Source organism: Pseudomonas sp. GW821-FHT01C01, assembly GCF_059422645.1.
Genome location: NZ_JBWKXF010000014.1, coordinates 1 through 108,570, shown reverse-complemented (window position 1 = coordinate 108,570; position 108,570 = coordinate 1). Strand labels below are relative to the sequence as shown.

The 108,570-nt window shown below is 59.3% G+C and carries 92 protein-coding genes, 3 tRNA genes, 1 other RNA gene and 2 pseudogenes; 63 read left to right on the top strand and 35 right to left on the bottom strand.

Annotated features, from left to right (window positions below; translation table 11 throughout):
* Nucleotides 1-184 precede the first annotated feature (184 nt).
* The 3 genes from recC to recD are packed head-to-tail and all read left to right on the top strand — an operon-like array spanning nucleotide 185 to nucleotide 9,413.
* Entirely contained in the window at nucleotides 185-3,634 is a 3,450-nt protein-coding gene (gene recC / locus AC07XF_RS12165) for an exodeoxyribonuclease V subunit gamma (RefSeq protein WP_495026674.1), read from the top strand.
* Complete coding sequence (recB, locus tag AC07XF_RS12160; RefSeq protein ID WP_495026673.1) at nucleotides 3,634-7,323, top strand: exodeoxyribonuclease V subunit beta; 3,690 nt, start codon at nucleotides 3,634-3,636, stop codon at nucleotides 7,321-7,323. The genes recC and recB overlap by 1 nt, the downstream gene beginning before the upstream one ends.
* On the top strand, nucleotides 7,320-9,413 hold the full coding sequence (gene recD / locus AC07XF_RS12155) for an exodeoxyribonuclease V subunit alpha (protein WP_495026672.1): 2,094 nt from the start codon (nucleotides 7,320-7,322) through the stop codon (nucleotides 9,411-9,413). Before recB ends, recD begins: the two co-directional genes overlap by 4 nt.
* Here the strand turns inward: recD and AC07XF_RS12150 are convergent.
* Nucleotides 9,410-10,357, bottom strand: coding sequence for a LysR family transcriptional regulator (locus AC07XF_RS12150; protein ID WP_007994583.1), 948 nt, complete (start codon nucleotides 10,355-10,357; stop codon nucleotides 9,410-9,412). The genes recD and AC07XF_RS12150 overlap by 4 nt on opposite strands.
* A 149-nt stretch (nucleotides 10,358-10,506) precedes the next feature.
* On the opposite strand from AC07XF_RS12150, the gene AC07XF_RS12145 reads away from it, so the two are divergent.
* Entirely contained in the window at nucleotides 10,507-12,033 is a 1,527-nt protein-coding gene (locus AC07XF_RS12145; protein ID WP_495026671.1) for a CoA-acylating methylmalonate-semialdehyde dehydrogenase, read from the top strand.
* 10 nt (nucleotides 12,034-12,043) lie between these two features.
* Nucleotides 12,044-12,931 (top strand): 3-hydroxyisobutyrate dehydrogenase, encoded by an 888-nt coding sequence (gene mmsB / locus AC07XF_RS12140; RefSeq protein WP_223528235.1) that lies wholly within the window; start codon nucleotides 12,044-12,046, stop codon nucleotides 12,929-12,931.
* Between the two features lie 152 nt (nucleotides 12,932-13,083).
* Here the strand turns inward: mmsB and AC07XF_RS12135 are convergent, their stop codons facing one another.
* A complete protein-coding gene (locus tag AC07XF_RS12135) occupies nucleotides 13,084-13,428 on the bottom strand; it encodes a cupin domain-containing protein (RefSeq protein ID WP_007900627.1) in 345 nt (114 codons plus the stop codon).
* A 265-nt stretch (nucleotides 13,429-13,693) separates the two neighbouring features.
* On the opposite strand from AC07XF_RS12135, the gene kynB reads away from it, so the two are divergent.
* Nucleotides 13,694-14,359 (top strand): arylformamidase, encoded by a 666-nt coding sequence (kynB, locus tag AC07XF_RS12130; protein WP_495026670.1) that lies wholly within the window; start codon nucleotides 13,694-13,696, stop codon nucleotides 14,357-14,359.
* Nucleotides 14,356-15,210, top strand: coding sequence for a tryptophan 2,3-dioxygenase (gene kynA, locus AC07XF_RS12125; RefSeq protein WP_495026669.1), 855 nt, complete (start codon nucleotides 14,356-14,358; stop codon nucleotides 15,208-15,210). The genes kynB and kynA overlap by 4 nt, the downstream gene beginning before the upstream one ends.
* Before the next feature lie 63 nt (nucleotides 15,211-15,273).
* On the opposite strand, the gene AC07XF_RS12120 is transcribed toward kynA, so the two are convergent.
* The 4 genes from AC07XF_RS12120 to antA are packed head-to-tail and all read right to left on the bottom strand — an operon-like array spanning nucleotide 15,274 to nucleotide 19,641.
* Nucleotides 15,274-16,677, bottom strand: coding sequence for an amino acid permease (locus AC07XF_RS12120; protein ID WP_007988997.1), 1,404 nt, complete (start codon nucleotides 16,675-16,677; stop codon nucleotides 15,274-15,276).
* A gap of 43 nt (nucleotides 16,678-16,720) precedes the next feature.
* Entirely contained in the window at nucleotides 16,721-17,740 is a 1,020-nt protein-coding gene (gene antC / locus AC07XF_RS12115; protein ID WP_495026668.1) for an anthranilate 1,2-dioxygenase electron transfer component AntC, read from the bottom strand.
* A gap of 18 nt (nucleotides 17,741-17,758) precedes the next feature.
* Entirely contained in the window at nucleotides 17,759-18,250 is a 492-nt protein-coding gene (antB, locus tag AC07XF_RS12110) for an anthranilate 1,2-dioxygenase small subunit (protein ID WP_495026667.1), read from the bottom strand.
* Nucleotides 18,250-19,641, bottom strand: a complete 1,392-nt coding sequence (gene antA / locus AC07XF_RS12105; RefSeq protein WP_085719052.1) for an anthranilate 1,2-dioxygenase large subunit — start codon at nucleotides 19,639-19,641, stop codon at nucleotides 18,250-18,252. Before antA ends, antB begins: the two co-directional genes overlap by 1 nt.
* Nucleotides 19,642-20,026: 385 nt before the next feature.
* On the opposite strand from antA, the gene AC07XF_RS12100 reads away from it, so the two are divergent.
* Entirely contained in the window at nucleotides 20,027-21,040 is a 1,014-nt protein-coding gene (locus AC07XF_RS12100; RefSeq protein WP_085719051.1) for an AraC family transcriptional regulator, read from the top strand.
* A 14-nt stretch (nucleotides 21,041-21,054) separates the two neighbouring features.
* Here the strand turns inward: AC07XF_RS12100 and AC07XF_RS12095 are convergent, their stop codons facing one another.
* On the bottom strand, nucleotides 21,055-21,528 hold the full coding sequence (locus tag AC07XF_RS12095) for an Lrp/AsnC family transcriptional regulator (RefSeq protein ID WP_007994565.1): 474 nt from the start codon (nucleotides 21,526-21,528) through the stop codon (nucleotides 21,055-21,057).
* 222 nt (nucleotides 21,529-21,750) lie between these two features.
* Here AC07XF_RS12095 and kynU point away from each other — a divergent pair, with 222 nt between their 5' ends.
* From kynU to AC07XF_RS12080, 3 genes are all read left to right on the top strand, one after another.
* Complete coding sequence (gene kynU, locus AC07XF_RS12090; protein WP_495026666.1) at nucleotides 21,751-23,001, top strand: kynureninase; 1,251 nt, start codon at nucleotides 21,751-21,753, stop codon at nucleotides 22,999-23,001.
* Between the two features lie 104 nt (nucleotides 23,002-23,105).
* On the top strand, nucleotides 23,106-24,419 hold the full coding sequence (locus AC07XF_RS12085) for an OprD family porin (RefSeq protein ID WP_495026665.1): 1,314 nt from the start codon (nucleotides 23,106-23,108) through the stop codon (nucleotides 24,417-24,419).
* 88 nt (nucleotides 24,420-24,507) lie between these two features.
* On the top strand, nucleotides 24,508-25,917 hold the full coding sequence (locus AC07XF_RS12080) for an amino acid permease (protein WP_495026664.1): 1,410 nt from the start codon (nucleotides 24,508-24,510) through the stop codon (nucleotides 25,915-25,917).
* Nucleotides 25,918-25,947: 30 nt separating this feature from the next.
* On the opposite strand, the gene AC07XF_RS12075 is transcribed toward AC07XF_RS12080, so the two are convergent.
* Nucleotides 25,948-26,838: a LysR family transcriptional regulator gene (locus AC07XF_RS12075; protein ID WP_495026663.1), complete on the bottom strand. Its 891-nt coding sequence runs from the start codon at nucleotides 26,836-26,838 to the stop codon at nucleotides 25,948-25,950.
* A gap of 223 nt (nucleotides 26,839-27,061) precedes the next feature.
* On the opposite strand from AC07XF_RS12075, the gene AC07XF_RS12070 reads away from it, so the two are divergent.
* Nucleotides 27,062-27,826, top strand: coding sequence for a sulfite exporter TauE/SafE family protein (locus AC07XF_RS12070; protein WP_495026662.1), 765 nt, complete (start codon nucleotides 27,062-27,064; stop codon nucleotides 27,824-27,826).
* Here AC07XF_RS12070 and AC07XF_RS12065 read toward each other — a convergent pair.
* Nucleotides 27,816-28,130 (bottom strand): putative quinol monooxygenase, encoded by a 315-nt coding sequence (locus AC07XF_RS12065; protein ID WP_495026661.1) that lies wholly within the window; start codon nucleotides 28,128-28,130, stop codon nucleotides 27,816-27,818. The two genes, AC07XF_RS12070 and AC07XF_RS12065, sit on opposite strands and share 11 nt — an antisense overlap.
* 162 nt (nucleotides 28,131-28,292) lie before the next feature.
* Here AC07XF_RS12065 and mdaB point away from each other — a divergent pair, with 162 nt between their 5' ends.
* The 9 genes from mdaB (at nucleotide 28,293) to AC07XF_RS12020 (ending at nucleotide 37,086) form a co-directional block, all read left to right on the top strand.
* Nucleotides 28,293-28,883 carry an NADPH:quinone oxidoreductase MdaB gene (mdaB, locus tag AC07XF_RS12060; protein WP_495026660.1) on the top strand — a complete coding sequence of 197 codons (591 nt, stop codon included), beginning with the start codon at nucleotides 28,293-28,295 and terminating at the stop codon, nucleotides 28,881-28,883.
* A 205-nt stretch (nucleotides 28,884-29,088) separates the two neighbouring features.
* Nucleotides 29,089-30,000 carry a LysR family transcriptional regulator gene (locus AC07XF_RS12055; RefSeq protein ID WP_495026659.1) on the top strand — a complete coding sequence of 304 codons (912 nt, stop codon included), beginning with the start codon at nucleotides 29,089-29,091 and terminating at the stop codon, nucleotides 29,998-30,000.
* A gap of 252 nt (nucleotides 30,001-30,252) precedes the next feature.
* A complete protein-coding gene (locus AC07XF_RS12050) occupies nucleotides 30,253-31,698 on the top strand; it encodes a SulP family inorganic anion transporter (RefSeq protein WP_495026658.1) in 1,446 nt (481 codons plus the stop codon).
* A gap of 186 nt (nucleotides 31,699-31,884) precedes the next feature.
* Nucleotides 31,885-33,234 (top strand): GntP family permease, encoded by a 1,350-nt coding sequence (locus AC07XF_RS12045; protein WP_111280693.1) that lies wholly within the window; start codon nucleotides 31,885-31,887, stop codon nucleotides 33,232-33,234.
* 14 nt (nucleotides 33,235-33,248) lie between these two features.
* Nucleotides 33,249-34,109, top strand: coding sequence for a MurR/RpiR family transcriptional regulator (locus tag AC07XF_RS12040; protein ID WP_495026657.1), 861 nt, complete (start codon nucleotides 33,249-33,251; stop codon nucleotides 34,107-34,109).
* A 1-nt stretch (nucleotide 34,110) separates the two neighbouring features.
* Entirely contained in the window at nucleotides 34,111-35,568 is a 1,458-nt protein-coding gene (locus AC07XF_RS12035) for an N-acyl-D-amino-acid deacylase family protein (RefSeq protein WP_495026656.1), read from the top strand.
* Nucleotides 35,569-35,805: 237 nt separating this feature from the next.
* Nucleotides 35,806-36,174: a glyoxalase superfamily protein gene (locus tag AC07XF_RS12030; protein ID WP_495026655.1), complete on the top strand. Its 369-nt coding sequence runs from the start codon at nucleotides 35,806-35,808 to the stop codon at nucleotides 36,172-36,174.
* Nucleotides 36,175-36,422: 248 nt separating this feature from the next.
* Nucleotides 36,423-36,788 (top strand): type II toxin-antitoxin system RelE/ParE family toxin, encoded by a 366-nt coding sequence (locus tag AC07XF_RS12025; RefSeq protein ID WP_495026654.1) that lies wholly within the window; start codon nucleotides 36,423-36,425, stop codon nucleotides 36,786-36,788.
* A complete protein-coding gene (locus AC07XF_RS12020) occupies nucleotides 36,781-37,086 on the top strand; it encodes a helix-turn-helix domain-containing protein (protein WP_057396604.1) in 306 nt (101 codons plus the stop codon). The genes AC07XF_RS12025 and AC07XF_RS12020 overlap by 8 nt, the downstream gene beginning before the upstream one ends.
* 74 nt (nucleotides 37,087-37,160) lie before the next feature.
* Here AC07XF_RS12020 and AC07XF_RS12015 read toward each other — a convergent pair whose 3' ends face one another.
* Together AC07XF_RS12015 and AC07XF_RS12010 are read right to left on the bottom strand one after the other, a co-directional pair.
* The gene (locus AC07XF_RS12015; protein ID WP_405046330.1) at nucleotides 37,161-38,024 is read right to left on the bottom strand and encodes a methyl-accepting chemotaxis protein; all 864 of its coding nucleotides are present in this window, start codon (nucleotides 38,022-38,024) and stop codon (nucleotides 37,161-37,163) included.
* A pseudogene (locus AC07XF_RS12010) lies at nucleotides 38,019-39,080 on the bottom strand (methyl-accepting chemotaxis protein); the annotation flags it as partial. The gene AC07XF_RS12015 and the pseudogene AC07XF_RS12010, both read right to left, overlap by 6 nt.
* 260 nt (nucleotides 39,081-39,340) lie before the next feature.
* Between AC07XF_RS12010 and pmrG the strand changes: the two are divergent.
* The 3 genes from pmrG (at nucleotide 39,341) to AC07XF_RS11995 (ending at nucleotide 42,144) form a co-directional block, all read left to right on the top strand.
* The gene (gene pmrG, locus AC07XF_RS12005) at nucleotides 39,341-40,012 is read left to right on the top strand and encodes a lipopolysaccharide core heptose(II)-phosphate phosphatase PmrG (RefSeq protein WP_495026653.1); all 672 of its coding nucleotides are present in this window, start codon (nucleotides 39,341-39,343) and stop codon (nucleotides 40,010-40,012) included.
* A 34-nt stretch (nucleotides 40,013-40,046) separates the two neighbouring features.
* Complete coding sequence (locus tag AC07XF_RS12000; protein ID WP_495026652.1) at nucleotides 40,047-40,880, top strand: phosphatase PAP2 family protein; 834 nt, start codon at nucleotides 40,047-40,049, stop codon at nucleotides 40,878-40,880.
* A 268-nt stretch (nucleotides 40,881-41,148) separates the two neighbouring features.
* On the top strand, nucleotides 41,149-42,144 hold the full coding sequence (locus tag AC07XF_RS11995) for a metallophosphoesterase (RefSeq protein ID WP_495026651.1): 996 nt from the start codon (nucleotides 41,149-41,151) through the stop codon (nucleotides 42,142-42,144).
* A 36-nt stretch (nucleotides 42,145-42,180) separates the two neighbouring features.
* Here the strand turns inward: AC07XF_RS11995 and AC07XF_RS11990 are convergent, their stop codons facing one another.
* Both AC07XF_RS11990 and AC07XF_RS11985 read right to left on the bottom strand, forming a co-directional pair.
* Entirely contained in the window at nucleotides 42,181-42,309 is a 129-nt protein-coding gene (locus AC07XF_RS11990; RefSeq protein WP_495026650.1) for a hypothetical protein, read from the bottom strand.
* Between the two features lie 194 nt (nucleotides 42,310-42,503).
* Nucleotides 42,504-43,910: a DUF2252 domain-containing protein gene (locus AC07XF_RS11985; protein WP_495026649.1), complete on the bottom strand. Its 1,407-nt coding sequence runs from the start codon at nucleotides 43,908-43,910 to the stop codon at nucleotides 42,504-42,506.
* A gap of 142 nt (nucleotides 43,911-44,052) precedes the next feature.
* Between AC07XF_RS11985 and AC07XF_RS11980 the strand changes: the two genes are divergently transcribed.
* Entirely contained in the window at nucleotides 44,053-44,961 is a 909-nt protein-coding gene (locus AC07XF_RS11980; protein WP_495026648.1) for a YeeE/YedE thiosulfate transporter family protein, read from the top strand.
* 60 nt (nucleotides 44,962-45,021) lie between these two features.
* Here the strand turns inward: AC07XF_RS11980 and AC07XF_RS11975 are convergent, their stop codons facing one another.
* Nucleotides 45,022-45,270: a hypothetical protein gene (locus AC07XF_RS11975; protein WP_495026647.1), complete on the bottom strand. Its 249-nt coding sequence runs from the start codon at nucleotides 45,268-45,270 to the stop codon at nucleotides 45,022-45,024.
* A gap of 1 nt (nucleotide 45,271) precedes the next feature.
* On the bottom strand, nucleotides 45,272-45,634 hold the full coding sequence (locus tag AC07XF_RS11970) for a DUF6124 family protein (protein WP_495026646.1): 363 nt from the start codon (nucleotides 45,632-45,634) through the stop codon (nucleotides 45,272-45,274).
* A gap of 686 nt (nucleotides 45,635-46,320) precedes the next feature.
* Here AC07XF_RS11970 and AC07XF_RS11965 point away from each other — a divergent pair.
* Nucleotides 46,321-46,584, top strand: coding sequence for a hypothetical protein (locus AC07XF_RS11965; protein WP_007989062.1), 264 nt, complete (start codon nucleotides 46,321-46,323; stop codon nucleotides 46,582-46,584).
* A gap of 368 nt (nucleotides 46,585-46,952) precedes the next feature.
* Here AC07XF_RS11965 and AC07XF_RS11960 read toward each other — a convergent pair whose 3' ends face one another.
* The 12 genes and pseudogenes from AC07XF_RS11960 to AC07XF_RS11905 all read right to left on the bottom strand — a co-directional run bounded on the left by AC07XF_RS11960 (nucleotide 46,953) and on the right by AC07XF_RS11905 (nucleotide 60,555).
* Nucleotides 46,953-48,431, bottom strand: a complete 1,479-nt coding sequence (locus tag AC07XF_RS11960) for a DASS family sodium-coupled anion symporter (RefSeq protein WP_495026645.1) — start codon at nucleotides 48,429-48,431, stop codon at nucleotides 46,953-46,955.
* Nucleotides 48,432-48,485: 54 nt separating this feature from the next.
* Complete coding sequence (locus AC07XF_RS11955) at nucleotides 48,486-49,433, bottom strand: lactate/malate family dehydrogenase (protein ID WP_495026644.1); 948 nt, start codon at nucleotides 49,431-49,433, stop codon at nucleotides 48,486-48,488.
* 715 nt (nucleotides 49,434-50,148) lie between these two features.
* Nucleotides 50,149-50,505 (bottom strand): annotated as a pseudogene (locus AC07XF_RS11950) (zeta toxin family protein).
* 234 nt (nucleotides 50,506-50,739) lie between these two features.
* Complete coding sequence (locus AC07XF_RS11945; RefSeq protein ID WP_495026643.1) at nucleotides 50,740-51,201, bottom strand: isochorismatase family protein; 462 nt, start codon at nucleotides 51,199-51,201, stop codon at nucleotides 50,740-50,742.
* 179 nt (nucleotides 51,202-51,380) lie between these two features.
* Nucleotides 51,381-51,774, bottom strand: a transfer-messenger RNA (tmRNA) gene (ssrA, locus tag AC07XF_RS11940).
* A 94-nt stretch (nucleotides 51,775-51,868) separates the two neighbouring features.
* Nucleotides 51,869-52,147, bottom strand: coding sequence for a PA2433 domain-containing protein (locus AC07XF_RS11935; protein ID WP_277534441.1), 279 nt, complete (start codon nucleotides 52,145-52,147; stop codon nucleotides 51,869-51,871).
* Nucleotides 52,148-52,483: 336 nt separating this feature from the next.
* Nucleotides 52,484-52,759 carry a PA2433 domain-containing protein gene (locus tag AC07XF_RS11930; RefSeq protein WP_495026642.1) on the bottom strand — a complete coding sequence of 92 codons (276 nt, stop codon included), beginning with the start codon at nucleotides 52,757-52,759 and terminating at the stop codon, nucleotides 52,484-52,486.
* A 199-nt stretch (nucleotides 52,760-52,958) separates the two neighbouring features.
* Nucleotides 52,959-55,769, bottom strand: coding sequence for an FAD-binding and (Fe-S)-binding domain-containing protein (locus AC07XF_RS11925; protein ID WP_495026641.1), 2,811 nt, complete (start codon nucleotides 55,767-55,769; stop codon nucleotides 52,959-52,961).
* On the bottom strand, nucleotides 55,766-56,437 hold the full coding sequence (locus AC07XF_RS11920) for a LutC/YkgG family protein (protein ID WP_495026640.1): 672 nt from the start codon (nucleotides 56,435-56,437) through the stop codon (nucleotides 55,766-55,768). The genes AC07XF_RS11925 and AC07XF_RS11920 overlap by 4 nt, the downstream gene beginning before the upstream one ends.
* Complete coding sequence (locus tag AC07XF_RS11915; RefSeq protein WP_495026639.1) at nucleotides 56,437-57,888, bottom strand: LutB/LldF family L-lactate oxidation iron-sulfur protein; 1,452 nt, start codon at nucleotides 57,886-57,888, stop codon at nucleotides 56,437-56,439. The genes AC07XF_RS11920 and AC07XF_RS11915 overlap by 1 nt, the downstream gene beginning before the upstream one ends.
* Entirely contained in the window at nucleotides 57,885-58,709 is an 825-nt protein-coding gene (locus tag AC07XF_RS11910; RefSeq protein WP_495026638.1) for a (Fe-S)-binding protein, read from the bottom strand. The genes AC07XF_RS11915 and AC07XF_RS11910 overlap by 4 nt, the downstream gene beginning before the upstream one ends.
* 151 nt (nucleotides 58,710-58,860) lie before the next feature.
* Nucleotides 58,861-60,555, bottom strand: coding sequence for a lactate permease LctP family transporter (locus AC07XF_RS11905; protein WP_204929140.1), 1,695 nt, complete (start codon nucleotides 60,553-60,555; stop codon nucleotides 58,861-58,863).
* A 261-nt stretch (nucleotides 60,556-60,816) separates the two neighbouring features.
* On the opposite strand from AC07XF_RS11905, the gene AC07XF_RS11900 reads away from it, so the two are divergent.
* On the top strand, nucleotides 60,817-61,584 hold the full coding sequence (locus AC07XF_RS11900; protein WP_495026637.1) for a GntR family transcriptional regulator: 768 nt from the start codon (nucleotides 60,817-60,819) through the stop codon (nucleotides 61,582-61,584).
* A gap of 148 nt (nucleotides 61,585-61,732) precedes the next feature.
* Here the strand turns inward: AC07XF_RS11900 and smpB are convergent, their stop codons facing one another.
* The gene (gene smpB, locus AC07XF_RS11895) at nucleotides 61,733-62,215 is read right to left on the bottom strand and encodes an SsrA-binding protein SmpB (protein WP_007988707.1); all 483 of its coding nucleotides are present in this window, start codon (nucleotides 62,213-62,215) and stop codon (nucleotides 61,733-61,735) included.
* A 118-nt stretch (nucleotides 62,216-62,333) separates the two neighbouring features.
* On the opposite strand from smpB, the gene AC07XF_RS11890 reads away from it, so the two are divergent.
* The 3 genes from AC07XF_RS11890 to AC07XF_RS11880 are packed head-to-tail and all read left to right on the top strand — an operon-like array spanning nucleotide 62,334 to nucleotide 64,486.
* Nucleotides 62,334-63,737 (top strand): sodium-dependent transporter, encoded by a 1,404-nt coding sequence (locus AC07XF_RS11890; RefSeq protein WP_007988705.1) that lies wholly within the window; start codon nucleotides 62,334-62,336, stop codon nucleotides 63,735-63,737.
* A gap of 7 nt (nucleotides 63,738-63,744) precedes the next feature.
* A complete protein-coding gene (locus tag AC07XF_RS11885) occupies nucleotides 63,745-64,179 on the top strand; it encodes a type II toxin-antitoxin system RatA family toxin (RefSeq protein ID WP_495026636.1) in 435 nt (144 codons plus the stop codon).
* The gene (locus AC07XF_RS11880) at nucleotides 64,172-64,486 is read left to right on the top strand and encodes an RnfH family protein (protein WP_495026635.1); all 315 of its coding nucleotides are present in this window, start codon (nucleotides 64,172-64,174) and stop codon (nucleotides 64,484-64,486) included. The genes AC07XF_RS11885 and AC07XF_RS11880 overlap by 8 nt, the downstream gene beginning before the upstream one ends.
* 61 nt (nucleotides 64,487-64,547) lie before the next feature.
* Here AC07XF_RS11880 and AC07XF_RS11875 read toward each other — a convergent pair whose 3' ends face one another.
* Nucleotides 64,548-65,075 (bottom strand): outer membrane protein assembly factor BamE, encoded by a 528-nt coding sequence (locus AC07XF_RS11875; RefSeq protein ID WP_007988698.1) that lies wholly within the window; start codon nucleotides 65,073-65,075, stop codon nucleotides 64,548-64,550.
* A 97-nt stretch (nucleotides 65,076-65,172) separates the two neighbouring features.
* Between AC07XF_RS11875 and fur the strand changes: the two genes are divergently transcribed.
* Nucleotides 65,173-65,577: a ferric iron uptake transcriptional regulator gene (fur, locus tag AC07XF_RS11870; RefSeq protein WP_003197684.1), complete on the top strand. Its 405-nt coding sequence runs from the start codon at nucleotides 65,173-65,175 to the stop codon at nucleotides 65,575-65,577.
* A 76-nt stretch (nucleotides 65,578-65,653) separates the two neighbouring features.
* Here the strand turns inward: fur and recN are convergent, their stop codons facing one another.
* The gene (recN, locus tag AC07XF_RS11865; RefSeq protein ID WP_495026634.1) at nucleotides 65,654-67,327 is read right to left on the bottom strand and encodes a DNA repair protein RecN; all 1,674 of its coding nucleotides are present in this window, start codon (nucleotides 67,325-67,327) and stop codon (nucleotides 65,654-65,656) included.
* Between the two features lie 240 nt (nucleotides 67,328-67,567).
* Here recN and grpE point away from each other — a divergent pair, with 240 nt between their 5' ends.
* The 8 genes from grpE (at nucleotide 67,568) to AC07XF_RS11825 (ending at nucleotide 78,035) form a co-directional block, all read left to right on the top strand.
* Nucleotides 67,568-68,134 carry a nucleotide exchange factor GrpE gene (gene grpE, locus AC07XF_RS11860; protein WP_495026633.1) on the top strand — a complete coding sequence of 189 codons (567 nt, stop codon included), beginning with the start codon at nucleotides 67,568-67,570 and terminating at the stop codon, nucleotides 68,132-68,134.
* 102 nt (nucleotides 68,135-68,236) lie between these two features.
* The gene (gene dnaK, locus AC07XF_RS11855) at nucleotides 68,237-70,153 is read left to right on the top strand and encodes a molecular chaperone DnaK (RefSeq protein ID WP_495026632.1); all 1,917 of its coding nucleotides are present in this window, start codon (nucleotides 68,237-68,239) and stop codon (nucleotides 70,151-70,153) included.
* 296 nt (nucleotides 70,154-70,449) lie between these two features.
* The gene (gene dnaJ / locus AC07XF_RS11850) at nucleotides 70,450-71,574 is read left to right on the top strand and encodes a molecular chaperone DnaJ (protein WP_007988691.1); all 1,125 of its coding nucleotides are present in this window, start codon (nucleotides 70,450-70,452) and stop codon (nucleotides 71,572-71,574) included.
* Between the two features lie 10 nt (nucleotides 71,575-71,584).
* On the top strand, nucleotides 71,585-72,388 hold the full coding sequence (dapB, locus tag AC07XF_RS11845; protein ID WP_495026631.1) for a 4-hydroxy-tetrahydrodipicolinate reductase: 804 nt from the start codon (nucleotides 71,585-71,587) through the stop codon (nucleotides 72,386-72,388).
* Nucleotides 72,389-72,647: 259 nt separating this feature from the next.
* Nucleotides 72,648-73,784, top strand: a complete 1,137-nt coding sequence (gene carA / locus AC07XF_RS11840) for a glutamine-hydrolyzing carbamoyl-phosphate synthase small subunit (protein ID WP_495026630.1) — start codon at nucleotides 72,648-72,650, stop codon at nucleotides 73,782-73,784.
* A gap of 117 nt (nucleotides 73,785-73,901) precedes the next feature.
* On the top strand, nucleotides 73,902-77,123 hold the full coding sequence (gene carB, locus AC07XF_RS11835) for a carbamoyl-phosphate synthase large subunit (protein ID WP_116260298.1): 3,222 nt from the start codon (nucleotides 73,902-73,904) through the stop codon (nucleotides 77,121-77,123).
* A gap of 2 nt (nucleotides 77,124-77,125) precedes the next feature.
* Nucleotides 77,126-77,602, top strand: coding sequence for a transcription elongation factor GreA (gene greA, locus AC07XF_RS11830; protein ID WP_033063469.1), 477 nt, complete (start codon nucleotides 77,126-77,128; stop codon nucleotides 77,600-77,602).
* Nucleotides 77,603-77,630: 28 nt separating this feature from the next.
* Nucleotides 77,631-78,035, top strand: a complete 405-nt coding sequence (locus AC07XF_RS11825; protein ID WP_495026629.1) for an MFS transporter — start codon at nucleotides 77,631-77,633, stop codon at nucleotides 78,033-78,035.
* A gap of 9 nt (nucleotides 78,036-78,044) precedes the next feature.
* Here the strand turns inward: AC07XF_RS11825 and AC07XF_RS11820 are convergent, their stop codons facing one another.
* Nucleotides 78,045-78,353, bottom strand: a complete 309-nt coding sequence (locus tag AC07XF_RS11820) for a YhbY family RNA-binding protein (protein ID WP_007942889.1) — start codon at nucleotides 78,351-78,353, stop codon at nucleotides 78,045-78,047.
* A gap of 105 nt (nucleotides 78,354-78,458) precedes the next feature.
* Here AC07XF_RS11820 and rlmE point away from each other — a divergent pair, with 105 nt between their 5' ends.
* The 16 genes from rlmE (at nucleotide 78,459) to AC07XF_RS11740 (ending at nucleotide 94,107) form a co-directional block, all read left to right on the top strand.
* Complete coding sequence (rlmE, locus tag AC07XF_RS11815; RefSeq protein WP_495026628.1) at nucleotides 78,459-79,091, top strand: 23S rRNA (uridine(2552)-2'-O)-methyltransferase RlmE; 633 nt, start codon at nucleotides 78,459-78,461, stop codon at nucleotides 79,089-79,091.
* A 199-nt stretch (nucleotides 79,092-79,290) separates the two neighbouring features.
* Complete coding sequence (gene ftsH / locus AC07XF_RS11810) at nucleotides 79,291-81,201, top strand: ATP-dependent zinc metalloprotease FtsH (protein ID WP_033047686.1); 1,911 nt, start codon at nucleotides 79,291-79,293, stop codon at nucleotides 81,199-81,201.
* 8 nt (nucleotides 81,202-81,209) lie between these two features.
* Nucleotides 81,210-82,061, top strand: coding sequence for a dihydropteroate synthase (gene folP / locus AC07XF_RS11805; protein WP_495026627.1), 852 nt, complete (start codon nucleotides 81,210-81,212; stop codon nucleotides 82,059-82,061).
* A gap of 16 nt (nucleotides 82,062-82,077) precedes the next feature.
* Nucleotides 82,078-83,415, top strand: coding sequence for a phosphoglucosamine mutase (gene glmM / locus AC07XF_RS11800; RefSeq protein WP_495026626.1), 1,338 nt, complete (start codon nucleotides 82,078-82,080; stop codon nucleotides 83,413-83,415).
* Nucleotides 83,416-83,481: 66 nt separating this feature from the next.
* Entirely contained in the window at nucleotides 83,482-84,237 is a 756-nt protein-coding gene (gene tpiA, locus AC07XF_RS11795) for a triose-phosphate isomerase (RefSeq protein ID WP_495026625.1), read from the top strand.
* Between the two features lie 4 nt (nucleotides 84,238-84,241).
* Entirely contained in the window at nucleotides 84,242-84,625 is a 384-nt protein-coding gene (gene secG / locus AC07XF_RS11790) for a preprotein translocase subunit SecG (RefSeq protein WP_017336473.1), read from the top strand.
* Between the two features lie 22 nt (nucleotides 84,626-84,647).
* A tRNA-Leu gene (locus AC07XF_RS11785) sits at nucleotides 84,648-84,733 on the top strand.
* A gap of 97 nt (nucleotides 84,734-84,830) precedes the next feature.
* Nucleotides 84,831-84,907: transfer RNA gene (locus AC07XF_RS11780), tRNA-Met, on the top strand.
* A gap of 138 nt (nucleotides 84,908-85,045) precedes the next feature.
* Nucleotides 85,046-85,504: a ribosome maturation factor RimP gene (gene rimP, locus AC07XF_RS11775; RefSeq protein WP_007993601.1), complete on the top strand. Its 459-nt coding sequence runs from the start codon at nucleotides 85,046-85,048 to the stop codon at nucleotides 85,502-85,504.
* A gap of 59 nt (nucleotides 85,505-85,563) precedes the next feature.
* Complete coding sequence (nusA, locus tag AC07XF_RS11770) at nucleotides 85,564-87,045, top strand: transcription termination factor NusA (protein ID WP_007988680.1); 1,482 nt, start codon at nucleotides 85,564-85,566, stop codon at nucleotides 87,043-87,045.
* 27 nt (nucleotides 87,046-87,072) lie between these two features.
* Nucleotides 87,073-89,598 (top strand): translation initiation factor IF-2, encoded by a 2,526-nt coding sequence (infB, locus tag AC07XF_RS11765; RefSeq protein WP_007993602.1) that lies wholly within the window; start codon nucleotides 87,073-87,075, stop codon nucleotides 89,596-89,598.
* Between the two features lie 159 nt (nucleotides 89,599-89,757).
* Nucleotides 89,758-90,159: a 30S ribosome-binding factor RbfA gene (gene rbfA / locus AC07XF_RS11760; protein WP_007973108.1), complete on the top strand. Its 402-nt coding sequence runs from the start codon at nucleotides 89,758-89,760 to the stop codon at nucleotides 90,157-90,159.
* Between the two features lie 3 nt (nucleotides 90,160-90,162).
* Complete coding sequence (gene truB, locus AC07XF_RS11755; RefSeq protein ID WP_008018780.1) at nucleotides 90,163-91,080, top strand: tRNA pseudouridine(55) synthase TruB; 918 nt, start codon at nucleotides 90,163-90,165, stop codon at nucleotides 91,078-91,080.
* Between the two features lie 142 nt (nucleotides 91,081-91,222).
* Nucleotides 91,223-91,492, top strand: coding sequence for a 30S ribosomal protein S15 (rpsO, locus tag AC07XF_RS11750; protein ID WP_011332409.1), 270 nt, complete (start codon nucleotides 91,223-91,225; stop codon nucleotides 91,490-91,492).
* A 208-nt stretch (nucleotides 91,493-91,700) separates the two neighbouring features.
* Entirely contained in the window at nucleotides 91,701-93,806 is a 2,106-nt protein-coding gene (pnp, locus tag AC07XF_RS11745; protein WP_103394099.1) for a polyribonucleotide nucleotidyltransferase, read from the top strand.
* 225 nt (nucleotides 93,807-94,031) lie between these two features.
* Nucleotides 94,032-94,107 (top strand) — tRNA-Thr (locus tag AC07XF_RS11740).
* A 13-nt stretch (nucleotides 94,108-94,120) separates the two neighbouring features.
* On the opposite strand, the gene AC07XF_RS11735 is transcribed toward AC07XF_RS11740, so the two are convergent.
* Nucleotides 94,121-94,567, bottom strand: coding sequence for a hypothetical protein (locus AC07XF_RS11735; RefSeq protein WP_495026624.1), 447 nt, complete (start codon nucleotides 94,565-94,567; stop codon nucleotides 94,121-94,123).
* Between the two features lie 243 nt (nucleotides 94,568-94,810).
* Between AC07XF_RS11735 and AC07XF_RS11730 the strand changes: the two genes are divergently transcribed.
* Nucleotides 94,811-95,116 carry a DUF6388 family protein gene (locus AC07XF_RS11730; protein WP_495026623.1) on the top strand — a complete coding sequence of 102 codons (306 nt, stop codon included), beginning with the start codon at nucleotides 94,811-94,813 and terminating at the stop codon, nucleotides 95,114-95,116.
* Between the two features lie 131 nt (nucleotides 95,117-95,247).
* Here AC07XF_RS11730 and nadC read toward each other — a convergent pair whose 3' ends face one another.
* The gene (gene nadC / locus AC07XF_RS11725; RefSeq protein WP_495026622.1) at nucleotides 95,248-96,096 is read right to left on the bottom strand and encodes a carboxylating nicotinate-nucleotide diphosphorylase; all 849 of its coding nucleotides are present in this window, start codon (nucleotides 96,094-96,096) and stop codon (nucleotides 95,248-95,250) included.
* A gap of 252 nt (nucleotides 96,097-96,348) precedes the next feature.
* Here nadC and ampD point away from each other — a divergent pair, with 252 nt between their 5' ends.
* The 4 genes from ampD to AC07XF_RS11705 all read left to right on the top strand — a co-directional run bounded on the left by ampD (nucleotide 96,349) and on the right by AC07XF_RS11705 (nucleotide 100,615).
* A complete protein-coding gene (gene ampD / locus AC07XF_RS11720; protein WP_495026621.1) occupies nucleotides 96,349-96,909 on the top strand; it encodes a 1,6-anhydro-N-acetylmuramyl-L-alanine amidase AmpD in 561 nt (186 codons plus the stop codon).
* Complete coding sequence (gene ampE / locus AC07XF_RS11715) at nucleotides 96,906-97,742, top strand: regulatory signaling modulator protein AmpE (RefSeq protein WP_495026620.1); 837 nt, start codon at nucleotides 96,906-96,908, stop codon at nucleotides 97,740-97,742. Before ampD ends, ampE begins: the two co-directional genes overlap by 4 nt.
* Nucleotides 97,743-97,949: 207 nt before the next feature.
* Complete coding sequence (locus AC07XF_RS11710; protein WP_495026619.1) at nucleotides 97,950-99,980, top strand: methyl-accepting chemotaxis protein; 2,031 nt, start codon at nucleotides 97,950-97,952, stop codon at nucleotides 99,978-99,980.
* A gap of 245 nt (nucleotides 99,981-100,225) precedes the next feature.
* Nucleotides 100,226-100,615, top strand: coding sequence for a hypothetical protein (locus AC07XF_RS11705; RefSeq protein ID WP_495026618.1), 390 nt, complete (start codon nucleotides 100,226-100,228; stop codon nucleotides 100,613-100,615).
* Here the strand turns inward: AC07XF_RS11705 and AC07XF_RS11700 are convergent, their stop codons facing one another.
* Together AC07XF_RS11700 and cra are read right to left on the bottom strand one after the other, a co-directional pair.
* Entirely contained in the window at nucleotides 100,616-101,392 is a 777-nt protein-coding gene (locus AC07XF_RS11700; protein ID WP_495026617.1) for a TatD family hydrolase, read from the bottom strand.
* A gap of 3 nt (nucleotides 101,393-101,395) precedes the next feature.
* A complete protein-coding gene (cra, locus tag AC07XF_RS11695; RefSeq protein ID WP_204929159.1) occupies nucleotides 101,396-102,391 on the bottom strand; it encodes a catabolite repressor/activator in 996 nt (331 codons plus the stop codon).
* 290 nt (nucleotides 102,392-102,681) lie between these two features.
* On the opposite strand from cra, the gene ptsP reads away from it, so the two are divergent.
* From ptsP to AC07XF_RS11680, 3 genes are read left to right on the top strand one after another with little or no spacing between them, the layout of a single operon-like run.
* Nucleotides 102,682-105,543: a phosphoenolpyruvate--protein phosphotransferase gene (gene ptsP, locus AC07XF_RS11690; RefSeq protein ID WP_495026616.1), complete on the top strand. Its 2,862-nt coding sequence runs from the start codon at nucleotides 102,682-102,684 to the stop codon at nucleotides 105,541-105,543.
* Entirely contained in the window at nucleotides 105,543-106,484 is a 942-nt protein-coding gene (gene pfkB, locus AC07XF_RS11685; protein ID WP_495026615.1) for a 1-phosphofructokinase, read from the top strand. Before ptsP ends, pfkB begins: the two co-directional genes overlap by 1 nt.
* An 11-nt stretch (nucleotides 106,485-106,495) precedes the next feature.
* A complete protein-coding gene (locus AC07XF_RS11680) occupies nucleotides 106,496-108,235 on the top strand; it encodes a PTS fructose-like transporter subunit IIB (RefSeq protein ID WP_495026614.1) in 1,740 nt (579 codons plus the stop codon).
* The last annotated feature ends 335 nt before the right edge of the window (nucleotides 108,236-108,570 follow it).

The following is a 108,570-nucleotide window of genomic DNA, read 5'->3' as shown; positions in this document are numbered from 1 at the left end:
TTCCCCATGTGAGAGTAGGTCATCGTCAAGATTAAATTCCGAAACCCCAATTGCGAAAGCAGTTGGGGTTTTGTTTTGCCTGCAAGAAAGTTCGTACAGCAATACCGGACAGGTCCACGCTGCCACAGTCTCCCGACAATGCTAAGGTTCGGCCCTAGCGTTTGTATTTTCCAAGGAAGCCTTTATGCCGGACGCGACGTCCCTCAGTGCTGGTTTTATGGTGGTTCACGGCAACCGCCTGGACGAGTTGCGCAGCCTGGTGGTCAGCTGGATGCGGCGCTACCCGCTGGCTCCCCTGGAGAATGAAATCGCGTTGGTGCAAAGCAATGGTATCGCCCAATGGCTGAAGCTGGCACTGGCGGAAGATTCCGAGGAAGACGACATGGGAGGCTGCGGTATTGCTGCCGCCATCGACGTCCAGTTACCCGGCAGCTTCATGTGGCAGCTCTATCGCACGGTACTTGGACGAGATGAAATCCCGGTCAAGTCCCTGCTTGATAAAGCCCCGCTGACCTGGCGCCTGATGCGACTGCTTCCGCAATTGATCAACCAACCGCACTTCGAGCCACTGCAGCGTTTCCTGACCCATGACACCGATCTGCGCAAACGCTATCAATTGGCTGAGCGTCTGGCGGATCTGTTCGACCAGTACCAGGTATATCGGGCTGACTGGCTTGAAGACTGGGCCGAAGGTCGGCATCAAACAAGAAGCGGCAGGGGCGAAGTCAACCCCCTGACTCCGGCGAACTGCTGGCAGGCAGAGTTATGGCGTGCACTCTTGCTGGATGTGGGGGAAGAAGGCATGGCGCAAAGCCGGGCCGGTGTCCATCAGCGATTTGTCGAGCGTATCAACAATCTCGAAGTAGCCCCCAAGGGATTACCCTCACGAGTGATCGTTTTCGGGATTTCTTCGCTGCCTGCTCAAGCCCTGGAAGCATTGGCGGGATTGGCTCGATTCAGCCAGGTCCTGCTCTGCGTACACAACCCATGTCGTCATCATTGGGCGGACATCGTTGCCGATAAAGACCTGCTGCGGCATCAATATAAGCGTCAAGCCCGCAAAAGCGGCATGCCGGTAGTGATCGATCCGCAAACCCTCCATCAGCATGCCCACCCATTGCTGGCCGCATGGGGTAAACAGGGGCGGGACTATATCAACCTGCTCGATAGTTATGACGATCCAAACAGCTATCGATCGGCATTCCGTGACGGACGCATCGACCTGTTCAGTGACGGTCAGCCGCTGAACGTGCTCAACCAATTGCAGGATGATATCCTCGAGTTGCGCCCCCTCAACGAGACTCGGGAGCGTTGGCCGGTTATCGATCTGCAGAAGGATGAATCGATCCGTTTTCACATCGCTCATAGCGCCCAGCGAGAAGTCGAGATCCTCCACGATCAATTGCTCGCGCGCTTCAGCGCCGACCCGCAATTGCGGCCCCGGGACATCATCGTGATGGTCCCGGACATCGACAGTTACGCACCGCATATTCGTGCAGTGTTTGGTCAGCTTGACCGCCAGGATCCACGCTTCATTCCGTTTACTCTGGCTGACCAGGGCCAGCGTGGTCGCGATCCATTGCTGATTGCTGTCGAGCACCTGCTCAAGTTGCCTGACAGCCGATTCCCCGTCAGTGAGATTCTCGATCTTCTGGACGTCCCGGCACTGCGCGCCCGCTTTGGTGTCGAGGAGCGTGACCTGCCGACGCTGCACCGCTGGATCGAAGGTGCCGGCATTCGCTGGGGCATGAATGCCGAGCAACGTGCCGGGCTCGGGCTACCGCATGAACTGGAGCAAAACAGCTGGCGTTTCGGCTTGCGACGGATGTTGCTCGGTTATGCCGTTGGCAGCGCCGATGCTTATGAGGGTATCGAGCCCTACGACGAAATCGGTGGTCTGGACGCCGCGCTCATTGGTCCGTTGGTTGCGTTGCTGGACGCGCTGGACGTGGCTCACCATGAACTCTCTCAGCCTGCATCGCCGGGGCAATGGGGCTTGCGCTTGCAGGCTTTGGTGCAGTTGTTCTTCCTTGCCAGTAACGAACATGATGACTACCTGCTGGCCCAGCTCGAAGAGCTGCGTGAAACCTGGCTCGAGACCTGCGAGTCCGTCGGCTTGCAGGACGAGTTGCCACTGACCGTCGTCCGCGAAGCCTGGCTTGCAGGTCTGGATCAGGGCCGTTTGTCCCAACGCTTTCTGGCTGGAGCGGTCAACTTCTGCACCTTGATGCCCATGCGCGCTATCCCGTTCAAACTGGTCTGCCTGCTGGGCATGAATGACGGCGATTATCCGCGTGCACAGCCGCCGCTGGACTTCGATCTCATGGGCAGTGATTACCGTCCAGGTGACCGCTCCCGGCGCGAAGATGACCGCTACCTGCTATTGGAGGCCTTGTTGTCGGCACGGGACCAGCTCTATATCAGTTGGGTGGGCCGGAGTATCCGCGATAACAGCGAGAGACCTGCGTCGGTGCTGATCGGCCAGTTGCGTGATCACTTGACCAGCGGCTGGCGATTGTCGGAGAGCGACAAGGATCTGCTTGAAGCAATGACCCAGGAACACCCGTTGCAACCGTTCAGCGCCCGCTACTTTCACGAAGGGGATGAGTCGTTCAGCTACGCCACCGAATGGCAGGTCCTTCATCATGCAGCAGAGCAACAGGCAAGAGCCGAAGTGCTTGAAGCTCACGTTCAGGTCGAACCACTCAGTCTCGGTCAACTGCAGGATTTCCTGCGCAATCCGGTACGGCACTTTTTCAGCCAGCGACTGAAGGTCTTCTTCGAGGCGGCTGAAGTGCCGTTGGCCGATGAAGAGCCTTTTGTCCTTGATGCGTTGCAGCGTTACAGCCTCAGCGAGAGTTTGCTCGAAGCGGCGCTGGCAGCCCCGGGAAATACTGGACAGGCACTGGGGGATCAGGCGAGACGTCTGCAAAACAGCGGGCTGCTGCCCATGGCTGGATTCGGAGAGTGCTTGCAACGCGAGTTGATCGAGCCATTGCCTGACTTGCTGCAACGCCACCAACAGCTCCTGGCTTTGTGGCCAACACCGCTCAGCAGCGCATTGCCCGTCAGTCTTGAACTGCAAGGCCTGCAGATTGAGGGCTGGCTCAGCGGGCTGCATCGACGCGCTGATGGTGGTTTGTTGTCCATCACTACGATCCCCAACAGTATCGGCTCGCTCAAGTCGCGCAAATGGCATCGACTGACACGCCCGTGGGTCAATCATCTGATGGCTTGTGCCAGTGGAATGGCGCTGACCACGGCATTGGTGGCCAGCGACGACAGCCTGCTGCTCGGTCCGTTGGACGAGTCCACAGCGCGGAAAATTCTCGGTGACCTGTTGATGGCCTGGCAGTCGGGTATGCGCCAGCCGCTACCGATCGCGGTCAAGACAGCCTTCGCGTGGCTGGGGCAGACCGACCCGGTCAAAGCCGAAGCCGCTGCGCGCAAGGCCTATGAAGGTGATGGGCAGACGACGGAAGGAGAGCGTCGCGAAAGCCCGGCACTCGCACGCCAATTCGCCGGTTACGATGCTTTGACCGCCGATGAGACGTTCCCCCAGTGGTGTGATGCGCTCTATAGCCCGCTTCTTGAAGCCCCCTGGCGTTCACATTCCAGCGAGGAGTCGCGTTGATGAGCACGAAGACACCTCTGGCCCTGGCTTTCCCGCTACGTGGCAGTCAACTGATCGAAGCCAGTGCCGGGACCGGCAAGACTTTCACCATTTCCGCGCTGTATCTGCGCCTGGTCCTTGGCCATGGTGACGAGAGCTCGGGGTTTGGACGAGAGTTGCTGCCGCCGCAAATCCTCGTCGTGACGTTCACTGACGCCGCCACTAAAGAGTTGCGCGAACGCATTCGCACACGACTCGCCGAGGCTGCACGATTTTTCCGTGATGAAACACCGGCCCCCGACAGCCTGATTGCCGAATTGCGTGATCAGTATTTGCCCGAGCAATGGTCCGGGTGCGCAAACCGCCTGGATATCGCCGCCCAATGGATGGACGAGGCAGCGGTTTCGACCATCCACAGTTGGTGCCAGCGCATGTTGCGCGAGCACGCATTCGACAGCGGCAGCCTGTTTACCCAGACCCTGGAAACCGACCACAGCGACTTGCTGGGGGAAGTCCTGCGCGATTACTGGCGGCTGTTCTGTTACCCGATGCAAGGTGACGCATTGAATTGGGTGCGCAGCAATTGGGGCGGACCGGCGGCGTTGCTGCCACGGATTCGTGCGCTGTTCGCCAGCGAGCGGGGTACGCTTCAAGGGAAAGAGCCCGCCGAGATAATTTCGCAATGCTTGCAAGAGCGACGGGTTGCCCTGATCGAACTCAAGCAGCCCTGGCTCCAGTGGGCGGATGAGTTGCTTGTCATCTGTCACCAGGGCGTTGCCAGCAAGACTGTCGATGGCCGCAAGATGCAGGCACGCTATTTCGAACCCTGGTTTGAAAAGATCAAAGCCTGGGCCGAAGACGAATCCCTTGAGCAACTGGATATCGGCACCGGCTTCACTCGCCTCACCCCTGATGGCATGGCCGAAGCCTGGAAAGGCGAAGCTCCCCGGCATCCGGGGCTCGATGCGATGGCCGGCCTCAAGGCTTGTCTCGATGGGTTGCCCACTCCCGATGCCGCCGTGCTGCAGCATGCTGCCCGCTGGGTCGGGGCACGATTCGAGGAAGAGAAACGCCGCCGGGCGGAAATGGGCTTCGACGACATGTTGCTGCGCCTTGATGCTGCCTTGCAGTCCGATGGCGGCGAGCGACTGGCAACCCTGATTCGTGAACAGTTTCCGGTCGCACTGATCGATGAGTTCCAGGATACCGACCCGGTGCAATACCGGATTTTCGAGAGCATCTACCGGATTGAAGAGAACAGCCCCGAGTGCGGTCTGTTCCTGATCGGCGACCCGAAACAGGCAATCTACGCTTTTCGCGGCGCCGACATCCATACCTACCTTCGCGCCCGTCAGGCCACCACTGGTCGCCTGCACACCCTGGGCACGAACTTTCGCTCAAGCCATGGCATGGTCAACGCAGTGAACCATGTGTTCGAGCGCGCCGAAGCCCGGGAATCAGGACGTGGCGCTTTCCTCTTCCGGGAGAAGAATGGCGAAAACCCGGTTCCGTTCCTGCCCGTTGCCTCCCAGGGCCGCAAAGAAGTCTTGCGCATAAATGATCAGGCAATACCTGCCTTGAACATCTGGCACTTGCCGGCCGAACAACCGTTGTCCGGTGCGGTGTACAGGCAACATCTGGCGGCAGCCTGCGCCAGTGAAATCACCGCACTACTCAATGGCGGACAACAGGGGCGAGCGGGGTTCACCCAGGACGACAAGGACTTCAGAGGCCTGCTACCGGCGGACATCGCTATCCTGGTACGCGATGGCAAGGAGGCACAGGCGGTTCGTGCGCAATTGGCCGCCCGTGGCGTGCGCAGTGTTTATCTGTCGGACAAGGACTCGGTATTCGCCGCCCAGGAAGCTCATGACGTACTGACCTGGCTCAAGGCCTGCGCCGAGCCGGATGTCGAGCGACCGCTGCGGGCCGCGTTGGCCAGCATCACGTTGAACCTTTCGTTGACTGAGCTGGAACGGCTGAATCAGGACGAGTTGGCCTGGGAGTCCAGGGTCATGCAGTTTCGTGGCTATCGTGAAGTCTGGCGCAAGCAGGGCGTACTGCCGATGCTGCGACACTTGCTGCACGACTTCCGTCTGCCCCAGGCATTGATCGCACGCAGTGACGGCGAGCGGGTGTTGACGAATCTGCTGCACTTGTCCGAGTTGCTGCAACAGGCGGCTGCTGAGCTCGATGGCGAGCAAGCCCTGATCCGGCATTTGTCCGAGCACCTGGCGTTGTCCGGACAGGCTGGCGAAGAGCAGATCCTGCGTCTGGAAAGTGATGAGCAACTGGTCAAGGTCGTGACCATTCACAAGTCCAAAGGCCTTGAATATCCGTTGGTGTTCCTGCCGTTCATTTGTTCGGCCAAGCCGGTGGATGGCAGCCGGTTGCCGTTGCACTACCACGATGAATCAGGCAATGCCCAGGTCACGTTGAAGCCGACGGCAGAATTGATTGCCCTGGCTGACGATGAGCGTCTGGCCGAGGATTTGCGCCTGCTCTATGTCGCCCTGACCCGGGCGCAACACGCCTGCTGGCTGGGGGTGGCTGACCTCAAGCGCGGCAATAACAATGGCTCGGTGCTGCATCTATCGGCATTAGGTTATCTGCTGGGCGGCGGTGCACCATTGGCCGAACCCTCGGAGTTACAGTGTTGGTTGCGGGATCTGCAGCAGGACTGCCCGGCACTGGCGCATGCCGAGATGCCTGAAACGACAACTGAGCATTACCAACCACCGCAAAACGAAGCGGCGCTGCTGGTTCCGCTGGTGCCGAAACGCAAGGCCAGTGAAAACTGGTGGATCGCTTCCTACAGCGCGTTACGCATTGGCGACACCCTGAGTGTCGGCACGGATGAGGCGCCGGAGAGCCCACAGGCGCAGAAACTGTTCGATGACGAACGCCTCGATCCGCAGGCGCCCAGAGAAGTGGTTGCTGGTGGCGGCGATATCCATCGCTTCCCACGCGGCCCGAACCCCGGCACCTTCCTCCATGGTTTGCTCGAGTGGGCGGGGGGCGAGGGGTTTGGTGTGGCACCACAGGTTGTGAAGGACGCCATTGCCCGTCGTTGCAATCGCCGAGGCTGGGAGGGCTGGATCACCACGTTGAATGACTGGCTGCAGCATCTGCTCACATTGCCGTTGCATCTGGGCGCCGGTCAGGCTCCGGTAGTGTTCGGGCAACTGACCCAGTACCAGGTCGAAATGGAGTTCTGGTTCGCCAGCCATAAGGTCGATGTGCTCAAACTCGATGCGCTGGTGTGCCAGTACACCCATAACGGCGTGGCCCGGGTGGCCGCCGAACCGGTGCTGCTCAACGGCATGTTCAAGGGCTTCATCGACCTTGTGTTCGAACACAACGGCCGCTATTACGTTGCCGACTTCAAATCCAACTGGCTCGGCGTCGATGATGCGGCCTATACCGGGCAGGCCATGGAGCAATCCATTCTCGACAACCGCTATGACCTGCAATACGTGTTGTACCTGTTGGCCCTGCATCGTCAGCTCAAGGCGCGGCTCGCCGATTACGACTATGACCGGCATGTTGGCGGGGCGTTGTACCTGTTTTTGCGTGGTACGCGTGCGGCCAGCCAGGGTGTGTTTTTTGCCCGTCCGCCAAGAGAGTTGATCGAGCGTCTGGACAGGTTGTTCCAGGGCAAGCCAGAGCCCAAGGCTGAACCTGCCTGGGAACAGGGAGTTCTGTTATGAATCGCACATTCGCCGATTTGTTGCCCACATCGCTGGCAGCCGAAAGCCTGGCCGATCTGGCGCCGTTGAGTCGTGCCGACGACTTGCTGTTATTGCTCACGCGCTGGGTCGAACGTGGCTGGTTGCGAGCGCTGGACAAAGCCTTTGTTGCGTTTCTGCATGAGCTGGCTCCGGATGATGATCCGTTGGTGTTGCTGGCAGCCGCGCTGACCAGCCACCAGTTGGGCCACGGGCATGTCTGCCTCGACCTGTTCGAGACGCTGAAAGAGCCGGACTTTGCCCTGTCATTACCACCCGAAGGTGACGTGCTTGGCGGCGCGCTGCTGTTGCCATCGCAATTGCTGGGATCTCTGGACGGTGCTCATTGGTGCAAGGCGCTGGCCGCCAGCGACCTGGTCGCACTGGCTGCTGACAGTCGTGACAACGTGCGCGACCGGCCTTTGGTTTTATCGGGCAAGCGCTTGTACTTGCGCCGCTATTGGGCCTACGAGCGACGGATTGACCTTTCGTTGCGCGAGCGTTTGACGGAACACGAATCCACGCCGAACGACTTGCTCCAGCGCCTCACCGGTTTGTTTGGTCCTGCCCGGTCCGGTGAAGTGATCGACTGGCAGAAGCTGGCCTGCGCCCTGGCGACCCGCAGCGCCTTCAGCATCGTGACGGGGGGGCCGGGAACCGGCAAGACCACGACCGTCGTGCGCTTGCTGGCGTTGCTCCAGGCGCCAGCGGTCGAGGCCGGCATGCCCCTGCGCATTCGTCTCGCCGCACCTACCGGCAAAGCCGCGGCGCGTCTGACAGAATCCATCAGCCAGCAAGTCCGGACGTTGAAGGTCACGGAAGACCTACGAGAAAAGATCCCGTCCGACGTCACCACCGTTCACCGTTTGCTCGGCAGCCGGCCCGGGACTCGTCATTTTCGGCACCACGCGGGCAATCGCCTGCCGCTGGATGTGTTGGTGGTGGACGAGGCCTCGATGATCGACCTGGAAATGATGGCCAACCTGCTCGACGCATTGCCGGCCCATGCGCGTCTCGTGCTGTTGGGTGACAAGGATCAATTGGCTTCGGTAGAAGCCGGTGCGGTATTGGGGGATCTGTGTCGCGATGCAGAGGCTGGCTGGTATAGCCCACAGACACGCGAGTGGCTGGAAGCCGTCAGTGGCGAAAACCTGCAGGCCAGCGGATTGCAGGAGGACGCACAGGGCGCTCATCCATTGGCCCAGCAAGTTGTGATGTTGCGCCATTCCCGGCGATTCGGTGAGGGCAGCGGTATTGGCCAACTGGCTCGATGGGTCAACCAGCAGCAGCCCGAGGAAGCACGCAAGTTGTTGTCTGCGCGAAGCCATGAGGATGTGTATTCCTTGCCCCTCAAGGGGGAGCAGGATCGGGCGCTGGATCGCTTGCTGCTCGAAGGCCACGGTGAAGGGCCGCAGGGTTATCGGCACTACCTGAGCCTGCTGCGCAATCAGCGCCCGGCGCTCGATAGTCCGCTGGAAGATTCACGCTGGGCCGACTGGGCCCGGGAGGTGTTGCAAGCCTTCGACGCGTTCCAGTTGTTATGTGCCGTGCGCAAGGGGCCGTGGGGTGTGGAGGGCTTGAACCAGCGAGTGACGGACGCCTTGCTAAGGGCACGTCTGATCGACAGTGACCAGCAGTGGTACGAAGGTCGCCCCGTACTGATGACCCGCAACGATTACGGGCTGGGTTTGATGAACGGCGATATCGGCATCGCCCTCAAGCTTCCGGAGCGTGAGGGTCCCGAGGCCGGCAGGCAGGTTCTGCGTGTCGCCTTTCCGCGCAATGACGGCCAGGGTGGCGTGCGCTTTGTCCTGCCGAGCCGGCTCAATGATGTCGAAACCGTGTACGCCATGACCGTGCATAAATCCCAGGGCTCGGAATTTGCCCACACCGCGTTGATCCTCCCCGACGCCTTGAACCCCGTGCTGACCAAGGAGCTGATCTACACCGGGATCACCCGGGCCAAGAACTGGTTCACCTTGATCGAGCCCCGCACAGGGGTGTTCGAAGAGGCGGTGAAGCGCAGGGTCAAACGCTTGAGCGGGCTGATGCTGGAGCTCGGCGCCGACTAATCGGCAAACAGCATCTCCCGGCTTTCTCCCATCAGCAGGCCCTGATTCTGCTCAGTGACCTGACGGATGTAATCCCACAACAGGGTGATCCGCTTGAGCTTCCTGAGGTCCTCGCGGCAGTACATCCAGAACTGTCGAGTGATGTTGATTTCCTGCGGCAACACCGGCAGCAGGCGAGGGTCCTGTGTCGCGAGGAAGCACGGCAGGATCGCCAGTGAGCGTCCTTGCTGCGCCGCCACGAACTGCGCGATCACGCTGGTGCTGCGCAGATTGGCACTTGCACCGGGTAGCACGTTGGCCAGGTACAGCAGCTCTGAGCTGAACGCCAGGTCGTCGACGTAACTTATAAACGAATGTTTCGCCAAGTCTGCCGGGCGGCGGATCGGCGGGTGGTTGTCCAGATAATCCTGGGTTGCGTACAGCTGTAACCGGTAGTCGCACAATTTGCAGCACACATACGGACCATGCTCCGGACGCTCCAGGGCGATGACGATGTCGGCCTCGCGCTTGGACAGGCTGATGAAGTGCGGCAGCGGCAGGATGTCCACCGAGATCGCCGGGTAGGTGTCGACGAAGTGGCTCAACTGCGGCGTGATGAAAAAGCTGCCGAAGCCTTCGGTGCATCCCATGCGCACATGACCGGACAGCGCCACGCCGGATCCGGAAACCTGCTCGCATGCCATGTGCAAGGTGCTTTCGATCGACTCGGCATATCCCATCAACCGCTGGCCTTCGGCGGTCAGGACAAAGCCGTTGGTCCGGGACTTCTCGAACAGCAATGTGCCCAATGCCGTTTCCAGGGAGCTGATGCGCCGCGACACCGTGGTGTAGTCCACCGCCAGGCGCTTGGCCGCGGTGCTGGCCTTGCGTGTGCGGGCGACTTCAAGGAAAAACTTGAGGTCATCCCAGTTCAGCGAGCCGAGGGAGGTGATGTTTTTTTGCATGTTGGACCGGTTTTTATGTGCGTTCTTATTAGAAGTTTGCACATCTATACTCCAAAAACAGTCCGTTAACCATTTCGCGGCACACGCCTCATCTCAAGGCGACTTTTTCGCCTTGGCTCCCAGATAAAAATAAACATCCGGAGACCCACATGAACGTATCGCTCACGCCTAACGAAACCACCGTGCAAAAGGTCAAACTGTTGATCGACGGCCAGTGGGTCGAGTCCAAATCCACCGAATGGCACGACATCGTCAACCCGGCGACCCAGCAAGTGCTGGCCAAAGTGCCGTTTGCCACCGCCGAAGAAGTCGATGCTGCCATCAGTGCCGCTCATCGTGCTTTCCAGACCTGGAAGCTGACACCCATCGGCGCGCGGATGCGCATCATGCTCAAGCTCCAGGCGCTGATCCGCGAACACTCCAAGCGCATCGCCGCAGTCCTGAGCGCCGAGCAGGGCAAGACCATTGCCGACGCCGAAGGCGATATTTTCCGTGGCCTGGAAGTGGTCGAGCACGCCTGCTCCATCGGCAGCCTGCAAATGGGCGAATTCGCTGAAAACGTCGCCGGCGGCGTCGACACTTACACCCTGCGCCAGCCGATCGGCGTGTGTGCCGGCATCACCCCGTTCAACTTCCCGGCGATGATTCCGCTGTGGATGTTCCCGATGGCCATCGCCTGCGGCAACACCTTCGTACTCAAACCGTCGGAACAGGACCCAATGTCGACCATGCTGCTGGTGGAGCTGGCGATTGAGGCGGGTATTCCGGCTGGCGTGCTCAACGTCGTGCATGGCGGCAAGGATGTGGTGGACGGGCTCTGCACCCACAAAGACATCAAGGCAGTTTCCTTCGTCGGCTCGACCGCCGTCGGCACCCACGTCTATGACCTGGCGGGCAAACACGGCAAGCGTGTGCAATCGATGATGGGCGCCAAGAACCACGCCGTGGTGCTGCCGGATGCCAATCGCGAGCAAGCGCTGAATGCGCTGGTGGGTGCCGGCTTCGGTGCCGCCGGTCAACGTTGCATGGCCACCTCGGTGGTGGTGCTGGTGGGCGCGGCCAAACAGTGGCTGCCGGATCTCAAGGCGCTGGCGCAAAAACTCAAGGTCAATGCCGGCAGTGAGCCGGGCACCGATGTCGGTCCGGTGATCTCGAAAAAAGCCAAGGCACGGATTCTCGATCTGATCGAAAGCGGCATCAAGGAAGGCGCCAAACTGGAGCTGGACGGTCGCGAGATCTCGGTTCCGGGTTACGAGAAGGGCAACTTTGTCGGCCCGACCCTGTTCTCCGGCGTGACCCCCGACATGCAGATCTACACCCAGGAAATCTTCGGCCCGGTGCTGGTGGTACTGGAAGTCGACACCCTCGACCAGGCCATTGCCCTGGTCAACGCCAACCCGTTCGGCAACGGCACGGGCCTGTTCACCCAGAGTGGTGCGGCGGCGCGCAAGTTCCAGACTGAAATCGATGTCGGCCAGGTTGGTATCAACATCCCGATTCCGGTGCCGGTCCCGTTCTTCAGCTTCACCGGTTCGCGCGGTTCCAAGCTCGGCGACCTTGGCCCGTACGGCAAGCAAGTGGTGCAGTTCTACACTCAGACCAAGACCGTCACCAGTCGCTGGTTCGATGACGACAGTGTCAACGACGGTGTGAACACCACCATCAACCTGCGTTAAGGAGCCGGACATGAAAATCGCTTTTATCGGTCTGGGCAACATGGGCGCGCCGATGGCGCGCAACCTGATCAAGGCCGGCCATGCACTGCGCCTGGTGGACCTGAACAAAGCCGTGCTCGCGGAGCTGGAACAACTGGGCGGCAGCATCAGCGCATCGGCCCGTGAAGCGGCGGAGGGTGCCGAACTGGTCATCACCATGCTGCCCGCCGCGGTGCATGTGCGCAGTGTGTGGCTGGGTGAGGACGGCGTGCTCGCCGGTATCGGTAAAGGCGTGCCGGCCGTGGATTGCAGCACCATCGATCCGCAGACCGCGCGGGACGTGGCCGCCGCCGCTGCCAAACAGGGCGTGGCCATGGCCGATGCGCCGGTTTCTGGCGGGACCGGTGGTGCAGCCGCCGGGACGCTGACCTTCATGGTCGGCGCCACCCCTGAACTGTTCGCCACCCTGCAACCGGTACTGGCGCAGATGGGCCGCAACATCGTCCATTGTGGTGAGGTCGGCACCGGGCAAATCGCTAAAATCTGCAACAACCTGCTGCTGGGGATTTCCATGGTCGGTGTCAGCGAGGCCATGGCACTGGGTGACGCGCTAGGCATCGACACCAAGGTGTTGGCGGGCATCATCAACAGCTCTACCGGGCGTTGCTGGAGTTCGGAGATGTACAACCCATGGCCGGGCATCGTCGAAACGGCGCCGGCGTCGCGCGGTTATACCGGCGGTTTCGGGGCGGAACTGATGCTCAAGGATCTGGGGCTGGCCACTGAAGCGGCGCGTCAGGCGCACCAACCGGTGGTACTCGGCGCGGTGGCCCAGCAGTTGTATCAGGCGATGAGTTTGCGTGGAGAGGGTGGTCAGGATTTCTCTGCGATCATCAATGGCTATCGCAAGCCGTTGTAGGAGCGAGCTTGCTCGCGATGTTCTTTAACGAAAACGCGACAAGCCTGACACCCCTTGGCGGTCTCAGGTTTATCGCGAGCAAGCTCGCTCCTACAGGTACTGAAAGATATTTACCGGGAGATCACGTCGGGTGATCCCCCGGTTTTTTTGTATCAGGCAAACACAAAATATTTGCGCACGGTTTCCACCACTTCCCACGTCCCTTTCATCCCCGGTTCAATGACGAAAATATCGCCGGCGCGCAGGTGGATCGGCGCCATGCCTTCCGGGGTGATGATGCAGTAGCCTTCCTGGAAGTGGCAGTATTCCCACTTCACGTATTCCACGTACCACTTGCCGGGCGTGCAGATCCAGGTGCCCATGATCTTGCTGCCGTCTTCACTGGTGTAGGCGTTGAGGTTGACGGTGTGCGGGTCGCCTTCGAGTTTTTCCCATTTGCAGGCGTCGAGCACAGGCAACGGGTGGGTGTCGCGAAGAACGGTAATCGGTGCGGTCATGATGACTCCGGGCATGAGGGAGAGCTGAAGTCGCACCCTATAGGGCTTGGCCGGGCATCAGTTGTCTGTGCTCGACATTGATGTATCCAGAAACGCAGCGGCCGTTGCTTGGCCGCGTTACCCGAAGCGGTTGAAATTTACCCTCGATAATTGATCGATTTCCGGCGGATTCTGCGAAAGTCCCGAGCATTACCGAAAGTTTTCGCAAGAACATGCACAGGTATCACTCGTATCATTCACTTCGGAAAAGGCCGAGAGCTTTGCTATGAAAAAAACAATGTCGTGGTGGGACATCAGCCCGCCCCTGAGTACCGCAACCCCGACCTGGCCGGGTGATACGCCGTTTCAGGAAGAACGCGTCTGGAGCTTGGGGCCCGAGTGCCCTGTGAATGTCGGGCGCATCACGCTGTCGCCGCACACCGGCGCCCATGTCGACGCGCCACTGCACTACAGCGCGGATGGCAAGGCCATTGGCGAAGTGTCGCTGGACGTCTATATCGGGCCTTGCCGGGTGTTGCATTGCCTGGACAGCGGCCAACTGGTGCAGCCGGAGCAACTGCGGGGGCGCCTGGACCATCTCCCTGAGCGCGTCCTGCTGCGTACTTATCGAAACGCACCGCTGACCACCTGGGACCCGAATTTCACCGCCGTCGCCAAAGAAACCGTCGATCTGCTGGCCAGCCTCGGCGTGCGGCTGATCGGTATCGATACGCCGTCGCTGGACCCGCAGCTATCCAAAACCATGGATTCGCACAACGCGGTGGCGCATCACGGCATGGCCATTCTCGAAGGCATCGTGCTCGATGAAGTCCCCGAAGGCGATTATGAACTGATCGCGCTGCCGTTACGTTTTGCCAATCTCGATGCCAGCCCGGTCCGGGCCATATTGCGTCCACTGAATTCACCGTCACATGAGGAGCCTGCTCAATGAGCCAATGTCCGTATTCGCCTGCCAATCAGACAGAGGAATGGCATAACGCCGAGCTGAATTTTTCCGACTCCATGAGCTACGGCGACTACCTGGACCTGGGGCGTATTCTCAGTGCCCAGCACCCGTTGTCGCCGGACCACAATGAGATGCTGTTCATCATCCAGCACCAGACCTCCGAGCTGTGGATGAAGCTGATGCTGCACGAGCTCAAGGCCGCCCGCGAACACGTTCGGCTGGGTGAGTTGCCACCGGCCTTCAAGATGCTGGCGCGGGTCTCGCGGATCTTTGATCAGCTGGTGCATGCGTGGACGGTGCTGGCCACCATGACGCCCACCGAGTACCACTCGATCAGGCCTTTCCTGGGGCAATCGTCGGGCTTCCAGTCGTTTCAGTACCGTGAAATCGAGTTCATCCTGGGCAACAAGAGCGCGACGCTATTGCGTCCCCACGCTCATCGGCCGGAGCTGTTGCAGGAGCTCGAAAAAGCCATCGCCACCCCTTCGCTGTATGACGAAGCCATTCGCTTGATGGCCAGCACCGGCCTGACGATCGACCCGCAGCGTTTCGAGCATGATCCGACCGCCCCGACGCAGCATGACGCCTCGGTCGAAGCGGCCTGGCGTGTGGTCTACAAGGATCCGTCGCGTTATTGGGATCTCTATCAACTGGCCGAGAAATTCATCGATCTCGAAGACTCGTTCCGCCAGTGGCGCTTCCGCCATGTCACCACGGTCGAGCGGATCATCGGCTTCCAACCCGGCACTGGCGGCACTGAAGGGGTGGGCTATCTGCGCAAGATGCTCGATACCGTGCTGTTCCCGGAGTTGTGGCGGGTGCGTTCGACCCTTTGACCTGACAGGCATTAAAAAGCCCCGGCATTCAATGAATGCCGGGGCTTTTTGTTGCACGCAGGATTATTGTGCGACTGGCAAGCCGCGATCCCGCGCCACACGTATCCGGTAGAACAGGTAGATGATCGCCACCCACACCGGGATGGCGATGACCGAGGCGCGTATGCCCGGAATCATCCACATCACGCAGATGATCATGGCCATGAACGCCAGGCACAGGTAGTTGCTGTAGGGAAACCAGAACGACTTGAAGCCCGGCACGATGCCTTGCTGGCCCATGATCTTGCGAAACTTCAGGTGGGTCAGGCTGATCAGCGTCCAGTTGATCATCAACGAGGCGACCACCAGGGCGAACAGCAATTCCAGCGCTTCATGGGGCGCCAGGTAGTTGACCAGCACGGACAGCATGGTGATCAGCGCCGAGATGCCCAGCGCCCGCAGTGGCACGCCCTGTTTGTTCAGTTTCATCAGCGACTTCGGTGCGTCGCCCTGTTCGGCCAGGCCGTAGAGCATGCGGCTGTTGCAGTAGACGCCGCTGTTGTAGACCGAGAGCGCCGCGGTGAGCACCACGAAGTTGAGGATGTGCGCGGCGGTGTCGCTGCCGATCAGCGAGAAGATCTGTACGAACGGGCTGCCACTGTAGGCATCGCCGGACGCGCCGAGGGTCTGCAGCAGTTGATCCCAAGGGTACAGCGACAGCAGCACAGTGAGTGCGCCGACGTAGAAGATCAACACGCGATAAACCACCTGGTTGATCGCCTTGGGAATCACCTTCCTCGGCTCGCTGGCTTCAGCGGCGGTGATGCCGACCAGTTCCAGGCCGCCGAAGGAGAACATGATGAACGCCATCGACATCAGCAAGCCGGTGGTGCCGTTGGGGAAGAAACCGCCGTGGCTCCACAGGTTGCTGACCGACGCCTGCGGGCCGCCGGTGCCGCTGAACAGCATGTAGCAGCCCAGGACGATCATGCCGATGATTGCCACGACCTTGATGATCGCGAACCAGAACTCCATCTCGCCGAAGACTTTGACGTTCATCGTGTTGATCAGGTTGACCAGGACGAAGAACACCGCAGCGCTGACCCAGGTCGGGATCTCCGGCCACCAGAACTGCACGTACTTGCCGACGGCCGTCAGCTCGGCCATGCCCACCAGCACGTACAGCACCCAGTAATTCCAGCCGGACAGGAAGCCGGCATAACCGCTCCAGTACTTGTGGGCGAAGTGACTGAACGAACCGGCCACCGGCTCCTCGACAATCATCTCGCCCAACTGGCGCATGATCAGGAAGGCGATGAACCCGGCAATCGCATAACCGAGGATCATCGACGGGCCGGCCGACTTGAGCACGCCTGCAGAGCCGAGGAACAGCCCGGTGCCAATAGCCCCGCCCAGGGCGATCAGTTGAATATGGCGATTTTTCAACCCCCGCTTGAGCGTTCCCTGTTGCAAGATTTCATCCGCCATCTCGTTCCCTTCTGGTTATTGTTGTCAGGCCTGATTTGAAAGATCAGATATTACTCTCGGTGAACTTTTCGTAGTACAGGTGAACGCTGTCCAGTGCCTGGGTCTGCAACCAGTCCTTGATCGACTCGACCATCGGCGGTGGACCGCAGACGTACATGTCGACCGGCGCGTCGCGCAGTTCACTGATGTCGAAATGCTCGGCAATGTAGCCGCGCTTGCCCGTCCACTGTGGCGATGGATCGCTGACGACTTCGGTGTAGCGAAACCCCGGAAGGCGTTCGGCATAGGCCTCGATCCGTGCGCGTTCGCACAGATCGGCAGCGTCGCGCACACCGTAGTACAGGTGCACCGGCTGCGTGCAACCGCGTTCGGCGAGGTCGTCGAGCATGCCCAGCAGTGCCGACAGCCCGGTTCCGCCCGCCACCAGAATCAGCGGTTTGGCCACATGCCGCAGATAGAATGCACCCAGAGGGGCCTCCAGCATGATTTCGTCGCCCACCCGGCAGCGTTCACGGATGTAGTTGCTCATCACCCCGTCGGGCAACAGGCGAATCAAAAATTGCAGTTGATTGTGTTCACTCGGCCGATTGGCAAACGAGTAGGAACGCTTGCTTTCGGTCCCCGGAATCGACAACCGGGCGTATTGCCCCGGCAGAAAATCCAGTGGGGTCGTCGTACCGAGATCCAGGTGCAGGATCGCGGTGCCGGCTGAAATCTGCCTGACGTCAGTCACCGTTGCGCTCAGTTGTTCCGGACCCGAGGCGTTGCACAGGCTGGAGGCGAAGTCGAAATAGAACGCCGCGTCGGACTTCACCCGGGTCTGGCAGGTGAGCATCTTGCGCTGCTGCAGGTCCAGGCTCGAGAGCGCTTCCTCGTCCACGTAATCCTGGCTGTAGTCGCCGGATTCGCAGCGACCCTGGCAGGTTCCGCAGACGCCTTCGCGGCAATCCAGGGGAATGTTGATGCCGTTGCGCAGGGCGGCGTCGAGCAGGATTTCGTTGGGCTGTACCGGAAAGAACAGGGTTTTACCGTCGGCAAAGCTGAACGCTACTTTGTGATTCATGCCTCGGTCTCCATGGGTTCAGAGGTGGTAGAAGTCGAGTACCGAGTTGATGGTGTCGTTGAGCAGCAGAACGTGCTTGCGGCTGATCAGCCAGCTGTCGGCATGCGGCTTGAGATGATAGGTCGCACGGCCAAAGAACTGCTCGGCCGTGGCCAGTCGATAGAACAAGGTGTGCCAGTTCAGGCGTACCTCCAGCTCGCCGTTCTCCAGTTCGTCGATCTGCACGTTGTTGATCAAATGCAAGGTGCGCGGCATCGGCGTCGAAGACGCGGACTTGCCCGTGCGCAGACGGAACACGCGGTCTTCCAGTCCGGAACGGTTGGGGTAGTAGATCAGCGACATTTCGCGTTTTGGGTCGCGGGTGTAGACGTGTTCCGAGTCCCATTGCGGCAGGTGGAACTCACTCTGTTCGTCGAACAACTGGAGATAGGCGTCCCAATCCTGGGCGTCACACAGTTCGGATTTGCGATAGAAAAACTGTTCGATCCGGTACTTCAATTGCGCATTCATCATTGCACCTCACGGAGTTTCAGGGATTTCGCGTCCAGGCCATCGAGCAGGAATTTCTGCCAGTTGCTGTGCTGGTTGACGTACAGCCCTTCGTGGGTGAATTCAGTGCCGGTCATGGCCGGGGCAATGCCGATCGCTTCGCTGTTGGGCGTGGCGCCGGTGGCCCATTGGTGACTGCCTCGGGAAATGTCGCTCCAGCGCTCCAGGCGCGCCTGGAAACCGCGTTGGGCTTCACGGAATTCCACCAGGTCATCCGGTGTGCCCAGGCCCGAAACGTTGAAGAAATCCTCGAACTGGCGAATGCGGTTTTCGCGGTCGGCGTCCGACTCGTTTTTCACCCCCAGGCACTGGCTGATGATCTCGGTCTTGTTCCAGGCCACCGGGCGGATGATGCGCAGTTGCGAGCTGATCTGATCGAGGAAAAACAGGCTTGGATAGATGTTCAGGTTGCGCAGGCGATGCATCATCCATTCGGCTTTTTGCTGGCCGTGTTCCTCGACCAGACGCGGCATGATCGTCGCGTAGCCGGAGCGCACCGTCGGGTTCGGCATGTCGCTGAATAACACGCTGTGACCATTGTTGAAGGCGAACCAGCCGTCATCGGTATTGGCGTCGCCGGCACCGAGTTTGCTGTAGTCGAGGGTACTGCCGCTGCTGGTGCCGTTCTCGCTGTTGACCTGCTGGCGGTGTTGCACCGTGGCCACGTAGTTATAGTGAACAGTGCTGACGTGGTAGCCGTCGAGGCCGTTTTCGTTCTGCAGTTTCCAGTTGCCGTCGTAGGTGTAGGCCGATTTGCCGGGCAGCACTTCCAGCTCACCGGTAGGTGACTGGGCAACCATCATGTCGAAGAACACCTTGGCGTCGCCGAGGAAGTCTTCGAGGCTGTTGTCGGCGTGTACGTCGAGGCTGATGAACACGAAGCCCTTGTAGCTCTCGATTCGGGCCTTTTTCAGGCCCCGGGTGGCCTTGTCGAAACCTTCCGGGTACTCGCCGGGCGCCTTGACCTTCACCAGGCGGCCGTCGCTTTTGTAGCACCAGGCGTGGAACGGGCAAGTGAAGGTCGACTGGTTGCCCTTGCCGACGCGGGTCAGGGTTGTGCCGCGATGCTGGCAGGCGTTGATCAGGGCGTTGAGTTTTCCTTCACCGTCGCGGGTGATGATCATCGGCTGACGGCCGGCGCGCAGGGTGACGAAGTCGTGATTGTTGGCCAGCTCGCTTTCGTGGCAGGCGTAGATCCAGTTCTTCTCGAAGATCAGTTCCATCTCCAGATCGAACAACTGCGGCTCGGTGAAAATGTCCCGGGCGATGCGGAACACGCCCTCTACCGGACGGAAATCCAGGCAGCCTTCGATAAACGCTTTCCACTGCTCGACGTTTTTTTCGCCACTCATGGGTGTGTACCTGTTTTTATTGGGGCTAATCGTGGGCTCATTAGAGGGGGCAGGGTGGGTAGGGGTCTATCCGGTTAGTCGGCGAAGGCAGTCCATAAAATTGGTGCGGTAACACCTACCCGGTATCAGGCTGAGCAGCAACGACTCAAACGGCGCACCAGGCGATGAACGGCTGCCCCTGTTTGCAGCAATCAGGTACTGTTTTGTGCAGCGTCGAATGCGGTTTGATAGCGATTGTCTGCCTCAGGCCAGCGGCGTTATCCGCTTAGTTGAGGATTGCTATCCGCTAAGTTGGCGCTGGTGTTTTGTGGCTTGGAACTTGCCTTTCCAATCCTCAGACGCGCCGTCAGAGCGCGCCGAAAAAATAGCCCGTGAGTGCGCCGTGATGAACAGCAAAACTGATCCGCAGTGTCGCGATATTCGTGTCGACAGCGATGACCTCGAGGCCGCGAGGCGCTGGATGTCCGGTATCTGCGGGCCGCATCGACTCGTCACCACGACGCCCGAACGGATCCGTTTTCATCACAGCGCCAATATGTTCAAGTCGATGGCCACGACCCTTGGCACCATCGAGTACGGCACCGATGTCACCATCGATATCGAAGACGCCGAGCACTTCAGCAGTTACAGCCTGAGTCTGCCGCTGGTGGGCGAGCAGGAGTTGAGCAAGAACGGCAGCGTGGTGAAGTCCGACCGCGATCAAGGGGTGATCATTTCCCCGAATGAAAACCAGCTGTTGGCGATCTCCGGCGATTGCCGCAAGGTCCAGGTGGTGATTACCCGAGTCGCCATGAGCGAGTCTCTGGAGGGGCTTCTACAGCGGCCTCTGGATACGCCGCTGCGGTTCGAGCCGGTGATGGACGCGGTCGATGGAGCGTCGGCCTCATGGTGGCGCATGGCGCGCTATTTCATCGCCGAGCTGGAGCGCAGCAGCGAACTCTATGAGCAGGTGGCCTTCACTCGGGACATTGAAAGTTCGCTGATCAAAGGCTTGATCCTCGCTCAGCCGAACAACTATTCAGAAGAACTGCGAAACGTGCTGGGCGTGAAGTTGCCGCACTACCTGATCAGAGCCCGGCAGTACATCCATGCAAACGCCCGCGAAGCCCTGCACCTGGAGGACATCGAAGCCGCCGCCGGAGTCTCGCGCTTCAAGCTGTTCGAGGCGTTCAAGAAGTACTTCGCCTTGTCGCCGATGGTCTACCTGAAGAAATACCGCTTGAACGCCGTGCGTCAGGAGATTCTTGAGCACGGTTCTGCGCGCAATATTTCCGCGATCGCCATGGGCTGGGGCTTCACCCATCTCGGGCGTTTTTCCGCCGAGTACCGCAAGTTGTTCGACGAAACACCGACCATGACTTTGCAGCGCAACGAAGCCCGCCGCATGCGTGGCTTCTGAGGGGCAGGGCGCCCTTACTTGCGCACCACAAGATCCAGCAATTCGTCGCGCTCCTTGATTTTCTGCAGGACGATTTCCGAGCGGATATCGGTGACGCCCACCGTGCGGTTCAGGTGATTCACGATGAAATCCGAGAAGTGTTTCAGGTTGCGCGCCTGTACTCGCAACACATAGTTGCTCGCCCCGGTAATCACATACGCGGTGACCACTTCCGGCCACGACTGGACCTTCTTGATGAAGGTCTCGTGCCAGTCCGCGACGTCCTGTCGCAACGACACATGGACGATGGCTTCCAGTTCGATTCCCAGCCGTTCGGCATTCAGCACCGCGCGATAGCCGGTGATGATTCCCTCGCTTTCCAACAGGCGTAATCGACGCAGGCAAGCTGACGGCGACAGCGCGACTTTCTCTGCCAATTCCTGGTTGCTGATACGACCATCCTGTTGCAGTTGATGGAGGATTCGCAGGTCTGTCGAGTCGAGATTCATGGTTGAAATAAATCCGTGTTTATTAGCGTTGGAATCGAATTTTCTGCGAGATAAGTACTATAGCGTCGCTCACTTTGCACGAAAATTCTCCAAGGCTTAGTTCATTATCTCTCCACCCAAAAGGCGCAAATAGCGCCTGAAACAGGGCGCTGGGCGCTCTGCTCGCCTCGATTTTCACGATGTGCCCGGACGGCATGTCATTCAAAAAAAACAGGACATCCAATGACTACAAGAAACGATTGCCTGGCGCTTGATGCGCAGGACAGCCTGGCGCCTCTGCGTCAGCAGTTTGCGCTTCCTGAAGGCGTGATTTATCTCGATGGCAACTCCTTGGGCGCACGCCCTGTCGCGGCATTGGCTCGCGCTCAGGCAGTGATCGCCGAGGAGTGGGGCAATGGCCTGATCCGCAGTTGGAACAGCGCTGGCTGGCGCGATCTGTCCGAGCGTCTGGGCAACCGATTGGCCACATTAATAGGTGCCCGCGACGGCGAAGTGGTGGTGACCGACACCACCTCGATCAACCTGTTCAAGGTGCTCAGCGCCGCGTTGCGTGTGCAGGCCAGCCGGTCTCCAGAGCGTCGGGTGATCGTCACCGAAACCAGCAACTTCCCTACCGACCTGTACATCGCCGAAGGCCTGGCCGACATGCTGCAGCAGGGGTACACCTTGCGTCTGGTCGACAGCCCGGAAGAGTTGCCGCAAGCGATTGACCAGGACACGGCAGTGGTGATGCTCACCCACGTCAATTACAAGACCGGCTACATGCACGACATGCAGGCCCTGACCGCGCTGAGCCACGAGTGTGGCGCGCTGGCCATCTGGGACCTGGCGCATTCCGCCGGGGCGGTGCCGGTTGATTTGCATCAGGCGGGCGCCGACTACGCCATCGGTTGCACTTACAAATACCTCAATGGCGGTCCGGGATCACAGGCGTTTGTCTGGGTCTCGCCGCAGCTGTGCGATCTGGTGCCGCAGCCCTTGTCGGGCTGGTTCGGCCATTCGCGGCAGTTCGCCATGGAGCCTCGCTACGAGCCGAGCAACGGCATCGCCCGCTACCTGTGCGGCACCCAGCCAATCACTTCATTGGCGATGGTCGAGTGTGGACTGGATGTTTTCGCCCAAACCGATATGGCCAGCCTGCGCCGCAAATCCCTGGCCCTGACCGACCTGTTCATTGAACTCGTCGAGCAGCGCTGCGCCGCTCATGAGCTGACCCTGGTCACGCCACGCGAACACGCCAAGCGTGGCAGCCATGTCAGCTTCGAGCATCCCGAGGGTTATGCCGTGATCCAGGCCTTGATTGACCGCGGTGTGATCGGTGACTACCGCGAGCCGCGGATCATGCGCTTCGGCTTTACCCCGCTGTACACGACGTTCACCGAGGTCTGGGATGCCGTGCAGATCCTCGGCGAAATCCTCGACCGGAAAACCTGGGCGCAGGCGCAATTCCAGGTCCGCCACAGCGTCACCTGAGTTAACCGATGTCCGCGTCTTGCTGCCGGGTTTTCCTGGCGGCAGGGCTTCGGGTGCCGTCAATCAAGAGTTCTGTGCAAACACAATAATAAGGAGCACGCAGAATGAAATTGTCCCTTTGGCCAGCCTTGCCGCTCGCTATCACCAGTTGCCTCGGTCAAATGGCTTACGCCGCAAACGACAATGGATTCGTCGAAGACAGCAGCCTGGTCCTGACCAACCGCAACTTCTATTTCTACCGCAACAACCTCAACAACCCGGGTGGCCAGAACTATCGGGACGAATGGGCCCACGGGATCATGCTCGATTACCGTTCCGGGTATACCCAGGGCACGGTGGGTTTCGGTGTCGATGCCTATGCGCAGTTGGGCCTCAAACTCGACAGCGGCAAGGGACGAACCGGCACCGGTTTGCTGCCGGTCGATTCCGACGGTCGCCCCGAGGATGAGTATTCCGAAGCAGGTGGTGCGCTCAAGGCGCGGATCTCCAACACCGAACTCAAATACGGCAACCTGACCCCGCTCAACCCGGTGTTCGGCACGGGCAATGCGCGGCTGTTTACCAGCGTGGCCACCGGCTTTCAGCTGACCAGTAATGAACTCAAGGCGCTGCAAGTGGACATCGGCCACTTCACAGCCGGCAACGACAGTAATTCCACCAACGCCGATGGCGCCCTGAAAGCGCTGTATGCCGGGGTGGAAACCCGCAGCGTCGACTATCTGGGCGGCAGCTATGCAGTGAGCGATCAACTGAGCGTCAGCCTTTACGGTTCGCAGTTCACCGACATCTGGCGGCAGTATTACGCCAACACCAACTACACCTTTGCCTTGAGCGAAGGGCAGTCGCTGAACCTGGATTTCAATATTTACCGTACCAACGACGATGGCCAGAGCCTGGCCGGCAAGATCGATAACACCACCTGGTCGTTGGCCACAGCGTACAAGTTCGGCGCTCATCGTTTGACCCTGGCGTATCAACGCGTGGATGGCGATGAGCCGTTCGATTACCTGGGGTTCGATCAACAACCGGGGACTTCGATTTTCCTCGCCAACTCGATCCAGGTCCTCGACTTCAACGCCCCCAACGAACGTTCCTGGCAACTGCGCTACGACCTGGACATGGCGCCATTCGGCGTGCCGGGCCTGAGCTTCATGTCGCGTTACGTCCGCGGTGGCCATATCGACGACAGCCACTACGACGGCGGTCCCAACGGCGCTTACGGGCGTTACGGCGATGACGGCAAACGCTGGGAACGCGACCTCGAAGCGCGCTACGTCGTGCAGTCGGGCAAGGCCAGGGATCTGTCGGTGCGGGTGCGTCAGGCCAGTGTGCGTTCGACCGCTCAAGTGGCGCGCGCCGACACCACGGACAACAACGAAGTCCGCGTCATCATCGAGTATCCACTGAGTATTTTCTGATCCGTGTCCTGCTGTGCGTGGCTGATCCCCACGAGACCATCCAACCACGTGCTCACTTCAAGAAAGACAATATTCAGAGGACAGACAAATGACCGATAACTCCGGTTTTGAAACGATATCCAACCGTGAGCAAGGCTTGCGGCGTCAACTGACGTCGGGACAGATGAGCATGATTGCCATTGGCGGTGCGATTGGCACCGGGCTGTTCATGGGCAGCGCCTACGCCATCGGCTATGCCGGGCCGAGCGTGCTGCTCAGCTACGCCATTGGCGCGATCATCACCCTGTTGTTGATGGGCTGCCTGGCGGAAATGACCGTGGCCCATTCGACCTCGGGTTCGTTCGGTGCTTATGCCGAATTCTATGTCAGCCCGCTGGCCGGGTTCCTGGTGCGCTATGCCTACTGGGCGGCGATCGTGCTGGCGGTCGGTACGGAAGTAACGGCGGTGGCGATGTACATGAAGTACTGGTTCGCCAACGTGCCGGAATGGATCTGGATCGTCTCGTTCTCCAGTGTGCTGATCGTGCTCAACGCCATCAGCGTGAAGACCTTCGGCACCTTCGAGTACTGGTTCTCGACCATCAAGATCGGCGCGATTGTCGGCTTCATCATTCTTGCGGTGTATGTGGTATTCGGCTCCGGCAACCCGGAATACGGCGTGCATAACTACACCTCCCACGGCGGCTTTTTTCCCAATGGCTTGCAAGGGATGTGGGTCGCGGTGATCGTGTCGATCTTCAGCTACCTGAGCGTGGAGATGATCGCGGTCGCCGCCGGAGAGGCGAAGGATCCGGAGCAAGCGGTGAAGAAGGCCTTTCGCGCGACCATCGTGCGCCTGGTGGTGTTCTACCTGTTGACCCTCGCGCTGATGCTGGCGATTGTACCGTGGGTCCAGGCCGGTCAAGCCCAGAGCCCGTTTGTCACGGTCATGCAGTCGATCGGTATTCCCGGCGCGACCGGTGTGATGAATTTCGTGATTCTGATTGCGGCGTTGTCGGCGATGAACAGTCAGTTGTACATCACCACGCGCATGATGTTCAGCCTGTCCCGTGGTGGTTATGCGCCGAAGTCCATGGGCGTGTTGAGCAAGAGCGGGATTCCGCTGAACGCACTGCTGCTGTCGAGCTCGGGTATCGCCCTGGCGACCTTGCTCAACATCCTGTATCCGGAAAGCTCGTTCACCTTGATGATGGCAATCTCCATGTTCGGCGCCATTTTCACCTGGTTCATGATTTTCCTGACGCACTACTGCTTCCGTCGTTATCACCAGCGCAACGGTGAACGCAAACTGTCGTTCCGCATGCGGCTGTTCCCCTACTCGACCCTGTTGGGGCTGGTGTTGATGGGCGCGGTGATGATCACCACCTACTTCACCGACGCCTTCAAGATGACCCTGGTCTTCGGTGTGCCTTTCCTGGTGGTACTCACGGTGATCTACGGCATCTTTTTCAGAAAACCCAAGACTGCCGAAGCCTTGCGTCCGTTGCCCAAGGTCTAGTCTGGAAGCAACACGGCGGGGCGACAGTCTTCAAAGGCTGTCGCCCTGCAATGCCTCGAACAGGGCTCTGGCATAACCGGGCAGGTTATCGAATGAACGAGCACAGAGCAGCAGTTTGCGCTGCGCCCAGTCTTCCTCCAGCGCGACACTTTTCAACGGCTCATCGAGCGACCCGCGCTGGATCGCCGCCAACGGCACAATCGCCAATCCGGCGCCGTGTGCGACCATGCGCATCACCCCGTCGAAGCCGTCGGCGCGGATGCGGATCTGCATCCGTGTACCGGTGTGCAGCGCCTGTTCCTCCAGGTACACGGCGAGGGCGCTGTTGGCGTTCAGGCCGACGTAATCGTGACGCAATGTGTCGGTGAAACTCACTGAGGTCGCCTGTGCCAAGGGATGTTCGCGGGGCATGATCAGCACCAGCGGATCGTCGCGGAACGGGCGGGTCTGCAAGTCATCGGTGTCCACCGCGTCGGAAACGATGCCGAGGTCCGCCGCACCCTGGCGCAAGGCGTGGGTGATACGGGCGCTGGGCAGTTCCTGCAGGTCGATGTCGAGGTTGGGATGGCTGTGCAGGAAGTCCGCGAGCAGCTCTGGCAGGTACTCGGTGATCGCCGTGGTATTGCACAGCAGGCGCACCTGACCTTTGACGCCCTTGGCGTATTCGGCCAGTTCCTGTTGCAGGCGTTCGGCTTGTTGCAGCAGCACCCGGGCGTGTCGGGCCAGGGCATTGCCGGCCGGCGTCGGGCTGACTCCGCGACGATTGCGCTGAAGAAACTCGACGCCCAAAGATGCCTCCATGGCGCGAATCCGTGCGCTGGCCGCCGCGAGTGACAGATGACTGCGTGCTGCGCCGGCGGTGATGTTGCCGGTGTCGAGGATGTTCAGGTACAGGCGCAGGTCGGTCAGGTCGAAGTGCATTGCCGCAACCTCTGGATGTGTGTTGTCTGGAAGGGCGCCTTCGCGGGCAAGCCCGCTCCCACAATGGACCGAGTTGTCCCGACTGCACGCGATAAAATGTAGAGCGGGCTTGCCCGCGAAGAGGCCAGTCGCCTCAGTGAAATACTCAGCCTCTTGTATTGCGAGAGCCAGCCTCAGTATATGGCAGATTTTCAATCAACCCCGGCGGGCTCACCATAGCCCCATGAACACACTCTCCGCGTTTTATCAGAATCTCGGGTTGGCCCTTTCCCTGTTGGTGATCGGCACCTTTGTGCTGGCCGGCATGATCAAGGGCGTGATCGGCCTCGGCTTGCCGACTGTTGCCATGGGACTGCTCGGTGTGGCTATGGCGCCGTCGCAGGCTGCGGCGCTGTTGATCATTCCGGCGACCCTGACCAACGTCTGGCAGCTGGCGTTCGGCGGGCATCTGTCGGGGCTGGTCAAACGGTTGTGGCCGATGTTGCTGGCGATTTTCATCGGCACCGGAGCAGGCACGCTGTGGATCGGCATGAGCGGTGGCCTTTGGGTGGTGCGGGGGCTGGGTGCGGCATTGTTGCTGTATGCGCTGAGCGGTTTGTTCCTGCCGACGCTGCGCGTGGGGCGGCGCAGCGAACGCTGGCTCGGTCCATTGTGTGGTGTGCTGACCGGCGTCATCACTTCGGCTACAGGCGTATTCGTGATTCCAGCGGTGCCCTATCTGCAAGCGCTGGGCTTGAGAAAGGATGAGCTAGTGCAGGCGCTGGGCCTGTCGTTCACCGTCTCGACCCTGGCCCTGGCCGGTGGATTGCTATGGCGCGGCGCTCTTGGAGGGGGCGAATTGAGCGCGTCGCTGCTGGCGCTGATCCCGGCAATGCTCGGCATGTGGCTGGGGCAATCGCTGCGCCAGCGGATCAGCGCCGTGTTGTTCAAGCGCGTGTTCTTCATTGGCCTTGGTTTGCTCGGCGGCCATTTGCTGATCAGCGGCTAGCGGACGACGGGCTGATCATGTCGATGGCGCGGATCTCGAAGTCCCGTTCCAGATACTCATCGCGCTGGTCAAGGAACTGTTTCATGTGCGGCAGGTTCGAGTGCACATCGAGGTGGGCCTGGGACTGCCAGATCTCAAAGAAGATGAACAGGGTCGGGTCCTGTTTGTCGCGCAACATGTGGTATTCGATGCAACCGGGTTCGGCTCGGCTCGCTTCCACGTAGCCGCTGAAAAACGCTTCGAAGGCGTCGGATTTTTCCGGGCGGGTCTTGGCGTGCAGGATGAAGCCCTGGATTTCACTCATCTACATTTCTCCTCAGGTCAGAACTGGCACCAGTCTAAGGCAACAATCGGCTATTGATTCGTGCTTGTGGGTCAAATGATTTTTGCCCAATCGACGCTTATTCCGCGTGAGGCCAGTCGGTACTCTGCCGCCATCCGATTCCCGACCTCCCCGAGACCTCCCATGAAAAAAGTCCTGTTGCTCAATGGCGGCAAAAAATTTGCGCACTCCGACGGCCGCTACAACACCACCCTGCATGAGACCGCATTAAGTGTGCTGGATCGTGGCAGTGTGGATGTCAGAACCACTTTCATCGACGAGGGCTACGACATCGCCGAAGAAGTGGCCAAGTTCCTCTGGGCCGACGTGATCATTTACCAGATGCCCGGCTGGTGGATGGGCGCACCGTGGACCGTGAAGAAGTACATCGACGAAGTCTTCACCGAAGGTCATGGCAGCCTCTATGCCAGCGACGGTCGCACCCGTTCGGACGCGTCGCAGAAGTACGGCAGCGGCGGCCTGATTCACGGCAAGCAATACATGCTGTCGCTGACCTGGAACGCCCCGCAGCAAGCCTTCGACGACCCGACCGATTTCTTCGAAGCCAAAGGTGTGGACGCGGTGTATTTCCCGTTCCACAAGGCCAACGAGTTCCTTGGCATGACCGGTTTGCCGACGTTCCTCTGTGTGGACGTGATGAAACGCCCGAACATCGAAGCTGATGTAGCGCGCTATGAGCAGCATTTGACTGAGGTGTTTGGTCTGAAGGCGTAACTGTCAGTTACTATCGAAAGCCGGAGTCTGTGTGTAGGGCTTTTGTGGCGAGGGAGCTTGCTCCCGCTGGTGCGCGCGGTGCTTCAGGTAAATCGTGTTTGTCCGTTTTACGACGGCTTCGCCGCCGAGCGGGAGCAAGCTCCCTCGCCACAATGGTTACTCTTGACTCAGAAGAACCGGTCGGGACTATCGATAAGGGACACACGTGAAAGCCAGATCCGATGAATTGCAGATTTTCGTCTGCGTGATTGAATGCGGGTCGATTTCTGCGGCGGCCGAGCAGGTCGGGCAAACGCCTTCGGCGGTCAGCCGTACGCTGTCGCGGCTGGAGGCCAAGCTCGACACGACGCTGATCAATCGCACCACGCGACGCATGGACCTGACCGAGGAGGGCAAGTACTTCTTCGAGCACGCCAAGCGAATTCTCGATCAGATGGACGAGCTCGAAGAGCGCCTGTCCTCACGCCAGCAAACGCCGTCCGGGCGTCTGCGGATCAATGCTGCATCACCTTTCATGCTGCACGCCATCGTGCCCTACATCGATGAATTCCGTCGGCTCTACCCGGACATCCAGCTCGAACTCAATAGCAACGACTTGATCATCGACTTGCTGGAGCAGAGCACCGACATCGCCATCCGCATTGGCACCCTGACCGATTCGACATTGCATGCCCGCTCCCTGGGATGCAGCCCGTTGCACATCGTCGCCAGCCCGGCGTACCTGGAAAAGTACGGCACACCGCAAGCCGTGGCGGACCTGGCCAGCCATACGCTGCTGGGGTTCACCCAGAACGAAGGCCTCAACCAATGGCCGCTGCGTTATGTGCATGGCGATCGCTGGCCGATCCAGGCGTCGATCAGCGCCTCTAGCGGCGAGACCATCCGCCATCTGGCACTGGACGGCCAGGGCATTGCCAGCCTGTCGCATTTCATGACCATTGAAGACATTCGTGCCGGACGCTTGAAAGTGTTGTTGGCCGAATTCAACAGCGGCTATCGCCAGCCGATCAATGCGGTGTACTACCGCAACTCGCAACTGGCCCTGCGGATTCAATGCTTCCTGGACTTTATCCAGGGTAAGTTGGCGGATTATGCGGACGCGAATTTCAAGGGCTGATTCGTGATTCCTGCGTCAGGTTGAGTGGATTCGCGATGAGAGGGTTTGAGTTAGCTTTAGACCGCGTCATCGTTCTTCGCGAGCAAGCCCGCTCCCACATTCGATCGCATTCCTTCTGACGGAGCGCGATCGAATGTGGGAGCGGGCTTGCTCGCGAAGACATTTTCGATGACACAGATGATGGCCGGTCGGCCCCCGATTCCGTAACATCCGCACACTCTTTTCTCGTCTCTCCCTGTGTGCGATCCCTCCATGAAAGCAAAACGTCTACGCGCCGATGTCCTGGCCGGACTTACCACGTCCTTCGCCCTGTTGCCCGAGTGCATCGCTTTCGCGCTGGTGGCCCATCTCAATCCACTGATGGGGCTTTATGGCGCGTTCATCATTTGCACGCTGACCGCGCTGTTCGGCGGGCGACCAGGCATGGTGTCCGGTGCGGCCGGCTCGATGGCCGTGGTGATTGTCGCGCTGGTGGTGCAACACGGTGTGCAGTATCTGCTGGCCACGGTGTTGCTGGGCGGGCTGATCATGATCGCGTTCGGGCTGCTCAAGCTCGGCAAACTGGTGCGCATGGTGCCGCACCCGGTGATGCTCGGCTTCGTCAACGGCCTGGCGATCATCATTGCGCTGGCGCAAATGGAGCACTTCAAGAGCGGTGAAGCCTGGCTGAGCGGTACACCGCTGTACATGATGCTTGGCCTGGTCGCGGTGACCATGGCCGTTGTCTATGTACTGCCGCGCCTGACCCGCACCGTGCCGCCGGCGCTGGTGGCGATTCTCGGCGTGGGCCTGGCGGTGTATCTGCTTGGCCTGCCAACCCGCACCCTGGGCGACATGGCGCACATTGCCGGAGGCTTGCCGACGCTGGCGCTGCCGGACATCGCGTGGAATCTGGACACCCTGCGCATCATCGCGCCCTACGCGATCCTGATGGCGCTGGTCGGGTTGCTGGAAACCCTTTTGACCCTGAACCTCACCGACGAAATCACCGAGAGCCGTGGCTACCCGGATCGCGAGTGCGTGGCGCTGGGGGCGGCGAATGTGGTGTCCGGTGTGTTCGGCGGCATGGGTGGGTGCGCGATGATCGGCCAGACCGTGATCAACCTCAGTTCCGGTGGGCGCGGGCGCTTGTCCGGGGAGGTGGCCGGGGTGTCGATATTGCTGTTCATTCTGTTTCTGTCGCCGCTGATCGAGCGGATTCCGCTGGCCGCGCTGGTCGGTGTGATGTTCGTGGTGTCGCAACAGACCTTCGCCTGGGCCTCGTTGCGGGTGCTGAACAAGGTGCCGCTCAACGACGTGCTGGTGATCATTGCGGTGACGGTGATTACCGTGTTCACCGATCTGGCCACCGCGGTGCTCTGCGGCATCATCATTGCGGCGCTGAACTTTGCCTGGCAGCAGGCCCGTCAGCTGTATGCCGACAGTCACCTGGAAAACGACGGCAGCAAGTTGTACCGGGTGCATGGCACGCTGTTTTTCGCCTCGACCACCCCCTTTCTCAATCAGTTCGATCCGGCCAACGACCCGGCGCAAGTCACCCTGGATTGCCGTCACCTGAGTTTTGTCGACTACTCGGCCATCGCCGCGCTGGGCACCTTGCGCGAGCGCTACGCCAAGGCCGGCAAGCACCTGCGGGTGCTGCACTTGTCCGAGCGTTGCAGGAAATTGCTCAAGCGTGCCCGGATGCAGCACGACTGAAATCAAACAGCGCAGGCGCGATGAAAATCCGCCTGCCTGATTTTCATTACTCGCGACAAGTCATACCTCTGCACGACACGCCTTACCTCTGCACGAAAATTACTTTCACCTCGTTTGAAAATCACCTGTCGAAATGTTTTAAGAGTTTCACAAATATTTCGACGTGACCCTCTCGAGGAGTACCGCATGACCCCGTCCTTCGGCTATTGGCTGCTGGTGTATGCCGCCGTTGCCATCATCGCGCTGATCGTTCTGATCGCCCGTTACCGGCTCAATCCGTTCATTGTCATCACCCTGATTTCCCTTGGTCTGGCGCTGGTCGCCGGCATGCCGCCGTCCGGTGTGGTGGGGGCGTACGAGGCGGGCGTCGGCAAGACCCTGGGGCACATCGCACTGGTAGTGGCGCTGGGCACCATGCTCGGCAAGATGATGGCCGAGTCCGGTGGCGCCGAGCAGATGGCCCGCACGCTGATCGACCGCTTTGGCGAGAAGAACGCGCATTGGGCGATGGTGTGCATCGCGTTTCTGGTCGGGCTGCCGCTGTTCTTCGAGGTCGGTTTCGTCCTGTTGGTGCCGATTGCTTTTACCGTGGCGCGGCGCGTGGGTGTGTCGATCCTGATGGTCGGCTTGCCGATGGTCGCGGGGCTCTCGGTGGTGCATGCACTGGTGCCGCCGCATCCGGCGGCGATGCTGGCGGTGCAGGTGTATCAAGCATCGGTGGGGCAAACGTTGCTGTACGCGATCCTGATCGGCATTCCGACGGCGATCATCGCCGGTCCCCTGTACGCCAAGTTCATCGTGCCGCGCATTCAATTGCCGGCGGAAAACCCGCTGGAACGCCAGTTCCTCGAGCGTGAACCGCGCGACAGCCTGCCGGGTTTCGGCATCACCATGGCGACCATCCTGTTGCCGGTGGTGCTGATGCTGATCGGCGGCTGGGCCAATCTGATTTCCACGCCGGGCAGTGGTTTCAACCAGTTCCTGCTGTTCATCGGTAACTCGGTGATCGCGCTGTTGCTGGCCACATTGCTAAGCTTCTGGACCCTTGGCCTGGCCCAGGGCTTCAACCGCGAATCGATCCTCAAGTTCACCAACGAATGCCTGGCGCCGACCGCGAGCATCACCTTGCTGGTGGGCGCCGGTGGTGGCTTGAACCGGATTCTGGTGGACGCCGGCGTCACCGACCAGATCGTTGGCCTGGCCCACGAGTTCCACCTGTCGCCGCTGTTGATGGGCTGGCTGTTCGCAGCGCTGATGCGCATCGCCACCGGTTCTGCCACTGTGGCCATGACCACTGCTTCAGGTGTGGTCGCACCAGTGGCCATTGGTCTGGGTTATCCCCATCCGGAGCTGCTGGTGCTGGCGACGGGCGCCGGGTCGGTTATCTTTTCCCACGTTAATGACGGCGGTTTCTGGTTGATCAAGGAATACTTCAACATGACCGTTGCCCAAACTTTCAAGACCTGGACCGTGCTCGAGACGTTGATCTCGGTCGTCGCCTTCGGACTGACCGTTGGCCTTTCTTATCTGATTTAGCCGGAGCCACCCGCATGGACATCCTCTACCAGATCCGCGCCCGTCAGGATTCCTTCAGTGCCGGTGAAGGACGCATCGCCCGCCTGATGCTCGACGACGTAGGATTTGCCGCCTCCGCCAGCCTCGATGAACTGGCGCTGCGGGCAGAGGTCAGCAGCGCCACGCTGTCACGTTTCGCCCGCACGGTCGGCTGCCGGGATTTGCGTGACTTGCGTTTGCAACTGGCCCAGGCCAGCGGCGTTGGCAGCCGATTTCTCGACCCGGCGGGCACGCCCGAGCAGTCGGCGTTCTACGGGCAAATCGTCGGCGACATCGAATCGACCTTGCGCCAGCACCTGGCGGCATTCGATGAGTCGCGTTTCGCCGATGCGGTGAAACTGCTGGGCAAGGCGCGGATGATTCACGCTTTCGGCATGGGCGGCTGCTCGACCCTGTGCAGCGATGAACTGCAAGTGCGCCTGGTGCGTCTCGGCTATCCGATTGCGGCGTGCCACGATGCGGTGATGATGCGTGTCACCGCCGCCAGCCTCAGTGCCGAACACGTAGTGATTGTCTGCTCGCTGACCGGGATCACCCCGGAACTGATTGAAACGGTGGAGCTGGCGCGCAACTATGGCGCACGCATTCTGGCCATCACTCGCGGCGATTCGCCGCTGGCGCAACTGGCCGACATCGTCCTGCCCCTGCAAAGCGCCGAAACCTCGTTCATCTATAAACCCACGGCGGCGCGCTACGGCATGCTGCTGGCCATCGATGTGCTCGCCACCGAGCTGGCCCTGGCCAATCCTGAAGACAATCAAGAACGTCTGCGGCGGATCAAACTCGCCCTCGACGAATACCGCGGCGGCGACGACCACTTGCCGCTGGGAGACTGACATGCAGTACGACACGCTGATTCGCAATGCTCTGATCATCGATGGCAGTAACAGCCCCGGTTACCCCGCCGACGTGGCGATTCTGAACGGTCGCATCGAGCGCATCGGCGACTTGAGCGATGCCCACGCCAACGAAGAAGTCGACGCGCTGGGCCATGTGCTGGCGCCGGGTTTCATCGACGTGCACACCCATGACGACACCGTGGTCATTCGCCAACCGCAGATGCTGCCCAAGCTCAGCCAGGGAGTGACCACGGTGATCGTCGGCAACTGCGGGATCAGTGCATCGCCGGTGAGTCTGCGCGGCGATCCGCCGGACCCGATGAACCTGCTCGGCACGGCCGCTGCGTTCGTTTATCCGACATTCAGCGACTACCGCGCGGCGGTCGAAGCGGCGAACACTACGCTGAACGTCGCGGCGCTGGTGGGCCACACGGCATTGCGCAGCAATCATCTGGACGACCTGTTCCGCACCGCCACGGCGGATGAAATCGCCGCGATGCGCGAGCAACTGCGCGAGAGTCTTGAGGCCGGTGCGCTGGGCCTGTCCACTGGGCTTGCCTATGCCAACGCCTTCTCGGCATCGACCGATGAAGTGATGCAGCTGACCGAAGAGTTGACGGCGTTTGGTGCGGTCTACACCACCCATTTGCGCAGCGAATTCGAACCGGTGCTGGAGGCCATGGACGAGGCGTTCCGGATCGGTCGTCATGCGCAAAGCCCGGTGATCATTTCCCACCTCAAATGCGCCGGCGCCGGTAATTGGGGACGTAGTCCGCAGCTGTTGGCGTCCCTCGAAGAGGCGGCGAAGACCCACCCGGTGGGTTGCGACTGTTATCCCTATGCCGCGAGCTCATCGACCCTGGACCTCAAGCAGGTGACCGATGCCCACCGCATCACTATTACCTGGTCCACCCCGCATCCGCAGATGGGCGGTCGCGACCTGACGGACGTCGCTGCCGAATGGAATGTGCCATTGCTGGAGGCCGCCCGCCGACTGCAACCGGCCGGTGCGGTGTACTACGGAATGGATGAGGCGGATGTGCGCAGAATCCTCGCGCATCCGCTGTCGATGGTCGGCTCCGACGGTTTGCCGGAGGACCCGTTTCCGCACCCACGCTTGTGGGGCGCATTCCCCCGGGTGCTCGGACATTTCAGCCGTGACGTAGGACTGTTCCCGCTGCACACCGCCGTGCACAAAATGACCGGACTGTCGGCGGCACGCTTCGGTTTGAAGGACCGCGGTGAAATACGCGAAGGCCATTGGGCGGACCTGGTGTTGTTCGATCCGGCGACCATCCGTGATGTTGCCGATTTCAACGATCCGCAGCGGGCGGCGCAAGGCATCGAGGGCGTATGGGTCAACGGTGTGTTGAGTTACCGCGATGGCCAGGCCAACGGGCGCAGGGAAGGGCGGTTCCTGGCCCGGAAAGGGGATTTGCGCACAGGGTTTCAGTGACGTTTCGATGATTGCGTCACAATGATGGCACTTTGAGACTAAAGTATGGCGCTTCCGCGCCGAAGGACTGATATCAAGTCCGACTATCATTGCTGTTCGGTTACGTATTTTGTAGGAGCGAGCTTGCTCGCGATGGACAAAAGAGCGCAGCGTTTACCCAGTAGACACGCGTCATCATTAACGACTATCGCGAGCAAGCTCGCTCCTACAGGTCTTTCACAGTCTGGGAGCAACCCGATGAGCTTCGGCAAAACCACTCCGATCCTGCGCATTTTCGACGAAGCCAAGGCAGTGGAGTTTTACGTTGATTTCCTCGGTTTCAAGATCGACTGGCAACATCGTTTCGAGCCCGGCTTCCCCCTGTACCTGCAAGTCTCGCGAGGTGAGTGCGTGCTGCACCTGTCCGAACACCATGGCGACAGCACGCCGGGTTCTGCGCTGCGGATCGAGACGGATGAGCTGGAAAAGTTTCAACAGCAGCTGTTGGCCAAGGAGTACAGGTTTTCCCATCCACAAATTCAGGCCATGCCATGGGGCAGCCAGGACATGACCATTGCTGATCCGTTCGGCAATCGGTTGGTGTTTACCAATGCGATTTGTGTCTGAGGTTTAGCCAGCCATTGATTGATTCCCACGCACTGCGTGGGAACTGGCCTTGGCCATATCCAGGCTGATGCCACCCACCTGCAACGCCATCCAGTATTCCGCCTGCGCTCCCTCTAAAGTTCGACGCCACCCAAGCTTCACCAGCAATCATCATTAACAATTGCGTGGGGGCTCAAGGGTAGTCGGAGGGCCGTTGAAGCTCATACAGTTATTCCCTTGAGGTTATATTCCGCGGGTGGCATATTTGTATGAAGTGGGACGTTGAATACACGGATGAATTTGGCGATTGGTGGGGCGATTTGAATGAAAAGGAGCAGGCTTGCGTATCGGCGAGTGTCGACTTGTTGGAGCTCTTTGGACCAGGTTTGGGATTTCCCCATAGCAGCGATATCAAAGGCTCGCGACATGGCAATCTCCGAGAGCTGCGGGTGCAGCATGGTGGTCGCCCTTACCGCGTGTTGTACGCATTTGATCCACGACGATGCGCATTATTGCTGATAGGTGGCGATAAAACCGGTCAGGATCGTTGGTATGAGCATCATGTCCCCATGGCCGAAAAACTGTATGACGAACACTTGGAAACACTGCGTATAGAGGGCCGCAATGATGGCTAAAAAATTCGCTGAGCTTCAAGCACGCATGTCGCCTGAATCACGTGCCGATGCAGAGCAGTTGCTCCAGCAACACCTGAAAGAAATGCCTCTGCATGAGCTTCGCAAAGCCCAGGAACTGAGCCAGGAAACCTTGGCCAAGGCCTTGCACGTCAACCAGGCAGCAATCTCGAAAATGGAACGACGCACGGACATGTACATCAGCACATTGCGCAATTACATCCGCGCAATGGGTGGCGAGTTGGAAATCATCGCCACCTTTCCTGAAGGACAGGTAAAAATCGAAAACTTCGCCAAATAAGCAGTCCGACTGCCTGAAATGAGAGAAGCCCTTTTTTCAAAGGGCTTCGTGTCAACGTCGCTGACGTGTTCGGCCTAGACCCTGAAATGACTCACCATCATCTGTAATTGATTGCCCAACCGCGCCAGTTCAACACTGGACGCCGCCGTTTCATCGCTGGCAGCGGCGGTCTGTTCGGACACGTCGCGCACATTGATGATGCTGCGACTGATCTCTTCGGCCACGGCGCTTTGCTGTTCGGCAGCGGCGGCGATTTGCTGGTTCATCGACTGGATGTTGGACACCGTGCGGGTGATGTTCTCCAGTGACTCGCCGGCCTTGCGGGTCAGGGCTACGCTGCTGTCGGTGAGGACGCGGCTGTTGTTCATTACCGCCGACACTTGTTGCGTGCCGTTCTGCAGGCCGGCCACCAGGCCTTCGATTTCCTCGGTGGATTTCTGTGTGCGCTGGGCCAGGCCACGAACCTCGTCGGCCACCACGGCAAAACCACGACCGGCTTCACCGGCACGGGCCGCTTCAATGGCGGCATTGAGCGCCAGCAGGTTGGTCTGCTCGGCCACGGCCTTGATCACGTCCATGACGCTGCCGATCTTGTCGCTTTCCTGTTGCAGCACGCTCATGGCTTCGGTGGAGCGCACCACTTCGCTGGCCAGACGCTCGATCTGGGCGATGGCTTCGTTGACCACTTTGTCACCCTCACGGGCTTCACCGTCCGCCGCGGCAGCGGCTTGCGAGGCTTCTTCAGCGTTGCGCGCGACTTCCTGCACGGTGGCGGTCATCTCGTGCATGGCGGTCGCGACCTGATCGGTCTCGACTTTCTGGCTGTTGACCCCGGCGCTGGTCTGTTCGGTCACGGCTGACAACTCTTCAGCGGCGCTGGCGATCTGGGTCACGCCGTCGCGGATGCCGCTGATCAAGTCGCGCAAGGTCACGCCCATGCGCGCGATGCCTTGCTGCAACACGCCGAGTTCGTCGCGGCGGGTAACCAGGACGTTTTGGGACAGGTCACCACTGGCGATGCGATCGACCACCGCGAGGGTTTCACGCAATGGGCGGGTGATCTGGCGGGTGATGACCACGGCGGCAATGATGCCCACCAGCAACGCCAGCAACGTACTGATCAGTTGCAGAGTGCGTGCCCGGGCGCTTTCGGCGTCACGGCGGTCGAGTTGGATCTGGTACATCTGATCGCTCTGGGACACGATGGCGGTGCCCTGGTCGGTCATTTCCTTGCGCGCTTGCACCGCGTCATTGCTGGCGGCCTTGTAGGCCTGCAAGGCGCTGCGGTAGTTGCCCAGCGCAGTTTCCAGCCGACGCAGGGCATCTTGCTGGGTATCGGCGAACTGCGTGTTCAACGGTTTCAGGCTGGCGATGGCAGCGTCCAGTTGGTCGACGGCTTTTTGCTCGGTTTCGGCGTTGGTGCTGGCGGTGTAGCCGCGTACTTCGTAGCGGGCCAGCAGGAACGCTTCCTTGGCTGCGGTAATGGCCTGGAACTGATCGAAGCGCTGGTCGCTCAGCGGCATTTGCTGCACGCGGGCGTTGATGTCATTGATCAGCGTGTTGGCGGTTTCGGCGCTGGCGCTCATGGCATCACGGGCGCTGTTGCCGGTGCGATAGGCGTTGCGCATCTTGCCGAGGGACGTCTTGTAGGCATCGATGACGGCGCCCTGCTCCCTGAGTAGCTTGAGGTTTTCCGGGCTCTTGAACTTCGCCAGCAGGGCTTGCTGCTGGGCCGAGAAAGCGTCGAGGGTGGTCTGCACGGTCTGTGCGGCGGCTTCGTCGCCGTTGGTCAGCATGTACTGCAGGCGAACCACGCGCAGCTTGGTCAGGCCGCCATTGAGCTGGGTGATGTCGCTCATCCAGTTACTGCGGTCGATCAACCCGCCCAGGCTGGTCCAGCCGGTCAGGGCGAGGACGCAGGTCAGTGCCAGGACCAGGCCAAATCCCAGGCCCAGTTTCAGGTTCACGCTGATGTTGCCAAACCAGCTATTCATCAAATTCCTCCAGGAACGTAGTGCTTCTTTGTTGTCGGTTGGCTGGAAGATTGTTTTTTTTGGGGGCCGCCAAGCTGTGTAAGCAGGATGTATCGGCCGCAATCCCGGGAGCTGAAAGGATTTTGCCCAACGGATTCTGTAACAAGGTTTTTACAGCGCTTTTAAGCTTTTTTTCACATGCGTTTCACCAGTCACCGACGCACGTTTCTCTAACCTCCCACGATCTAATGGGGTGGTGTTTGCCGGCGAGGCGGCTTGATGTGGAATTAAGACTGAGTCTTTTCGGGATAAAACGCTCGATCGATCTGAACCGCTTTGCCCGCTATCGCAACGCTGCGGTGGTGTTGGCCTCGGCGCTGCTGGTTATCCCGCTGACCGTGTTTTTGCTGCGTCCCGCCACCGCGCCGGACCTGGCTCACGGCAATGTGGCCGGCGCACAGGCGCTGATGACGGGATGGGCCAAGGGCGACGTGATCGTGCTGGTGCGCCACGTCGAGCGCTGCGACCATTCCTCTGCGCCTTGTCTGGTTGGTAACGATGGCATTACCGAGCGCTCTCGCAGTGTTGCCGAGAGCCTTGGGGCTCAGTTCAAACACCTGGGCCTGGACAAGGCCGATATCTACAACAGCCCGATCCTGCGCACGGCGCAGACCGCCAACTTCATGTTCAACAAGGTTGGCACGGGCGAAGACTGGCTGATCATTTGCAAGGGCACCATGCTGCGCGACGCGTTGGCGCACAAGGTTGCCGGTCGTAACTTGATTCTGGTGACCCACAGCGAATGCATGGAACAACTGGAAACAGACCTCAAGTTACCGCCTTCGACGCTGGGTTATGGCGCTTCACTGTTTATTTCCGCCGAAACCCCGCAAACTCCGCGCATGCTTGGTTTCATCGATGCTTCTGACTGGAGCTCGGTGAGTACTCATTGAGTTTTTCCCTCTTCCTTTTGAATCAGGACTCACAATGCTGACCGCTTCTCGCTACCGCTTTTACTGGGTGAATTTCGGTATTCCGCTGGCCTGTGCGGTCGTGGTGTTCCTGATGTTCGACATGACCAAAATCGACATCGCGTTCAACAACTATTTTTTTGATCCGGTGACGCAGACGTACCCGCTGGACCATGTTCATCTGTTCGAAAAAATCACCCATAAATGGGCGCGGATCATTCCGAACTGGACGGGCGAGATTGCGATTATCGGTGCCTTGTTGTCATTTCTCTGGCCGCGCCTGAAGGCCGAAAAGCATTCGAAAATCATCGCCTTCCTGGAAAAAATCAAAGTCGCACCGGTGCTGCGCTTTGCCACCCGGCACCGTCGCGATTTTCTCTACGTGGTGTTCGCGTTCTCCATCAGCACCGGGGTGATTCACTACCTCAAGGGCCACACCAGCGTGTACTGCCCGATCGAAACCACCCAGTACGGCGGCAAAAAGGAGCACGTCGAGTGGTACGAGAATTTCGACCTGCTGAAAGTTGCCGGTCCGGGGCGCTGCTGGCCGGGCGGACACGCGTCGGGCGGGTTCACCATGCTGGCGTTGTACTTCGTGGCACGTCGCTACCGCTGGCGCTATTCGAAAGCGATCATGTACGGCTCGCTGGCCCTCGGTTTCATCTATGGCACCACGCGGGTACTGCAAGGCTGGCACTACATGTCCCACACCTTATGGGCCGGGATCTTTGTGTGGCTGGCGTGTTTGCTGACGGCGCTGGCGTTTTACGGGCGAGCGAGGCTGGAAATGCCGGTGCTCAAGAGCAGGGAAAAAACGGTGTTGTCGACTGAGCCTCAGTCTGTGAATTGAGCTGACGATTGAACAGCAAAACCCGCACCCCGAAAGGGCTGCGGGTTTTTTGTTGTCCGGGATTCCGTGAAGAACCAAAAAAGCAGGCCGAGAAAAAGTATGCGGAACGATTTCTTAACAAAATGTGAACAAACACTGTGATCCATTGGGGGTGTAGATCGCTCTTCATTTCGCCACCCTGCCTGGCTTTTCGAGCCCTGTGAGCCCCTGATTGAAACGCACAATTTCCCCCTCGATTTCTGCAAAACGTTCGGTGCGTGGAAGAGTCGTGCTTTGCTCCAGCGTCGCCGTCGTTGTTCTGTTATTCGTCGGTGGTTATTGGTTGTTCACGCCACCATCGCCCTATGTTCCGCTGAGTGGCCTGGACCCTGCATCGGTGTCGATGATCGCAGTGGGTGACCAGGGCAGTGGTGACTTGCAACAGTGGCGGGTGGGGCAAGCCATGGAGCGGGTTGCGTCTAAAGAGGGGCGCCTGGACATGGTGGTATTCCTGGGCGACAACTTCTACGGCAAGCCATTGACCAGTACCCACGATTTCCATTGGGAAACCCGATTCGAGCGTGTCTATTGGGGGCACTGGCTCGGCCATGTGCCATTTTACGCGGTGCTGGGTAACCACGATTACCCGGTGTCGCAAAAATACGAGATTGAGTACGGCCAACAGCACAAGGGTTCGGGTCGCTGGCAGATGCCGGCGAATTTCTACGTCAGGGACTTCGGTAACGTCGACGGGCGGCCATTGGTGCGGATGGTGTTCCTCGACACCTCGGCGCCACGTGAACGTTTGCAGCAGCAAATCGACTTTATCGATCAGGCGTTCCAGGCACCCGGACCGGCTCCAATATGGCGAATAGCCGCGTCCCATCACCCGCTGCGCAATCAAGGCGAGCATGGCGAGGAGTCGGATCTGGTCACCCGGCTCTTGCCTGTGCTGGAACGCAACCACGTCGATATGCTTTTGTCAGGTCATGATCACAACCAGCAATTGCTGTTACGTGCAGGTGAACCCGCGTGGGTCATTTCCGGGGCGGGTGGCCAGAGGCTGAGTGCTCTGAGCGCGCCAACACCGGATAGCGCGTTTACTGCTTCGCGGGCTGGTTTTGCCAAACTCGACCTGAGTGCCACTCAATTGCGGCTGGGTTATTACAACGACCGAGGCGACCTGGAATCCGGCTATCGCTGGGCCAGAGACTGCCAGTGGATGGCCAAAGGCTGTTTGCTGCCCGAGCAATCGCAAGGGAGCGTCGCGCAGTTGGCACAGTGATGGACGGTGTCGACCGGATACAACCAGCGATGGCCGTCAGGCAAATTCGCAGGCAAAAAAAAGGTTCATCACGCATTCGCGGGAAACTGTAGGAGCCAGCTTGCTGGCGATGGACTCAAGTGCGCCGCGTTTATCCAGTTCACCCGCGTTATCGTTAACGACCATCGCCAGCAGGCTGGCTCCTACAAGGGGGCGTGCCCACGCTCAAACGAGTGGAAGCCCCAAAAAAAAAGCCCGCGGGAGGGCGGGCAAACCGTAGTTTCTTGAATGAGCAAGGGCAATGTACAGGCAGGAGCGCAACCGTGGGGTGAAGAAAACTTCATCTCGATCAACGCCCCGTACCAGAGCTTGCGACACAGCTACGGCAAATGATCCGCGGCAAAGTCGGCTTCCGACCGCGCACGCAATCGACCCTTGCGACAGGCTTGCTGGAATTGCTCGAAATCACGCTCGTTCTGCTCGGTATAGCCTTGGGCATATTTATAAAACGCGTCGGCCAGTGCGTCGCTCTTGCCGATGTAGCCGCTGATCACCGCCGCGAGCCCGGAAGACTTGGCATGGGCGCGAGCCAGGGCCCGGCCACAGAGCCGGCCATAGGCCGCGAATGCGTCGCCGTCGAAGGTCTCGAGTTCGGCGGAGATTTTCATATCGCGCAACTGGCGGACATAGAAATGTCGCCCGCTGGGACCGGTGGTCCAGCCGAGGAACAAGTCGCTGGCCGATTGCATCAACCGCTGACCGTCGACCACCCGCTGCCCTTCATGCCGCACCCGTGACTTGGCCTTCACGTAGCCCGCGAGCACCGAACGCCGTGCTTCCTTGAATTGCAGGAACAGCGGGAACTCCTGATCGTCGGTCAACAGCGCCACCAGACAACGGGTACCGACACTGCCGACGCCTACCACTTTGAACGCCATGTCCTGAACATGAAACCGCGACACCAGATCGCGGCGGTCCGCTTGCAGGGTGCCGCGATAGTCGCGCATGAAGGTGTCGTAGAGCGGGCGCCAGTCTGAGAGGCGCAACCAGTCATCATCGGCGTCCAGCAGCGTAGTGTTTTTGTGCAGGTGGAAAATTTCCGGCAGGTCATCGCGAATAATCAAACGACCATGGGCGTCGCGTTCGCTGATTTTTGGCAGCAATTCGGCATGGGTGCGACGTTCGGCTTTGGCAATGGCGCGTTCCACATGTTCCAGGGTGCTTTTGTTGGCCTGCGCCAGCAGTTCGTCATAGCTGATGGATTCGTACCAGGTTTCCAGCGCACTCTGTTCGGCGCACTCCAGCATGGTCTGCTGATAGGCTTGCACCACTTCGTGGCAGATCGTTTCCTCAACGGATTCCCCATGGCGCAAGTCGCGGGCGGCCACCAGGAAACTCGCCACCAGGCGTTTCAAGTCCCACTCCCACGGTCCGGGATGGGCTTCGTCGAAGTCGTTGACGCTGAACAGCAGGTTGCGTTCAGGCGTTGCGAAACCACCGAAATTCATCAGGTGGCAATCACCACAAATCGGCGAAACCAGTCCCATGTTCGAAGTGCCCGCCAGGTCGTGGGCCTGCAACAGTGCGTTGCCGCGATAAAAGGTGAAGGGCGACACCAACATGCGCCCGTAGCGCAACTCCACCAGCGATTTTATGCGCCCTTCACTCGACGCCTTGATCAGCGGAATTGGGTCACGGTCGACCTTTCCCAGGGTTGCCTGTGAACTGCGCGGGCAGTTCTTGCGCGCATCCTTGCCTTGTTTCAAGCGGGCTGTAAGGGTGGTCATGAGGGCCTATTCGACAGGTGTTGTAGGGCATATGCGGATTGAGTGTAGAAGGGCTTTGCGGGGGCATCCCAAGTGTTTGCGCAGCGGCTAGTCTCTCTCACAGGCATCGGCACGATGTCATTGACCGGAAACAGGGAGGCCTGTGCTTTCACTGCTGATTTCTCTGTTGTTGGCGTTCCTTGTCGGCTGGGTGTCCCAACGCATGGGCATGTGTCTGGTCAACGCCATGGGGCTGCTGCTCAAGCGCCGGCCGACCCTGTTCGTGTCGTTGGTCAGTTGCGGTTTGTTCGGCCTGTTGCTCGCGCCGTTCTACGCCTTGTTTGGCGTCAGTCAGCCGCTGTTCATTCCCGAGGTCGGCTACTTGTCGCTGGTCGGTGGCGGGCTGTTGTTCGGCCTCGCCTCGGTGCTCAATGACGGATGCAGCGTCGGCACCCTGACCAAACTCGCCAGCGGCAACTTCAACAAGGTCTTCACCATCCTCGGCTGGGTGCTGGGCATCGTGCTGTGGCATCGCTTGAACATGCTGACCGAACACCGGGCTCTGCAAATGCCGATGATTTCCAGCCGTCATTACTGGCTGGTCATCGGCATCGTGCTGCTGATTTTGCTGTTTTTAATCCGGATCCACGGCGACAAACACCTGGTGCTGTCGAGCCTGTTGCTGGGCGCGCTGACCAGCGCCCTCTACACCTTCGAACCGCAGTGGACGCCCAGCGTATTCTTTTACGATCTCTCGCAAATGTTCTGGTTGCCGGGCGAAAACATGCTGACCCAGCAACGTGTCGCGGTATTCAGCCTGTTGCTGGGAGGCATGCTCTGTTACACATTGCATCGTCGTACGTTCAACTATCAGCGGTTCGAAGCGATGACGGCAGGCAGGCATTTACTGGCAGGCGTACTCATGGGGACCGGTGCCTCGATGATGCTGGGCGGAAATGACTCGCAGATATTGTTGGTGTTTCCGACGCTGACCTGGGTAGGCGCTGTGCCGTTGGTGTCGATTGTGTTGGGGATATTGGTGGGGGTTTGGGTGAGGCGGGTTCGCCGTTGAGTGATAGCGGCTCTGGAGTTGGACGATCTCAATGAGATCGTCCATTTTGTTTTTCAAAGATCAAACCTGCTTCTGCAACCGTCTTCCAACCACATCCAGCAAGTCGCAACCATCACGTAACGAAGTCACCAGCACCCGTGCGAGCTCACTGTGAACGCCTTCGTCCGCAGCGAAACGCTCCAGCAATTGCGTCGCGGTGCGAATGCGGTAGGCGGCTGTTTCGTGCAGCACATCCAGTGGTGCCTCAGTGTCGATCAGCAGCGACGCGATGGTGCAGTCGATGCCGGTCATCGGCATGTATCGATCCATCTCAAGCCTCCACTTCGTCGAGTGGAGCGATGTTGTCCAGCGCCCGGTTCACCAGCAATTCAGCCAGCACGGCCAACTGCTGGATTGCCAAGGCGATGTTGCGACGCGAACTCTCAAGCTCACAGGCAAGGTCAGTGCTCATGACGTTGAGCGAGGCGAGGGTTTCACTGGCGTGGGTGAGCAAGGACGGTGTGTCGACGTTGGAGCGGATGGTAAAGACGTGGCTGACGGGGTCGAGGTGGTTGGGGTTACGAAGGCGGGCGCTGATGGCGGGTTCGGTGGTTTCGGAGAGTTTGGATAAGTCGGGTGTTTCGATTGTTGAATCGGATGATGAGCCTGGCGGGGTGGGGTTATGTTTTTTCATGATTGTGCTCCGTCTTTGGTTCAGGGAGCTGCCAACGATCTGCTGTCAATCAGATGTGGGTGGCAGCTGTACGTGGGTTGACAGACCGGAGGAGCAACAACCCGGTGCACCCGAAGATGCCCCACGCACAACCGCCATAAAAACTGGGCGCGCAGAAGCATGCCGTTTTATCAGGAGGAGTGGAAGGTTGCTCTTCAGCCTGTCAAAGCCGATCGCTGATTTGCAGCGACCCCTGAAGGCTATCCGCGAGGAGCAGCCTGCGCCAGTTCATGAAAGGCGATGCGTTTTGCGGGAAATTTCCTAGGACGTGGTGAAGTCGGCGCAAGTGCTGGGTGCGACTTGTTAGCTTCGATTGGCGGCCGGGGCTGTTTGAACTGGCATGGATTTATCCAATCAACATTGGGCTTGGCGCCATTCAGTTTTTCCTGGGATGCCGGGTGCTCGATGCTGGAATGATTTTGCTATGTGTCACCGCGCGCATACGCAAAAGCCTGGTCGTTACCGATATCCATTTTGCAATCATGCACATAACAGCCTTGCCCGACTGCCTGTGTGGCCCTATCGTCAGATTTCACGTACCGCAAAGTGCTTTAGTGAGTTGTGAGCGTACGATGTAATGCACGTTTTCGCTGAATTCTTGGGTGGGCGAACGAAGCGACTGAGCGATTGGGAACTGGAGAAAAATCATGATTCGTAAGCACTACTTGAAAGCCCTGGCGATGCTGCTAATCGCCACTGGCGTACAGTGGGTAACGCTACCTGCCTACGCGACCGAGCAGGGTGAACAGCGGCGTGAAGCTCGCGATACCAGGCAGGAAGGGCGCTCCACTGCCCGGCAAACCAAGGATGATTGCAGAAAGGGCAATGACAAGAGCAATGCAGACTGTCGCCAGGACAAGCGCAGTACCAAGCAAGATACCCGTCGCACAGCCCGGGACATCAAGTACTGATCGTTAACGGGAGCCCTGTTTCCACTTGCCAATAGGTCAATCGTTCCACGCCTCGTGTCGCCACCTGGGCCATGCGCTCTCCAAAGCGCTGTTTTTCATGTGCGAACCGGTAAGCCCACAGCCCGAATGCCGATCAGTTAGGCGAACCCAGACGCTACGCCTTCCTTGTAGCAGCTGCCGAAGGCTGCGTCCGGCTGCGCAGCAGTCGTAAATCCGGCTTGCACGATCTCTGTGACGTACCGCGAACTCCGATTTTACGACTGCTGCGCATCCGTACATAGGTGTCAACAGATAGCGCACCCAGTGTCGCAACGCGGTACCGCTCTTCTCAATCAGGTGGCTGGCTACTTCTATTCTCCGGTGCCGTCTCAAACATGTCCAAGCAACTGCCACCAAAGCGGGCCGACGACCAGCCAGATAACCATGTAGATGAGGCTCATCAAGAAACCGGTCTTCCACCATTCCCCCTGGGTGACGTAACCGGCACCGAACATGACCGGCCCGGAACCGATGCCGTATTGGGTCAGACAACCGTTGACGCTGCTCAGGATGCCGAGAGCGACCGCTGCAGTGAATGGCGGGATGCCGGCAGCGACCATAAGCGCCATGCAGAGGGGAAACAGAGCACTGATATGTGCCGTGGCGCTAGCGAAGAAATAATGGATGTAGCAATAGATCGCCGCCACCAGCATATAGACAGCCAGCCTCGGGAAACCCTCCAGGTGTGCCCCGAACTCCTTGCCGAACCACGAAACCATGCCGTACTCATTGAGTTTGGAGGCCAGCATGATCAGCAGGCCGATCCAGATCATGGTGTCCCAGGCGGATTTCTCATTAAGGGCATCCTGCCAGGTCAGTACGCCGGTGATGAACAGCAACGAGACACCGAGAGCCGCCGCCAGCGTCGCTCCGATTTTCAGATCCTCACCGAAAATCCAAAGCACCAGCAAGCCAACGAAGATCACCGCCATGATGATTTCCTTGGCCGAGATGGGCCCCATTGCTACGAGTTCTCTCTGTGCCAGGGCCTTCGCATCGGGTGTCTGGCGAATCTGCGGCCGGACAATCCACAGCAAGGCTAACGGAATGAGGGCAAGGCACAGCAAACCGGGAACTGATGCTGCCACCGCCCATTCGAGCCAACTGATTGAGACGCCTTGGTCTGCGGCCATCTTGACCGCCAGGGGATTTCCCGCCATCGCCGTGATAAACATGCCTGCGGTGATGATGTTGGCGTGGAAGGCACAGAGGATCAGATAGTTCCCCACCTTGCCGCGCGATTCAGGGTCATCGGCATGGCTGCCGAGGACCTCCGACATCGCTCGGGTAATCGGCAGCATCACCCCACCGGCGCGAGCGGTGATGCTGGGCATGGCGGGCGAGATAAGGAGTTCAGTCATGACCAGTCCATAACCCAGCCCCAGGGTTCGCTTGCCCAGCAGCCGCATGAACAGGAGTGCGATGCGGTGCCCCAGTCCTGTCTTGATCACGCCTCGGGAGATAAAGAAGGCGAGCATCACCAGCCAGACGAGGTCCGTCCCCGTGGATTTGGTGACGTCGGCAAAGGACACGACGCCAACCAGCACGCCCACCGTGGCGCTGATAATGGCTACCGCCGACATCGGAAGAGGGGCGGTCATGATGCCGGCGATGGTGGCGACGAACACGGCGAACATGTGCCACGCCTTCACGTCGAGGCCAGCCGGCGCCGGCAGGAACCAGAGGACGATACCTATGCCCACCGGGACGAGAAATTTCCAGACATTACTGAGATGCCCTTCCGATGGCGTCGGTTTCGTCGTGGCTGGGCTTGCAGGTTGCGAATCCTTTGCGGGTAATACAGCCATGATATAAACCTCTTGGCGGCACTGTTCGGTTTATTCAGAGCGTGCGCAATTTCCCTAACGGGCGAGAAGCACGCTGTCGGTTGCCTCTTTGACGATGCACGCACTGCGCTGCAAGGCCTCGCGCTCGATGGGGCCGAGTTCCGGATAAGCCAGTAACTGCGCACCTCTGCCATTGACCACCATCGGCAGCGACAAACACACCTCCGGTACACCTTCGACTTCAGCATGCACGACAGCGACCGGCAGAATGAGGTCGGTGTTATGTACGATGGCCTGGCAAATTCGCCCAATCGCACTGGCGACTCCATAGTGGGTGGCGCCCTTGCCTTCCTTGATGAGCGTGGCTGCCTCGTGCACGGAGCGCAGGATCAGATCGCGGCTGGCAGGCCCCAACTCTTTACCGCTCCTGGCCAGGAACATATCGAGGGGCATTCCGGAGACCGTCGCGCCGGACCAGTCGATCACCGCGGATTCGCCGTGTTCGCCGAGAACGTAGGCGTGAATCGCAGGCGCCACGACGCCCAGCCGCTCGGAGAGCAGCGATCGCAGTCGCCCGGTATCGAGGGAGGTGCCGGTGCTGATAACGCGCTCGCGCGCGCAATGCAGGCGGTCAAAAACGACACTGGTCAACACATCGCAGGGGTTGGTCGCGATTACGTAGATCGCATCTGGGGCCAACGGTGCAGTGCGATCCACAACTTCCGCTGCAATGGCCGCATTGGTTCTGGCCAAGTCCAGACGAGTCTGCCCTTGCTTCAGACCGACACCAGCGGTGATTACGATGATGTCCGCGTCGCGTGCGTTCTCGTAATCACCGGCATAGAAGCGATTGTGCCCCCAGAATGCTGCTGCGTGGGTGAGGTCCAGCGTCTGCCCTTCGGCCCGTACTCGCGCGACATCGATGATGACGATCTCGGCGCTCGGAATAGCCACGGCCGCAAATAGGGCTGCTGATCCGCCAACCAATCCTGCACCGACGATTACGATCTTGGGTTGCCGCATCGCATGCCCCCCGTCGCGCCAGGAGAATTGGACACCTGAACCAGGCATCTGCCAGTGGACAGTCAACCTTGAAGTGGCGCGAAACCTACATGAGCCGACAGCCTGACTACTCGGGCCGGCTCTCGATCGATTTCGTTACACACATCTTTTGCGTAATTATTGAACAGCGCACTCGCCCCCAAGGGTCCAAGGGAGTGTCCTTTAAGGCGAGCGAGCCAAAAAACGGAAAATTTTCAACAGGCTTTGTTAACGGCTAGCCGCACATGGCGAGTTCCTCATTGGGAACTGGCAAGAAAAGAGTAGCTCAACATCGACTGGGTGCATGTCCGTAAATTTGGGAATAATCGCATACCAGGGTTTTCCGGGTAATCGTAACGATCACGGTAGGGATGGTGATTAGGCTAGCGTGAGGCCCAATCGGAACAGCGGGGCTTGTATATAGAGCAGTTTTTCGGGGTGGTTGTATGCCATGCGATCCCTCCAGGCTTCTCTGAAAAGCACAGTACCGACCGTACAGCCGGCATGGTACGCAAAAGCCTGACAGATAGCGTTCCCTCAAGGCAGTTGGTGACAGCATCTTCGACTCGCTCGTTGCCATCCGCCGGCGTGGGGTCTGCGTAGCATTGATGTGCAACCTGGGAATGGCTGCAATAGAGAATTGCCAATGACCGCAACGGGTCGTTCCCTGCCGGTCATGTTCGGGATTAGTTGACCACTACACTACATTTCTTCGCGCCACATCGACGTTGGAAAATGTTCCATCCAGCACAAATGATTGCCTCTGGTTGAAAGCGCAATCCAGAATTTTCTCGACCAAAATTGAGACTCCGCTTTGGAAGATCCAGGCGTTTCCTCCTGCGTAGTCGGAAAATTCGCTACGAAGCTAATCAGGATCAATCCTCAGGATCGCTGTATCAGCAAAGAGGTTCACTAGGGCGTTTGATGCCTCTGTCTTCCCCGCGCCTGGTGAGCCGGCCATGAATACTGATACAGGATCTTGCTCTGGGGGGTATAGCGCTCGATCGGTTCGACGCTTGGCTATGGTTTTCTTGTGCAATCTAGCGAATGACATGGCTTGATCTTGCATGAGCAGTTCGGCAGGAGTCATCGTTCATTCCTTTGGTTTGAAGCGCATCAAAGGTGAAACAGCAGAAGCGGCGAATTCGATTGAAAAGTCAGCATACATGGATGCACATCAAGCTCCAGTCCATGAGGGGGACACAGCTTGAGGGAAGTTTCCTGGGTGTGAGCTTTCGCCTTGCGTAACTTCGGTTGATTGGCTCAATGATGTGGTGCCAATTGCAAATCAAAGTTGCTTGGAGCACACCATGTGCTTGAAGTGATGCTCCCAAAGCCTGACCCCCAACCCGCCCGTCCGGTCCAGCGACGACCCCACCGTCAAATCTGTAATCAACGTCGGCTGCAAACCCGCATCAAACAGTGCAAACCCCGCCGCCAGGCAGCAGGTCTCCGTCTGAAGGCCGCAGACCAACACCCGGTCCACCTTCAGGCTTTTTAAGTACTCGATGGTCTCGGGCGACGGCGCGTATCCGTGCTTGATGAAGATGCGGTCAGCCTGGATCAGACAGTCGTCGTCCGGGGCGGGGTGCCAGCCGAGCTGTTTCTGGAAAGGGGTTTTGGATTCGTCGTGGCGTTCGACGGTGGCGACGCTGGGCAGGGTGCCGATGAGTGTCTGGATGCCATCGATGAGCCATTGGGGTGGGGCGAAACTGGACTGGAGGTCGATGATCAGGAGGGCTTGGCGCATGGGCGTCTCCGGGGTAGGTCGCGGTGACGGTGGCTTCTGTGGCCGCTGGGTATTTGTGTTGATCTGGCTGGCCTCTTCGCGGGCAAGCCCACTCCCACAGGGGCGGCGGTGTGGCATGGATTGTAGAGTCCCAGATGCAACAAAACCCGCACTTGGCGGGTTTTGTTTTGCTTCGTATTTGGTGGAGCCGGGGGGATTTGAACCCCCGTCCGCCAGTACTCCGCTGTCGGTACTACATGCGTAGCCGTGTCTATTAAGTTAACCCTCAGCGACCCGACGGGCAGGGTGCTTTGGGCGAGTTGTGTAAGTTTTAGCCGCTTCGTCCACAACGTACTGCACGGCGATTCTGTTCTATATGACAATCACTTTGGGTTTACAGACATCCCCTGATGATTGCTGGACCCGAAGGTACCAGGAGGGAAGGGCTAAGGCTGCTTACGCAGCGAGAGCGTATTCCCCGTAGGTTTCGTCATTGGCAACTATAGGAAGTTGCAACAGTGGATTTACGAGTTCTGTTACCAACTCGGCATGCACCTAAAGTTTCGCAACCGGCGTCGAATCCTAAACGGCCCCGAGCCTGGTGCTCTTTGAATCAAGTGAGCAACAAGCCTGTACAGTGTACGTCAACGTGACTCAGAAGGCCAACCCGAAGGTTGGCCACCACAAATTATGGGTTGGGCTCGTTGCGCTGTTTGTCAGCGAGTGCCAATGCCTGGATGGCCTCGGTGACGCATTTTTTGTCGTCTCCGGAGGCTTGTGAGGCTTCGGCGCTGGACATCAGTCTTTTGATCTCCATTGTGGTGTTTCCGGAGGTCGCCGGCAGCGCATTCACTTTGCCTTTGAGTTCTTGCAGCTTGCTCGTACAAAGGTTGTTGTCCGCAGCAAACACAGGAGAGGCCAACATTGCAGCAGAAATGAACAGACCAGCGAGTGCGGTGCGTTTCATGGATATCTCCTAGATCGGATGGTCTCGGTGCTGACGTATGAGCGGGCGGCCAGGCCGAGCCCGAAAAAACAGCCACGATTGATGGGGCTTATCTAAAAGACTACGACGCAACGCAAGAATTCGGTTTTTTCAGAAAACGTGTCGAGCTTTTTCCAGCGATGCGCACGGTTACACATTTCCAGACCCCGGATGCAACAAAACCCGCAACTGGCGGGTTTTGGTTTGCTTCGTATCGGACGTAGCCGGGCTTTGAACTCCCGGCTGCCAGTACTCCGTTGTTGATGTACGCCAACAAGGCCCGGAAAGCCAACCCGAAGGCTGGCCCTGAGCTGAGAGTTACTTCCCGCCTTTGCTCGCGTTCTTGAGGTCCTGGATGGTTTGGTTGGTCTCGGCGACGCAATCATCAATACCTTGTTTGGTGCCTTTTGCCTGGTCGGATTGGGCTTTCTCGACAGAGTCCGCTACTTGCTCAGCCATTTCGGGAGGAATCTGTGCCTTTGCGTTTTCGATGGTTTTCAGATTGACCGCGCATTGATCTTTTTCGGCGGCAAACGAGGGGGATGCCAGCATTGAGGCAGTAACGAACAGACCAAACAGTACAGAACGTTTCATGAGTATCTCCTTGAACTGAGTGGCCAGGCATCGCTGACCATCAGGACGGGCTGCCGAGTGTTTGAGAGGTCCCACGTTTGCGGGACTTGATCTGTGGACTGCGGCGGCACGTCAGGGTTCTATTTATTGCTGTAATGCTGTCGGTTCTGGCAGGAAGCACTAAAAAAGGCGCATGAATGCGCCTTCCGTGAAGTTCTGCTCAGGTCGCCCTAGCCTGAGTAACGCGGTCCACCAGATAGACTAGTCCGTGGTAGTCAATGCCGCCATGTTGCGTCAGACCGATCTCACAGGTGCGGCTGGTGGAAATGCCTTCGCTGCATTGTCGTACCGCGTCCTTGAGTGTGCGGAGCGAATGGGCGTTCAACTCCGGCGTGGTGAAGCCCTTGTCGCCGGCGAAGCCGCAGCAGTGGATACCTTCGGGAATGACCACGTTTTGGCTGCACTTGCGCGCCAGGTCGATCAGCGCCTGGCCTTCCCCGAGGTGCTGGGTGCTGCAGGTCACGTGCACGGCGATCGGTGCTTCCTGAGGCGTGAACTCCAGGCGATCCATCAAGTGCGTGCGGATGAAACGCACTGGGTCGTACAGGTCCAGACGGGCTTCGCCCAGGTCCTGAACCAGGCGCAAGGTACACGGGCTGGTGTCGCAGTAGATCGGGTCGAGCCCGCCGCGGCTGGCGTGCAGCAAGGCGCCAATCAGTTCCTGGCGTTTGTGTTCGGCTTGCTCGGCGTAGCCTTTGGACGCGAACGGCTGGCCGCAGCACAGGCTATCCAGGTTCTCCGGGAAAACCACCTGATAACCGGCCTTTTCCAGCAGGCCTCGGGTCTTGTCGTGCAGTGACATTTGTTCCTTGTCGCCCGCCGCCGGCCCCATGGCCCGTGATACGCACGCGGCCAGGTACACCACCCGCGGGCGCTCATCGCTGATCGCCGGGCTGAAACGGATCGGCCGTTCAGGCTGGGGCATGGCATTGGTCCACAACGGGACTTGCCCCTTGGACAGCTTGGTTACGGCAGCGGAAAGTCTTGCCAGTCGCGGCGCGCCCAGCAACAGGCGCGCGCCATTGGCGACGTGCAGGGTGAAACGCGCCCCTTGCAGCGCCATGGCGAAGTTTCCTTCAAGCCAGTTGGCGGTTTTCGTATGCGTTGCCTTACGGCTGCGCAGTTTTTTCATCAGCTCGCCGGTATTGATGCCGACCGGGCAACGTTGCGCGCACAGGCCGGTGGCGGCGCAGGTGTCGATGCCCTGGTATTCGTACGCGGCTTCGAGTTCGGATGTATCGACGCCGGCACGTTTTCTCGCCTGAATGTCGCGCCAGATCACGATGCGTTGGCGCGGGCTCAAGGTCAGGCCTTTCGAAGGGCAGACCGGTTCGCAAAAGCCGCACTCGATGCACTTATCCACAATCTCGTCGGCGGCGGGCAATGGCTTGAGGTGCTTGAGGTGGATCTGCGGATCTTCGCTGAGCACCACATCCGGGTTGAGAATGCCATTGGGATCGAGCAGACGCTTGAGCTGCCACATCAACTGGTAGGCATCGCTGCCCCATTCCAGTTCGACGAACGGCGCCATGTTACGTCCGGTGCCGTGTTCGGCCTTCAGTGAACCGCCAAACTCCACCGCCACCAGTTGCGCCACGTCATCCATGAACGCCTGATAGCGTGCGACTTCTTCCGCGTTGTTGAAGCCTTGGGTGAAGACAAAGTGCAGATTGCCTTCCAGTGCGTGTCCGAAAAGGATCGCTTCGTCGTAGTGATGTTTGTCGAACAGCTCGATCAGGCGGTTTACCCCGATGGCCAATTGTTCGACCGGGAAGGTGACGTCTTCGATGATCACCGTGGTACCGGTCTTGCGCACCGCGCCGACGGCAGGGAAGGTGTCTTTGCGGATGGCCCAGAGACGGGCGTTTTCCTGAGGGTCTTCAGTGAAATCGACCTGCTTCTCCACCGGGAACGCCTTCAGCGACACCATGATCTGCGCCAGTTGCTCGTGCAGCAATGTGGACGATGCGGCGCGGGATTCGATCAGCAAGGCGCAGGCATTGTTCGACAGGTGCTGTACGAAAGGCGGCATGCCGGGTTTGTCCTGCACTGAACGCAGGCTGCGCCGATCCAGCAGTTCCACGGCCGACACCGGTTGGCTTTTCAACACGGTGACCGCGTTGCAGCAGGTCTCGACATCCGGGAACACAATCAGGGCCGAGGCCTTGTTCGGGTGGTCGATCACCGTGTCGTAGGTCACGGCACTGATGAACCCGAGAGTGCCCTCGGAGCCCACCAGCAGGTGGCTCAAGATATCCACAGGCTCGTCGAAATCGATCAGGGCATTGAGCGACAGGCCGTTGGTATTTTTCAGACGGTATTTGTGGCAAATTTTCGCAGCCAGTTCAGCGTTTGCCCGGGTCTCGCGGCCCAGGGACGCCAAGCGCTCCAGCAGCGCGGCGTGGCTTTGGCGAAACGCCGTGACGCTGGCGGTATCCTCGGTATCGAGACGACTGCCGTCGGCCAACACCAGACGAATGCCGGCCAGGGTGTGATAGGTATTTTGCGCCGTACCACAGCACATGCCGCTGGCATTGTTGGCAACGATTCCGCCGATCTTGCAGGCGTTGATCGAGGCCGGGTCCGGGCCGATCTTGCGTCCGAACGGCGCCAGCCAGGCATTGGCCTGGGCGCCGATCACGCCAGGTTGCAGGCGGATTTGCGTGCCTTGGCCACGGATCTCGCGACCGTTCCAGTTATCCCCCAGCACGATCAGCACCGAATCGCTGATCGCCTGGCCCGACAGGCTGGTGCCGGCGGCGCGGAAGGTCACCGGTACCTGATCGCGTTGCGCCAGTTGCAGCAGTGCCACCACTTCGTCTTCGGATTCGACGCGAATCACCAGTTGCGGAATCAATCGATAGAAGCTGGCATCGGTGCCGAAGGCCAGGGTCGACAGTGGATCGTCGAAACGACGCTCTTGGGGAATCAGTTGCTGCGCATCACGCAGGAAAGCGGCCGGTAGACTCATCGGTCCTCCAGAATCAGCACCACCAGGTCCTTCGGTCCGTGAGCGCCGTAGGCTAGAACCTGTTCGATGTCGGCGGTCTTCGACGGCCCGGACACCAGCAACGCGTTGGTCGGCATGCCTTGGGCCCATTCGAACTCCTGTTGCACCTGATAAAAGTTGTCGCGGATTTCGCTGGCTTTGAGCAGGGCGAAGTGCACCGGAGGGGCCAGGCTCATCAAGCGTGGCTCTTCCCGCGTCGGCCAGAGAATCAGGCTGCCGGTTGCCGCGATGGCACCGAGGCTGCCGGTCAGGCTCGCCGGGGTGTCGTTGAACAACTCGGCTTTCCATTCTTCGACCGGACGGTCGTAGGCTTTGAGCGTCGGCAGATTGGGATTATTCGCCCAGTGCTGTGTGATGCGTTGACCGTGGGGCGTTGTCGGTGCGATCAGCAGGCTTGGCAACTGGCGATCCCGCAGCAATTGCGCCAACAGCGCCGGCCACTCTTCGCCGGACGTCAGGTGGATTTCCGTGTGTACCGCTTCCATCAGTTTGCGTAGTTGTGGAATGCGTTGCTCAGGTGCGTAGGTGTAAGGCTGGGTCACCAGATCGACATCAAAGTTGTCGGTCACCGGTGTGGTGCCTGTCAGACTTTTACGCAGTTTGGCGAGGATATTTTGCTTGGCGCTCATCAGCGGTCTCCCTTGGCAAAGTGCTCGCGGGCCATGTCATGCAGTGAGCGGGCGGCGGGTTTCGGTGCGCTGTGGTTTTGCGTCCACGGGCCGACATTGCTCGGCGTGAGGGCACGCAAACGGGTGGCGAAAAAACCGAACAGGCGATACAGCGTCGGCGAACTGTTGAGCTTCGCCCAGGTGTTCCAGAGGAACCGCTCCTTGCGCGAATACTTGCTGCCCTGGCCACGCATCACTTGATGGGGGCTGTCCGGGGCCTTGACGTTTTCTTCGCGCAGGCGGCGCAGCAACGCAGGGATCGGGATTTTTACCGGGCAGACTTCACCGCAGGCACCGCACAGCGAAGAAGCGCTCGGGTGATCCGGGACTTTCGCCAGGCCGACCATGTGCGGGGTGACGATTTTTCCGATAGGGCCGGGGTAAACCTCCCCATAGGCATGGCCGCCAATTCGGGTATACACCGGGCAATGATTCATACAGGCACCGCAGCGGATGCAGTTCAGGGTCTGGCGCAATTCACTGTCGGCAAAGGCCTGGCTGCGACCGTTGTCGAGCAGTACCAGGTGCACTTCCTGCGGGCCGTCGAGTTCATGCGCTTTGCGCGGGCCGGAGATCATGTTGACGTACGTGGTGATCGGGATACCCAGCGCCGAGCGGGTCAGCAGCGACAATAGCGGCACCACGTCGCGCAGGTTTTCCACGACTTTTTCGATACCGGTGACGGCGATGTGCACGGGCGGTACGGTGGTGGTCATGCGACCATTGCCTTCGTTTTCCACCAGCAGCAGGGTGCCGGTTTCGGCCACGGCGAAGTTGACGCCGGAGACGCCGATGTCCGCTTCGAAGAATTTCTGCCGCAAGACTTTGCGACCGATCTGAATGAGTTGGTCAACGTCCTTGGTGTACTCCACCCCAAGCTTGTCGTGGAACAAGGACGCGACCTGACCGGCATTCTTGTGGATCGCCGGCATAATGATGTGTGAAGGCTTCTCGTGGTCGAGCTGGACGATGTACTCCCCCATGTCGGACTCCAGGCATTCAATGCCTTGAGCCTCGAGGAAATGGTTCATCTCCATCTCTTCGCTGACCATCGATTTGCCCTTGATCACTTGCCGCCCCTCGTGAGCGCGGATGATCGAGAGGACGATGCCATTGGCTTCGTCCACCGTTTCCGCCCAGTGCACTGTCACACCGTTGCGGGTCAGGTTCTGTTCAAGCTGCTCGAGCAGGTCGGGCAACTTGGATAACGCACGGGCGCGGACGGCGTTGCCCAGCGCTCGCAAATGTTCCCTTTCGTGGGCATCGCTGAAAGCTGCTGCCCGTTTTGTCATCAGTGAATCCATCGCAGTGCGGAAGTTGTTTCGCAACTGCTTGTCACCCAAGGCGTTGTGCGCCCGGGTGCGGAAATCTTCTTCTACGGCAACCGTAGGAATAATCGTCGAGGTGCTCATTTCGCACCTCCGGTACGCTGCCAGAGGAAGCTGGCCAGATGTTGGCCGCGCAGCGCTTCTTTCTGTTTCTCCAGCGAGCCGTTGATGTTCATCAAACAACCGCAGTCGGCACTCAACACCTTGTGCGCGCCGGACCCCTTCAACGCCCGGGTCTTGTCAGCCACCATCGCGCCGGAAATGTCTGGCATACGGACGCTGAATGTCCCACCAAAGCCACAGCATTCACTTTCGTGATCGTGATCGACTCGCTGCACATTGCTCAGTTGCGACAACAACTCTCGGCCGTGCAGGTGAGTGTTCATTTCACGGCGCGCCGAACACGATGTATGCAGCGCCACTTTCACTGGCTCGCCACTGTCCTTGAGCTGCACCTTGCAGACAAACAACAGGAACTCGGCCAGCTCAAAGGTTCTGGCAGCCAGCGCCTGAACCTGTTTCAACGTGTCCGACTCGTCCTTGAACAAGTCGGCGTAATGCTCGCGGAGCATGCCCGCGCAAGAACCTGACGGCACCACCACCGGATAGTCGCCGGCGAACAGCGCTAGTTGCGAGCGCGCCACGGTCCGTGCCTGCTCGGTGTAACCCGAGGTGTAGGCCGGTTGCCCGCAGCAGCTTTGCCCTTGCGGATACTCGACACGAATGCCTTCGCGTTCCAGCAGGTGGATCGCATCCATCCCGGCTTCGGGGTAGAACAAATCGACCACGCAGGTTCCGAACAGGTAGACCCGTGACGGTTTCTCGCTGGGGTATTGCCGAGGCTCGGGCAGTGGCGGGGCGACACGGGTCGCATTCGGCACAGCGTTGTAAAAAAGCTCGCTCATCAGGCGTGTCTCCGGGTGGTCCCGGTTATTCGTCTGTTGAGGCCGCTGAATATAGAGAGGGAAGCTTTCAGCAGCCTTACAGACCGGGGTGTGAATAGCGGACGCCGGGGGCGTGGTCCGGCGTCGGTTTTTACCGTTTTGTTTGTAGTCCTTAGTGCACCAGCATCCCGGTGAACCAGTAGGCTTGCGCCAAGGTGATAAGGCCGACAATCGTTGCAAAGAATAGGCTGTGCTTGAGGGTAAAGCGGAACAGATCCGACTCCTTGCCCACCAGGCCGGTCGCGGCACAGGCTACGGCGATCGATTGTGGCGAGATCATCTTGCCGGTCACGCCGCCGCTGGTGTTCGCCGCCACCAGCAAGGTGTCGTTGACGCCGATCTGGTGCGCGGTGGTCGCTTGCAGCGAACTGAACAGGGCGTTGGACGAGGTATCGGAACCGGTGAGGAAAACCCCCAGCCAACCGAGGAACGGCGAGAAGAACGGGAATGCTGCGCCCGTCGCCGCCAGTACCAGAGCCATGGTCGAGGACATGCCCGAGTAGTTCGTCACGAAGGCAAACGCCAACACCATGCCGATGGACAGGATCGGCCAGCGCAGTTCGTAGAAGGTCTCTTTCAAAGTGGTAAGACCAATTTTGAAGTTGACCTTCAACACCAGCATCGAGATCAGCGCCGAGAAGAAAATCGCCGTGCCGGTCGCGGAAATCGGGTCCAGTTTGAACACCGCTGGGATGGCGGTCGGCGCGGCCACGATGGGTGCAACCTTGATCACCATCTGATCCAGGTGCGGAATGGCAAAGTTGAACACGAAGCTGTACATCGAACCGCCGGCGGCAAACATGGCCTTGAACGGTTTCAGGGTCCAGATGGTGACCAGTACGGTGAGGATCAAAAACGGCGACCAGGCTTTGAAAATTTCCCCGAGGCTGTAGGGCGATGCCACGGTTGTGCGTTTCTGGCCGAAACCACCGACGCTGGCGCTCACCACGGAGGCCGAGACGGCGCCCACAATGTGTTGGCCGGCGGCGCGTTTTGGTTGCCAGACTTTCAGGAACAGGGTCAGGGCAATCAGGCTGGCCAGGGCCGAGGTGATGTCCGGCAGTTCCGGGCCGATGAAGTTCGAGGTGAAGTACTGGGTCACGGCAAAGCTCAAGCCCGCCACCAGCGCTGCCGGCCAGGTTTCCCGCACGCCGCGCAGACCATCCATCATGAACACCAGCCAGAACGGCACGAACATCGACAGCAGCGGCAGTTGGCGGCCGGTCATGGCGCCGATCTTGAATGCGTCGATGCCGGTCACTTGCCCGGCAACAATGATCGGAATGCCCAGGGCGCCGAAGGCTACCGGCGCGGTGTTGGCGATCAGACACAAGCCTGCGGCGTACAGCGGGTTGAAGCCCAGTCCTACAAGGAGTGCGGCGGTAATCGCCACCGGCGCGCCGAAACCGGCGGCACCTTCCAGAAATGCACCGAAGCAGAAGCCGATCAGCAGCACCTGCAGGCGTTGGTCATCGGTGATCGACAGGACCGAACTGCGGATGACTTCAAACTGGCCGCTCTTGACCGTCAGTTTGTAGAGGAACACCGCTGCCACAATGATCCAGGCAATCGGCCACAGGCCATAAGCGAAGCCATACCCGGCGGCGGCGAACGCCATATCGACGGGCATCTGGAAAGCGAAGATCGCCACCAGAATCGACAAAGCCAGGGTGATGCTGCCGGCTACATGACCCTTGAGGCGGAATACGGCCAGGGCCAGGAAGAAAAACACGATGGGGATGACGGCTGCGAGTGCGGACAGGCCGAGGCTGCCGAGCGGGGTATAGAGCTGTTGCCAGGTTTGCATATGGGGTGGCCCCTAATTGTTGTTGGTCAGGCACTGATCAGCGTTCTTGGATAATTGGTAAGACCAATTTACAATCGCTGTTGGCTAGGGTAAAAGCCTTGTAGGCGGTGTGTCAATTTGCCGCCCTAAAACTTTTGTCGAATGCACAGTGCGCAGATCGTCCGTCTGGTATGACCAAATGCGCTGTGGCAGGTGCTGGCGCGGCGCCGATAGGCCAGAATAGAGCCCCGGCGAGCCGTCGGATCGTGGAGAAATCGAGTTATGGGGTTTGATCAGATTCGTCAGCGCCGTTTGTCTGACGATATTGTCGAGCAGCTTGAGGGCATGATCCTCGAGGGCACGCTGAAAGCGGGTGAGCGCTTGCCGGCCGAACGCGCGTTGGCCGAGCAATTTGGCGTGTCACGCCCTTCGTTGCGCGAGGCCATTCAGAAGCTGACCGCCAAGGGCTTGCTGGTCAGTCGTCAGGGCGGCGGCAACTACGTAGTGGAATCGCTGGGCAGCACCTTCAGTGATCCCTTGTTGCATTTGCTGGAAAGCAACCCCGAGGCGCAACGCGATCTGCTGGAGTTTCGCCATACGCTGGAAGCGTCCTGCGCCTACTACGCGGCGTTGCGTGCCACTGATGTGGATCGCGAACGGCTGACCGCGGCGTTCAATGAATTACAGGACTGCTATTCGCGTCACGAAGAGGTGAGTCGTGCCGAAGAGGGGGCCGCGGACGCAAGCTTTCACCTGGCGATCGCCGAGGCCAGCCACAATGCTGTGTTGCTGCATACCATTCGCGGACTGTTCGACCTGCTCAAGCGCAACGTGGTGACCAACATCGGTGGCATGTACAAGCAACGTACTGAAACCCGCGACATGCTGATCACGCAGCATCGGGAGTTGTACCAGGCAATTATCGAAGGGCGGGCGGAGCAGGCGCGGGAAGTTTCCAGTCGACACATTTTGTATGTGCAGGAAGTGCTGGAAGAAGTGCGTCAGGAAGTGCAGCGCGTGGCCCGGGCGGAGCGGCGCAGGGGGATGTAGCGACAGGCGCTTAAGTGTGGCGAGGGAGCTTGCTCCCGTTCGACTGCGCAGCAGTCGCCTGCAGGCTTGATGCCGCCAAACCAAGGGGTGCTTCGCACCCCAGCGGGAGCAAGCTCCCTCGCCACAATGCCGCAATCCGGCAGAAAAATTACTCTTCCTTGCCCTTGTTGCGTACCGCGCGCTGCAGCTCGCGACCGGCGTCGCGTTCGCGCTCGGTATCGCGCTTGTCGTATTCCTTCTTGCCCTTGCCCAGAGCGATCTCGCACTTGACCATGTGCTTGCTCCAGTACCAGGACAGGCACACGCAGGCGTAACCCTTTTGCTGCACGGCAGCGGACAGCTTTTCCAGCTCGCGCCGATTGAGCAGCAATTTACGGGTGCGGACCGGATCAGCGATGACGTGGGTACTGGCGGTCGTCAGGGGCGTAATGTGGCTGCCGAGCAGCCAGGCTTCGCCATCCTTGAGCAGCACGTAACTGTCAACCAGCTGCAGCTTGCTTGCCCGCAGACTTTTTACTTCCCAGCCGGCCAGGACCAGACCAGCCTCGAACCGATGTTCGATGAAGTAATCGTGTCGCGCCTTTTTATTTTGCGCGATGGTCCCTGTTGGGTGTTTCTTCTGTTTAGCCATAGGGGCGGCATTATAGGGAGTTGCACGCGAGTCGGCTACGGTGTTGCTACGTGCTTGAGCAGGTTGATTGAATCCCGGACAATGCGGCCTCTTTTTTGAACGCTTGGGCGTGATAACGATGTCGACAGACAAGGTTTCTGTCCACGGCAGTTGGGCTAGCCGCTGGGTCTTCATACTCGCCGCGACCGGTTCGGCCGTAGGGTTGGGTAGTATCTGGAAATTCCCGTACATGGTTGGCGTCTATGGCGGCGGCGCCTTCGTGCTGATGTTCCTGGCCTGTATTGCATTGATCGGCGTGCCGGTCATGCTGGCGGAAACCCTGATCGGCCGGCGTGCCCGGCAGAGCCCGGCCAATGCCTTGAAGATGCTGGCGGTCGAGGCAGGCCACTCGGCGAAGTGGTCCTGGGGGGCTTTTGCCGGGATGATCACGGCGTTGCTGATCCTGTCTTTCTACAGTGTGGTTGGCGGCTGGTCGCTGGATTACATCATCGACATGGGGCGTGGTGACTTCCAGGGCGTGACGCCCGACCAGGTGGGTGCCTACTTCGGCAATGTGATCGCCGATCCGTGGCGCCTGACACTTTGGCACACGATTTTCATGCTGTTGTCAGCGGTGGTGATCGCCAAGGGCGTGGTTGCCGGGCTTGAACGCAGTTTGCGCATCATGATGCCGTTGTTGTTCGTGATGGTCCTCGTGCTGCTGGGCTACAGCATGACCACCGGGCATTTCATGGACGGTGTGCATTTCATGTTCGACTTCCACCCGGAAAAGGTCCTGGATGGTTTGCTGCCCGCGATGGGGCATGCGTTCTTTTCCCTGAGCGTGGGCGTCGGCTCGATCATGATCTACGGCGCCTACATGCCAAAGAACTCGTCGATTTCAGGAACGATTGTCGGCGTTGCGCTGCTCGATACCTTTGTTTCCCTGGTGGCCGGTCTGGCATTGTTTCCGATTGTTTTCGCAGCGGGCCTGAATCCGAGCGAAGGGCCGGGACTGATGTTCGTCAGCCTGCCGTTTGCCTTCGGCAACGTGGCGTTCGGGCAGTTGATGGGTGTGGTGTTCTTCGTGCTGGTGGCGGTCGCTGCCTGGAGTTCGGCGATTTCCCTGCTTGAGCCGATGGTTGCCTACCTGGTCGAACGCACTAATGTGAGTCGTGCATGGGTTACTTTCTGGCTGGCTTTCAGCTGCTGGTTTGTCGGTCTGGGCACGGTGTTCTCCTTCAATATCTGGAAGGAGGCCAAATTCTTCGTGAACGAAGGCGGGATGTTCCACCTCTACCAATGGGGAGCAACCGGCGGTCTCGACTTCTTTGGCGTGATCGATTTCTTCACCTCGCGACTCATGTTGCCGCTTGGCGGTTTGTGTTTCGTGGTGTTTGCGGGCTGGATCATGGGGCGTGAGGCGGTGCGTGACGAGTTGTCGATCCGCAACCCTGCGTTGTTTGGCCTGTCCTTGTTCTTGATGCGCTATGTGGCGCCCATCGGCATTCTCGTAGTGTTTGCCGCCCAGCTGTGGAAGTGACGCTGACATGACGACACACATTTCACGTTCGGCCTTGCTGCCGTACCCGGCACAAGCGCTGTATGACCTGGTCAACGACGTGGCACGCTATCCGGAGTTTCTGCCGTGGTGCTCGACGGCCGAAGTCCTCGAGAGTTCCCCTGAGCATATGCGGGCGAGCGTCGGGGTGGCGAAGGGCGGCCTCAGTCAGCATTTCGTGACGCGTAACACCCTGGTTCCCGGTCAATCGATCGAAATGAACCTTGAGGAAGGCCCGTTCAATCAGTTGCATGGCGTGTGGGTGTTCAAGCCACTGGGCGAGAAGGCCTGCAAGATCAGTCTTGATCTGTCGTTCGATTATGCCGGGCCATTGGTTCGCGCCACCCTGGGGCCGTTGTTCAACCAGGCGGCCAATACCCTGGTGGATGCGTTCTGCCAACGCGCCAAGCAGATACATGGTTGAGGTCATGATTGAAATCGAGGTGGTCTACGCGGCTGTCGATCGACAGGTGCTGCTGACGGTGGCGCTGCCTGCCGGAACGACAGTGCGGGCGGCCTTGCTCAGGTCGGGCGTGGCTGAAGAGTTTCCGGAACTGGATCTGACCAATTGCCCTGTGGGTATCTTTGGCAAGGTTGTAGCTGATCCCGAGAGTCGGGCAGTCCAGGCTGGGGATCGCATCGAGATTTACCGACCGTTGCTGGCCGACCCCAAAGAGGTTCGTCGACTGCGCGCGGCAAAAGCTGCCGAAGCCAAAACCCGTAATCAGTGAGTGGCTTGAACGCCAGATAATAAAAAGCCCGGACATGCCGGGCTTTTTATTGCGTCGCAAATTATTGCGGCGAGGTTTCCAGTGGTTGCGGCGTCGGGACCGGAACGGTTTCTACACCGTCGACGTCCTTCTGGATCTGATCCAGCAACGAACCTGGCTTGACCGGTTTTTCCGGTTTTGGTTTTTCGACGTTTTCTGCCGGGGCGGCCACTTTCGTGCCGCTGTCCTTGCCGAGAATGGCTTCGTCACGGCTCACGCCTGGCATGAAATCGCCAGAAAGGCTGACAAGCTGATCATTTGGGTTGAAGATAACGCTGATGCGTTCTTGTTGGCGTTCACCGCCACCGGGTTGCAGGCTGTACAGATAATCCCAGCGATCGGCATGGAACGTGTCAGTCAACAGAGGGTTGCCCATGATAAACCGTACTTGCTTGCGGGTCATTCCCGGGCGTAACTGGTCTATCATGTCCTGCGTGACGACATTGCCCTGCTGGATGTCGATTTTGTAAACCCCGGGGAATGAACAACCGGCGAGTGCGAGCAGTCCCACAAAGGTGAAACTGGTTAGCAAGAGCTTGGTGTTTTGCATCGGTGGGCGACTTCCACTATCTTGGCTGGGACAACGTAAACGCCGATCATACCCGCATTAAGAGAAGCTGCGAAGCAGCATCGCGAGAAAGCTGACCATGGTTGAAAATAGCGAACTACGCAAAGCCGGCCTCAAAGTGACCCTGCCACGGGTCAAAATTCTGCAAATGCTCGATTCCGCCGAGCAGCGCCACATGAGTGCCGAGGATGTCTACAAGGCCCTTATGGAGGCTGGTGAGGACGTCGGTCTGGCCACGGTTTACCGTGTTCTGACCCAGTTCGAGGCAGCTGGCCTTGTGGTGCGGCACAACTTCGACGGAGGCCATGCGGTCTTCGAACTGGACGACGGAAAGCATCACGACCATATGGTCAACGTCGAAACCAGCGAAGTGATCGAATTCTTCGACGAAGAAATCGAGCGGCTTCAGAAAGCAATCGTCGACAAGTATGGTTTCGAGATGGTTGATCACAATCTGGTGCTGTACGTGCGCAAGAAAAAGTAAGCATGTCGCGCGAACTTAAGGTTCGCGAAACGAGCGAAGGCGACCCCAGGGTCGCCTTCGTGCTATCTGCCTTTACTCAAGCTTTTGCGGTAACCACCATTTTCCTGGCGTGAGCCAGGGACTCCTTGGTGAGATCGATACCGCCCAGCATGCGTGCGACTTCCTCGACGCGGTCATTTTTGCTCAATTTGGAAACGGCCGTACGGGTGGCATCTTCTCCGCGCACTTTATGCACAAATAGATGCTGATGACCTTGCGCTGCCACTTGCGGCAAGTGGGTCACGGTCAGAACCTGCCCACGCTCGCCGAGCCTGCGCAGCAACTGGCCGACGATTTCTGCGGTCGGTCCGCCGATACCGACGTCGACTTCGTCGAACACCAGGGTCGGTACGCGGGAGGTCTGTGCGGTGATCACCTGAATCGCCAGGCTGATCCGCGACAGTTCGCCGCCGGATGCCACTTTCGCCAGGGCCTTCAGTGGCTGGCCAGGGTTGGCGCTGACCAGCAGTTCTACCTGTTCGAGTCCATTTGGCAGCAGTTCGTCGCTGCTGTTCGGGCGCAGTTCAATGGTGAAACGGCCACCGGGCATGCCCAGTCGCTGGATTTCCTGTTCCACGGCGCTGGCCAGGCTATTCGACGCTTGATGCCGTAGATCGCTCAGTTCCCGGGCCTTTTCCTGATAGTGCCGGGCATAGGACGACAGCTCATCGCTCAGGCGCTCGATGGATTCGTCATTGGCGTTCAGGGTCTCGATTTCATCCAGCAGTTTCTGTTGCATCTCGGCAACTTCGGTCGGCTGGATGCGGTGTTTGCGCGCCAGGGTATAAATCGCGTCGAGGCGTTCTTCGAGGTATTGAAGGCGCGACGGGTCGGCGTCGAAGTTGTCGAGGAAGCGGTTGAGTTCACCCACGGCCTCTTCAACCTGGATCTGTGCACTGGTCAACAGGCTGCTGGCTTCGCCCAGTGCTCCGATCGAGCTGTTCACGCTCGATAGGCGGTTGAGGCTGGCGGTGAGGGCGTTCAGGACATTCCCGGAATCACTTTCACTGCATTGCTCGACGACTTGCCGGCAGATACCCAGCAGGGTCTCGGCGTTGGTCAGGTTTTTGTGTTCCTGTTCCAGTTGCTCCAGTTCGTTGTCGCCAAGGCCAAGGTTTTCCAGCTCTTCGAGTTGATAGCTGAGCAACTGGTGGCGGGCGCGTTGCTCGTCGCCGGAGTTGGAGAGTCGCTCCAGTTCCTGGCGGGTCTGGCGCCAGCGCTGGGCGGCGAGTTGAACCTGTCTGGCCAGGTCGGTCGCGCCGGCATATTCATCGAGCAGGCGACGGTGGGTATCGGTCTTGAGCAGGGATTGGTGTTCGTGCTGGCTGTGAATGTCGATCAGCAGTTCGCCCAGCGCCTTGAGATCGCCAAGCGGGCAGGGCGTACCGTTGATGTAGCCACGCGAGCGCCCTTCGGATGTGATCACCCGGCGCAGAATGCACGGGCCGTCGTTTTCGAGGTCGCGTTCAGCCAGCCAGGCACTGGCTTCCGGAATGTCGGCCAGATCAAAGGTGGCCAGGATATCGGCCTTGTCGGCGCCGGGGCGGACCACGCCGCTGTCGGCGCGATCACCCAGGGTAAGGCCCAGCGCGTCGAGCATGATCGACTTGCCCGCGCCGGTTTCCCCGGTGATAACGCTCATCCCGCGATCGAGTTCGAGATCGAGATGTTCAACGATGGCGTAGTTGTGTACGGACAGGTGCACCAGCATATGGGCCGCTCCCAGGTGTTAGGTCTGGTTATTTATACAGTGTTTTGTTTCTGGCTGACAATGCCCCTCGTTAGCTCGATTCGCTTGGACCGACAAAACCCTTATCGCGAGAGGGAATGACAATGCGGTTGTTTTTTGTAGGGTTAATCATCGGCCCCCCTTGAAGCCGGATTTTGCGGCCCCATATAGCTGGGCAGAAGCGCGAGTTGAGCTCGCGGACGATATTGAAAGGAGAAATCTATGGCTGACGAACAGACAGTGGATACGCAAAACCCAGACGCCAACCAGGCGCCCGAGACTTCGGGTGAAGACCTGGCGGCTCGTGTACAAGTGCTCGAAGAGCAACTGGCAGGCGCTCAGGATCAGGCTTTGCGTGTAGCCGCCGATCTGCAGAACGTCCGCCGTCGCGCCGAGCAGGATGTGGAGAAGGCTCACAAGTTCGCGCTGGAAAAATTCGCCAGCGACCTGCTGCCGATCGTCGACAGCCTGGAGCGCGGCCTGGAACTGTCCAGCCCGGACGACGAAAGCATCCGTCCGATGCGCGAAGGCATCGAGCTGACCCTGAAAATGTTCCACGACACCCTCAAGCGTTATCAGCTTGAAGCGATCGATCCGCATGGCGAACCGTTCAACGCCGTTCACCATCAGGCGATGGCCATGCAGGAAAGCGCCGATGTTGAGCCGAACAGCGTTTTGAAGGTGTTCCAGAAGGGCTATCAGCTCAATGGTCGCCTGCTGCGCCCGGCGATGGTCGTGGTCAGCAAGGCGCCTGCGCCGGTTTCGCCTTCGATTGACGAGCAGGCTTGAAATCCGCCGCAAGGCCCCCATTTATAAGTCAAGCGTTTAAGTGCTACCGCAGTTAGCCACCACTTCTGCGGCAACCAAATCCAAAGTTTCGGGAGAGTGAACATGGGCAAAATTATCGGTATCGACCTGGGGACTACCAACTCCTGCGTCTCCGTGCTGGAAAACGGCAAGGCAAAAGTTATTGAAAACGCTGAAGGCGCGCGTACCACGCCGTCGATCATCGCTTACGCCAACGATGGCGAAATTCTGGTTGGCCAGTCGGCCAAGCGTCAGGCTGTGACCAATCCGCACAACACCCTGTATGCGGTGAAGCGTCTGATCGGTCGTCGTTTCGACGAAGAAGTCGTGCAGAAAGACATTCAGATGGTCCCTTACAAGATCGTCAAGGCTGACAACAGCGACGCCTGGGTTGAAGTGAACGGCCAGAAAATGGCACCGCCACAAATCTCGGCTGAAATCCTGAAGAAAATGAAGAAGACCGCCGAAGACTATCTCGGCGAGACCGTGACTGAGGCGGTGATCACCGTTCCGGCCTACTTCAACGACAGCCAGCGTCAAGCCACCAAAGACGCCGGCCGCATCGCCGGTCTGGACGTGAAGCGCATCATCAACGAACCGACCGCTGCCGCTCTGGCTTACGGTATGGACAAGGCGAAGGGCGATCACACCGTGATCGTTTACGACCTGGGTGGTGGTACTTTCGACGTTTCCGTGATCGAGATCGCTGAAGTCGATGGCGAGCACCAGTTCGAAGTACTGGCCACCAACGGTGACACGTTCCTGGGCGGTGAAGACTTTGACATTCGTCTGATCGACTACCTCGTCGACGAATTCAAGAAAGAAAGCGGCATGAACCTCAAGGGCGACCCGCTGGCTATGCAGCGCCTGAAAGAAGCCGCTGAAAAAGCCAAGATCGAACTGTCCTCGAGCCAGTCGACCGACGTGAACCTGCCGTACATCACTGCAGACGCCACCGGTCCTAAGCACCTGAACGTGAAGATCTCCCGCGCCAAGCTGGAAGCATTGGTGGAAGACCTGGTTCAGCGCACCATCGAACCTTGCCGCATCGCGATGAAAGATGCCGGTATCGACGTTGGCGCGATCAACGACGTGATCCTGGTGGGCGGTCAGACCCGCATGCCATTGGTTCAGAAGCTGGTAACCGAGTTCTTCGGCAAAGAAGCTCGTAAAGACGTCAACCCGGACGAAGCGGTTGCCATGGGTGCTGCTATCCAGGGCGCGGTACTGGCAGGTGACGTGAAAGACGTTCTGCTGCTCGACGTCAGCCCGCTGACCCTGGGTATCGAAACCATGGGTGGCGTGATGACCGCGCTGATCGAGAAAAACACCACGATTCCTACCAAGAAATCGCAAGTGTTCTCGACTGCCGACGACAACCAGGGCGCTGTGACCATTCACGTGCTGCAGGGCGAGCGTAAGCAAGCCGCACAGAACAAGTCCCTGGGCAAGTTCGACCTGGCTGACATTCCACCAGCTCCACGTGGTGTGCCGCAGATCGAAGTGACCTTCGACATCGACGCCAACGGCATTCTGCACGTAGGTGCGAAGGACAAGGCTACCGGCAAGACTCAGTCGATCGTGATCAAGGCCAACTCCGGTCTGTCCGACGAAGAAATCGAGCGCATGGTGCGTGATGCCGAGGCTAACGCCGAGGAAGACCGCAAGTTCGAAGAACTGGCCACTGCCCGTAACCAGGGTGATGCACTGGTTCACTCGACGCGCAAAATGGTTACTGATGCCGGCGATAAAGTGACTGCTGAAGAGAAGACCGCAATCGAGGCAGCCGTAGTTGCCCTGGAAGCCGCCGTCAAAGGCGACGACAAGGCGGCTATCGACGCCAAGGTTGAAGAGCTGTCGAAAGTCTCCGCTCCAGTGGCGCAGAAGATGTACGCCGAACAGGCTCAGCCTGCTGAAGGCGCGGCACCGCACGCTGAATCGGCTGAAAAGGCTGATGACGTTGTCGACGCCGAGTTCGAAGAAGTCAAAGACCACAAGTAAGTTGTTGGTCGGCCGGTTGACTGCCTTTAGGCGGTGACTGGTAGGATGTCGCCGCGCGGGAGCTTGCTCCCGCGTTGGCGTGTCTGGAATACGCGAATTTTTACAGCATGCGACGAAGTTCGGATGTTGGTGGTATGGCCGGAAATGCTCCTGCTTTTCGAGCCGCAAGTACCGCATCGAATCAAAGACCAGGATCGTTGAATTGACGTGAGTTGGGTCCGGGCCTGTATTGGGGCTCAACGAGTTCGGCAGACTCAGGAGGGTTGTGTCGGACGTCCTTAAGAGTGCAAAGACTTATGGCAAAGCGTGACTATTACGAAGTGTTGGGTGTTGAGCGTGGCTCAAGCGAAGCAGACCTGAAAAAGGCCTACCGTCGCCTGGCGATGAAGCACCACCCGGACCGTAATCCCGATGACAAAGCGTCGGAAGAGATGTTCAAGGAGGCCAACGAGGCCTACGAAGTGCTGTCGGATTCCAGCAAGCGCGCGGCGTACGACCAGTACGGCCATGCCGGTGTCGACCCGAGCATGGGTGGCGGCGGTGCCGGTTTCGGTGGTCAGAACTTCTCCGACATCTTTGGCGATGTCTTCAGTGACTTCTTCGGTGGCGGTCGCGGCGGTTCCCGTGGTGGTGCCCAGCGCGGCAGTGACTTGCGCTACACCCTGGAACTGGACTTGGAAGAAGCGGTACGCGGTACGACCGTGAACATCCGCGTTCCGACACTGGTCAACTGCAAGCCGTGCGATGGCTCTGGTGCCAAGAAAGGTTCTTCTCCGGTGACTTGCCCGACTTGCGGCGGCATCGGCCAGGTGCGCATGCAGCAAGGCTTCTTCTCGGTGCAGCAGACCTGCCCGCGCTGCCATGGCCAGGGCAAGATCATTTCCGATCCGTGCGATTCCTGCCATGGCGAAGGTCGTGTCGAAGAGTACAAGACCCTGTCGGTGAAAGTGCCGGCCGGTGTCGATACCGGTGATCGTATTCGTCTGTCCGGCGAAGGCGAGGCGGGCGCTCATGGTGGTCCGACTGGCGACCTGTACGTGGTGATCAACGTGCGTGAGCACTCGATTTTCCAGCGCGACGGCAAGCACCTGTTTTGCGAAGTGCCAATCAGCTTCGTCGATGCGGCGCTGGGTGGCGAGCTGGAGATTCCGACCCTTGATGGCCGGGTCAAGCTGAAGATCCCCGAGGGAACCCAGACCGGCAAGCAGTTCCGTGTTCGTGGCAAGGGTGTCGCGCCAGTGCGTGGTGGCGGTGCCGGTGACTTGATGTGCCGTGTGGCGGTCGAGACTCCGGTCAACCTGAGCCGTCGCCAGCGTGAAATGCTCGAGGAGTTCCGCAGTTCGCTGGCGGACGATAACAGCCATTCGCCGAAAACCACCGGTTGGTTCGAAGGCGTGAAGCGCTTCTTCGGCGATTTGTAAGGAGACAGGCATGCGACGTATTGCAGTGATGGGCGCCGCCGGGCGCATGGGCAAGACCCTGATTGAAGCGGTGCACCAGACACCGGGCGCCGGGCTGACGGCGGCAGTGGATCGTCCTGATAGCACGCTGGTCGGCGCGGATGCTGGCGAGTTGGCTGCGCTGGGTCGTATCGGCGTACCGCTGTCCGGCGATCTGGATCGGGTGGTTGATGAGTTCGACGTGCTGATCGACTTCACGCACCCGACGGTGACCCTGAAGAACCTCGCTTTCTGCCGTAAGCACGGCAAGGCGATGATCATCGGTACCACCGGCTTCAGTGTTGAAGAAAAGCAGTTGTTGGCGGACGCGGGCAAGGACATTCCGATTGTCTTCGCGGCTAACTTCAGCGTCGGGGTCAATCTGTGCCTGAAGTTGCTCGACACGGCAGCTCGCGTACTGGGTGACGATGTCGATATCGAAATCACCGAAGCTCATCATCGGCATAAGGTCGATGCGCCGTCCGGCACTGCCGTGCGCATGGGTGAGGTGATTGCCGATGCGCTGGGGCGTGATCTGAAGAAAGTGGCCGTATACGGTCGTGAGGGTCAGGCCGGCGCTCGCGAGCGCGAGACGATCGGTTTTGCCACCGTGCGCGCCGGCGACATCGTTGGCGATCACACCGTGCTGTTCGCTGCCGATGGCGAGCGTGTCGAGATCACTCACAAGGCGTCCAGTCGCATGACGTTCGCCAAGGGTGCGGTACGTGCGGCGTTGTGGCTGGATGGGCGCGAGCCTGGCCTTTACGACATGCAGGACGTGCTCGACCTGCGTTAAGATGCACCCGAAATCGGGCTCGCGCACAGCGTTTGAGCCCGGTTTTGTTCCGCCAAGCGACGTCCTGTCGCATTCTCCAGCCTTTAAGGCTCATTGGCGGTAGACCAAAAATGCCTTTTTCTGTAAGCTACAGCTTTAGTGTGTCCACTAAAAGCGCGCAGAATAATTCAGTGAAGAAGCGGGGTGACGTGTCCATACGTCACTCCGCTTTTTTACAACCTGCGATCGCCCTTTCAGGCTTTATTTACGGGAGGTCTTCTTGACTAAGCCAGCCATACTCGCCCTTGCTGATGGCAGCATTTTTCGCGGCGAAGCCATTGGAGCCGACGGTCAGACCGTTGGTGAGGTGGTGTTCAACACCGCAATGACCGGCTATCAGGAAATCCTTACCGATCCTTCCTACGCCCAACAAATCGTTACCCTGACTTACCCGCACATCGGCAACACCGGCACCACGCCGGAAGACGCCGAGTCCAACCGCGTCTGGTCTGCCGGCCTGGTCATCCGTGACCTGCCACTGGTGGCGAGCAACTGGCGTAACACGATGTCCCTGTCCGACTACCTGAAGGCCAACAATGTTGTGGCCATCGCCGGTATCGACACCCGCCGCCTGACGCGCATCCTGCGTGAAAAAGGCGCGCAGAACGGCTGCATCATGGCCGGCGACAACATTTCCGAAGAGGCCGCCATCGCTGCCGCCCAGGGTTTCCCGGGCCTCAAAGGCATGGACCTGGCGAAAGTCGTCAGCACCAAGGAAAGCTATGAGTGGCGCTCGACTGTCTGGGATCTGAAAACCGACAGCCACGCAACCATCGAAGCCTCCGAGCTGCCGTACCACGTGGTTGCCTACGACTACGGCGTCAAAGTGAACATCCTGCGCATGCTGGTCGAGCGCGGTTGCCGCGTGACCGTCGTGCCTGCTCAAACGCCTGCTGCCGATGTGCTGGCGCTGAAGCCGGACGGCGTGTTCCTGTCCAACGGTCCTGGTGATCCGGAGCCTTGCGACTACGCTATCCAGGCGATCAAGGATGTGCTGGAAACCGAGATCCCGGTCTTCGGTATCTGCCTCGGTCACCAGCTGCTGGCCCTGGCCTCCGGCGCCAAGACCCTGAAAATGGGTCACGGCCACCACGGCGCCAACCACCCCGTCCAGGACCTGGACAGCGGCGTGGTGATGATCACCAGCCAGAACCACGGCTTTGCCGTAGACGAAGAGACCCTGCCGGCCAACGTTCGCGCGATCCACAAATCGCTGTTCGACGGCACCCTGCAAGGTATCGAGCGTACCGACAAGAGCGCCTTCAGCTTCCAGGGTCACCCTGAAGCCAGCCCTGGCCCGAACGACGTAGCGCCATTGTTCGATCGCTTCATCAACGAGATGGCCAAGCGACGCTGATCGCTCGCCCTGATGTTGCAAAGCTTGAGGGTGGCCCCGCACCGGTGGCCCCCTCAAGTCTTCAGAGATTGAACAAGACGGCTTGCCGACTGACCTGCGGATTTGAGTGACAAACCCATGCCAAAACGTACAGACATTAAAAGCATCCTGATTCTCGGCGCTGGCCCGATCGTGATCGGCCAGGCCTGCGAATTCGACTACTCCGGCGCCCAGGCCTGTAAAGCCCTGCGCGAGGAGGGTTACCGCGTCATCCTGGTGAACTCCAACCCGGCCACCATCATGACCGACCCGGCCATGGCCGACGCCACCTACATCGAGCCGATCAAGTGGCAGACCGTTGCCAAGATCATCGAGAAAGAACGTCCGGACGCGCTGCTGCCGACCATGGGTGGCCAGACCGCCCTGAACTGCGCACTGGACCTGGAGCGCGAAGGCGTTCTGGAGAAGTTCGGCGTAGAAATGATCGGTGCCAACGCTGACACCATCGACAAGGCTGAAGACCGTTCGCGTTTCGACAAGGCGATGAAGTCCATCGGCCTGGCGTGCCCGCGCTCCGGCATCGCCCACAGCATGGAAGAGGCCAACGCGGTCCTCGAGAAGCTCGGCTTCCCGTGCATCATCCGTCCGTCCTTCACCATGGGCGGCACCGGTGGCGGTATCGCTTACAACCGTGAAGAGTTCGAAGAAATCTGCGCCCGTGGTCTGGACCTGTCGCCGACCAAGGAACTGCTGATCGACGAATCGCTGATCGGCTGGAAAGAATACGAAATGGAGGTTGTCCGCGATAAGAAGGACAACTGCATCATCGTCTGCTCCATCGAAAACTTCGACCCGATGGGCGTGCATACCGGTGACTCGATCACCGTGGCTCCTGCACAGACCCTGACCGACAAGGAATACCAGATCCTGCGTAACGCCTCCCTGGCGGTACTGCGCGAGATCGGCGTGGAAACCGGCGGTTCCAACGTTCAGTTCGGTATCTGCCCGAACACTGGCCGCATGGTCGTGATCGAGATGAACCCGCGTGTATCGCGTTCCTCGGCACTGGCTTCGAAAGCCACTGGTTTCCCGATCGCCAAGGTCGCGGCCAAACTGGCTGTCGGTTACACCCTCGACGAACTGTCGAACGACATCACCGGTGGCAAGACTCCGGCGTCCTTCGAGCCGTCCATCGACTACGTCGTCACCAAGCTGCCACGCTTTGCCTTCGAGAAATTCGCCAAGGCTGATGCGCGCCTGACCACCCAGATGAAGTCGGTGGGTGAAGTCATGGCCATCGGCCGTACCTTCCAGGAATCCCTGCAGAAAGCCCTGCGTGGCCTGGAAGTCGGTGTTTGCGGTCTGGACGAGAAGGTTGATCTGGCAAATCCGGAAAGCATGAGCGTACTCAAGCGCGAGCTGACCGTGCCGGGCGCCGAGCGTATCTGGTACGTGGCGGACGCAATGCGTGCCGGCATGAGTGTTGAAGACATCTTCGGCATGACCATGATCGATCCTTGGTTCCTGGTGCAGATGGAAGATCTGATCAAGGAAGAAGAGAAGGTCAAGACCCTGGGCCTGACCAGCATCGACCGCGATCTGATGTTCCGCCTCAAGCGCAAAGGCTTCTCCGATATGCGCCTGGCCAAGCTGCTGGGTGTGACCGAGAAGAGCCTGCGCGCTCACCGTCACAAGCTGGAAATCTTCCCGGTCTACAAGCGCGTCGACACTTGCGCCGCCGAGTTCGCCACCGATACTGCTTACCTGTACTCGACGTACGAGGAAGAGTGCGAAGCCGCACCATCGGGTCGCGACAAGATCATGATCCTGGGTGGCGGTCCGAACCGTATCGGCCAGGGCATCGAGTTCGACTACTGCTGTGTACACGCGGCACTGGCCCTGCGCGATGACGGGTACGAGACCATCATGGTCAACTGCAACCCGGAAACCGTTTCCACCGACTACGACACTTCCGATCGTCTGTACTTCGAACCGGTTACCCTGGAAGACGTACTGGAAATCGTCCGCGTCGAGAAGCCAAAAGGCGTGATCGTCCAGTACGGCGGCCAGACCCCGCTGAAGCTGGCGCGTGCCCTGGAAGCCGCTGGCGTGCCAATCATCGGCACCAGCCCTGACGCCATCGACCGTGCCGAAGACCGCGAGCGTTTCCAGCAAATGGTCCAGCGCCTGAACCTGCGTCAGCCGCCAAACGCCACCGTGCGCAGCGAAGACGAAGCGATTCGCGCTGCTGCCAAGATCGGCTACCCGCTGGTGGTGCGTCCGTCCTACGTACTGGGCGGTCGTGCGATGGAAATCGTTTACGAAGAAGAAGAACTCAAGCGCTACCTGCGTGAAGCGGTTCAAGTGTCCAACGACAGCCCGGTGCTGCTGGACCACTTCCTCAACTGCGCCATCGAAATGGACGTGGATGCGGTTTGCGACGGCAAGGACGTGGTAATCGGCGCGATCATGCAGCACATCGAGCAGGCCGGCGTTCACTCCGGTGACTCCGCTTGCTCGCTGCCGCCGTACTCGCTGCCGGCGCACATCCAGGACGAGATGCGCGAACAGGTCAAGAAAATGGCCCTGGAACTGGGTGTGGTCGGCCTGATGAACGTTCAGTTGGCTCTGCAAGGCGAAGACATCTACGTCATCGAAGTCAACCCGCGCGCTTCCCGTACCGTACCGTTCGTGTCCAAGTGCATTGGTGTTTCCCTGGCGATGATCGCTGCTCGCGTGATGGCCGGTAAAACCCTGAAAGAATTGGGTTTCACCAAGGAAATCATTCCGAACTTCTACAGCGTGAAAGAGGCGGTGTTCCCATTCGCCAAATTCCCTGGCGTTGACCCGATCCTCGGCCCAGAGATGAAGTCCACCGGTGAAGTGATGGGCGTTGGCGACACCTTCGGTGAAGCGTTCGCCAAGGCTCAGATGGGTGCCAGCGAAGTGCTGCCGACCGGCGGTACTGCGTTCATCAGTGTGCGTGACGACGACAAGCCACTGGTTGCGGGCGTGGCCCGTGATCTGATCAACTTGGGCTTCGAAGTGGTTGCCACTGCCGGTACTGCCAAGCTGATCGAGGCGGCGGGCCTGAAAGTGCGCCGTGTGAACAAGGTGACCGAAGGTCGTCCGCACGTGGTCGACATGATCAAGAATGACGAAGTCACGCTGATCATCAACACCACCGAAGGTCGTCAGTCGATCGCTGATTCGTACTCCATTCGTCGTAATGCCCTGCAGCACAAGATTTATTGCACCACCACCATTGCTGCTGGCGAAGCCATCTGCGAAGCGCTGAAGTTCGGTCCCGAGAAGACCGTGCGCCGCTTGCAGGATCTACACGCAGGATTGAAGGCATGAGCATAACGAAGTACCCAATGACCGTTCAGGGCGCTCGCGCCCTGGAAGAAGAGCACACTCACCTGACCAAGGTCGTTCGTCCGAAGCTCAGCCAGGACATCGGTACGGCCCGCGAGTTGGGTGACTTGAAGGAAAATGCCGAATACCACGCTGCCCGTGAGCAGCAGGGTATGGTCGAGGCACGGATCCGTGATATCGAAGGCCGCATGCAGAATGCGGTGGTTATCGATGTGACGACCATTCCTCACAGCGGCAAGGTGATTTTCGGCACAACCGTCGAAATCGCCAACGTCGAAACCGATGAAAGCGTGACTTACCAGATCGTTGGTGAGGACGAGGCTGACATCAAGCTCGGCAAGATCTCTGTCGGCTCGCCGATTGCCCGCGCCTTGATTGCCAAGGAAGAGGGTGATGTGGTTGCAGTCAAAACGCCTGGCGGCGTTATCGAGTACGAGATTGTCGAAGTCCGCCACATCTGAAGGCCGGCGCCCGTTTCGTGCGGGCGCCATGCTTTGGCAACTGACCCAGATGTTGTGGGTCGGCGGCTTGTGGCTATTGCAAATCGGTCTGTTGCCGGTGCTGGGACGAATTGGCCTGGCGCCGCTACTGATCGACGAAATCGCAGGCACGCTCAATACGCTGGTAGTGGGGTTCGCTACGGCGTGTTTGGTATTCCAGGCTTTGGTGCTGATAAAGGCCGAGGGCCTTGCCAGTCTATGGCGGGATATTCGCGGGCAACTGTTGCTGATGGCGCTGTATGCGTGCGCGATGTACTTCGCGGTGCGTTTCGGCTGGCCGGATGCCGTGCGTTGGCAGGCGTTCAGCTATCTTGTTCTGGGCTTTACCGGGGTTGTACTGGTGTTGCAGCCAGTGCCGGGATGGAGTGGCAGGGTGCGCGAAGCACACCCTTGACCCTTGTCATCACTTGAAGCGATGGACGTTCGACAGCTGCTTGTTGACGCTGAAGTTCTTGCGGTAGATCAGTGCCATCTTGCCGATGACCTGAACCAGGTCCGCTTTGCCGACCTTGCAGAGTTCTGCAATGGACGCCAGGCGCGATTCGCGATCGAGGATGTTGAGCTTGATTTTGATCAGCTCGTGATCCGCCAAAGCGCGTTCAAGTTCGGCTAACACACCTTCAGTCAAACCATTGTCTGCCACAATCAAAACTGGTTTCAGATGGTGGCCAATGGATTTGTACTGTTTCTTCTGCTCTTGAGTGAGCGGCATAATCTGACCCCTGCGTCTGATCTTGTAAAAAGCGGCGGCCAGTTTACCCGAGCGAGTCCGGGACCGCCCAGTTAATCACGACCCGTTTTACTTCCGAGGTATCCCGTGGCCCGTTCCAAGACAAGCCTTAAGTGGCTGCAAGAACATTTCAACGACCCATTCGTCAAAATGGCACAAAAAGACGGGTACCGTTCCCGCGCCAGCTACAAACTGCTGGAGATCCAGGAAAAGGATCGTCTGATCCGCCCTGGAATGAGCGTAATCGACCTTGGTGCGGCCCCCGGTGGGTGGTCCCAGGTGACCAGTCGTCTGATTGGCGGGCAGGGGACACTGATCGCTTCTGACATTCTGGAAATGGACAGCATCCCGGACGTGACCTTCATTCAGGGCGACTTTACCGAGGATGCCGTGCTGGCTCAGATCCTCGAGGCCGTCGGAAATAAGGAAGTAGACCTTGTGATTTCCGATATGGCCCCCAATATGAGTGGATTACCCGCCGTAGACATGCCGCGAGCGATGTTCCTGTGCGAGTTGGCACTGGATCTTTCGACTAGGGTGTTGAAGCCTGGTGGTGATTTTTTGATCAAGATCTTCCAGGGTGAAGGCTTCGACGAGTTCCACAAAAGCGTTCGCCAGCAGTTCGAGAAGGTCCAGATGCGCAAGCCGACCTCGTCGCGCGACCGTTCTCGCGAGCAGTACCTGCTGGGCCGTGGTTTCCGCGGACGCAGTGAGGGATGAGTGAGTTTTCGATCAGGGTGATAGGATTTTTGTATTACGCCTTGTCAGAATTAGCGAATATTGTGTAGGAAGTGTTTCACAAAGGGTTACAGACGGCGCCTGCCAAGTCGTAGGTAATGTAGTAAGTTAGGCCGGTGAATATCATGCGAAGCGCGCGTCAGTAGCGGAGCTTGCTTCAGAGGGTAGTTAATTGAACGATATGGCAAAGAATCTGATCCTGTGGTTGATCATCGCGGCTGTCCTGGTGACGGTGATGAACAACTTCTCCAGTCCTAACGAGCCGCAAACCCTCAACTATTCCGACTTCATCCAGCAGGTCAAGGATGGCAAGGTCGAGCGCGTGGCGGTTGATGGCTACGTGATTACCGGCAAACGCAACGATGGCGACAGCTTCAAGACCATTCGCCCGGCGATCCAGGACAACGGCCTGATCGGCGATCTGGTGGATAACCACGTTGTGGTCGAAGGCAAGCAGCCTGAACAGCAAAGTATCTGGACCCAGCTCCTGGTCGCCAGCTTCCCGATCCTGGTAATCATTGCCGTGTTCATGTTCTTCATGCGGCAGATGCAGGGCGGTGCAGGTGGCAAGGGTGGGCCGATGAGCTTTGGTAAAAGCAAGGCGCGCCTGCTCTCCGAAGATCAGGTGAAAACTACCCTGGCTGACGTTGCCGGTTGCGACGAGGCCAAGGAAGAAGTCGGCGAGCTGGTCGAGTTCCTGCGTGATCCGGGCAAGTTCCAGCGCCTGGGCGGTCGCATTCCTCGCGGTGTGCTGATGGTCGGTCCTCCGGGTACCGGTAAAACCTTGCTGGCCAAGGCCATTGCCGGCGAAGCCAAAGTACCGTTTTTCACCATTTCCGGTTCTGACTTCGTCGAAATGTTCGTCGGTGTGGGTGCCAGCCGTGTTCGTGACATGTTCGAGCAGGCCAAGAAACACGCTCCATGCATCATCTTCATCGACGAGATCGACGCTGTCGGTCGCCATCGTGGTGCCGGCATGGGTGGTGGTCACGACGAGCGCGAGCAGACTCTCAACCAGTTGCTGGTCGAGATGGACGGCTTTGAAATGAATGACGGCATCATCGTGATTGCCGCCACCAACCGTCCTGATGTGCTGGACCCTGCGCTGCTGCGTCCGGGCCGTTTCGACCGTCAGGTTGTGGTAGGTCTGCCAGACATCCGTGGTCGCGAACAGATTCTCAAGGTTCACATGCGCAAAGTGCCGATGGGCGACGACGTGGCTCCGGCCGTGATCGCTCGTGGTACTCCAGGGTTCTCGGGTGCCGATCTGGCCAACCTGGTGAACGAGGCATCGTTGTTCGCTGCCCGTGCCGGCAAGCGCATCGTCGAGATGAAAGAATTCGAACTGGCGAAAGACAAGATCATGATGGGCGCCGAGCGCAAATCCATGGTCATGTCCGAGAAAGAAAAACAGAACACGGCTTATCACGAAGCGGGCCACGCCATTGTGGGACGTGTCGTGCCTGAGCATGATCCGGTGTACAAGGTGTCGATCATCCCGCGTGGTCGTGCGCTGGGTGTGACCATGTTCCTCCCGGAAGAAGATCGTTACAGCCTGTCCAAGCGTGCATTGATCAGCCAGATCTGCTCGTTGTACGGCGGTCGTATCGCTGAAGAAATGACCCTGGGCTTCGATGGTGTGACCACCGGTGCTTCCAACGACATCATGCGCGCCAGCCAGATTGCGCGGAACATGGTGACCAAGTGGGGCCTTTCGGAAAAACTCGGTCCATTGATGTATGCCGAAGAAGAGGGAGAAGTGTTCCTCGGTCGCGGTGGTGGTGGTCAGAATGCAAGTTTCTCCGGCGAAACAGCCAAGCTGATCGACTCCGAAGTGCGCAGTATCATCGATCAGTGCTATGGCACGGCGAAGCAGATTCTCACGGACAACCGTGACAAGCTCGATGCGATGGCTGATGCCTTGATGAAGTACGAAACAATCGATGCCGAGCAGATCGACGACATCATGGCGGGTCGTACGCCTCGTGAGCCGCGCGACTGGTCGGGTGGCACGGGTACTTCCGGCACCCCTCCGGTGGTGCAGGATGAGCGTCCGGAAACGCCGATCGGCGGTCCTGCTGCTGACGTATAAGGTTTGAAATGACTTCTGTTCAGTCCTCGACCCGGTTGCCTTGCGGCAACCGGGTTCTTGATTTGGCCCAGACGCATGTCATGGGCATTCTCAATGTCACTCCTGATTCTTTCTCCGATGGTGGCCAATACAGCCAGCTCGACGCGGCCATGCGCCACGCCGAGGCCATGGTGGCGGCCGGCGCGACGCTGATCGATGTCGGTGGCGAATCCACTCGTCCTGGGGCCAGGGCGGTGTCGCCACTGGAGGAACTGGAGCGCGTAGCGCCCATTGTCGAGCGCATCAGTCGCGAGTTGGACGTCATCATCTCGGTCGATACCTCCACGCCAGCGGTCATGCGTGAAACTGCTCGCCTGGGTGCCGGGTTGATCAATGATGTGCGTTCGTTGCGTCGCGATGGCGCGCTGGATGCAGCGGCAGCCACCGGACTACCGGTTTGCCTGATGCATATGCTGGGAGAACCAGGCGATATGCAGGACAATCCGCAGTATCAGAACGTTACAAGGGAAGTCGGTGAGTTTCTCGCCGAGCGCATGCATCAGTGTTCAATGGCGGGTATTCCAGCTGAGCGGATCATTCTTGACCCCGGATTCGGCTTCGCCAAGACCTTGCAGCACAACCTGAGCTTGTTCAAACATATGGAAGCCCTGCATGCCTTGGGGCGGCCCCTGTTGGTCGGGGTTTCGCGAAAGAGCATGATTGGTCAGGCATTGAATCGTCCGGTGGAAGACCGACTGTATGGTGGTTTGGCGCTCGCGGCGCTGGCTTCGGCGAAAGGTGCGCGTATATTGCGCGTCCATGATGTAGCCGAAACAGTGGATGTGGTCCGGATGATCGCCGCAGTGGAATCAGCCGAATAAGAATGATGGAGCACTTATGAGCAAAAAATATTTTGGCACCGATGGTATTCGTGGACGCGTCGGTGAGTACCCGATTACTCCTGATTTCATGCTCAAGCTCGGCTGGGCTGCAGGCATGGCGTTCCGCAAGATGGGTGCCTGCAAGGTATTGGTGGGTAAGGACACTCGGATCTCCGGCTACATGTTCGAGTCGGCACTTGAAGCAGGGCTGACGTCGGCAGGTGCCGATGTGATGCTTTTGGGGCCGATGCCGACCCCGGCGATTGCATACCTGACGCGCACCTTTCATGCCGAGGCTGGCATCGTCATCAGTGCGTCGCACAATCCGCATGATGACAATGGCATCAAGTTCTTCTCCGGCAAGGGCACCAAGCTTCCGGATGAAGTCGAGCTGATGATTGAAGAATTGCTTGATACGCCAATGACCGTGGTGGAATCGAGCAAGATCGGCAAGGTGTCGCGAATCAACGATGCGTCGGGACGCTATATCGAATTCTGCAAGAGCAGCGTGCCGACCGGCACTAGCTTCTCGGGTCTGAAAATCGTGATCGACTGCGCTCACGGTGCGACTTACAAAGTGGCGCCGAGCGTGTTCCGCGAGTTGGGTGCTGAAGTCGTCGTACTGTCGGCGCAGCCGAATGGTTTGAACATCAACGACAATTGCGGTTCGACCCATATGGGGCAGCTGCAGGCTGCCGTCGTGGCTGAGCACGCCGATCTGGGTATCGCGTTTGATGGTGACGGCGACCGCGTTCAGATGGTCGATCACACGGGGGCGGTGGTGGATGGCGACGAATTGCTGTTCATCATTGCCCGTGATCTGCATGAGCGCAACAAGCTGCAGGGCGGCGTGGTCGGAACCTTGATGAGTAACCTGGGGCTGGAGCTGGCCCTGGCTGATCTGGGTATTCCATTCGTGCGTGCCAATGTCGGTGACCGCTACGTCATTGCCGAGCTGCTGGAGCGCAACTGGATCGTAGGTGGTGAGAACTCCGGGCACATCGTGTGCTTCAGCCATACCACTACAGGTGATGCAATCATTGCGGCGCTGCAGGTGTTGATGGCGCTGCGCACGCGTGACGAAGGCCTGGCGCAATCCCGGCAGGCGCTGCGCAAGTGCCCTCAGGTGTTGATCAATGTGCGTTTCGGCGGCGGCGCAAGCCCTCTCGATCATCCGTCGGTCAAGGAAGCCAGCGAGCGTGTGACCAAGGCCATGGCAGGTCGGGGGCGCGTGCTGTTGCGCAAGTCCGGAACCGAGCCGCTGGTGCGTGTGATGGTCGAGGGCGAGGACGAAACGCAGGTTCGTGGCTATGCCGAAGAGCTGGCAAAACTGGTTACTGAAGTTTCTGCCTGAATTCGGCTTGCCAGCCTTGATTGTGTTGGGTAACATCTGCGCCCACTTTGACCGACGAGGTACAGCATGCGTCGCCCTATGGTAGCTGGTAACTGGAAGATGCACGGTACCCGCGCCAGCGTCGCTGAGCTGATCAACGGCCTTCGTGACTTGGCCTTGCCGAGCAGTGTTGATGTAGCGGTATTCCCGCCTTTCCTGCATATCAATCAAGTGATTGATGGCTTGAAAGGAAAGTCGATTTCGGTCGGCGCGCAGAATTCTGCGGTGGAGTCCGGGCAAGGTGCGTTGACCGGTGAAGTTGCGCCGAGTCAGTTGGTGGATGCAGGTTGTTCCCTGGTGCTTGTCGGGCACTCCGAACGCCGCCAGATTATGGGCGAGCAGGACGGAATGCTGATCCGCAAGTTCGCAGCGGCACAGGCATGCGGCTTGGTTCCGGTGTTGTGCATAGGGGAAACCCTTGAGCAGCGTGAAGCCGGAAAGACTCTTGAGGTTGTCTCGCGTCAGCTGGGCAGTATCATTGAGGAGCTGGGTGTCGGTGCCTTTGCCAAGGCAGTGATCGCTTATGAACCGGTCTGGGCCATTGGCACCGGACTGACTGCAACGCCACAGCAGGCGCAGGATGTGCACGCAGCCATTCGCGCCCAGTTGGCGGCAGAGAATTCTGAGGTCGCGCAAGGTGTGCGGCTTCTATACGGCGGCAGCGTGAAGGCGGCCAATGCGGTCGAACTGTTCGGCATGCCGGATATCGATGGGGGTCTCATTGGTGGGGCTTCCCTGAATGCAGATGAGTTCGGTGCGATTTGTCGCGCCGCGGGAAACTGAAAAAATGCTGGAAACAGTCGTAGTCGTTTTTCATCTGCTGGGTGCATTGGGCGTAGTAGCTCTGGTTTTGCTGCAGCAGGGTAAGGGTGCGGACGCTGGCGCGTCTTTCGGAGCAGGTGCTTCAAATACTGTGTTCGGAAGCCAAGGTTCCTCTACCTTTCTTAGTAAGTTTACTGCTATACTTGCCGCAGGTTTTTTCATAACCAGCTTGGGGTTAGGTTACTTTGCTAAAGAGAAGGCTCACCAGCTGACTCAAGTAGGTCTCCCAAACCCGGCGGTACTGGAAGTGCCAAAGCAACAACCGGCTTCTGATGATGTCCCGGTGCTTCAAGAGCAAAAGTCGGCTACTCCAGCGACTGACGTGCCTCCAGCTCAAGAGCAGAAGTAAGAAGGGTTTCAAACGTAGTATTGCCGAGGTGGTGGAATTGGTAGACACGCAACCTTGAGGTGGTTGTGCCCATAGGGTGTAGGGGTTCGAGTCCCCTTCTCGGTACCAATTAGTCAGGAGAGCCCGCTGTTGCGGGCTTTCTTGCAGGTGGAAGGTTACATTGACCCTGTAGGGGATCGGTCGTATACTTCCGCCCCAGCTTTGTCGCGGGGTGGAGCAGTCTGGTAGCTCGTCGGGCTCATAACCCGAAGGTCGTCGGTTCAAATCCGGCCCCCGCAACCAGTTTAAGGAGCCCCTTTTAAGGGGCTTTTTGTTAGCTGGACACTTTCAACGCCGCTGTTCGACGGCGTTTCAAGGATGGGCGTTTAGCCCATTTTTTTATTTTGCATAGCATGCACATACATGCACTAGGGGGTTCAGGTGTCGAGCAAGCTAGAAGAGTTGCAGGCCTTGCTGGCCCCGGTGGTCGTGGCCCTAGGCTATGAATGCTGGGGTATTGAGTTTTCGGCCCAGGGTCGCCACTCAATGTTGCGCGTTTATATCGATAAAGAAGGCGGCGTGCTGGTGGACGATTGCGCCATCGTCAGCCGTCAGATCAGCGGTGTGCTGGATGTTGAAGATCCAATCGCCGTTGAATACACCCTTGAAGTTTCCTCGCCTGGCATGGAACGCCCGCTGTTCACTCTTGAGCAGTTTGCAAAATTTGCCGGTGAACAAGTGAAGATCAAGCTGCGCTCGCCTTTTGAAGGACGACGCAACTTTCAGGGCCTTCTGCGCGGCGTAGAAGAGCAGGATGTCGTGGTGCAAGTAGAAGACCATGAGTTCCTGTTGCCGATCGATATGATCGACAAGGCCAACATTATTCCCAGTTTTGACTGAGGCGTGCCAGATACTGCGGATCCCGCGGATCCAATGGCTTGCGAAAGGCGAGGCGTACGATGAGCAAAGAAGTACTGCTGGTTGTTGAGTCGGTATCCAATGAAAAGGGCGTACCGGCAAACGTGATTTTTGAAGCGCTGGAGCTGGCTCTGGCTACTGCGACCAAAAAGCGTTTTGAAGACGAAGTTGATCTGCGTGTGGAAATCAATCGCCACACTGGCGCTTACGAGACTTTCCGTCGCTGGACGGTCGTCGAGGAAGCAGATCTGGACGATCCGGCCATCGAAACCTGGCCGAGCAAGGTTGCCGAAACGCATCCTGGCGCCAAGGTCGGTGACGTTGTCGAAGAGAAAATCGAATCCATCGAGTTCGGGCGCATTGCTGCACAGACTGCCAAGCAAGTCATCGTGCAGAAAGTACGCGAAGCCGAGCGCGCTCAGGTTGTTGACGCTTACCGCGAGCGCCTGGGTGAAATCATCTCCGGCACCGTGAAAAAAGTCACCCGCGACAACGTGATCGTCGATCTGGGCAACAACGCTGAAGCGTTGCTGGCCCGTGAAGACATCATTTCTCGCGAAACTTTCCGGGTTGGCGTGCGCCTGCGTGCGCTGCTCAAGGAAATCCGCACCGAGAACCGCGGCCCGCAGTTGATCCTGTCGCGTACCGCGCCGGAAATGCTGATCGAGTTGTTCCGCATCGAAGTGCCGGAAATTGCCGAAGGCCTGATCGAAGTGATGGCTGCGTCCCGTGATCCGGGTTCGCGCGCCAAGATCGCCGTTCGCTCCAAGGACAAACGCATCGACCCGCAAGGCGCTTGCATCGGTATGCGCGGTTCGCGCGTCCAGGCAGTGTCGGGTGAGTTGGGCGGTGAGCGTGTTGACATCGTTCTGTGGGACGACAACCCGGCTCAGTTCGTGATCAACGCCATGTCCCCGGCCGAGGTTGCGGCAATTATCGTTGACGAAGATGCCCACGCAATGGACATCGCCGTTGGCGCAGACAATCTGGCTCAGGCCATCGGTCGCGGTGGTCAGAACGTGCGTCTGGCCAGCCAGTTGACTGGCTGGACCCTGAACGTGATGACCGAATCGGACATCCAGGCTAAACAGCAAGCAGAAACCGGCGACATCCTGCGCAACTTCATCGACGAGCTGGAAGTCGACGAAGAGCTGGCTCAGGTGCTGGTTGATGAAGGCTTCACCAGCCTGGAAGAGATTGCCTACGTACCGTTGGAAGAAATGCTCAACATCGACGGCTTTGACGAGGAAATCGTCAACGAGCTTCGCGCTCGTGCCAAGGATCGCTTGTTGACCAAAGCCATCGCTACTGAGGAAAAGCTGGCAGACGCCCATCCGGCCGAAGACCTGCTCTCGCTTGAGGGTATGGACAAGGATTTGGCGATGGAACTGGCGGTGCGCGGCGTAATTACCCGCGAAGACCTGGCCGAGCAGTCTATTGACGACCTGCTCGACATCGACGGCATTGACGATGATCGTGCCGGCAAGTTGATCATGGCCGCCCGAGCCCACTGGTTCGAGTAATTAGGCGCGGCCTGAGGAGAGAAGTGCATGACGCAAGTCACGGTGAAACAACTGGCCGATGAGGTCAAAACACCGGTAGAGCGCCTGTTGCAGCAGATGCGTGAGGCAGGTCTGCCGCACACCGCCGCCGAAGAACATGTGACTGACAGTGAGAAGCAATCGTTGCTGACTCACTTGAAAAGCAGCCACAAGGCGAAAGTGGAAGAACCACGCAAGATTACGCTGCAGCGTAAAACCACCAGCACCCTGCGGGTTGCTGGCAGCAAAAGCATCAGCGTTGAAGTACGCAAGAAGAAAGTCTTCGTACAGCGCAGCCCGGAAGAAATCGAAGCCGAGCGCAAGCGTGAACTGGATGAACGTCGCGCAGTAGAAAATGCTGCACGTCAGAAGGCTGAAGAAGAAGCCAAGCGTCGCGCCGAAGAAGAAGCGCGCCGCCAGCCTGCTGCTGCGCAGACCGCTCCTGCCGAACCTGTCGCAGCGCCTGTCGCAGTGGCCGAGCCTGTGCGCGAAAGCGCTCCGGTTGTGGCGGCTGCCCCGGCTCCTGCGGCCGACACTCGCAAGCGTGACGAACAGCGTCGTCCGGACAAGCCACGTGCCGACGACAACAGTCGTCGCGGTGGCGGCGATGGCGAGCGCAAAAACGCTCCGCATCGTGCTTCGGTCAAGGAAAAGGCGCCGGCTCCACGCGTTGCTCCACGTACTACCGACGAAGAAAGCGATGGCTTCCGTCGTGGTGGTCGCGGCAAGGCCAAGCTGAAGAAGCGCAACGCTCACGGTTTCCAGAGCCCAACCGGCCCTGTCGTGCGCGAAGTGAAGATCGGCGAAACCATCACTGTTGGCGATCTCGCTCAACAGATGTCGGTGAAGGCCGCTGAAATCATCAAGTTCATGTTCAAACTGGGTACTCCAGCGACCATCAACCAGGTACTCGATCAGGAAACTGCTCAACTGGTTGCCGAAGAGCTGGGCCACAAAGTGACCCTGGTCAGCGACACCGCCCTGGAAGATTCCCTGGCCGAGTCCCTGAAGTTTGAAGGCGAGGCAGTTTCCCGTGCGCCGGTCGTGACCGTAATGGGCCACGTTGACCACGGTAAGACTTCCCTGCTCGACTACATCCGTCGTGCCAAGGTTGCAGCAGGCGAAGCCGGCGGCATCACCCAGCACATCGGTGCATACCACGTTGAAACCGACCGTGGCATGGTGACGTTCCTCGATACCCCTGGTCACGCCGCGTTTACCGCGATGCGTGCCCGTGGTGCGAAGGCAACCGACATCGTGATCCTCGTGGTTGCAGCGGACGACGGCGTGATGCCGCAGACCATCGAAGCTGTTCAGCACGCTCAGGCTGCTGGCGTTCCGCTGGTTGTCGCGGTGAACAAGATCGACAAGCCGGGCGCCGATCTCGATCGCATCCGTAGCGAACTGTCGGTTCACGGCGTGACGTCGGAAGAGTGGGGTGGTGACACTCCATTCGTACCGGTCTCGGCGAAGATGGGTACCGGTGTCGACGAACTGCTCGAAGCCGTTCTGCTGCAAGCCGAGGTTCTGGAACTGACGGCTACGCCTTCGGCTCCTGGCCGTGGTGTCGTGGTCGAATCCCGTCTGGACAAGGGCCGCGGCCCGGTAGCTACCGTTCTGGTTCAGGACGGTACGCTGCGCCAGGGCGACATGGTCCTGGTCGGTTCGAACTATGGCCGTGTTCGCGCCATGCTCGACGAGAACGGCAAAGCCATCAAGGAAGCCGGTCCTGCCATCCCTGTCGAGATCCTCGGCCTGGACGGTACTCCGGATGCCGGCGACGAAATGAGCGTGGTTGCCGACGAGAAGAAAGCCCGTGAAGTGGCTCTGTTCCGTCAAGGCAAGTTCCGTGAAGTCAAACTGGCTCGTGCTCACGCCGGCAAGCTGGAAAACATCTTCGAAAGCATGGGGCAGGAAGAGAAGAAGACGCTCAACATCGTCCTCAAATCCGACGTCCGTGGTTCGCTGGAAGCGTTGAACGGCGCCTTGAACGGCCTGGGTAACGACGAAGTGCAAGTGCGTGTGGTCGGTGGCGGCGTCGGTGGTATCACCGAATCCGATGCCAACTTGGCACTGGCCTCCAACGCTGTACTGTTCGGCTTCAACGTGCGTGCCGATGCTGGCGCGCGCAAGATCGTCGAGCAGGAAGGTCTGGATATGCGTTACTACAACGTGATCTACGACATCATCGAAGACGTCAAGAAAGCCCTGACCGGCATGCTCGGCAGCGATGTTCGCGAGAACATCCTGGGTATCGCCGAAGTGCGTGACGTGTTCCGTTCGCCGAAGTTTGGCGCGATCGCCGGTTGCATGGTTATCGAAGGTGTCGTTCACCGTAACCGTCCAATCCGTGTACTGCGTGAAGACATCGTTATCTTCGAAGGCGAGCTGGAATCCCTGCGCCGCTTCAAGGATGACGCTTCCGAAGTACGTGCCGGCATGGAATGCGGTATCGGCGTGAAGAGCTACAACGACGTCAAGGTCGGTGACAAGATCGAAGTCTTCGAGAAGGTGCAGGTTGCTCGCAGCCTCTAACTCGCGTACTTCAAGAGCCGTGACGGGTCGCCGCATGCAAATGCGCAACTCGTCACCAGGACTCTAAACGCAACGCCCGGTCTGGCTTTTGTCAGGCCGGGCGTTTGCCGCTTTCAGACCTTGCGGGTTTCACCGTGGGGCAGTAACAGGTAACAAGACATGGCAAAAGAATATAGCCGTACCCAGCGTATCGGCGATCAGATGCAGCGCGAGCTGGCACAACTGATCCGTCGTGAAGTCAAAGACCCGCGCGTCGGCCTGGTCACCATTACCGCAGTGGAAGTCAGCCGTGACGTCGGTCACGCCAAGATCTTCATCACCGTGATGGGGCAGGACAGCGCCGAAGAAATCGCACAAAGCATCAAGGTGCTCAACTCTGCCGCCGGTTTCCTGCGCATGCAGCTGGCCCGTGAGATGAAACTGCGCAGCGTTCCACAGCTGCACTTCCACTACGACGAAAGCGTCGTGCGTGGTGCGCACCTGTCGGCCCTGATCGAGCGCGCAGTGGCTGAAGACAATCAGCATCCGGTTGCGGCAGAAGCCGAAGACACCAAGGAGTAATCGGTGGCTCAGGTCAAACGTATCCGTCGTAACGTCAGCGGCATAATCCTGCTCGACAAGCCGCTGGGGTTCACCTCCAACGCGGCCTTGCAGAAGGTTCGCTGGTTGCTCAATGCCGAAAAGGCAGGTCATACCGGCAGTCTCGATCCCTTGGCCAGCGGCGTGTTGCCGCTGTGCTTTGGCGAGGCCACCAAGTTCTCGCAATATCTGCTCGATTCCGACAAGGGTTATGAAACCCTGGCGCAATTGGGCAAAACCACCACGACGGCGGATGCCGAAGGTGAAGTTTTGCAGGAACGTCCGGTGACCGTTGGTCGCGCCGACATCGAGGCTGTATTGCCGAAATTTCGTGGCCAAATCAGTCAGATACCGCCGATGTACTCGGCACTCAAGCGTGATGGCCAGCCGCTGTACAAGCTGGCTCGTGCTGGCGAAGTAGTGGAGCGCGAACCGCGTTCTGTTACTATTACGCGCTTGGAATTGCTGGCCTTCGAAGGTGATACTGCGCGGCTGGCGGTGGATTGCAGCAAAGGCACCTATATCCGTACCCTGGTGGAGGATATCGGTGAGCAACTCGGTTGTGGCGCTTACGTTGCAGAACTGCGACGTACCCAGGCCGGGCCATTCACCCTGGCGCAGACGGTTACCCTGGAAGAGCTGGAAGCAGTACATGCCGAAGGCGGCAACGAGGCGGTCGATCGCTTCCTGATGCCATCGGACAGCGGCCTGCTCGATTGGCCACTGTTGCAGTTCTCGGAAGCGAGCGCGTTCTACTGGCTCAACGGCCAGCCGGTGCGTGCCCCGGATGCTCCGAAGTTCGGCATGGTGCGGGTACAGGATCACAATGGTCGCTTCATCGGTATCGGTGAAGTGAGCGAAGACGGGCGCATCGCGCCGCGTCGACTGATTCGGTCAGAATGACCGGAACCAGTCTGTGTAACAGCAGGCTGGCGAGGGTGGCTGTCAACAGGCACGGTCACTACTCATTTTTAGATACAGGGATTTGTCCCTGGCCTGTTGAAACTGTTTTTCTGAAACAGTTTCCTGATAAAAGGATTGCCTCATGGCTCTCGACGTTCAAGAAAAAGCTCAAATCGTAGCTGACTACCAGCAAGCTGTTGGTGACACTGGTTCGCCAGAAGTGCAAGTTGCACTGCTGACCGCCAACATCAACAAACTGCAAGGTCACTTCAAGGCCAACGGTAAAGACCACCACTCCCGTCGTGGTCTGATCCGCATGGTTAACCAGCGTCGTAAGCTGCTGGACTACCTGAAAGGCAAGGACGTGAGCCGTTACAGCGCTCTGATCGCTCGCCTGGGTCTGCGTCGCTAATAGCGATTGCGCTAGAGGTTGGTTGTCTGTCGTGCGTCAGCGGGTTTCCCGCCAGCGCATGGCAGGCTTCCAGCCTCAAGTTTTATCTGGATGTCTGCTTTACCTGTGTGAGTGCACCCCGGACAACCGGTCGGGCCGATTCCCGGCGTTGCCCAAGAATTTCGCAAGAAACCAGTTCCCCCAAGAGCCACAAAGAAGGTAGGACACCGTGAACCCGGTAATCAAAAAATTCCAGTTCGGTCAGTCGACCGTTACCCTCGAGACTGGCCGTATCGCCCGTCAGGCCTCCGGCGCAGTATTGGTCACCGTTGACGACGACGTCAGCGTATTGGTGACCGTAGTCGGTGCCAAGCAAGCCGATCCAGGCAAGGGCTTCTTCCCTCTGTCTGTTCACTACCAGGAAAAGACTTACGCTGCCGGTAAGATCCCTGGCGGTTTTTTCAAGCGTGAAGGCCGTCCTTCCGAGAAAGAAACCCTGACTTCCCGACTGATCGACCGTCCGATCCGTCCGCTGTTCCCAGAAGGCTTCATGAACGAAGTGCAGGTTGTCTGCACCGTTGTTTCCACCAGCAAGAAGACCGATCCGGACATCGCCGCGATGATCGGTACCTCGGCTGCCCTGGCCATCTCCGGCATTCCTTTCGATGGCCCGATCGGCGCTGCCCGCGTTGCGTTCCACGAAAGCACCGGCTACCTGCTGAACCCGACTTACGAGCAACAGGCTGCTTCGAGCCTGGACATGGTCGTTGCCGGTACTTCGGACGCTGTGCTGATGGTTGAATCGGAAGCCAAAGAGCTGACCGAAGACCAGATGCTGGGCGCGGTACTGTTTGCTCACGACGAGTTCCAGGTTGTGATCAACGCCGTTAAAGAACTGGCTGCCGAAGCTGCCAAGCCAACCTGGACCTGGGCTCCACAGCCTGAAGCCACCGAACTGCTGGGCGCTATCCGTGCCGAGTTCGGCGAAGCGATCTCCCAGGCTTACACCATCACCGTCAAGGCCGACCGTTACGCTCGCCTGGGCGAGTTGAAGGATCAGGTCGTTGCCAAGCTGTCCGGTGAAGAAGGCCAGCCTTCTTCCAGTGAAGTCAAAGCGGCTTTCGGCGAAATCGAATACCGCACCGTTCGCGAAAACATCGTAAACGGCAAGCCACGTATCGACGGTCGCGACACTCGCACCGTGCGTCCGCTGAACATCGAAGTCGGCGTTCTGCCGAAGACCCACGGTTCGGCACTGTTCACCCGTGGCGAAACCCAGGCCCTGGTAGTCGCGACGCTGGGCACCGCCCGTGACGCACAGCTGCTGGACACCCTGGAAGGCGAGAAAAAAGACCCGTTCATGCTGCACTACAACTTCCCTCCGTTCTCGGTGGGCGAATGTGGTCGCATGGGTGGCGCTGGTCGTCGCGAAATCGGTCACGGCCGTCTGGCCCGTCGTTCGGTTTCGGCCATGCTGCCTGCCGCTGACGTGTTCCCGTACACCATCCGTGTTGTTTCGGAAATCACCGAGTCCAACGGTTCGAGCTCGATGGCTTCCGTTTGCGGTGCTTCCCTGGCCCTGATGGACGCTGGCGTTCCAATGAAGGCTCCGGTTGCCGGTATCGCCATGGGTCTGGTTAAAGAAGGCGAGAAGTTCGCCGTCCTGACCGACATCCTGGGTGACGAAGACCACCTGGGCGACATGGACTTCAAGGTAGCCGGTACCGCCAAAGGCGTCACCGCGCTGCAGATGGACATCAAGATCAAGGGCATCACCGAAGAAATCATGGAGATCGCTCTGGGCCAAGCCCTGGAAGCGCGCCTGAACATCCTCGGTCAGATGAACCAGATCATTGGCCAGTCGCGTACCGAACTGTCGGCCAACGCTCCGACCATGATCGCGATGAAGATCGACACCGACAAAATCCGTGATGTCATCGGTAAAGGCGGCGCGACCATTCGTGCAATCTGTGAAGAGACCAAGGCTTCGATCGACATCGAAGACGACGGTTCGATCAAGATCTTCGGCGAAACCAAGGAAGCGGCTGAAGCAGCACGTCAGCGCGTTCTGGGTATCACCGCTGAAGCCGAAATCGGCAAGATCTACGTCGGTAAGGTTGAGCGCATCGTCGACTTCGGCGCATTCGTCAACATCCTGCCGGGCAAGGACGGTCTGGTTCACATCTCCATGCTGAGCGACGCTCGCGTTGAGAAAGTGACCGACATTCTGAAAGAAGGTCAGGAAGTGGAAGTACTGGTACTGGACGTGGACAACCGCGGCCGTATCAAGCTGTCCATCAAAGACGTGGCAGCAGCCAAGGCTTCGGGCGTTTAATTACCCCCGCGCTAACCGCTGAACAACAAAACGCCCCGACTGGTTCGGGGCGTTTTGCTGTGTGCAGGAAAAAACTGAGCGTGAAATTTGTTGTGGCGAGGGCGCTTGTTCCCGCCGGGTTGCGAAGCGACCCCGCTGTTTTACGACTGCTGCGCAGCCGAGCGGGAGTAAGCTCCCTCGCCACAAGTTGCTGGAGTCGAAACTCAGTGCTAGTTTTAGCCCACCGCCCGTGTAGCTCAGCCGGTAGAGCAGCGCACTCGTAACGCGAAGGTCGCAGGTTCGATTCCTGTCTCGGGCACCATATCCCCCCTCGGTTATTTCACCTTTCTGCTCAGCTCCTCGACGGTACGCTTGAGGTTATCGAGTTCGCGCTCCTGCTCGGCCACCGTGCGCTTGAGTTCGTCGATTTCCTTGCTGCTGGAGCTTGAGCTGGAACCGCTGTTGCGCTTGAACTCTTCGATCTGCCGCGTCTGATTGTCGATCGTGTCCTGCATTTTTTTCAGATCGTCGAGGCTGTAATCGCTTCTGACGAGTACGTCTTTGCCGTATTCATTGTGAATGACCGTGATTTTGTCGCCGGAGGACGTATAACCGCTACTCAATTCAATACTGGCCAGTGCGGTTGCCGGCAGCGCCAGGGCCCCCAGCAAGGTTGTCATCACCGTCGCGGACAGAACAGACGAAAACTTCGAAAAGCTGCGCATCACCGAGATTCCTTGTGAAGTGCCGATATGGCACATCGCTATGACTTCGGCGTTCAATTTATGTTCCCAAGGCCCGTTGGTTCTCGTGTACACCGCTTTTTGTGGGAATGATGTAAAGAGCCATGTAAATCCCCAGCCAAACGTCCTATATTCGGAGCCTGCCTGAGCACCGCCCAGCAGTTTTCAGATGATCCAGAATGGTTCTGAAGGCCAGATGAACCGGGTTTAAGCCGGTTTTTGTGTCAGAGAGATCCTTGAAGATCCAGATCCATCTTCCATTCCCAGATCAGCGAGAACGCCATGACCGTTAAAGAATTGACCCAAGAAGCCCGACACGAAGAAGCGCTGAAGAAATACGTGCTGGATGCCCCCGAGCTGATGGACGAGATCAAGGACTTGAGTCCCGATGATCAGAAAGACCAGATCCAGTGGGCGTTCGAGGACGAGGCGGAGGCCCAGGGCTTGCAGCCGTGGGAACTGACGCTCAAGTACACCTCAACGCCGGAGGAGTACGAGGCAGAACGCCTGAAGCTGCACAAAGAAGCGGCCGAGGTGTTGGGCGTCGAGTGGGAAGAGTACTGCGAGATGAACAATTTGGTGGTCTGACACTCATGTAGGAGCGAGCTTGCTCGCGATGGTCGTTAACGATAACGCGTGTTTACTGGTTAAACATGGCGCTCTCAGGTACATCGCGAGCAAGCTCGCTCCTACAGTTTTGGCAACTCACATCCGTGTGATCAGAGACTCAGGCGCATCGACAGATCGACCGCCTTCACATCCTTGGTCATCGCACCGATCGAAATGTAATCCACCCCGGTCTGTGCAATCGGCAGCAACGTGCTTTCGTTGATCCCGCCGCTGGCTTCCAGTTTGGCCTTGCCAGCATTCAGGCGCACGGCTTCGCGCATGTCGTCCAGGCTCAGTTCATCGAGCATGATGATGTCGGCACCGGCCGCCAGCGCTTCTTTCAGTTCCTCCAGGTTTTCCACTTCAATCTCGACCGGTTTGCCCGGGGCGATCTTGTGCGCGGCGGCGATGGCCTGCGCGATGCCACCACTGGCGGCAATGTGGTTTTCCTTGATCAGGAAGGCGTCATACAGGCCGATGCGGTGGTTGTGGCAACCGCCGCAGGTCACGGCGTACTTCTGCGCCAGGCGCAGCCCTGGCAAGGTTTTACGGGTGTCGAGAAGCTTGACCTGAGTCTCGGCGACGAAGTCCGCCAGGTATTGTGCGCGAGTCGCCACGCCGGAGAGCAATTGCAGGAAGTTCAGGGCACTGCGTTCACCGGTCAGCAGTGAGCGCGCCGGGCCTTCGAGGTGGAACAGCACCTGATTGGGCGCAACCCGTTCACCGTCGGCAACCTGCCAGTGCACCGCCACCCGTGGGTCCAGTTGCCGAAACACGGTATCCACCCAGGCGGTGCCGCTGATGACGGCGGCATCGCGGGTAATGATGGTGGCTTTGGCCAGGCGTTCGGCCGGGATCAACTGCGCGGTGATGTCGCCGCTGCCAATGTCTTCGCGCAACGCACGGCGCACGTTGGCTTCGATTTCGGCGGTCAGATCGGCGAGATGTAGGTTCGGCATAACGGACTCCACAAACAAAGTGGTCCGATTATAGGGCCATGTCAGCGACCAACCCAAGGCATCAGCGCGTTACGTTGGTGCTGGTGCCTGCATTTGGTCGAGTCCCTGACGTTGTCGGCGTTGGCCGTCGATTCCGAACAGGTGCCTGTTTGAGATCGCCAACCTCCAGTGCCTCAAACGCGGCAAGTGATCGCGTCCCGGGGGATTATCGCGGCATACTGTGCCAACACAGTCGACGTTGAAGGAATCTGTATGCAGTTGGACCCCGCGAGCGGTTGGATTCAGGGTGTGCATGTCTGCCCTTCACCCAACTTCAATGCGCGCCCCACAGGCGAAATTTCCCTGTTGGTCATCCACAACATCAGCCTGCCGCCGGCGCAGTTCGCCACCGGCAAGGTGCAGGAGTTTTTCCAGAATCGCCTGGATGTCACCGAACATCCCTATTTTGCAGGGATCGCGGACTTGCGGGTGTCCGCGCACTTTCTGATCGAGCGTGATGGTACCGTCACCCAGTTTGTTTCATGCCTTGAGCGTGCGTGGCATGCGGGTGTCTCGAGTTTCGAGGGACGGGAAACCTGTAACGATTTTTCCGTGGGCATCGAACTGGAAGGCACGGATGATCTGCCGTTCACCGATGCGCAATACAGCGCGTTGACAGCCCTGACCCGCCAGCTGCAGCAGGCGTTCACGGCGATCACCACAGAGCGCATCTGCGGGCACAGCGACATTGCACCCGGGCGCAAAACCGATCCGGGGCCGGCATTCGACTGGGCACGCTATCGTGCAGCTCTGGCACAAGAGGAAGGGCAATGAGTTTTCTGGTATTGCTATTGGCGGTGTGGATAGAAAAGTTCTCGGCCCTGCGCCATCGGGTTCAACGGGACGGCGGCTGGATACAGAAGCTGCACAAGCTTGAAGCCAGCCCGCGACTTTCGGGTCGGCCATGGCTGGTGTTGTCGGTAATGGTCTTGTTGCCGGTGGCGTTGCTGGGTTTGCTGCTGGTGGTCATCGAACCGGTGGCCTACGGGTTGCTGGCGCTGCCGATCCATTTGCTGGTGGTGATTTACAGCCTCGGACGCGGTGATCTGTTGGGCGATCTCGGGCCGTTCCGCGATGCCTGGCGCCGTGAGGACCTGCAAGCCGCGGCCCTTGTCGCCAAGCGCGATCTGGATATTTGCGCCGACAGTGGCGAGCAGCTGCTGGAACAGGTCGAAGGGCATTTGCTGTGGGAGGCCTACCAGAGTTTTTTCGCGGTTATTTTCTGGTACTTCCTGCTGGGACCGGTCGCGGCGCTGAGTTATCGGCTGCTGGCACTGGCCGAAGAGCACGGGAAAAACCCTGCGGTGGTCGAGCGCGCCGGGCAACTGCGTCACGCCTTCGACTGGGTGCCGGTGCGCCTGCTGGCGGCGAGCCTGGCGTTGGTCGGCAATTTTGTCGCGGTCAGCCGGGTCATGTTGCATGAACTGCTGAACTGGAACATCAGCGCCGCGCAACTGATCGTGAAAGTCGGGCTGGTGGCCGGTGAAATTCCGGCGCCGGTGGCGGGCGCAGAAGGTATCAACAACCTGGACCGCATCTGGGAACTGCTGCTGCGTGCCGCGGTGCTCTGGTATGCCGGGTTTGCGTTGTGGACGGTCCTGCATTAGGGCGGCAGTCAGAGCCGTTGTGGTGAGGGAGCAAGCTCCCTCGCCACAGGGCGATCACTTGCCTGAAGTGCTTCGCCCTGTCGTTAACCTTAAGTTACAAAACCTCCTGCCGATTTAAGTTATACAGAGATAGCGCCGAATAGTGGCTATCTGCTGTCAGTCTGCGCCTGCCAATAAAAAAAATAAGAAATCGAAGGGAGACATCCAGTGAAGAGCTTGCTCTATCCCGCTGTCGCGCTGATGAACCGCCTGAGTTTCGGCATGAAGTTCAGTCTGATCAGCGTACTGTTCCTGGTGCCGATGCTGGTGACCAACTTTTATCTGGTGCGCGACTCCTATCGCGAATTCCAGGGCACGCGCATCGAACTGCAGAGCCTGGATCTGTTGGGCAGCAGCCTGGCGTTACGGCGCGATCTGGAAACCCTGAACAACCTGGTGCAGATCAATGTCAGCCTCGGCCAGTCCGGCAAGGCCGGCAATGTCGAGTCGAAAATCAGCGCGCTTGAGCAGAATATTCTGACTCGCTTGCAAGGGCTGACGGCGATGACCAGCGACCCGGAACAGGTCGCGGTGTTTGATGGCAAGCGCGATGAGATGATCTCCGCGTTCAAGGCCCAGCAAACGGAAAACTCCCTGCAAAGCAAAAGTGCCCTGATCGGCAAGCTGGTGGGCAGCGCGCAGATTTTCAGCCAGCTCATCACCAGCCAGTCCGGCCTCAGTCGCGACAACCAGAGCGACATGCGCCAGTTGAGCGAACTCGTCACCCTCGTCACACCACGGGTCACCCAGATTCTGGGCGAAGGTCGGGCAATGGGGTCTTACTCGTTGGGGCAGGGTTTCATCAACTCGGCTTCGAGTACCCGTTTCGATGAATTGCTGGCGCAGATTGAAAAGCTCCAGGCCGAATATGGCCTGAAGTTGCAGGACGCCTTGGGTTCCAGCAAAGCCGCCCGCGATACCCTGGCCGCTCAGGCCGATAGCAGCCGGGCATCCTTGAAGAAAGCCAGCGAGATGTTCGAAGAACAAGTGGTCATGGCCGATACCCTCGATGCGCCGTGGCAGGGCTTTTACGATCAGGTCAGCGCCCTGATGGATCAGACTTACCAACTCAACGAGGCGGTCCTGAAGTATCTCGGCCCGCAATTGCAGCAGCGGCTTGAGCAGAATCGCACGCACATGGTCTTGCAGGCCGTGGCGTTGTCAGTCGTATTTGTGTTGATCTTTTATCTCTACGGCGCTTTCTATGCTTCGACCCGCACCACGCTCAAGCGCCTTGGGGCGGTGATGGACAAGGTGGCGGCCGGCGACATGACCGTGACCTTCAGCGCCCACAGCCGCGATGAGCTGGGGGAGTTGGGCGAGGTGTTCAACGGTACGGTGAAAAAAATCCATGACCTGATCGAGCGGGTGGGGCAGACCGTCAGCGAAGTCGAGCGTCAGGCCGGGCAAGTGGAGAACGTTTCCGCGCAAAGCAACCAGGCCGTCGCCGGGCAGCGCACGCAGATCGAACAAGTGGCCACGGCCATGAACCAGATGTCGGCCACTTCCCAGGAAGTCGCGCGCAGTGCCGCCGCGGCGGTAAGCAGTGCCCACAGTGTCAACGATGAGACCATCAGTGGTCGCAGTCTGGTGGAGTCTCAGCAAGGCAGCATTGCCGCGCTGGCCAGCGAGATCGATCAATCGGTGCTGGTGATCAATCAACTGGCCAGCGACAGCCAGTCCATCAGCCGCGTTCTGGAAGTGATCAAGAGTATCGCCGAGCAGACTAACCTGCTGGCACTCAATGCCGCTATCGAAGCAGCCCGGGCCGGTGAACAGGGGCGTGGTTTTGCGGTGGTAGCCGATGAAGTCCGGACCCTGGCCAAGCGTACCCAGCAATCGACCGAAGAAATCGAGCAGATGATCGCCAAGCTCCATGGCGGTGTCGGCGCGGCGGTCAAGGCCATGGGCACCAGCCATGAAATGGCCAGCGGCACGGTGGGGCAGTCGGAAAAGGTCCAGCGGGCGCTGGAAAACATTCTGGGGGCGGTTGGCATGATCGTCGACCAGAACCAGCAGATTGCCGCCGCGGTGGAGCAGCAAACTGCCGTGGCCCACGACATCGACCAGAACATCGTCGAGATCAATCGCGCCGGCGAGCGTACCGCTGAAGGTGCACATCAGACCGAAGATGCCAGTCGGGCGTTGTCGGCCCAGGTCGTGGAGTTGAAGCAGTTGATCAGTGCATTCCGGGTTTGAATGTCTCCTCGGGACCCAGTGGGAGCGGGCTTGCCCGCGAAGACGGCGGCACATCCAACATTAATGTGACTGAACGATCGCTTTCGCGGGCAAGCCCGCTCCCACAGGTTGTGGTGTACTGTCGGAAAGTTTCGTAATACTTTATCCCTTTCCGCGTGGGAGCCCTCCTGATTCCCATCGTTTGCTGGATTTTGGATTTCAATCAAGGAAGAGTGACGCGGCTTATTTCATGGAGGAACTTGGTTATGTCTGTTGCAACAACAGGAGTTCAGGGGTGCTGTGCGCATTGTCAGCGCACATTGCTGCTTCAACCCTGGCAACTCAATGCCATTGCGATAAATGAAGCGTTTGCCTGTGCCCACTGCCAGAAACACGTTCAGTTACGTTGTCCGGAGCAGTTCAAGCGCTTCAAGTCGCTCGATTCTTTTTCGCTGTTGCGCGCCAGCCTGCGGTTGATGGTCTGCACCGCGTTGCTGGTGGCGTTGGTGATGGAGTGGCTGGGAATGCTCAGCGTCATCGAACAGCTGAATGTTTCGCTGATCGCCATATTCGTGTACTTCGCGGTGGTCCGTTATTTCCGCCGATGCCAGCACCTGACGCTGATCCTGGAAGCCGCCAGGGCTCACGCCGACTGATTACCAGCCGAACACTGCGCAGCTGTTGGCGGTGCTGGCAGCCGCCAGTTGTTCCGGGCTGATCGCCATCCGTTGCGCCAGTGCCTCGCAGATCGCCGGCAAGTGTGCCGGGCTGTTGCGCTGGCCTGGAAACATGGCCGGGGCCATGTCCGGCGAGTCGGTTTCCAGTACCACCGACTCCAGCGGCAGTTCGCCGATCACGCGGTGCATGCGCAGTGCCTGCGGCCAGGTCGGGGCGCCGCCAAGGCCGAGCTTGAAGCCGAGCTTGATGTATTCCCGCGCCTCTTCCTGGCTGCCGGCGAAGGCGTGGATGATGCCGGCCCGTTTCAGGCGAAACCGTTTGAGCGTGGCAATCACCGCCGCATGGCTACGTCGCACATGGATCAATGCCGGAAGATCGAAATCCGCCGCCAGCTGCAATTGCGCATCGAACAATGCCTGCTGGCGGTCGCGGTCCAGGGTTTCGATGAAGTAATCCAGGCCGATCTCGCCTACCGCACACAGTTGCCGATGGCCTGCCAGGCGTGTCAGCCAGTCACCGAGTTGGCTCAGGTGTTGCGGGCGATGATCGTCCAGGTACACCGGATGCAAACCGAACGCAGCGTGCAGGTCGGGGTCACTCTGCACCAGCTCCCAGACCCGCTGCCAATTGGCCTGATAAACTCCCAGCACCACGATCCGTCGCACCCCGAGGGCGCGGCTTTCGGCCAGCAGCGCCTGACGATCGGCGTCGAAGTCCGGAAAATCCAGATGGGTGTGGGTGTCGATCAGTTCCACGGTTCAATCCTGGAGAATACGCTGCTTGAACGTCCGTGCGATGGCTTGCACGCCGGGCCGGTAATCCGATTGCTCGATGGCCGCCAGGGCCAGTGCGAGGGCCTTGTCGGCGATCAACTGGTGTTGTTGGGCCATGGCATTGACCGGCAGCGGCAGGAAGTCCAGCAACTGGGTGTCGCCGAACGTGCCGAGGCGCAATGGGCGGTTTTTCAGCGGGAAGTCATGCAGCGCATCGAACACGCCCTGAAGCAGCACGTAGGATGTGGTCACCAGGGCATCGGGCAAATGGCCCAGGCGCAGCAGCAACTCTTCCATCAATTGTTTACCGCACTCGCGGCTGAAGGACTCACCTTCTTCGATCAGCACCTCACCATTGAATCCGGCGAGGGCCTCTTTGAAGCCTGCGGTACGTTCCCGGCTGATGCTCAGCTCCGGGCGGGCGCCGATCAGCGCGATCTGCCTGGGCAGCGGCTCCAGCAGGCTGCGGGTCAGCTGCAGGCTGGCCTCGCGGTCGTCGCTGATCACCGAGCAGAAGTGCTCGGGTTCCATGACCCGGTCGATGGCGATGATCGGAATGCCCTTGGCCTGCAATTGGCGATAGCTGTCGTCGCCGGCCGGCAGGCAGCTGGCAACGATCAGCGCGTCGCAGCGCCGGGCGCGGAACAGTTGCAGCAATTGCCGTTCGCTGTCCGGTGCATCGTCGGAGCTGGCGATCAGCAACTGATAACCCCGGGCCCGCGCGCCTTGCTCCAGCAATTTGGCGATGCGTGCGTAACTGGGGTTTTCCAGATCCGGCAGAATGAACCCCAACGTGCGCGTGTGTCGGCTGCGCAAACCGGCGGCTTGTGGGTTAGGCGTGAAGCCATGTTGTTCGACGACCGCACGCACGCGTTCGACGGTGGCGCTGCTGATGCGCTGCTGTTCGGCCTTGCCATTGATGACATAGCTGGCGGTGGTGACGGACACACCGGCCAACTGGGCGATATCACTGAGTTTCAACCCGCTGTTTCCTTGTTTTTTCGAGGTTGCCTCGACATTTTCGTCAATCCTAACCGATTCAGGCAGGCGACCATTGTCGTAACGCATCCGACAAGTTGGGCTTCAAGGATGGGACATTATCGAGTAACGTGCCAATCGATCTAGATTAAACGTTTCAGCAAGCGTATTTTCTACGTTATAGGCGCCTTTGGCCGGTTCTGCCGTGAAACCGCCAAAAGCGATGACCAAGCGCCTGAGCTGATTCATTCAAAACAATACCTGGTGCCCCAAGGCGCCAAAAAGGAGAAAGCATGCTCGAGCTCACTGTAGAGCAGATTTCCATGGGCCAGTCGGCTGTGGACAAGTCCGCAGCGCTGCAATTGCTGGCCCGGCATCTGGTCGTTGACGGCCTGGTTGCCGAGGGCTATCTCGCCGGTTTGCAGGCACGGGAAGCCCAGGGCTCGACCTTTCTCGGTCAAGGTATTGCCATCCCCCACGGTACGCCCGAAACCCGCGATCAAGTGTTCACCACCGGTGTACGCCTGATGCAGTTCCCTGATGGCGTGGACTGGGGCGACGGGCATGTCGTTTACCTGGCGATCGGTATCGCCGCCAAATCCGATGAACATCTGCGCCTGTTGCAATTGCTGACCCGCGCCCTCGGCGAGACTGACCTGGGCCAGGCCCTGCGCCGCGCCGGTTCCGCCGAAGCCTTGCTGAAGTTGCTGCAAGGCGCGCCGCAGGAACTGGCGCTGGATGCGCAGATGATCGGCCTCGGTGTGGCGGCCGAAGATTTCGAGGAGCTGGTCTGGCGCGGCGCGCGTTTGTTGCGGCAGGCCGAATGCGTGAGCAACGGTTTCTCCGCTGTGCTGCAGCAGGTTGAAGCGCTGCCCCTGGGCGATGGCCTGTGGTGGCTGCACAGCGAGCAGACGGTGAAGCGTCCGGGCCTGGCCTTCGTCACCCCGGACAAACCGCTGCGTTACCTCGGCCAACCCCTTAATGGACTGTTCTGCCTGGCCAGCCTCGGTGAGGCCCATCAAGCCCTGCTCGAACGCCTGTGCGCGTTGTTGATCGAAGGGCGTGGCCATGAATTGGGGCGCGCCACCAGCAGCCGCAAAGTCCTCGAAGTGCTCGGTGGTGAAGTGCCCGCCGACTGGCCCAGCGCACGAATTGCGTTGGCCAATGCCCACGGTTTGCATGCGCGCCCGGCGAAAATCCTCGCGCAACTGGCAAAAAGTTTTGAAGGCGAAATCCGCGTGCGCATTGTCGATGGCCACGACAGTGCGGTGTCGGTGAAGAGCTTGAGCAAGTTGCTCAGCCTCGGTGCCCGTCGCGGGCAGGTACTGGAAATCATCGCCGAGCCGGGCATTGCGGCTGATGCGTTGCCGGCCTTGTTGGCAGCCATCGAAGAAGGTCTCGGAGAAGAAGTCGAACCGCTGCCGCCAGTCAGCCAGGCACGCGAAGTCGTTGCCGATATGGCCGAAGTGATCCTCGCCCCGAAATCGGGCAGCGTGGTCCAGGCGATTGCCGCCGCACCGGGCATCGCCATCGGTCCGGCGCATATTCAAGTCCTGCAAACCATTGATTACCCGTTGCGCGGTGAGTCCGCCGCCATCGAGCGTGAACGTCTCCAGCACGCGCTGGCGCAGGTGCGCCGAGACATCCAGGGCTTGATCGAGCGCAGCAAAAGCAAAGCCATTCGCGAAATTTTCATTACCCACCAAGAGATGCTCGACGACCCGGAGCTGACCGATGAGGTCGACACGCGCCTAAAGCAGGGCGAAAGCGCCGAGGCAGCGTGGATGGCCGTGATTGAAGCGGCGGCCCGGCAGCAGGAAGCGTTGCAGGATGCCTTGCTCGCCGAGCGCGCTGCCGACTTGCGCGACATCGGGCGTCGGGTACTGATGCAACTCAGTGGCATCGAAACCCCGAGCGAACCGGATCAACCGTACATTCTGGTGATGGACGAGGTCGGCCCGTCCGACGTCGCACGTCTCGATCCGGCGCGCGTGGCGGGGATTCTCACCGCCCGTGGTGGCGCTACCGCGCACAGTGCGATTGTCGCCCGGGCCCTGGGCATTCCGGCACTGGTCGGCGCCGGCCCCGGCGTGTTGCTGTTGGCGCCGGGGACGCCGTTGCTGCTCGATGGTCAGCGTGGTCGTCTGCATGTGGACGCTGACGCGGCGACCTTGCAGCGCGCCAGTGCCGAACGCGATACCCGTGAGCAACGCTTGAAGGCCGCCGCCGAGCAGCGTCATCAACCGGCATTGACCCGCGATGGCCACGCCGTCGAAGTGTTCGCCAACATTGGTGAAAGCGCCGGTGTGGCTGGCGCGGTGGAGCAGGGCGCGGAAGGCATCGGCCTGTTGCGCACCGAACTGATTTTCATGGCCCACCCGCAAGCGCCCGACGAGGCGACTCAGGAAGTCGAGTACCGTCGCGTCCTCGACGGTCTGGCCGGGCGGCCGCTGGTGGTGCGCACCCTCGATGTCGGTGGCGACAAACCGCTGCCGTACTGGCCGATTGCGCAGGAAGAAAACCCGTTCCTCGGCGTGCGCGGCATTCGCCTGACCTTGCAGCGCCCGCAGATCATGGAAGCGCAACTGCGCGCCTTGCTGCGGGCCGCCGACAACCGTCCGCTGCGGATCATGTTCCCGATGGTCGGCAGCGTTGATGAATGGCGCCAGGCCCGTGACATGACCGAACGTCTGCGCCTGGAAATCCCGGTTGCCGACCTGCAACTGGGGATTATGATCGAAGTGCCGTCGGCGGCATTGTTGGCGCCGGTGCTGGCCAAAGAAGTCGACTTTTTCAGCGTCGGTACCAACGACCTGACGCAATACACCCTGGCCATCGACCGTGGCCATCCGACGCTGTCGGCCCAGGCCGATGGTTTGCACCCGGCGGTGCTGCAACTGATCGACATCACCGTGCGCGCGGCCCATGCCCACGGCAAATGGGTCGGTGTGTGCGGTGAGCTGGCGGCCGACCCGCTGGCGGTGCCGGTGCTGGTCGGCCTCGGGGTGGACGAGCTCAGCGTTGGGGCGCGCAGCATTGCCGAGGTCAAGGCGCGGATTCGCGAACTGGGCTTCACTCAGACTCAAACCCTTGCCCGACAGGCCCTGGCCGTGGGCAGCGCCAATGAAGTGCGCGCACTAGTGGAGGCCCTGTAATGGCCCGGATTCTCACCCTGACCCTCAACCCGGCGCTGGACCTGACCGTGCAGTTGCCGCGCCTTGAAGCCGGCCAGGTCAACCGCAGCGACGTGATGCACACCCACGCCGCCGGCAAAGGCGTGAACGTGGCGCAAGTGCTGGCGGACCTCGGGCATCAGTTGACCGTCAGTGGATTTCTTGGCGAAGACAACCTGCAAGCGTTCGAAACGCTGTTCGCCAAACGCGGTTTTGTCGATGCCTTCATCCGCGTTCCCGGGGAAACCCGCAGCAACATCAAACTGGCGGAAAGCGACGGCCGCATCACCGACATCAACGGGCCGGGGCCGCAGGTCAGCGAAGCGGCGCAGCAGGCATTGCTGGATCGACTGGAGCAGATTGCCCCTGGGCACGATGCGGTGGTTGTCGCCGGAAGCTTGCCGTTGGGCGTCAGCGCGCAGTGGTTGCAGGCGTTGATTTTGCGCTTGAAGCAACTGGGGCTGAACGTCGCCCTCGACACCAGCGGCGATGCATTGCGTGCTGCGCTGAAAGCGGGACCCTGGCTGATCAAACCCAACACTGAAGAGCTGGCCGAGGTGCTGGACAGCGAGGTCGTGTCGGTCAGTGCCCAAGCCAAGGCGGCGGAGCGTTTGCACGCCCAGGGCATTGAGCATGTGGTGATTTCCCATGGTGCCGAGGGTGTGAACTGGTTCAGCGTCGGCTCGGCGCTGCATGCCACGCCACCCAAGGTCAGCGTCGCCAGCACCGTGGGCGCGGGGGATTCTTTACTGGCGGGGATGCTCCACGGTTTGCTCAGCGCCGATACGCCAGAGCAGACCTTGCGCACCGCCACGGCGATTGCTGCGATGGCAGTGACCCAGATCGGTTTCGGCATTGGCGATGCAGCGCAGCTGGCGCAGCTCGAACGGGGTGTCCGCGTGCGTCCCCTGACAGAACAATAAGAGGGTTTGTCATGAAGTTAGCCATCATTACGGCCTGCCCGAACGGCATGGTCACCAGTGTGCTGTGTGCCAGGCTGCTCGATGCTGCGGCCCAGCGTCAGGGCTGGAGCACCAGTGTTGAAGTCACCGATGCCGCGCATCCCGAAAAGCAACTGTCGGCGGCCACCCTCGAAGCGGCTGAGTGGGTGTTGCTGGTGACCAGTGCGCCGGTGGACATGTCGCGGTTTGTCGGCAAGCGGGTGTTCCAGAGTACCCCGGCCCAGGCCCTGCAGGACGTGGAAGCGGTGCTGCGGCGCGGTGCGCAGGAAGCGCAGGTTTACATCGCTTGCGAAGCTGTCATCGAGCCAATTGCGGTTGCCCAAAACACGCCGCGACTGGTGGCCGTCACCGCATGCCCGACGGGCGTAGCTCACACGTTCATGGCCGCCGAAGCCTTGCAGCAAGCGGCCAAGCGTCTGGGCTATGACCTGCAAGTGGAAACCCAGGGCTCGGTCGGCGCGCGCAATCCATTGAGCGCGCAAGCCATTGCCGAGGCCGATGTAGTGCTGCTGGCGGCCGATATCGAAGTCGCCACCGAGCGTTTCGCCGGCAAGAAAATCTATCGTTGTGGCACCGGCATTGCCCTCAAGCAAGCCGAAGCGACCTTGAACAAAGCCTTGGCCGAAGGCCAGCAGGAAAGCGCATCGAGCGCTGCCACGACAACCGCGAAACAGGAGAAGACGGGCGTCTATAAACACCTGCTGACTGGTGTGTCGTTCATGTTGCCGATGGTGGTGGCCGGCGGCTTGATGATCGCCTTGTCGTTCGTGTTCGGCATTACCGCATTCAAGGAACAGGGCACGCTGGCGGCGGCGTTGATGCAGATTGGCGGCGATAGCGCATTCAAGCTGATGGTGCCGTTGCTGGCAGGCTATATCGCCTATTCCATCGCCGACCGTCCGGGCCTCGCGCCGGGGATGATCGGCGGTCTGTTGGCGAGCACCCTGGGCGCCGGTTTCATTGGCGGGATCATCGCCGGTTTCATCGCCGGTTATACGGCCCGGGCGATCAATAAATATGCGCGTTTACCACAGAGCCTGGAGGCGCTTAAACCGATCCTGATCATCCCGTTGCTGGCGAGTCTGTTCACCGGTCTGGTTATGATCTACGTGGTCGGCAAACCGGTCGCCGGCATGCTCGCCGGCCTCACGCATTTCCTCGACAGCATGGGCACCACCAACGCGATTCTGCTGGGTGTGTTGCTGGGCGGCATGATGTGCGTCGACCTCGGCGGACCGATCAACAAAGCCGCCTATGCGTTTTCGGTCGGGTTGCTGGCATCGCAGAGTTACGCACCGATGGCGGCGACCATGGCCGCCGGCATGGTGCCGCCGATTGGGCTGGGCATCGCCACGTTCATTGCCCGACGCAAGTTCGCCCAGGCCGAACGCGAAGCCGGTAAAGCAGCGCTGGTGCTGGGGCTGTGTTTCATCTCCGAAGGGGCGATTCCGTTTGCGGCGAAAGATCCGTTGCGGGTGATCCCGGCGAGCATTGCCGGCGGTGCGCTGACTGGTGCGTTGTCGATGTATTTCGGCTGCAAGTTGATGGCGCCCCACGGTGGGTTGTTCGTGCTGGCGATCCCGAATGCGATCAACCATGCGCTGCTGTATCTGCTGGCGATTGTGGCGGGGAGTCTGTTGACAGCGGTGGCGTATGCGCTGGTCAAGCGGCAGGAAGATGTGGAGTTGGCACTGGAGCCGGCCAAGGCCTAGATCAAAAGATCGCAGCCAGCACCCACATATGAAATGCGATCCCTTGTAGCAGCTGGCGAAGCCTGCGTTCGGCTGCGTAGCAGTCGTAAAATCAGAGTTCGCAGCACGTCAGAGAGATCGTGCAAGCCGGATTCACGACTGCTGCGCAGCCGAACGCAGCCTTCGGCAGCTGCTACAAGGAAGGCGTAGCGAGTTCGCCTGGCTGATCGGCATTATGCCATTGCCGGCAATGCCGATCAGTTAAGCCACAACGCAATCTGTAGCAGCTGGCGAAGCCTGCGTTCGGCTGCGTAGCAGTCGTAAAATCAGAGTTCGCAGCACGTCAGAGAGATCGT

Excerpts from the sequence above, each read along its gene's own strand:
- recC (WP_495026674.1), top strand. The coding sequence starts at position 185 with ATGCCGGACGCGACGTCCCTCAGTGCTGGTTTTATGGTGGTTCACGGC.
- recB (WP_495026673.1), top strand. The coding sequence starts at position 3,634 with ATGAGCACGAAGACACCTCTGGCCCTGGCTTTCCCGCTACGTGGCAGT.
- recD (WP_495026672.1), top strand. The coding sequence starts at position 7,320 with ATGAATCGCACATTCGCCGATTTGTTGCCCACATCGCTGGCAGCCGAA.
- AC07XF_RS12150 (WP_007994583.1), bottom strand. The coding sequence starts at position 10,357 with ATGCAAAAAAACATCACCTCCCTCGGCTCGCTGAACTGGGATGACCTC.
- AC07XF_RS12145 (WP_495026671.1), top strand. The coding sequence starts at position 10,507 with ATGAACGTATCGCTCACGCCTAACGAAACCACCGTGCAAAAGGTCAAA.
- mmsB (WP_223528235.1), top strand. The coding sequence starts at position 12,044 with ATGAAAATCGCTTTTATCGGTCTGGGCAACATGGGCGCGCCGATGGCG.
- AC07XF_RS12135 (WP_007900627.1), bottom strand. The coding sequence starts at position 13,428 with ATGACCGCACCGATTACCGTTCTTCGCGACACCCACCCGTTGCCTGTG.
- kynB (WP_495026670.1), top strand. The coding sequence starts at position 13,694 with ATGAAAAAAACAATGTCGTGGTGGGACATCAGCCCGCCCCTGAGTACC.
- kynA (WP_495026669.1), top strand. The coding sequence starts at position 14,356 with ATGAGCCAATGTCCGTATTCGCCTGCCAATCAGACAGAGGAATGGCAT.
- AC07XF_RS12120 (WP_007988997.1), bottom strand. The coding sequence starts at position 16,677 with ATGGCGGATGAAATCTTGCAACAGGGAACGCTCAAGCGGGGGTTGAAA.
- antC (WP_495026668.1), bottom strand. The coding sequence starts at position 17,740 with ATGAATCACAAAGTAGCGTTCAGCTTTGCCGACGGTAAAACCCTGTTC.
- antB (WP_495026667.1), bottom strand. The coding sequence starts at position 18,250 with ATGAATGCGCAATTGAAGTACCGGATCGAACAGTTTTTCTATCGCAAA.
- antA (WP_085719052.1), bottom strand. The coding sequence starts at position 19,641 with ATGAGTGGCGAAAAAAACGTCGAGCAGTGGAAAGCGTTTATCGAAGGC.
- AC07XF_RS12100 (WP_085719051.1), top strand. The coding sequence starts at position 20,027 with ATGAACAGCAAAACTGATCCGCAGTGTCGCGATATTCGTGTCGACAGC.
- AC07XF_RS12095 (WP_007994565.1), bottom strand. The coding sequence starts at position 21,528 with ATGAATCTCGACTCGACAGACCTGCGAATCCTCCATCAACTGCAACAG.
- kynU (WP_495026666.1), top strand. The coding sequence starts at position 21,751 with ATGACTACAAGAAACGATTGCCTGGCGCTTGATGCGCAGGACAGCCTG.
- AC07XF_RS12085 (WP_495026665.1), top strand. The coding sequence starts at position 23,106 with ATGAAATTGTCCCTTTGGCCAGCCTTGCCGCTCGCTATCACCAGTTGC.
- AC07XF_RS12080 (WP_495026664.1), top strand. The coding sequence starts at position 24,508 with ATGACCGATAACTCCGGTTTTGAAACGATATCCAACCGTGAGCAAGGC.
- AC07XF_RS12075 (WP_495026663.1), bottom strand. The coding sequence starts at position 26,838 with ATGCACTTCGACCTGACCGACCTGCGCCTGTACCTGAACATCCTCGAC.
- AC07XF_RS12070 (WP_495026662.1), top strand. The coding sequence starts at position 27,062 with ATGAACACACTCTCCGCGTTTTATCAGAATCTCGGGTTGGCCCTTTCC.
- AC07XF_RS12065 (WP_495026661.1), bottom strand. The coding sequence starts at position 28,130 with ATGAGTGAAATCCAGGGCTTCATCCTGCACGCCAAGACCCGCCCGGAA.
- mdaB (WP_495026660.1), top strand. The coding sequence starts at position 28,293 with ATGAAAAAAGTCCTGTTGCTCAATGGCGGCAAAAAATTTGCGCACTCC.
- AC07XF_RS12050 (WP_495026658.1), top strand. The coding sequence starts at position 30,253 with ATGAAAGCAAAACGTCTACGCGCCGATGTCCTGGCCGGACTTACCACG.
- AC07XF_RS12045 (WP_111280693.1), top strand. The coding sequence starts at position 31,885 with ATGACCCCGTCCTTCGGCTATTGGCTGCTGGTGTATGCCGCCGTTGCC.
- AC07XF_RS12040 (WP_495026657.1), top strand. The coding sequence starts at position 33,249 with ATGGACATCCTCTACCAGATCCGCGCCCGTCAGGATTCCTTCAGTGCC.
- AC07XF_RS12035 (WP_495026656.1), top strand. The coding sequence starts at position 34,111 with ATGCAGTACGACACGCTGATTCGCAATGCTCTGATCATCGATGGCAGT.
- AC07XF_RS12030 (WP_495026655.1), top strand. The coding sequence starts at position 35,806 with ATGAGCTTCGGCAAAACCACTCCGATCCTGCGCATTTTCGACGAAGCC.
- AC07XF_RS12025 (WP_495026654.1), top strand. The coding sequence starts at position 36,423 with ATGAAGTGGGACGTTGAATACACGGATGAATTTGGCGATTGGTGGGGC.
- AC07XF_RS12020 (WP_057396604.1), top strand. The coding sequence starts at position 36,781 with ATGGCTAAAAAATTCGCTGAGCTTCAAGCACGCATGTCGCCTGAATCA.
- AC07XF_RS12015 (WP_405046330.1), bottom strand. The coding sequence starts at position 38,024 with ATGGGCGTGACCTTGCGCGACTTGATCAGCGGCATCCGCGACGGCGTG.
- AC07XF_RS12000 (WP_495026652.1), top strand. The coding sequence starts at position 40,047 with ATGCTGACCGCTTCTCGCTACCGCTTTTACTGGGTGAATTTCGGTATT.
- AC07XF_RS11990 (WP_495026650.1), bottom strand. The coding sequence starts at position 42,309 with ATGGTCGTTAACGATAACGCGGGTGAACTGGATAAACGCGGCGCACTT.
- AC07XF_RS11985 (WP_495026649.1), bottom strand. The coding sequence starts at position 43,910 with ATGACCACCCTTACAGCCCGCTTGAAACAAGGCAAGGATGCGCGCAAG.
- AC07XF_RS11975 (WP_495026647.1), bottom strand. The coding sequence starts at position 45,270 with ATGGATCGATACATGCCGATGACCGGCATCGACTGCACCATCGCGTCG.
- AC07XF_RS11970 (WP_495026646.1), bottom strand. The coding sequence starts at position 45,634 with ATGAAAAAACATAACCCCACCCCGCCAGGCTCATCATCCGATTCAACA.
- AC07XF_RS11965 (WP_007989062.1), top strand. The coding sequence starts at position 46,321 with ATGATTCGTAAGCACTACTTGAAAGCCCTGGCGATGCTGCTAATCGCC.
- AC07XF_RS11960 (WP_495026645.1), bottom strand. The coding sequence starts at position 48,431 with ATGGCTGTATTACCCGCAAAGGATTCGCAACCTGCAAGCCCAGCCACG.
- AC07XF_RS11955 (WP_495026644.1), bottom strand. The coding sequence starts at position 49,433 with ATGCGGCAACCCAAGATCGTAATCGTCGGTGCAGGATTGGTTGGCGGA.
- AC07XF_RS11945 (WP_495026643.1), bottom strand. The coding sequence starts at position 51,201 with ATGCGCCAAGCCCTCCTGATCATCGACCTCCAGTCCAGTTTCGCCCCA.
- AC07XF_RS11935 (WP_277534441.1), bottom strand. The coding sequence starts at position 52,147 with ATGAAACGCACCGCACTCGCTGGTCTGTTCATTTCTGCTGCAATGTTG.
- AC07XF_RS11930 (WP_495026642.1), bottom strand. The coding sequence starts at position 52,759 with ATGAAACGTTCTGTACTGTTTGGTCTGTTCGTTACTGCCTCAATGCTG.
- AC07XF_RS11925 (WP_495026641.1), bottom strand. The coding sequence starts at position 55,769 with ATGAGTCTACCGGCCGCTTTCCTGCGTGATGCGCAGCAACTGATTCCC.
- AC07XF_RS11920 (WP_495026640.1), bottom strand. The coding sequence starts at position 56,437 with ATGAGCGCCAAGCAAAATATCCTCGCCAAACTGCGTAAAAGTCTGACA.
- AC07XF_RS11915 (WP_495026639.1), bottom strand. The coding sequence starts at position 57,888 with ATGAGCACCTCGACGATTATTCCTACGGTTGCCGTAGAAGAAGATTTC.
- AC07XF_RS11910 (WP_495026638.1), bottom strand. The coding sequence starts at position 58,709 with ATGAGCGAGCTTTTTTACAACGCTGTGCCGAATGCGACCCGTGTCGCC.
- AC07XF_RS11905 (WP_204929140.1), bottom strand. The coding sequence starts at position 60,555 with ATGCAAACCTGGCAACAGCTCTATACCCCGCTCGGCAGCCTCGGCCTG.
- AC07XF_RS11900 (WP_495026637.1), top strand. The coding sequence starts at position 60,817 with ATGGGGTTTGATCAGATTCGTCAGCGCCGTTTGTCTGACGATATTGTC.
- smpB (WP_007988707.1), bottom strand. The coding sequence starts at position 62,215 with ATGGCTAAACAGAAGAAACACCCAACAGGGACCATCGCGCAAAATAAA.
- AC07XF_RS11890 (WP_007988705.1), top strand. The coding sequence starts at position 62,334 with ATGTCGACAGACAAGGTTTCTGTCCACGGCAGTTGGGCTAGCCGCTGG.
- AC07XF_RS11885 (WP_495026636.1), top strand. The coding sequence starts at position 63,745 with ATGACGACACACATTTCACGTTCGGCCTTGCTGCCGTACCCGGCACAA.
- AC07XF_RS11880 (WP_495026635.1), top strand. The coding sequence starts at position 64,172 with ATGGTTGAGGTCATGATTGAAATCGAGGTGGTCTACGCGGCTGTCGAT.
- AC07XF_RS11875 (WP_007988698.1), bottom strand. The coding sequence starts at position 65,075 with ATGCAAAACACCAAGCTCTTGCTAACCAGTTTCACCTTTGTGGGACTG.
- fur (WP_003197684.1), top strand. The coding sequence starts at position 65,173 with ATGGTTGAAAATAGCGAACTACGCAAAGCCGGCCTCAAAGTGACCCTG.
- recN (WP_495026634.1), bottom strand. The coding sequence starts at position 67,327 with ATGCTGGTGCACCTGTCCGTACACAACTACGCCATCGTTGAACATCTC.
- grpE (WP_495026633.1), top strand. The coding sequence starts at position 67,568 with ATGGCTGACGAACAGACAGTGGATACGCAAAACCCAGACGCCAACCAG.
- dnaK (WP_495026632.1), top strand. The coding sequence starts at position 68,237 with ATGGGCAAAATTATCGGTATCGACCTGGGGACTACCAACTCCTGCGTC.
- dnaJ (WP_007988691.1), top strand. The coding sequence starts at position 70,450 with ATGGCAAAGCGTGACTATTACGAAGTGTTGGGTGTTGAGCGTGGCTCA.
- dapB (WP_495026631.1), top strand. The coding sequence starts at position 71,585 with ATGCGACGTATTGCAGTGATGGGCGCCGCCGGGCGCATGGGCAAGACC.
- carB (WP_116260298.1), top strand. The coding sequence starts at position 73,902 with ATGCCAAAACGTACAGACATTAAAAGCATCCTGATTCTCGGCGCTGGC.
- AC07XF_RS11825 (WP_495026629.1), top strand. The coding sequence starts at position 77,631 with ATGCTTTGGCAACTGACCCAGATGTTGTGGGTCGGCGGCTTGTGGCTA.
- AC07XF_RS11820 (WP_007942889.1), bottom strand. The coding sequence starts at position 78,353 with ATGCCGCTCACTCAAGAGCAGAAGAAACAGTACAAATCCATTGGCCAC.
- ftsH (WP_033047686.1), top strand. The coding sequence starts at position 79,291 with ATGGCAAAGAATCTGATCCTGTGGTTGATCATCGCGGCTGTCCTGGTG.
- folP (WP_495026627.1), top strand. The coding sequence starts at position 81,210 with ATGACTTCTGTTCAGTCCTCGACCCGGTTGCCTTGCGGCAACCGGGTT.
- glmM (WP_495026626.1), top strand. The coding sequence starts at position 82,078 with ATGAGCAAAAAATATTTTGGCACCGATGGTATTCGTGGACGCGTCGGT.
- tpiA (WP_495026625.1), top strand. The coding sequence starts at position 83,482 with ATGCGTCGCCCTATGGTAGCTGGTAACTGGAAGATGCACGGTACCCGC.
- secG (WP_017336473.1), top strand. The coding sequence starts at position 84,242 with ATGCTGGAAACAGTCGTAGTCGTTTTTCATCTGCTGGGTGCATTGGGC.
- nusA (WP_007988680.1), top strand. The coding sequence starts at position 85,564 with ATGAGCAAAGAAGTACTGCTGGTTGTTGAGTCGGTATCCAATGAAAAG.
- infB (WP_007993602.1), top strand. The coding sequence starts at position 87,073 with ATGACGCAAGTCACGGTGAAACAACTGGCCGATGAGGTCAAAACACCG.
- rbfA (WP_007973108.1), top strand. The coding sequence starts at position 89,758 with ATGGCAAAAGAATATAGCCGTACCCAGCGTATCGGCGATCAGATGCAG.
- rpsO (WP_011332409.1), top strand. The coding sequence starts at position 91,223 with ATGGCTCTCGACGTTCAAGAAAAAGCTCAAATCGTAGCTGACTACCAG.
- AC07XF_RS11730 (WP_495026623.1), top strand. The coding sequence starts at position 94,811 with ATGACCGTTAAAGAATTGACCCAAGAAGCCCGACACGAAGAAGCGCTG.
- nadC (WP_495026622.1), bottom strand. The coding sequence starts at position 96,096 with ATGCCGAACCTACATCTCGCCGATCTGACCGCCGAAATCGAAGCCAAC.
- ampD (WP_495026621.1), top strand. The coding sequence starts at position 96,349 with ATGCAGTTGGACCCCGCGAGCGGTTGGATTCAGGGTGTGCATGTCTGC.
- ampE (WP_495026620.1), top strand. The coding sequence starts at position 96,906 with ATGAGTTTTCTGGTATTGCTATTGGCGGTGTGGATAGAAAAGTTCTCG.
- AC07XF_RS11705 (WP_495026618.1), top strand. The coding sequence starts at position 100,226 with ATGTCTGTTGCAACAACAGGAGTTCAGGGGTGCTGTGCGCATTGTCAG.
- ptsP (WP_495026616.1), top strand. The coding sequence starts at position 102,682 with ATGCTCGAGCTCACTGTAGAGCAGATTTCCATGGGCCAGTCGGCTGTG.
- pfkB (WP_495026615.1), top strand. The coding sequence starts at position 105,543 with ATGGCCCGGATTCTCACCCTGACCCTCAACCCGGCGCTGGACCTGACC.
- AC07XF_RS11680 (WP_495026614.1), top strand. The coding sequence starts at position 106,496 with ATGAAGTTAGCCATCATTACGGCCTGCCCGAACGGCATGGTCACCAGT.